The 115343-nt window shown below is 67.7% G+C and carries 106 protein-coding genes and 8 pseudogenes (1 of these 114 running past the window's edge); 64 read left to right on the top strand and 50 right to left on the bottom strand.

Annotated features, from left to right (window positions below; all coding sequences use genetic code 11):
* A protein-coding gene (locus ROP_RS37615) for a hypothetical protein (protein WP_007297123.1) crosses the window boundary here: on the top strand, positions 1–732 show its 3' portion. Its footprint begins 24 nt before the window's first position; only the last 732 of its 756 coding nucleotides appear in the window; its start codon lies beyond the left edge, outside the window; the stop codon is at positions 730–732.
* A gap of 251 nt (positions 733–983) precedes the next feature.
* On the opposite strand, the gene ROP_RS37610 is transcribed toward ROP_RS37615, so the two are convergent.
* On the bottom strand, positions 984–1328 hold the full coding sequence (locus ROP_RS37610) for a hypothetical protein (protein WP_007297124.1): 345 nt from the start codon (positions 1326–1328) through the stop codon (positions 984–986).
* Positions 1329–2295: 967 nt separating this feature from the next.
* On the opposite strand from ROP_RS37610, the pseudogene ROP_RS44595 reads away from it, so the two are divergent.
* The 3 genes and pseudogenes from ROP_RS44595 to ROP_RS43290 all read left to right on the top strand — a co-directional run bounded on the left by ROP_RS44595 (position 2296) and on the right by ROP_RS43290 (position 5263).
* Positions 2296–3166: pseudogene (locus tag ROP_RS44595) on the top strand (recombinase family protein).
* 78 nt (positions 3167–3244) lie between these two features.
* Entirely contained in the window at positions 3245–4273 is a 1029-nt protein-coding gene (locus ROP_RS37595; RefSeq protein ID WP_007297127.1) for an IS110 family transposase, read from the top strand.
* A 759-nt stretch (positions 4274–5032) separates the two neighbouring features.
* Entirely contained in the window at positions 5033–5263 is a 231-nt protein-coding gene (locus tag ROP_RS43290) for a hypothetical protein (RefSeq protein ID WP_007297128.1), read from the top strand.
* A 602-nt stretch (positions 5264–5865) separates the two neighbouring features.
* On the opposite strand, the gene ROP_RS41965 is transcribed toward ROP_RS43290, so the two are convergent.
* From ROP_RS41965 to ROP_RS37580, 3 genes are all read right to left on the bottom strand, one after another.
* Positions 5866–6288 carry an SDR family NAD(P)-dependent oxidoreductase gene (locus tag ROP_RS41965; protein ID WP_080512618.1) on the bottom strand — a complete coding sequence of 141 codons (423 nt, stop codon included), beginning with the start codon at positions 6286–6288 and terminating at the stop codon, positions 5866–5868.
* A 224-nt stretch (positions 6289–6512) separates the two neighbouring features.
* On the bottom strand, positions 6513–6842 hold the full coding sequence (locus ROP_RS37585) for a YnfA family protein (RefSeq protein ID WP_007297130.1): 330 nt from the start codon (positions 6840–6842) through the stop codon (positions 6513–6515).
* Positions 6839–7570 (bottom strand): MerR family transcriptional regulator, encoded by a 732-nt coding sequence (locus tag ROP_RS37580; protein ID WP_007297131.1) that lies wholly within the window; start codon positions 7568–7570, stop codon positions 6839–6841. Before ROP_RS37580 ends, ROP_RS37585 begins: the two co-directional genes overlap by 4 nt.
* 321 nt (positions 7571–7891) lie before the next feature.
* On the opposite strand from ROP_RS37580, the gene ROP_RS37575 reads away from it, so the two are divergent.
* From ROP_RS37575 to ROP_RS37565, 3 genes are all read left to right on the top strand, one after another.
* Complete coding sequence (locus ROP_RS37575; protein WP_039951123.1) at positions 7892–8275, top strand: hypothetical protein; 384 nt, start codon at positions 7892–7894, stop codon at positions 8273–8275.
* 14 nt (positions 8276–8289) lie between these two features.
* Positions 8290–8820, top strand: coding sequence for a hypothetical protein (locus ROP_RS37570; RefSeq protein ID WP_007297133.1), 531 nt, complete (start codon positions 8290–8292; stop codon positions 8818–8820).
* Between the two features lie 112 nt (positions 8821–8932).
* The gene (locus tag ROP_RS37565) at positions 8933–9607 is read left to right on the top strand and encodes a response regulator transcription factor (protein WP_007297134.1); all 675 of its coding nucleotides are present in this window, start codon (positions 8933–8935) and stop codon (positions 9605–9607) included.
* Here ROP_RS37565 and ROP_RS37560 read toward each other — a convergent pair.
* The 4 genes from ROP_RS37560 to ROP_RS41960 form a co-directional block, all read right to left on the bottom strand.
* Positions 9583–11001: a sensor histidine kinase gene (locus ROP_RS37560; protein ID WP_007297135.1), complete on the bottom strand. Its 1419-nt coding sequence runs from the start codon at positions 10999–11001 to the stop codon at positions 9583–9585. The genes ROP_RS37565 and ROP_RS37560 overlap by 25 nt on opposite strands.
* A gap of 37 nt (positions 11002–11038) precedes the next feature.
* Positions 11039–15496 (bottom strand): non-ribosomal peptide synthetase, encoded by a 4458-nt coding sequence (locus ROP_RS37555; protein ID WP_012686907.1) that lies wholly within the window; start codon positions 15494–15496, stop codon positions 11039–11041.
* Positions 15497–15548: 52 nt separating this feature from the next.
* On the bottom strand, positions 15549–16196 hold the full coding sequence (locus ROP_RS37550; RefSeq protein ID WP_007297138.1) for a HemK2/MTQ2 family protein methyltransferase: 648 nt from the start codon (positions 16194–16196) through the stop codon (positions 15549–15551).
* A gap of 214 nt (positions 16197–16410) precedes the next feature.
* A protein-coding gene (locus tag ROP_RS41960) for an IS5 family transposase (RefSeq protein WP_370185358.1) occupies positions 16411–17320 on the bottom strand; the annotation gives its coding sequence in 2 pieces (ribosomal slippage) (positions 16411–16926 and positions 16928–17320; 909 coding nt in all).
* A gap of 594 nt (positions 17321–17914) precedes the next feature.
* Here ROP_RS41960 and ROP_RS44590 point away from each other — a divergent pair.
* Positions 17915–18070, top strand: a complete 156-nt coding sequence (locus ROP_RS44590) for a DUF6131 family protein (protein ID WP_007296776.1) — start codon at positions 17915–17917, stop codon at positions 18068–18070.
* A gap of 404 nt (positions 18071–18474) precedes the next feature.
* Here the strand turns inward: ROP_RS44590 and ROP_RS37530 are convergent.
* Together ROP_RS37530 and ROP_RS37525 are read right to left on the bottom strand one after the other, a co-directional pair.
* A pseudogene (locus tag ROP_RS37530) lies at positions 18475–18848 on the bottom strand (thioredoxin family protein).
* 41 nt (positions 18849–18889) lie between these two features.
* On the bottom strand, positions 18890–20269 hold the full coding sequence (locus ROP_RS37525; RefSeq protein ID WP_012686902.1) for an MBL fold metallo-hydrolase: 1380 nt from the start codon (positions 20267–20269) through the stop codon (positions 18890–18892).
* Positions 20270–20627: 358 nt separating this feature from the next.
* On the opposite strand from ROP_RS37525, the gene ROP_RS37520 reads away from it, so the two are divergent.
* The 7 genes from ROP_RS37520 to ROP_RS37490 all read left to right on the top strand — a co-directional run bounded on the left by ROP_RS37520 (position 20628) and on the right by ROP_RS37490 (position 27487).
* Positions 20628–23168, top strand: coding sequence for an MMPL family transporter (locus tag ROP_RS37520; RefSeq protein WP_012686901.1), 2541 nt, complete (start codon positions 20628–20630; stop codon positions 23166–23168).
* Positions 23169–23262: 94 nt separating this feature from the next.
* Complete coding sequence (locus tag ROP_RS37515; protein ID WP_012686900.1) at positions 23263–23535, top strand: metal-sensitive transcriptional regulator; 273 nt, start codon at positions 23263–23265, stop codon at positions 23533–23535.
* Between the two features lie 45 nt (positions 23536–23580).
* Positions 23581–23829, top strand: a complete 249-nt coding sequence (locus ROP_RS37510) for a YgaP family membrane protein (RefSeq protein WP_007296769.1) — start codon at positions 23581–23583, stop codon at positions 23827–23829.
* Positions 23830–23889: 60 nt separating this feature from the next.
* On the top strand, positions 23890–24303 hold the full coding sequence (locus ROP_RS37505; RefSeq protein WP_007296768.1) for a DUF302 domain-containing protein: 414 nt from the start codon (positions 23890–23892) through the stop codon (positions 24301–24303).
* 44 nt (positions 24304–24347) lie between these two features.
* Positions 24348–25121 (top strand): sulfite exporter TauE/SafE family protein, encoded by a 774-nt coding sequence (locus tag ROP_RS37500; RefSeq protein WP_012686899.1) that lies wholly within the window; start codon positions 24348–24350, stop codon positions 25119–25121.
* An 86-nt stretch (positions 25122–25207) separates the two neighbouring features.
* Positions 25208–26560, top strand: coding sequence for an MBL fold metallo-hydrolase (locus tag ROP_RS37495; protein WP_012686898.1), 1353 nt, complete (start codon positions 25208–25210; stop codon positions 26558–26560).
* 396 nt (positions 26561–26956) lie between these two features.
* Entirely contained in the window at positions 26957–27487 is a 531-nt protein-coding gene (locus ROP_RS37490) for a DinB family protein (protein WP_039950538.1), read from the top strand.
* A 22-nt stretch (positions 27488–27509) separates the two neighbouring features.
* Here ROP_RS37490 and ROP_RS37485 read toward each other — a convergent pair whose 3' ends face one another.
* Positions 27510–28163 carry an ArsR/SmtB family transcription factor gene (locus tag ROP_RS37485; protein ID WP_007295976.1) on the bottom strand — a complete coding sequence of 218 codons (654 nt, stop codon included), beginning with the start codon at positions 28161–28163 and terminating at the stop codon, positions 27510–27512.
* A 91-nt stretch (positions 28164–28254) separates the two neighbouring features.
* Here ROP_RS37485 and ROP_RS37480 point away from each other — a divergent pair, with 91 nt between their 5' ends.
* On the top strand, positions 28255–29634 hold the full coding sequence (locus tag ROP_RS37480; RefSeq protein WP_007295977.1) for an MBL fold metallo-hydrolase: 1380 nt from the start codon (positions 28255–28257) through the stop codon (positions 29632–29634).
* Complete coding sequence (locus ROP_RS37475; RefSeq protein WP_012686896.1) at positions 29631–30929, top strand: MFS transporter; 1299 nt, start codon at positions 29631–29633, stop codon at positions 30927–30929. The genes ROP_RS37480 and ROP_RS37475 overlap by 4 nt, the downstream gene beginning before the upstream one ends.
* Before the next feature lie 35 nt (positions 30930–30964).
* Here ROP_RS37475 and ROP_RS37470 read toward each other — a convergent pair whose 3' ends face one another.
* The 3 genes and pseudogenes from ROP_RS37470 to ROP_RS43765 form a co-directional block, all read right to left on the bottom strand.
* The gene (locus tag ROP_RS37470) at positions 30965–31309 is read right to left on the bottom strand and encodes an SRPBCC family protein (protein WP_007295979.1); all 345 of its coding nucleotides are present in this window, start codon (positions 31307–31309) and stop codon (positions 30965–30967) included.
* A 114-nt stretch (positions 31310–31423) separates the two neighbouring features.
* Positions 31424–31909, bottom strand: coding sequence for an SRPBCC family protein (locus tag ROP_RS37465; protein WP_039950563.1), 486 nt, complete (start codon positions 31907–31909; stop codon positions 31424–31426).
* 18 nt (positions 31910–31927) lie between these two features.
* Positions 31928–32227 (bottom strand): annotated as a pseudogene (locus ROP_RS43765) (ArsR/SmtB family transcription factor); the annotation flags it as partial.
* A gap of 498 nt (positions 32228–32725) precedes the next feature.
* Here ROP_RS43765 and ROP_RS37460 point away from each other — a divergent pair.
* From ROP_RS37460 to ROP_RS37450, 3 genes and pseudogenes are all read left to right on the top strand, one after another.
* Positions 32726–33001, top strand: coding sequence for a hypothetical protein (locus ROP_RS37460; RefSeq protein ID WP_007295981.1), 276 nt, complete (start codon positions 32726–32728; stop codon positions 32999–33001).
* A 112-nt stretch (positions 33002–33113) separates the two neighbouring features.
* Positions 33114–33437: a ribbon-helix-helix domain-containing protein gene (locus ROP_RS37455; protein WP_007295982.1), complete on the top strand. Its 324-nt coding sequence runs from the start codon at positions 33114–33116 to the stop codon at positions 33435–33437.
* Positions 33438–33546: 109 nt separating this feature from the next.
* Positions 33547–33738: pseudogene (locus ROP_RS37450) on the top strand (hypothetical protein); the annotation flags it as partial.
* Positions 33739–33898: 160 nt separating this feature from the next.
* On the opposite strand, the gene ROP_RS37445 reads toward ROP_RS37450, so the two are convergent.
* Together ROP_RS37445 and ROP_RS37440 are read right to left on the bottom strand one after the other, a co-directional pair.
* Complete coding sequence (locus tag ROP_RS37445) at positions 33899–34645, bottom strand: GntR family transcriptional regulator (RefSeq protein WP_012686895.1); 747 nt, start codon at positions 34643–34645, stop codon at positions 33899–33901.
* A 65-nt stretch (positions 34646–34710) separates the two neighbouring features.
* Entirely contained in the window at positions 34711–35991 is a 1281-nt protein-coding gene (locus ROP_RS37440; RefSeq protein WP_039950566.1) for an amidohydrolase, read from the bottom strand.
* 180 nt (positions 35992–36171) lie between these two features.
* Between ROP_RS37440 and solA the strand changes: the two genes are divergently transcribed.
* Positions 36172–37347 (top strand): N-methyl-L-tryptophan oxidase, encoded by a 1176-nt coding sequence (gene solA, locus ROP_RS37435; RefSeq protein WP_012686894.1) that lies wholly within the window; start codon positions 36172–36174, stop codon positions 37345–37347.
* An 88-nt stretch (positions 37348–37435) separates the two neighbouring features.
* On the opposite strand, the gene ROP_RS37430 is transcribed toward solA, so the two are convergent.
* From ROP_RS37430 to ROP_RS37410, 5 genes are all read right to left on the bottom strand, one after another.
* On the bottom strand, positions 37436–38809 hold the full coding sequence (locus ROP_RS37430; RefSeq protein WP_007295987.1) for an NAD-dependent succinate-semialdehyde dehydrogenase: 1374 nt from the start codon (positions 38807–38809) through the stop codon (positions 37436–37438).
* 101 nt (positions 38810–38910) lie between these two features.
* Complete coding sequence (locus ROP_RS37425; RefSeq protein WP_012686893.1) at positions 38911–40167, bottom strand: aspartate aminotransferase family protein; 1257 nt, start codon at positions 40165–40167, stop codon at positions 38911–38913.
* A 46-nt stretch (positions 40168–40213) separates the two neighbouring features.
* Entirely contained in the window at positions 40214–40648 is a 435-nt protein-coding gene (locus ROP_RS37420; RefSeq protein WP_007295989.1) for a hypothetical protein, read from the bottom strand.
* 55 nt (positions 40649–40703) lie between these two features.
* Positions 40704–41309 carry a GNAT family N-acetyltransferase gene (locus ROP_RS37415; RefSeq protein WP_007295990.1) on the bottom strand — a complete coding sequence of 202 codons (606 nt, stop codon included), beginning with the start codon at positions 41307–41309 and terminating at the stop codon, positions 40704–40706.
* A 107-nt stretch (positions 41310–41416) separates the two neighbouring features.
* Positions 41417–42331: a cation diffusion facilitator family transporter gene (locus ROP_RS37410; RefSeq protein WP_258085263.1), complete on the bottom strand. Its 915-nt coding sequence runs from the start codon at positions 42329–42331 to the stop codon at positions 41417–41419.
* 84 nt (positions 42332–42415) lie between these two features.
* On the opposite strand from ROP_RS37410, the gene ROP_RS44585 reads away from it, so the two are divergent.
* From ROP_RS44585 to ROP_RS37360, 12 genes and pseudogenes are all read left to right on the top strand, one after another.
* Positions 42416–42697 carry a hypothetical protein gene (locus ROP_RS44585; RefSeq protein ID WP_007295992.1) on the top strand — a complete coding sequence of 94 codons (282 nt, stop codon included), beginning with the start codon at positions 42416–42418 and terminating at the stop codon, positions 42695–42697.
* Positions 42698–43367: 670 nt separating this feature from the next.
* Positions 43368–44912 carry an ABC transporter substrate-binding protein gene (locus ROP_RS37405; protein WP_231869132.1) on the top strand — a complete coding sequence of 515 codons (1545 nt, stop codon included), beginning with the start codon at positions 43368–43370 and terminating at the stop codon, positions 44910–44912.
* 22 nt (positions 44913–44934) lie between these two features.
* Positions 44935–45636: a haloacid dehalogenase type II gene (locus ROP_RS37400; RefSeq protein ID WP_012686891.1), complete on the top strand. Its 702-nt coding sequence runs from the start codon at positions 44935–44937 to the stop codon at positions 45634–45636.
* Positions 45633–46910, top strand: coding sequence for an NAD(P)/FAD-dependent oxidoreductase (locus ROP_RS37395; RefSeq protein ID WP_007295995.1), 1278 nt, complete (start codon positions 45633–45635; stop codon positions 46908–46910). The genes ROP_RS37400 and ROP_RS37395 overlap by 4 nt, the downstream gene beginning before the upstream one ends.
* A 64-nt stretch (positions 46911–46974) precedes the next feature.
* Positions 46975–47897, top strand: a pseudogene (locus ROP_RS37390) (ABC transporter permease).
* Entirely contained in the window at positions 47884–48786 is a 903-nt protein-coding gene (locus ROP_RS37385) for an ABC transporter permease (protein WP_007295997.1), read from the top strand. The pseudogene ROP_RS37390 and the gene ROP_RS37385 overlap by 14 nt, the downstream one beginning before the upstream one ends.
* A 47-nt stretch (positions 48787–48833) precedes the next feature.
* Entirely contained in the window at positions 48834–49556 is a 723-nt protein-coding gene (locus ROP_RS37380; RefSeq protein WP_007295998.1) for a GntR family transcriptional regulator, read from the top strand.
* A 1-nt stretch (position 49557) separates the two neighbouring features.
* On the top strand, positions 49558–50559 hold the full coding sequence (locus ROP_RS37375; RefSeq protein ID WP_007295999.1) for an ABC transporter ATP-binding protein: 1002 nt from the start codon (positions 49558–49560) through the stop codon (positions 50557–50559).
* Positions 50556–51602 (top strand): oligopeptide/dipeptide ABC transporter ATP-binding protein, encoded by a 1047-nt coding sequence (locus ROP_RS37370; protein ID WP_007296000.1) that lies wholly within the window; start codon positions 50556–50558, stop codon positions 51600–51602. The genes ROP_RS37375 and ROP_RS37370 overlap by 4 nt, the downstream gene beginning before the upstream one ends.
* Complete coding sequence (locus ROP_RS37365) at positions 51599–53077, top strand: aldehyde dehydrogenase family protein (RefSeq protein WP_007296001.1); 1479 nt, start codon at positions 51599–51601, stop codon at positions 53075–53077. Before ROP_RS37370 ends, ROP_RS37365 begins: the two co-directional genes overlap by 4 nt.
* A gap of 83 nt (positions 53078–53160) precedes the next feature.
* Positions 53161–53598: an ArsR/SmtB family transcription factor gene (locus tag ROP_RS41950; RefSeq protein ID WP_007296002.1), complete on the top strand. Its 438-nt coding sequence runs from the start codon at positions 53161–53163 to the stop codon at positions 53596–53598.
* 102 nt (positions 53599–53700) lie between these two features.
* Positions 53701–55191, top strand: coding sequence for an aspartate ammonia-lyase (locus ROP_RS37360; RefSeq protein WP_007296003.1), 1491 nt, complete (start codon positions 53701–53703; stop codon positions 55189–55191).
* A gap of 132 nt (positions 55192–55323) precedes the next feature.
* On the opposite strand, the gene ROP_RS37355 is transcribed toward ROP_RS37360, so the two are convergent.
* The 3 genes from ROP_RS37355 to ROP_RS37345 all read right to left on the bottom strand — a co-directional run bounded on the left by ROP_RS37355 (position 55324) and on the right by ROP_RS37345 (position 56765).
* The gene (locus tag ROP_RS37355; protein ID WP_007296004.1) at positions 55324–55746 is read right to left on the bottom strand and encodes a hypothetical protein; all 423 of its coding nucleotides are present in this window, start codon (positions 55744–55746) and stop codon (positions 55324–55326) included.
* 61 nt (positions 55747–55807) lie between these two features.
* On the bottom strand, positions 55808–56470 hold the full coding sequence (locus tag ROP_RS37350; protein WP_007296005.1) for a class I SAM-dependent methyltransferase: 663 nt from the start codon (positions 56468–56470) through the stop codon (positions 55808–55810).
* A 34-nt stretch (positions 56471–56504) separates the two neighbouring features.
* Positions 56505–56765, bottom strand: coding sequence for a hypothetical protein (locus tag ROP_RS37345; RefSeq protein WP_007296006.1), 261 nt, complete (start codon positions 56763–56765; stop codon positions 56505–56507).
* A 144-nt stretch (positions 56766–56909) separates the two neighbouring features.
* On the opposite strand from ROP_RS37345, the gene ROP_RS37340 reads away from it, so the two are divergent.
* Positions 56910–58154: an MFS transporter gene (locus ROP_RS37340; protein WP_007296007.1), complete on the top strand. Its 1245-nt coding sequence runs from the start codon at positions 56910–56912 to the stop codon at positions 58152–58154.
* Positions 58155–58158: 4 nt separating this feature from the next.
* The gene (locus ROP_RS37335; RefSeq protein ID WP_007296008.1) at positions 58159–58536 is read left to right on the top strand and encodes an ArsR/SmtB family transcription factor; all 378 of its coding nucleotides are present in this window, start codon (positions 58159–58161) and stop codon (positions 58534–58536) included.
* 72 nt (positions 58537–58608) lie between these two features.
* On the opposite strand, the gene ROP_RS44580 is transcribed toward ROP_RS37335, so the two are convergent.
* A complete protein-coding gene (locus ROP_RS44580; RefSeq protein WP_012686889.1) occupies positions 58609–59034 on the bottom strand; it encodes a chromate transporter in 426 nt (141 codons plus the stop codon).
* A gap of 315 nt (positions 59035–59349) precedes the next feature.
* Positions 59350–59706 carry a DUF4229 domain-containing protein gene (locus ROP_RS37325; RefSeq protein WP_007296010.1) on the bottom strand — a complete coding sequence of 119 codons (357 nt, stop codon included), beginning with the start codon at positions 59704–59706 and terminating at the stop codon, positions 59350–59352.
* A 167-nt stretch (positions 59707–59873) separates the two neighbouring features.
* On the opposite strand from ROP_RS37325, the gene ROP_RS37320 reads away from it, so the two are divergent.
* Genes ROP_RS37320 through ROP_RS37300 form a run of 5 tightly spaced genes read left to right on the top strand, consistent with a single transcriptional unit; the run spans position 59874 to position 63586 of the window.
* Positions 59874–60524, top strand: a complete 651-nt coding sequence (locus tag ROP_RS37320; protein WP_007296011.1) for a TlpA family protein disulfide reductase — start codon at positions 59874–59876, stop codon at positions 60522–60524.
* 35 nt (positions 60525–60559) lie between these two features.
* Complete coding sequence (locus ROP_RS37315) at positions 60560–61177, top strand: TlpA disulfide reductase family protein (RefSeq protein ID WP_007296012.1); 618 nt, start codon at positions 60560–60562, stop codon at positions 61175–61177.
* Entirely contained in the window at positions 61174–61992 is an 819-nt protein-coding gene (locus ROP_RS37310; protein ID WP_007296013.1) for a cytochrome c biogenesis CcdA family protein, read from the top strand. Before ROP_RS37315 ends, ROP_RS37310 begins: the two co-directional genes overlap by 4 nt.
* A 54-nt stretch (positions 61993–62046) precedes the next feature.
* Positions 62047–62844, top strand: a complete 798-nt coding sequence (locus tag ROP_RS37305; RefSeq protein ID WP_007296014.1) for a DUF3105 domain-containing protein — start codon at positions 62047–62049, stop codon at positions 62842–62844.
* Entirely contained in the window at positions 62837–63586 is a 750-nt protein-coding gene (locus ROP_RS37300) for a DUF305 domain-containing protein (protein ID WP_007296015.1), read from the top strand. The genes ROP_RS37305 and ROP_RS37300 overlap by 8 nt, the downstream gene beginning before the upstream one ends.
* Before the next feature lie 68 nt (positions 63587–63654).
* Here the strand turns inward: ROP_RS37300 and ROP_RS37295 are convergent, their stop codons facing one another.
* Positions 63655–64599: a cytochrome c oxidase assembly protein gene (locus ROP_RS37295; protein WP_007296016.1), complete on the bottom strand. Its 945-nt coding sequence runs from the start codon at positions 64597–64599 to the stop codon at positions 63655–63657.
* 45 nt (positions 64600–64644) lie between these two features.
* Entirely contained in the window at positions 64645–65166 is a 522-nt protein-coding gene (locus ROP_RS37290; protein WP_231869108.1) for a copper resistance CopC family protein, read from the bottom strand.
* A 176-nt stretch (positions 65167–65342) separates the two neighbouring features.
* On the opposite strand from ROP_RS37290, the gene ROP_RS37285 reads away from it, so the two are divergent.
* The 5 genes from ROP_RS37285 to ROP_RS37265 all read left to right on the top strand — a co-directional run bounded on the left by ROP_RS37285 (position 65343) and on the right by ROP_RS37265 (position 69709).
* On the top strand, positions 65343–66014 hold the full coding sequence (locus ROP_RS37285) for a DsbA family protein (protein WP_007296018.1): 672 nt from the start codon (positions 65343–65345) through the stop codon (positions 66012–66014).
* Complete coding sequence (locus ROP_RS37280; RefSeq protein ID WP_012686884.1) at positions 66011–66664, top strand: vitamin K epoxide reductase family protein; 654 nt, start codon at positions 66011–66013, stop codon at positions 66662–66664. Before ROP_RS37285 ends, ROP_RS37280 begins: the two co-directional genes overlap by 4 nt.
* Before the next feature lie 116 nt (positions 66665–66780).
* Entirely contained in the window at positions 66781–67479 is a 699-nt protein-coding gene (locus ROP_RS37275) for a metal-dependent transcriptional regulator (protein ID WP_148222650.1), read from the top strand.
* On the top strand, positions 67479–68528 hold the full coding sequence (locus ROP_RS37270) for a multicopper oxidase domain-containing protein (protein ID WP_007296021.1): 1050 nt from the start codon (positions 67479–67481) through the stop codon (positions 68526–68528). Before ROP_RS37275 ends, ROP_RS37270 begins: the two co-directional genes overlap by 1 nt.
* Positions 68528–69709: a ZIP family metal transporter gene (locus tag ROP_RS37265; RefSeq protein WP_007296022.1), complete on the top strand. Its 1182-nt coding sequence runs from the start codon at positions 68528–68530 to the stop codon at positions 69707–69709. The genes ROP_RS37270 and ROP_RS37265 overlap by 1 nt, the downstream gene beginning before the upstream one ends.
* Positions 69710–69867: 158 nt before the next feature.
* Here ROP_RS37265 and ROP_RS37260 read toward each other — a convergent pair.
* Positions 69868–71487, bottom strand: a pseudogene (locus ROP_RS37260) (carbonic anhydrase); the annotation flags it as partial.
* A gap of 841 nt (positions 71488–72328) precedes the next feature.
* On the opposite strand from ROP_RS37260, the gene ROP_RS37255 reads away from it, so the two are divergent.
* Positions 72329–74635 carry an MMPL family transporter gene (locus tag ROP_RS37255; RefSeq protein WP_231869106.1) on the top strand — a complete coding sequence of 769 codons (2307 nt, stop codon included), beginning with the start codon at positions 72329–72331 and terminating at the stop codon, positions 74633–74635.
* A gap of 44 nt (positions 74636–74679) precedes the next feature.
* Here the strand turns inward: ROP_RS37255 and ROP_RS37250 are convergent, their stop codons facing one another.
* From ROP_RS37250 to ROP_RS37225, 6 genes are all read right to left on the bottom strand, one after another.
* Positions 74680–75390 (bottom strand): Rv2732c family membrane protein, encoded by a 711-nt coding sequence (locus tag ROP_RS37250; protein WP_007296025.1) that lies wholly within the window; start codon positions 75388–75390, stop codon positions 74680–74682.
* Between the two features lie 94 nt (positions 75391–75484).
* Positions 75485–76027, bottom strand: coding sequence for a hypothetical protein (locus tag ROP_RS37245; protein WP_007296026.1), 543 nt, complete (start codon positions 76025–76027; stop codon positions 75485–75487).
* A gap of 44 nt (positions 76028–76071) precedes the next feature.
* A complete protein-coding gene (gene ctaD, locus ROP_RS37240; protein WP_007296027.1) occupies positions 76072–77850 on the bottom strand; it encodes an aa3-type cytochrome oxidase subunit I in 1779 nt (592 codons plus the stop codon).
* A 117-nt stretch (positions 77851–77967) separates the two neighbouring features.
* Positions 77968–78915, bottom strand: a complete 948-nt coding sequence (locus ROP_RS37235; RefSeq protein WP_007296028.1) for a M56 family metallopeptidase — start codon at positions 78913–78915, stop codon at positions 77968–77970.
* Positions 78912–79271 carry a BlaI/MecI/CopY family transcriptional regulator gene (locus ROP_RS37230; protein WP_007296029.1) on the bottom strand — a complete coding sequence of 120 codons (360 nt, stop codon included), beginning with the start codon at positions 79269–79271 and terminating at the stop codon, positions 78912–78914. The genes ROP_RS37235 and ROP_RS37230 overlap by 4 nt, the downstream gene beginning before the upstream one ends.
* A 35-nt stretch (positions 79272–79306) precedes the next feature.
* A complete protein-coding gene (locus tag ROP_RS37225; RefSeq protein ID WP_007296030.1) occupies positions 79307–80260 on the bottom strand; it encodes a M23 family metallopeptidase in 954 nt (317 codons plus the stop codon).
* A 355-nt stretch (positions 80261–80615) separates the two neighbouring features.
* On the opposite strand from ROP_RS37225, the gene ROP_RS37220 reads away from it, so the two are divergent.
* The 4 genes from ROP_RS37220 (at position 80616) to ROP_RS37205 (ending at position 87231) form a co-directional block, all read left to right on the top strand.
* Entirely contained in the window at positions 80616–83267 is a 2652-nt protein-coding gene (locus ROP_RS37220) for an AMP-binding protein (RefSeq protein WP_012686878.1), read from the top strand.
* Between the two features lie 303 nt (positions 83268–83570).
* Positions 83571–84608, top strand: a complete 1038-nt coding sequence (locus tag ROP_RS37215; protein ID WP_012686877.1) for an iron ABC transporter substrate-binding protein — start codon at positions 83571–83573, stop codon at positions 84606–84608.
* 20 nt (positions 84609–84628) lie between these two features.
* Positions 84629–86194 (top strand): ABC transporter permease, encoded by a 1566-nt coding sequence (locus ROP_RS37210; protein WP_007296034.1) that lies wholly within the window; start codon positions 84629–84631, stop codon positions 86192–86194.
* Positions 86191–87231 carry an ABC transporter ATP-binding protein gene (locus ROP_RS37205; RefSeq protein ID WP_007296035.1) on the top strand — a complete coding sequence of 347 codons (1041 nt, stop codon included), beginning with the start codon at positions 86191–86193 and terminating at the stop codon, positions 87229–87231. Before ROP_RS37210 ends, ROP_RS37205 begins: the two co-directional genes overlap by 4 nt.
* A gap of 193 nt (positions 87232–87424) precedes the next feature.
* Here the strand turns inward: ROP_RS37205 and ROP_RS45335 are convergent.
* A pseudogene (locus ROP_RS45335) lies at positions 87425–87576 on the bottom strand (fumarylacetoacetate hydrolase); the annotation flags it as partial.
* A gap of 275 nt (positions 87577–87851) precedes the next feature.
* On the opposite strand from ROP_RS45335, the gene ROP_RS44970 reads away from it, so the two are divergent.
* From ROP_RS44970 to ROP_RS37190, 4 genes are all read left to right on the top strand, one after another.
* Complete coding sequence (locus tag ROP_RS44970; protein ID WP_269454488.1) at positions 87852–87977, top strand: hypothetical protein; 126 nt, start codon at positions 87852–87854, stop codon at positions 87975–87977.
* 113 nt (positions 87978–88090) lie between these two features.
* Positions 88091–88831, top strand: coding sequence for a hypothetical protein (locus tag ROP_RS37200; protein WP_007296036.1), 741 nt, complete (start codon positions 88091–88093; stop codon positions 88829–88831).
* Between the two features lie 80 nt (positions 88832–88911).
* Positions 88912–90255: a TIGR03118 family protein gene (locus tag ROP_RS37195; protein WP_007296037.1), complete on the top strand. Its 1344-nt coding sequence runs from the start codon at positions 88912–88914 to the stop codon at positions 90253–90255.
* 31 nt (positions 90256–90286) lie between these two features.
* A complete protein-coding gene (locus ROP_RS37190; protein WP_007296038.1) occupies positions 90287–91702 on the top strand; it encodes a hypothetical protein in 1416 nt (471 codons plus the stop codon).
* A 95-nt stretch (positions 91703–91797) separates the two neighbouring features.
* Here the strand turns inward: ROP_RS37190 and ROP_RS37185 are convergent, their stop codons facing one another.
* From ROP_RS37185 to ROP_RS37175, 3 genes are all read right to left on the bottom strand, one after another.
* Complete coding sequence (locus ROP_RS37185; RefSeq protein WP_007296039.1) at positions 91798–91995, bottom strand: hypothetical protein; 198 nt, start codon at positions 91993–91995, stop codon at positions 91798–91800.
* Between the two features lie 75 nt (positions 91996–92070).
* On the bottom strand, positions 92071–92529 hold the full coding sequence (locus ROP_RS37180; protein ID WP_007296040.1) for a MerR family transcriptional regulator: 459 nt from the start codon (positions 92527–92529) through the stop codon (positions 92071–92073).
* Between the two features lie 139 nt (positions 92530–92668).
* On the bottom strand, positions 92669–94603 hold the full coding sequence (locus tag ROP_RS37175) for a cytochrome c oxidase assembly protein (protein WP_007296041.1): 1935 nt from the start codon (positions 94601–94603) through the stop codon (positions 92669–92671).
* A 182-nt stretch (positions 94604–94785) separates the two neighbouring features.
* Here ROP_RS37175 and ROP_RS37170 point away from each other — a divergent pair, with 182 nt between their 5' ends.
* Together ROP_RS37170 and ROP_RS37165 are read left to right on the top strand one after the other, a co-directional pair.
* The gene (locus ROP_RS37170) at positions 94786–95715 is read left to right on the top strand and encodes a cation diffusion facilitator family transporter (RefSeq protein WP_007296042.1); all 930 of its coding nucleotides are present in this window, start codon (positions 94786–94788) and stop codon (positions 95713–95715) included.
* Positions 95716–95773: 58 nt separating this feature from the next.
* Positions 95774–96994 (top strand): L,D-transpeptidase, encoded by a 1221-nt coding sequence (locus ROP_RS37165; protein WP_007296043.1) that lies wholly within the window; start codon positions 95774–95776, stop codon positions 96992–96994.
* Positions 96995–97012: 18 nt separating this feature from the next.
* On the opposite strand, the gene ROP_RS37160 is transcribed toward ROP_RS37165, so the two are convergent.
* Together ROP_RS37160 and ROP_RS37155 are read right to left on the bottom strand one after the other, a co-directional pair.
* The gene (locus ROP_RS37160) at positions 97013–97453 is read right to left on the bottom strand and encodes an SRPBCC family protein (RefSeq protein ID WP_007296044.1); all 441 of its coding nucleotides are present in this window, start codon (positions 97451–97453) and stop codon (positions 97013–97015) included.
* Positions 97454–97544: 91 nt separating this feature from the next.
* The gene (locus ROP_RS37155) at positions 97545–98696 is read right to left on the bottom strand and encodes a M23 family metallopeptidase (protein WP_012686872.1); all 1152 of its coding nucleotides are present in this window, start codon (positions 98694–98696) and stop codon (positions 97545–97547) included.
* 361 nt (positions 98697–99057) lie between these two features.
* Between ROP_RS37155 and ROP_RS37150 the strand changes: the two genes are divergently transcribed.
* The 4 genes from ROP_RS37150 to ROP_RS37135 all read left to right on the top strand — a co-directional run bounded on the left by ROP_RS37150 (position 99058) and on the right by ROP_RS37135 (position 102520).
* On the top strand, positions 99058–99387 hold the full coding sequence (locus ROP_RS37150) for an ArsR/SmtB family transcription factor (RefSeq protein WP_007296046.1): 330 nt from the start codon (positions 99058–99060) through the stop codon (positions 99385–99387).
* 34 nt (positions 99388–99421) lie between these two features.
* Positions 99422–99766: a DUF3703 domain-containing protein gene (locus ROP_RS37145; protein ID WP_007296047.1), complete on the top strand. Its 345-nt coding sequence runs from the start codon at positions 99422–99424 to the stop codon at positions 99764–99766.
* A gap of 83 nt (positions 99767–99849) precedes the next feature.
* Entirely contained in the window at positions 99850–100275 is a 426-nt protein-coding gene (locus ROP_RS37140; protein WP_007296048.1) for an ArsR/SmtB family transcription factor, read from the top strand.
* Positions 100268–102520 carry a heavy metal translocating P-type ATPase gene (locus ROP_RS37135; protein WP_007296049.1) on the top strand — a complete coding sequence of 751 codons (2253 nt, stop codon included), beginning with the start codon at positions 100268–100270 and terminating at the stop codon, positions 102518–102520. The genes ROP_RS37140 and ROP_RS37135 overlap by 8 nt, the downstream gene beginning before the upstream one ends.
* A gap of 6 nt (positions 102521–102526) precedes the next feature.
* Here the strand turns inward: ROP_RS37135 and ROP_RS37130 are convergent, their stop codons facing one another.
* Positions 102527–103006 (bottom strand): hypothetical protein, encoded by a 480-nt coding sequence (locus ROP_RS37130; protein ID WP_012686871.1) that lies wholly within the window; start codon positions 103004–103006, stop codon positions 102527–102529.
* Between the two features lie 236 nt (positions 103007–103242).
* A pseudogene (locus ROP_RS43760) lies at positions 103243–103359 on the bottom strand (transposase); the annotation flags it as partial.
* 194 nt (positions 103360–103553) lie between these two features.
* On the opposite strand from ROP_RS43760, the gene ROP_RS37125 reads away from it, so the two are divergent.
* Positions 103554–104078, top strand: coding sequence for a hypothetical protein (locus ROP_RS37125; RefSeq protein ID WP_007296051.1), 525 nt, complete (start codon positions 103554–103556; stop codon positions 104076–104078).
* Between the two features lie 637 nt (positions 104079–104715).
* On the opposite strand, the gene ROP_RS37120 is transcribed toward ROP_RS37125, so the two are convergent.
* A complete protein-coding gene (locus tag ROP_RS37120) occupies positions 104716–105486 on the bottom strand; it encodes an IS5 family transposase (protein WP_012686870.1) in 771 nt (256 codons plus the stop codon).
* Positions 105487–105735: 249 nt separating this feature from the next.
* Between ROP_RS37120 and ROP_RS41940 the strand changes: the two genes are divergently transcribed.
* Complete coding sequence (locus ROP_RS41940) at positions 105736–105912, top strand: hypothetical protein (RefSeq protein ID WP_157234191.1); 177 nt, start codon at positions 105736–105738, stop codon at positions 105910–105912.
* Between the two features lie 114 nt (positions 105913–106026).
* On the opposite strand, the gene ROP_RS37115 is transcribed toward ROP_RS41940, so the two are convergent.
* From ROP_RS37115 to ROP_RS37095, 5 genes are all read right to left on the bottom strand, one after another.
* Positions 106027–106656 carry a sigma-70 family RNA polymerase sigma factor gene (locus ROP_RS37115; protein WP_007296053.1) on the bottom strand — a complete coding sequence of 210 codons (630 nt, stop codon included), beginning with the start codon at positions 106654–106656 and terminating at the stop codon, positions 106027–106029.
* A gap of 473 nt (positions 106657–107129) precedes the next feature.
* The gene (locus ROP_RS37110) at positions 107130–107936 is read right to left on the bottom strand and encodes an ABC transporter permease (protein ID WP_012686868.1); all 807 of its coding nucleotides are present in this window, start codon (positions 107934–107936) and stop codon (positions 107130–107132) included.
* Positions 107933–108856 (bottom strand): ATP-binding cassette domain-containing protein, encoded by a 924-nt coding sequence (locus tag ROP_RS37105; protein ID WP_012686867.1) that lies wholly within the window; start codon positions 108854–108856, stop codon positions 107933–107935. Before ROP_RS37105 ends, ROP_RS37110 begins: the two co-directional genes overlap by 4 nt.
* A gap of 307 nt (positions 108857–109163) precedes the next feature.
* Entirely contained in the window at positions 109164–110399 is a 1236-nt protein-coding gene (locus ROP_RS37100) for an MFS transporter (protein ID WP_007296057.1), read from the bottom strand.
* 3 nt (positions 110400–110402) lie between these two features.
* The gene (locus tag ROP_RS37095; RefSeq protein WP_007296058.1) at positions 110403–111746 is read right to left on the bottom strand and encodes an NAD(P)-binding protein; all 1344 of its coding nucleotides are present in this window, start codon (positions 111744–111746) and stop codon (positions 110403–110405) included.
* Positions 111747–111849: 103 nt separating this feature from the next.
* On the opposite strand from ROP_RS37095, the gene ROP_RS37090 reads away from it, so the two are divergent.
* Positions 111850–112719 carry a helix-turn-helix domain-containing GNAT family N-acetyltransferase gene (locus ROP_RS37090; protein ID WP_007296059.1) on the top strand — a complete coding sequence of 290 codons (870 nt, stop codon included), beginning with the start codon at positions 111850–111852 and terminating at the stop codon, positions 112717–112719.
* Between the two features lie 196 nt (positions 112720–112915).
* Entirely contained in the window at positions 112916–113713 is a 798-nt protein-coding gene (locus tag ROP_RS37085; RefSeq protein WP_012686865.1) for an alpha/beta fold hydrolase, read from the top strand.
* Here ROP_RS37085 and ROP_RS37080 read toward each other — a convergent pair.
* Positions 113686–115263: an alkaline phosphatase D family protein gene (locus ROP_RS37080; RefSeq protein ID WP_012686864.1), complete on the bottom strand. Its 1578-nt coding sequence runs from the start codon at positions 115261–115263 to the stop codon at positions 113686–113688. The two genes, ROP_RS37085 and ROP_RS37080, sit on opposite strands and share 28 nt — an antisense overlap.
* Positions 115264–115343 lie beyond the last annotated feature (80 nt).

The raw sequence follows: 115343 nt of genomic DNA, 5'->3' as shown, positions 1-115343 counted from the left end.
CTCACCGCCACACTCGGTACGCCGGGCAGCGTCGTGCACCTGTGCGTACGCGTGCCCTCCTCGGACCGTTCCTTGACGGTCGGTGCGGTCCGCACACTCCTGGTCGCCGACCTGACCCGACGGGTGCTCGAGGATGTGCACCGCTCGCAGGTCACACTTACCCTCCTCGCCCCCTGCCCTGGTTCACTCGTCACGCCAGGCAATCTCGACGCGTGGATGATCCGCCCACCGGTAGGAGTCTTCGATTCCGCCGATGCCGCCGCGGCCGCAGTCGGCGCCCCGGTCGTGCTCATGGTGACCGCCGCCGGGGACGAAACTGCAGAGCCTGCTCTGACAGTCGGTGGCGCGGTCGGGTCCGAGCCGCTCGACGATCTGATCCACGCCGGTCATGATCCGTTGACGCTGCGTTGTGTGCTGCTCTCGACGCACTACCGGCAGCAGGCGCCGCCGACGATGGAAACGATCGCCGACGCCGCGCGGCTGTTGCATCGATGGCGGCAGCGCGTCGCCGACTGGAGCACGCACATCTCCGTCCCGATGCCCGCAGACATCATCGAAGCCGCGTATCGCGCATTCGACCGAAACCTCGACGTGCCGGCGGTTCTCGACCTGATGCGCCACCTCGAGTCCGACGCCGCGATCGCCCCGGGCGCCAAATTCGAAACCTTTATCCACCTCGACCGGGTGCTCGCCTTCGATCTGACCCGCGACCTCGGCGGCCCGCACTCGTGAGATTCCAGGGCTCCGGGCTACGCCGAGCTGTGGGTGCCAGCGATCCGTGTGGGCCGCCGCCTCCATCCGGTCCGGCGTCAGTCCCCACCCAACGGCGGGCACCGCATCCGCTTCGGTGCCGCCGGTTCCCTCGAGCTGTTCGATCGACACAGTTCGGAACCCCACCGGCGGTCGCCGACAGGCTTGCTGCAACGAGGAACGTGTCACGACGTGGGTTTCGGCCCGGACGGCACATCGGCGCCCTGACTGCGTCAGGAGAGCTCCGAGCCCTTCGCAGGCTCCGCCTTCATCGATCTCTTCAGCGAGTCGTTCCACGCCGACTCGTCTGGCGCTGCATCTGGATCAAAGCTGGCTGCCCGGCAACCGCGTGACCCACTGATGTCAGTGTGCCGCCACTCGGATTGCGGATAGTCTCGCTTGATCGGCGTGCCGCAATGGCGAACGATGTCGACCCTATCGTCCAGGAGTGCACGCATCCGACGGAGTTCATCGAGCACTGCTGTGCCACTCATCGTCGGATCGTCGGCTAGAAATGTTTCCACGCAATCGATCGCATACGTGATCGCCGACGCGCGATGCTCGCTGTAGATGCGCATCGGTGTTCCTTCAGTTGCTTCCATGTCTCGTCGAAGCCGGCGGGATCAAGGATAGTCGAGGCTTCGGCTCACACCATGAGCCGGCGCCACTGCTCGAAGGGGCGGCGCTGTCGGGTTCCTCGCGTCGACGACCCGGATCAGGCATCCGATCGCCGGCTTTGCGACTCGTCGAACGCTTCTCCGGCCCTCCCTGCGCGGTACGCCGGAGGGCGTCGCAGCCGGTGGTGATGACTTTCTCCGTCGGGTTCCCCGCCCTCACCGGCCTCGTTCCGGATCGTGTGGAGGTGATCGTAGAACAACACCTGACCGGCGCATTTGTGCCGCACCCGTCCCCGCCGACGTACCAGAACCGACTTCGCGTATCCACGACGATTGCCGTGCCGGCGCGGTCGGCGGTGACGAGTTCGCCGGTCAGAATGGGTCCATCTCCGCACAGCGTGCGGGCGATGTCTGCCACACGGGTGGTGGGGAGTGTCGGCAATGGGATCGAGTTATCACCTCGCCGGGTCGGGATCCGCGAGATCGGCGCGCTGGTGTGTGTGGGCTCCTCGCGGGTGGCGGGATCGTGACCGCCGGGCGGGCAGGCTCCGGACCGATCTGCGGGCCCGGGTGAATCCGCACCACAGGTTCACATCCTACCGGCGTCACAATAAAAATTGCCGGTCAGAGGCCATTTTTCGTAGTCTGTGACCTACCCGTTGACCTGTCGGTGATACCCGCGCTCAGGACGCCCGGAGGAGAATCAACGCCATGAGCCCGCGGGACGATGACTACGCGATCCGCGACGGCGAGAACCGTGTTCCCCCGCCACCGGACAGTGTCATCGAGCGCGTCACCCCCGTACTCCGCGCCGCTCTTCTCCTCCGGGCGGAACCCGACTGTAAGACCGACGCGCATCGAAGGGTGCGACCGTCGAACTGCAGGACGCAGCCATCAAGGCCGTGAACCTCGCACATGAAACCTGAAGGTGTCGACGAGCAAGCAGGACCTCGCGCGGCGGCAGATCGATGCGCTCACGAAGGCCTGGATCGACCAGACGAATATCTACGTGGACAAGAAGTCCGGGGTCAGCACCGACCGTCCTGGGCTGCAGGCTTTGCTGGGATACGCCCGCACGGGCGATGTCATCGCGGTGCACACCTCGACCGGCTCGGCCGGACCGGCACCGACACCCTCAACCTGATCCACGACCTGCACCAGCGCGGCATAAGTTTCCGGAACCTGGCCGACCCGATCCGGATCGACTCGACGAATCCCGACGATCTGATGGCACAGTTGGCGCTGGTGCTGCTCGCCTTGTTCAGGCAGATGGAACGCACCTATGCGGTCGAGCGCGCCGCCCATGCCCGGTCGGTGGCCACCGAGAAGGGTCGCCGGGTCGGCCGTCCCAGCGTGGTCACCGACGCCCAACTCGCCTACGCCATCCAACTGCGAAATGACGGCGCCACCGTCGCCGAGATCACCGACAAGACCGGACTGACCCGCTCCATCCTGTACCGCCGCCTACCTCAGCAGCCGTCCGAGTCCGTCATGGTGACGGGTACCGAGTGTGGTTCCACATCAACAGTTGCTGCGGAGCAGCTGCGCGCCCAAATCGGCCCTATGGCCTGTCCGACCTGCGGACACCTGCCCACCACCGCGGCGACACCATCCCCCACCGCGACGACCTCGCTTTCCTCTGGCTGCACCTCGACGCCCGCCACCGTGTCCGCGAGCGACATCACTGGGCTCGCTGTCAGCCCCACGGCCACGTCCTGGTGGTCAGCTGCAGCCGATGTGGCCCTGTTACCGGCGCCGAGGCCAGCGACGAACTGCCGCAACCGATCCTGATGCGATGAAAGGGGCGGGGCCTCCCTCTCCTCGTGGTTCCCGGCGAATGCTGGGGGTGTCAGTTCGTCACGACGGAGGAGGCCCCTATGAACGAGTATGACGGAAGTCAGGTCGTCGGGATCGATCTGCACCGGCAGCGGTCGGTGATCGTCCGCCAGACGGCGGAGGGCGAACAATTGTCGGCGGTGCGGATCGTCAACGATCCGGTGGCGTTGGGACTGCAGATCGAGAAGGCCGGCGCGAACCCGGAGGTGGTGCTCGAGGCGACCTATGGCTGGTACTGGGCGGTCGATGCCCTGCAGGCCGCCGGCGCGTGCGTGCATCTCGCACATCCTCTGGGTGTCAAGGGTTTCCGGTATCGGAGGGTGAAGAACGATGTACGCGACGCCGGAGATCTGGCGGACCTGCTCCGGATGCACCGGTTGCCCGAGGCGTGGATTGCCCCGCCCGCCACACGGGAGTTGCGCGAGCTGGTGCGCTATCGAGCGAAGCTGGTGGCCTTGCGCTCCGGGCTCAAGGCCCAGGTCCACTCGGTGCTCGCCAAGGCCGGGGTGTTGATCCGGGTATCGGACCTGTTCGGCGTCGAGGGGCGTGAGCGTCTGACGCAGGTGCCGCTCGGCGTCGCGTACGCGCAGCGGGTGATTTCGCTGCTCGAGCTGATCGACGTCCTCGACGCGCACGAGGGACGATTCTTCGACCGGATCGCCGCCGAGTTGCGTGGCCATCCTGGCTATCGGGCGATTCAGGCGCTGCCCGGGGTCGGCCCCACCCTGGCGGCGGTGTTCGTCGCGGAGATCGGTGACGTGCACCGCTTCGCCGACCCCGGCCACCTGTGTTCGTGGGCCGGTCTGACCCCCAAGCACCGCGAGTCCGACACCGTCGTTCACCGCGGGCACATCACGAAGCAGGGCTCCAAACTGGTGCACTGGGCGGCGGTGGAGGCCATCCAACGGGAACCCGCCGGCACGAAGATCTCGGTCGACCGCCAACGCATCGAGGCCCGCCGCGGCCGGAACATCGCCAAGGTCGCCGCGGCCCGCAACTGCTCACCCTCGTCTACTACGGGCTGCGTGACGGAGAGATCCGCGCGTTGGCCCCAGAGGGCAACGGCGTGAGCACCCCGGACGCAACACGCGCGCGGCCGTTGCCAGGTCTGACCCCCGTGCCAACGGCGTGGTCGTCGTCCTGATTGACCCCGCGTATTGCCAGCGCACCGCTCCATGCCCGCACCGCCGGGCGAAGGGATGACCGGCCAGCCGAGGAAGCTCGGCCCTGCCCAACCCCATACGCATCACACTGGAGACGTTGCACCACAACCACATAGCGAAACCGAATCGCGTCGTTTGGTCCTCGACCTGTTCTCGGGCTCATTCCAGTGTGCGCCGGGCCGGGCCACCGTCAAGACCATTCGTCCTCGCTCACGCTGCGGGCGCTGCGTCTTGACCCCCGGCCCTCACCCAGCGCTGTCCGCATGGAGCCGAAACAGGAGCGCCTTGTCGTCGTGGATCATCGCTGCCCGCCGATCTGCGCGAGGGTGTCGACCACGTAAAACGCGACCCTTGACAAGGCCCCGCCTCTTCAGGGATGACCTGGCTCGTCACCGCGCTCGCGGACGTGGCCGTCGCCCGCCTCGTCCGTCCCGGAGGACGACGAATCGTACGTCCTCGAGGTTCTCACCACCTCGCCGATACCTCCGGCGGGCAGATGGACTGCGCCAGTTGAGTGACCCCCGACAGTTGACCGCCGCACCTCATGGGTGTCGCTCGGCGGACCACGTACTGAGGTTGGGCGGAGGAGTCCGCGCGGGCGCCGTCGCCGCTGTCAACGACGGTCGCGACGGATGGGTGTATGGGTGTCGCCCGAGTCGGCGAGGGATGCCGGCCAACTCGGGCGAGTCGCTTGTTGCTGCGATGGTTCTGACTTTGCGCTTGACGCGGGGCTGCGCCGGGCTGGATTCGGTCGCACAATCGGAGGAGGAGACAGAGGCAATCCTGCCGGAGGTGGGTGATGCGCTGGGAGGCACCGGCGCCGGTGCCATTTCCAATGCCGATGCGGTGGTGGCGGCTCGGACCGTGGAGCCGCAATCGCCTGATGCGCCGCGGTGACCGTCTCGAGGCGGTGATCATGCTGCTCGCTGCGGTGTTGATGGTGATGTTGGTCCCGTTCGCCGCCGCGTATGGGACGGCGACGCACACCCGGCTGGAGCAGCAGGCGCAGGCCCTGCGCCGCCGTGCATCAGGTGCCCGCGGTTCTGCTCGGGGACGCCCAGCCCGCCCTCGACAGAACCGATGCCTCGCGCCGTTTCGTCGGGAACCGGGGCTATGTCCCCGTCCGATGGTCGGCGGCCGGTAGTGACCACACCGGAGTCGTCTCCACCGACCCGGATGCACAGGCGGGCCAGACGATCAACGTCACCGTCGGTGCCGACGGCAACCTCGCCGACACCATCAAGTTGGGCCAAACGGTGGTCACTCCCCTTGCCAAAAAGGTCTTTCGCTGTTGCGAAGAGCATGACACCGCAGGATCGGGGCCACCGAGCTTCATGCCAGTTCCTCACAAAGCCGGGACGATCCCGCGGTTGCCGCCTCATATTCCCCAACGACCCAGAAACGCAATACGATGCATTGCTTATACTTTCGCCAACTCATGGTCAAGTCGACCTACCGTTGGCGCTACGCCGCCCAAGCGCACGAATGCGACTGGACCCCTAACTAACTCGCAGGTCGGCGCCGCCGGCAACCATGAGCGTCGTGCCGACTATGTATCGTGCGCGATCAGACGCTAGGTACGCGACAGCATCAGCGATATCCTGTGGATCGGCGCATCCGCCAAGCGGCACCGCATTACCGAGGGTCTCGAGGATATCCCGCTCGCGAGCAGAGCTCGTCGGGGCTGCGATCGGGCCTGGCGCTACGGCGTTGACCCGGACTCCATGCGGCGCCGCTTCATACCCCACATCTCTGGTGAGTGCGACTACACCGGCTTTGGCGACCGCATAGGCCACGTGATTCACGGTGTAGTGAAATCCCGCCATCGATGCGATGTTTACGATGCTGCCGCGACGCGCGTGAATCATCCCTGGAAGCACGGCCCGGCAACAGAGGAACACTGATCGCTGGTTTGTGTTGATGACCCGATCACAGCACCATTACGCCCCACACGCAGCACCGGTCCGCACCCCCAGGAGTTCGGGAGCCGGGCAGAGTCAGTGCTACACCACCGTGAACCCGAGCGACTCCGCCGGCAGATACATCAACTCCTTTCGCCCCCGGCAGAGCGCAACCCGATCCATCCGATCCCGGACCGCATCACACGCCCCGGTCCTCACACCTCCCTTCACTGGTTCGTGTGGGGTCAGCGCGGCGAGTACATGATGACGGCGAGTCCGACGAGGCAGATCAGTGCGCCCGTGACGTCGAAGCGGTCTGGTCGGAAGCCGTCCAAGGCCATGCCCCACAGCAGGGAGCCGGCAACGAACACTCCACCGTAGGCGGCCAGGATGCGGCCGAAGTTCGCGTCGGGCTGCAGAGTGGCGACGAAACCGTACGCGCCGAGGGCCAGTGCGCCGAACCCGGCCCAGAGCCAACCGCGTTGTTCGCGCACCCCTTGCCAGACGAGCCAGGCGCCGCCGATCTCGAAGATCGCGGCGAGCACAAACAGGGCAACGGATCTGGCGACGGTCACGGCGCCGTCGGGGTGATCAGGTCGTCGATCAGGGCCCGCGCATCGGCCGGGGCCGTGATCGTCAGCGCGACGGTGTCGCGGTCGAAGCCGAGGGTGAAGTCGAGGAAGGCGCAGCAGTGTTGTTCGGCCACGATCAGGGCGGCGAGCTCGGCAGCGGACTCGGCGGGCACGGTGACCCGGACCCCGGTATCGACCTGCTCGCGGGGGCATCCGTCGAGGAGGGAGTGCCAGGCGTCGATCCGGGTGCGGTAGTCGTCGCCGTCGAGGGTGCACGCGATCGGCCGGTCGGCCGTCGCCACGTCCATCCCCTGCACGGTGACAGGGTCGAGGAGAAAGGTGCACTGCGGGTCGCAGCGGTCGGCACGGTCAGGCAACGAGTCGAGCCGCCCGCGCGCGGCGACGAGTTCGGTGTGCAGCCTGGTCAGCTCGTCGATCCCGTTGGCTGCCTCGGTGATCCGGGCGTCGAGGGCTGGTCGCAGCTGCGATTTCACCGACCGGCAGGCCTCGTCCTCCCACACCGTCAGCAGCTCGAAGATCTCCGGCAGCGGCAGATGCAGGCGCTTGGCCGCGGAGATGAACCGCAACCGCTGTTCGGCGTGCTCGTCGTAAAGGCGGTACCCGGAGTGCGAGCGGGCGGCGGGCAGGAGACCCACCTGCTCGTAATAGCGCAGCGTCGTCGCGGGGACACCGCTGCGGCGCGACAGTTCGGAGATCAGCAACTCGGCCATACCGGCCACGGTAAACCTTCGAGTCCACTCGAAGGTCAACCCCTGAAAGGGCCCGATATCGACGCCTCACCCCCTCGTTCACCGGCGCCGAGTGAGGGCTATCGGGCTCGGTTGGTCAGCGGGCGGCGTGCGGTGACGCCTATCAACGCCAGGCGCTACTTTCAGCACTTTTTCAGCGGCCAGCGCGAATCATGGCGACCATGTCGACCGGGTATCGGGGAGCGCTCCCCGTGAGACAGTCGCGGCCCGTGTGGCGCTCTGCCAGCTTGTTCCCAGCCGACAGCCAGGGTGCTGCCGGACACCGAAAGTAGGTTGACCACTATGACGAAAAAGAGCGTCCAGTTCGGTATCCCGCTTCTGATTTCTGCCGGCCTGCTTGCAGGATGCAGCTCCAACGACAGTGGCACCGGGTCATCGGCGAGTCCGACAACATCGGTGGTTGCGTCCTCCACCATGACCCCAGGCGGCAGCGGCAGTGCCACGGAGGTCGCTCAGGTAGATCCGAACACGGCAAGCCAGAGCCAGATCCAGGCGGCGTTCGAGGCAGCCGGAGTCAGCAACGCGGGTAAGTGGGCGAAGGAGGTCACCGAATACGGCCCCTACAGTCCCGACACGATATCCGATACCTTGACGAAGGAATTGGGCAAATACGGAATCGATCAACAGACTCTGGACACCATTTTGAGTGTCCTGGCCCCGCAGTAGGAGAATGAGCGGCCATGCACGATGAGGTTGCCCCGGAACGCGGCGGCGCGCGTCAAGCACGACTCGTCGCGCGGTTTCAGGCGGCACTGCTTGCGCTGTCGGTGCTCTCGTGCGCGTTCGTCGCAATCGAACTGGCATCGCTGCGGCACTGGAGGAGCACCGAGCAGATCGTGCCGTGGATTGTGCTGAGTGTGCTCTTCTGCTCGACGTTGATCGTCGTGTTCAACCGCTCACGGATCGCCATCGTGCAGGCTCGGCTGGTTGCTCTGTGCGCCGCTCCGGCGGCTCTGTTCGGGGTGTACGAGCACGTGAGCGCGAACCTCGACACCGGCGTCCTCAACCACAAATACACATGGGCAGAGCTGCCCGGCTGGGAACACCTCTGGCTGGCATCGACCGGGGCTGTCGGTGGTACACCGGCGACCGCACCGCTGGTGCTCGCGCTGGCCGGGGTGCTACTGGGTTTGGCGACCGTCGGGATGGCACCCGGCGCAGCCCGGGACGACCTCGCCAAGAGGGTCGCCGTATCCCGGGTGCGGACGTGACCCGACCCGGGCGATCGCGCTGACACCGGCGCTGGAGGGACCAGGTGATGGTGGTACCCCGGTCGTACCGTTGGGGTCCACTGGTTGCGGGAATGTTGTGGAGGAGGCGGCGGTGCGGGTGTTGCTGGTCGAGGACGAAACGCGCCTGGCCGAGACGGTGCGCCGCGGTTTGGTGGCTGACGGGTGCACCGTGCAGGTCGAACACGACGGCGTCGCCGGGCTGGCGGCTGCGGTAGGTGGCGGATTCGATGTGGTGGTCCTCGACATCATGTTGCCTGGCAAACACGGGTACGACGTGGTCCGGGAGATGCGTCGGCAGCAGGTGTGGACGCCGGTGCTGATGCTCTCGGCCAAGGACGGCGAATACGACCTCGCCGATGCCTTCGACCTCGGTGCCGACGACTATCTGATCAAACCGTTCTCGTTCGTGGTGCTGATCGCCCGGTTACGGGCGCTGGTGCGGCGCGGCGCCCCGCCGCGACCGCCGGTCCTGAGTGTTGCCGGACTCTCGTTGGACCCGGCGATGCGGCGGGTCACCCGTGGGGAGACCCGCCTCCAGCTCACTCCCCGCGAGTACAGTGTGCTCGAGTTCCTGATGCGCCACGCAGGCTCGGTCGTCACCAAACACGATATTCTGCAAGCGGTGTGGGACGCCAATTACGAGGGCGACGACAACATCGTGGAGGTCTACATCGGCTACCTTCGCCGCAAGATCGATGCCCCGTTCGGCACAACGAGCATCGACACGGTCCGCGGCGTGGGCTATTCGATGGGTTCGGAGGAGTAGCTGTCGTCGCCGATCGGAAGGGTGACGACGAAGTGTGCACCCCCGCCTTCATGGTCGCGGACCTCGATCGACCCGTGGTGTGCGGCAACGATTTCGGCGGCGATGGCGAGACCGAGTCCGGAACCACCGGATGCGCGGGTTCGGGGAGTGTCGAGGCGGACGAACCGCTCGAAGATCCGGGCCCGGTCCGCGGAGGCGATGCCCGGCCCGTCGTCGGCCACCTCGATCACGGCGCTTCCCTCGCACCTGCGGCAGGCGAGGGCGATTCGGGTGTGTGCGTGGCGGACGGCGTTGTCGACGAGATTGCGGACCAGCCGGGCCAGCTGCTCCGCATCCCCGGCCACCCGGACAGGGTCGACGGCGGCGGCGACCACGATGCCGGGAAGGCCCCGGAGGCGGGCGCGTTCGGCCAGGATCAGATCGTCGATATCGACGTCGACGCGCAGGTGGGTCAGTGAGTCTTCGTCGGCACGCGCGAGCAACAGAAGATCTTCGAGCAACGCATGCATCCGCCGGGCTTCGGGAAGCAACGACTCGTCGACCAGGGCCGTGTCGATCAATTCGGGACGGGATTGTGCGAGCTCGAGGGCGGCGGTGATGGTCGCCAGCGGGCTGCGCAGTTCGTGCGAGGCGTCGCCGACGAAACGCCGCTGGGCCAGGTGCCCGGCCTCGAGCCGCGCGAGCATGCTGTTCATGGTGACCGCGAGATCGGCGACTTCGTCCCGGGCCGCGGGCACGGGAACCCGTTCGTCGAGTTGATCGGTGGAGATCGACGCCACACGGGCGCGGATCCGCTCCACCGGGCGAAGTGCCGCGCCGATGAGCCGGTAGGTGGCGACGGCGACGAAGCCGATGACGATCGGGGCACCGATCGCCAGGAGCGCCGCGACAGTGGCCAGGACACCTTCGACCGGTTCGCGGTCGGCGCCGGTGACCACGGTGACCGGCCCGTTCGGGGACATGGTGCCGTGGGCGGCGACCCAGTAGTCGCGTTCGTGCCCGAAGTGGAGGTTTCCGAGGTAGGCGGACTCGCCGGGTGGCAGCGGGGCGGCAAGGACCGGTGACGACGGAATCCCGGCCGAGGTGACGAGCACGCTTCCCTGGTTGTCGAGGATGTGGACGGCCCCGATTTGGCCGTCGGTCGCGAGCAGCGATGCGTCGAGTTCCTGCGGCGGCTGAGAGTGGAGTTGCTCGATGATCTGGTGGGACCGTGAGTCGGCGGCGCCTCGGGCGGAGTGTTCGAGATTGCGGTACAGCACGAACAGGAGCGCACCACCGGCGAGGAGCAGGCACACCGTGACGGCAAGGACTGCGGCCGCGGTGGATCGCACCCGCACATTCCAGTTTCCGGGGTGCAGGCTGCGGCGGTCCATGGTGTTCAGTGTGACCGACACCGTGTCCGCCGCCCCGGCACCGGTGCGGCGTCGGATCTCATCCGACGGCCTCGGCGAGGATGGTGCGCAGCACGGGGAGGAATCCTGCGACGGTATCGTGGTCGAACAGATCGGCCGAATACACCAGTTCACAGTCGATGCCGGCCGGGTGGCCTTTTGCGCTGTGGTGGTCGGTGAAGTGGAAGTGCAGATCGCATTTGGCGATATCCAGTGGTTGCGGTGCGATCTCGAACTCCAGTCCGTCGCTGTCGAGGGTGGCGGCGGTGAAGTTGTTCAGCGATAACGCGACCTGGAAGAACGGGTGCAGCGACGGCGACCGGGGCGGGTCGAGCACGTCGACGAGGTGCTCGAACGGGACATCGGCGTGCGCGAACGCGTTCAGCTCGGTGGCGCGCGACTGGTCGAGAAGGTCGGCAACGGTGGTGCCTGGGTCGACCGTCGAGCGGAGAACGAGAGTGTTGACGAACATGCCGACGACTTCGTCGAGGTCGGGATGGGTGCGCCCGGCCGTCGGTATGCCGATCGCGATCGTGCGCTGCGAGGACAGGCGTGCGAGGAGCAGGGCCAGCGCGGAGTGCAGCACGGTGAACAGGGTCGCTCGCCGTGCGTGCGCGGTGGTCAGCAGTGCTGCGTGGGTTTCTTCGTCGACCGCGAAACTCAGACGGCCGGCCGCGTAGGTCCAGCGTTGTGGACGGGGTCGGTCCGCCGGCAGCGTCAGTTCCCGGGGCAGCCCTGCCAGTTCGGCCTTCCAGAAGTCGATCTGACGGGCCGTGAGGCTGCCGGGATCAGCGTCGTCGCCGAGAACGTCGTGCCGCCAGAGACTGTAGTGCGCGTATTGCACCGGCAGCGGCGCCCAACTCGGTGCGGTGCCGGCAGCGCGGGCCGCGTACGCGGTCAGCAGGTCGCGGGCGAGGACTGCCAGCGACCACCCGTCGGCGGAGATGTGGTGGATCACGCACGCGAGCAGGTGCTCCTCGGGCCCGGTGGCGAACAGTGTGGCCCGCAGCGGCGGTTCGCTGCGAACGTCGAAGCCGCGGTGCAGCAGAGGGCGGGTGTGTGCCGGGAGGTGGGATGCGCTCACGTGTGTCGGGGTGAGGTCGGGGACGGCGTCGCCGGCGTCGAGGACCCGCTGGTGGGGGCCGTCCACCGAATCGGGGTAGATCGTGCGGAGCGGGTGGTGCCGGTCGAGCACGTCGGCGGTGGCGCTGCGCAGCGCCTCGATGTCGAGGGCACCGCGGATCGTGACGGTGAACGGGAGGTTGTACAGGGCTGGGCGGGTGGCGGTGCGATCGAGGAATTGCTGCGCTGGGGCCAGCGGAACCCGCTGGGGCAGCGGTTGTGTTGCGAACGCGCGCAGCGAGGAGAGTTCACCCGACTTCGGGTGTTCCTCGGCGAGAAGCTGGGCGAGGGCGGCTACGGTGGGGAACTCGAACAGATCGCGCACCCCCAACTGGGTGCCGAAATCGGCGTTGAGTGCCGCGATCACCCGGGTGGCGGAGAGCGAATCCCCACCGAGGTCGAAGAAGGACGATTCCGCGTCCACCACGTCGGTGCACAGTACCCGGGCCAGCACCCCGGCCACCGCGTGTTCATCGGGTGTGCGCGGCGGCCGCGCCGAGGGAGCGGCGGAGCCGAAGTCGGGGGTCGGCAGGGCGGCCCGGTCGAGCTTCTTCGTCGGCGTCAGCGGAACGTCGTCCAAGACGGTGATCACCGCGGGCACCATGTAGTCCGGCAGCAGCTGGGCTACAGCCGTCCGCAGCATCGCCGGGGTCAATGCCGACGACGTCCGCAACAGCACATACGACACCAGCAGTGCATCCCCCGCCCTGTCATGGACCACGGTCGTCGCGAACCGGACATCCGGGTGCTCGCGTAGGGCGGTGTCGATCTCGCCGAGTTCGATCCGGAACCCGCGGACTTTGACCTGGTCGTCGCTGCGACCGACGTACTCGAGTGTTGCCTCGGGTGTCCATCGGACCAGATCACCCGTGCGGAACAGGCGGGAGCCGGGTTTGCCGAACGGATTGGCGACGAACCGGCCGGCGGTCATCCCTCCTCGGCGCGCGTAACCGCGGGCCAACCCTGGGGTGCCGAGATACAGTTCGCCGACCGCGCCGGAGGGAAGCGGCCGCAGGCGCCGGTCCAGCACCACCGCGTCGACGCCGCGCATCAGCGCCCCGATCGTCACCGGCCGATCCGGGGCCATCGGGGCGCTGAGCGTGACACTGCACGTGGTTTCGGTCGGGCCGTAGGCATTGCGCATCGTCCGGTGGTGCGCCCAGCGCGCCACCAGTTCCGGTGGACACGCCTCACCGCCGACGAGGACCAATTCCACATCGTCGAGGCCGGCGGGGTCCACCGTTGCCAGTGCCGACGGTGTCGACAGCACGTGGGTGACACCTTCGCAGCGTAGGAGATCGGCCAGTTCGTGGCCGCCAACCACATCCGGCGGGGTCACCACCAAGGTGGCGCCGGCCAGGGCCGCAGCGAGGACTTCGACCAGAGCCGTGTCGAAGCTCGGCGAGGCGAAATGCAGGATCCGCGAGGTGGCGGAGAGGGCGTAGTGGTCGCGGATTTCCTGTGCGAGATTGGCCAGGCCGTCGTGGGTGACGACGACACCCTTGGGTGCACCGGTCGACCCGGACGTGTAGATCACATACGCGGCGTTTTCCCGGCGCACCGGGCGCGGTGGGCGCGGTGGCGGCACGGCGAGGGCGTCGAGGGCGTCGAGGGCGTCGAGGGCGTCGAGGGCGTCGAGGGCGTCGAGGGCGACGGTGAGCCATCGCAGTGTGTCCGGCAGCTGGCTCCGGGTGTCGGAGGACGTCAGGCCGGCAACAGGTTTGCAGTCGTCGAGCATGTACTGGATGCGAGCGCGCGGATGCGTCGGGTCGATGGGGACATAGGCGGCGCCGGTGGCCGCGATCGCCCACACGGCGACCACCGATTCGTACGAGCGGGGTACGGCGACCGCCACGAGGTCTTCCGGACCGATGCCGGCGCCCAGCAGCGTGCCGGCCAACGCGGTCGAATGGCGGTCGAGGTCCCGGTAGGAGAAGGATCGTCCGCGGTCGCGGACCGCGATTCGCTCACCGGATGCACCGGTACCCGTGGTGAGTAACTGGGTGAGGGTTGCCGGTTCGGCATCGGCCGGGCCGCGCGCCGGTGTCAGGACCTCGCGTTCCCCGGGCAGGAACAACTCCAGGTCGGCGACGGCGCAGTCCTCGCCGATTTCGGCCAGGAACGTCTGCAGGAAATGGGTGAACCGGCGGTGGTGGCTGCTCAGTTGCCTCTGGCTGTAGAGGGCAGGGTTGGCTTCGAAGTCGATCCGCGGCATCAGATCCGTGGTGCCCGGGTAGATGTTCACCGCCAGATCCGCGGTCGGACCGGTCGTGAGAACGTGCACCCGACCGGTGACCGCACCGAGGTTGATGTCGGGTTCGAACAGCATCAGATTCAGCACGGGGCCGAACGAGGTGAGCTCACCAGCGGCCGTGCCGCGCTCACGGCCGATGTCTTCGCGCCGATACCGCTGGTGGCGCAGTGACGCGATCAGTGCCGCCCGCGCGATTCCGATCGCTTCCTCGACGGTCGTGGCCCCGATCCCCGGCAGTGCCAGGGGCACCACATTCGAGACCGAACCCGTCGCAGCCCGCAGCGGTCCGGTTGTGCGGGCCGTTACCGGAAGGGACACCATGACGTCGTCGACGTCGGTCATCCGTGCCAAGTAGGCGGCGAAGGCCGCGACGAGGACAGCGGTGCGATCGAGGACGGACCGGCCTCCGGGCATCGGCGTGGAAGACACCACCGTGGGGTGGCCGGTGACCCGGACGGCGGGCCGAGGCGCAGCGCTCCGTCCGGCGAGGCTGACCACCGGTGGCAGATCGGGGGCGAGCCTGGCCCAGTATTTACGGTCGGTATCGAACCGCGGGGACGATCGATAGTCCCGATCCGCTCGGCTCAACTGCTCGGGCCCCACCACCCGATGCGGATCCGGCTCGTCGCCGCCGAGCGCCGCGGCGTACCACTGCGCGGTCCGTTGCATCAGCAGCATTGCCGCATATCCATCCAATGAGAGGTGGTGGGCACGCGAATACCAGAACACACGATCGTCACCGACCCGCAGGACACGCGAGAAGATCAGCGAGTAGTCGTCCATCGCGAGTGGGACCGTGCAGTCACGTCGCATCCACTCCCGCGCGAACTCGGCCGGGTCGCGTTCGGCGCGGAAGTCCAAAACCAGGACTTGACCTGCCGATCGAGTCCTCTCACGTTGATACGGTTGTCCGTCGACGTCGGCCAGCACGACCTCCGCGCCCAGTTCGTCCATCGCCCGCGTGTGCGCCTCGCACAGCTTCTCCACCTCAATGGGCCCGGTCAGATCCACGTACTGGGCGATGACGTAGGGCACGTCGGGCGTCAGCTGCTGGGCAAGCCAGATCGCCTGCTGCGCCGCGGTCAGTGGCACCAACCGGCCGGACGACCCCGAGGGCGTCATCGGTGACCTCGATCACACGCGGCGCGCACGCCCGACCGCGTCAGCTGGGTGCTCATTTGACCGCCCGGAACACTACGAGTTCCTCGGTGCACTGCTGTGGCCCGATCAACCCGCGATCAACGAGAAGATCCCGTCGCGCTTGCAGCACCGGACCGAACGGGACGCGGACACGGCGTGCTTCCTCAACGTGTAAGCCGCGTTCCCCCAGCATTAATCGCGTTTTCTCCGTGCCGCTCAGCGTCGATTGCACGAGCACCAGCCGTCCCCCGTCGTCGAGGAGGTCCGGGGCATCGCCGCAGATCCGGTCCAACAACGCCCGTCCCTCGTGCCCGGCGTCCCAGCACCGCGCACGACCTCTCGCCGGCAGCCCATCGTGCTCGGCAGGAACATAGGGTGGGTTCGCTACGATCAAGTCGAACCGCCGGTGACGTACTCGTGACACCAGATCACCGCGAACAACCCGCACACGGTGCCCGCGAACCGCCGTATTGAGCCAGGTACTGACCAACGCCCGACGCGAAACGTCGACTGCGGTCACGCTGCGCGCACCGTACCGAGTCGCCCACACGCTGACCACCCCAGTGCCCGCACACAAATCCAGAATCCGCGTACCCGCATGCACCTGCTCGTCGCCGAGCGATTCCAAAAGAAGCCGCGAATCATGCTGGGGCCGATACACACCCGGAAAACGAATGATCACCAACGCCCCTTCCTCCCAGCCGCCCGTCAGCGCAGCGATCCAAATCTGATCGAAGTGCGCGTTCAGCTGTCACAGCTCGGATCACCATGCCGAAGCAATGCCGTGCATGGCGCGCGGGACGAAACCGCTGTCCTTGTTCGGTTGTCGATGGTCACTTTGCCAGATCGTCACACACACAAGCTGAAAGAACGCTGAAAGCCGAGGTGGCCGCCCACTAGGGCATGTCTCCCAATAACTTGAGCCACTCGACGATGCCGGCGAGCAGGAATCCGGCGCGGTAGGTGAGGGCGAGTTTGTCGTAGCGAGTGGCCACCGCACGCCACTGTTTCGCCTTGTTGAAGGCCCGTTCGACCACGTTGCGCCCCTTGTAGGACTCCGGGTCGAAGTTCGGTGGCCGCCCGCCCGCGCGGCCCTTGTTCACCCGGTTCGCTGCCTGATCGGTCTTCTCGGGGATCACCGCCTTGATGCCTCTGCTTCGCAGCAGTTCCCGGTTTGCCCGTGATGAGTACGCCTTGTCGGCCCGGACCTCGACGGGGCGCGTGCGGTGCGCTCCGCCCGCGAGCCGCGGCACGCAGATGCCCTCCAGCACGTGGGCGAACATCGGACTGTCACCGGCTTGGCCTGGGCCGACCAGCACCGACAGCGGGCGCCCGTGACCGTCGCACGCCAGGTGCGCCTTGCTGGTCAACCCGCCCCTCGACCGGCCGATGCCGTGATCGGCAGGCTCGTCACGCAGGTTCGTGTAATTCGGTAGATCCCCCTGTGTGGCGGGCGGCGTTCGCACCGTGCTGATGGACCCGGACCACTGTGGAATCGACAGAGACCGCCCAGTCCAGGTTCCCGCCGGCGTCGGCCATCGCGACCAGAGCCGTCAGCACCCGATCCCAGGTTCCGTCTCCGGCGTAGCGGCGATGTCGCTTCCACACCGTCTTCCACGGCCCGAAATGCGACGGGAGATCTCGCCAGGGCAACCCGGTCCGCAGTCGATACAGCATCCCCTCGACCACCACACGATTGTTCCGGAACTTCCGCCCCCGGAGCCCATCGGAACTGGGCAACAGCAGCGCGAGCAACTCCCACTGCTTGTCCGTCAACACCTCAAACCGATCAACAACGTCTGCCACACCGAAGAGTCTGCAGCACAACACCACAAATCATTGGGAGACACACCCTAGGCCCCTACGTGGCGGGGAGCGCGTTCCCGTGCCCCCGCGGACGCAGCCTTCCGATCACCCCGACAAGGCGGCATAAAAGACTGTTGCCGGATCTGCTAGTACCTCCGTGACCGTTGTCGGAGCAGGCGATGACACGAGAATCGTGGGGAATGGTGTGGGGCAGATCGTGTTTGCGGTATTCCGACAAGGATCGAGTATCACCAGCACTTCCGCGCCCGTGACAGTTGCGGGGCACAACTGCGCCGCGTCGAGGAAGAACCCAGGTGGAGAACTCGACGAAAACAAACGAAATCGATCGCCTCCGCGACTTGTGGCCGGGACCATTACGAAACCCGACCGGCCCCTCCGCGCACCCGGAGCCCGCAGAAGATCGTGCGTTTCTTGCAGCAGTCACCCGCACACACCATGAGTGACGCCTGCCGCGCATGGGTGCCCCTGCTCACGGCCAACCCTGCGCATCTCGCTGTCGACTATCTGTTTTCCGACTACGACGAGGGGGTAACCGCGGATGATTGGCGCACACGCGCCGAGAAGAGGTTCATCGTGATCATTCTCGGACTGATTCTGCTCGTGATCGGATTCGTGGCGGGCATCTCAATCCTCTGGACCATCGGGATCATCCTGTTGGTCATCGGAGTCATCCTCGCGCTGCTCGGGGCCACCGGCCGCGCCGTCGGTGGACGCCGTCACTGGTTCTAAAGATGCCCTACGGCTTTCAGCGGGCCCCGGACCTCGCCGAGGCGAGCGCCGAATTCGATGGTGGTCAAGATATCGCCGGTTCGTTACGGGCCGCGAGGTACGTTCGCTCGCGCGTTTCAAGTGCTGACCATCGAGAACGATAGCCTCTGCCGCGATCGCGCAGCCGACCGTTCGGCCAGGCGGTCAGCGGCGGAAGAATGAACGCAGGGTGCGACGCTGGTCCTGGACCGGGGTGGTGTCCTGACGGCAGGTGCAGCGATCGGCGGTAGGCACGGAGCTCATGACGGTGTCGAGGTGTCGGCCGCAACCGCCCCAGCCGGTGTTGCCGCAGTTCGCGCAGGTGACGGGGTAACACATGGGATCCTCCTGGGTACGGAGTGCGGGGTTCGGGTGAACGGTTCAGGTCAGGCGCCGGCGACTGCGCGTCGTTCGGCGACCGTCGCGTGCACCAGAGCCATGTCGAGGGCCTTCACCCTGCCGATCAGGGTCGTCGAGGGCGCGTGCGGGCAGTACCCGGGCCGGGAGTAGACGAGCACGCTTTCGCGGAAGGCCATGATGGTGGGGATCGACCGGATGTTCGCCATGGCGGCGAGTTGTTGCTCGGCTTCGGTGTCGACCTTCGCGTGCACGATATCTGGATGCGTGGCCGAGGACTTCTCGAACACCGGGGCGAAGGCGCGGCAGGGTCCGCACCAAGAGGCCCAGAGTCAACGAGACCGCTGCCGCTGTCGGCGATCGTGGACTCGAAGTCCACGAGGGTGAGATTTTTCGTTGCCACCGGTTGGGCGCCTTCGTTGATCGGGACTGCGTGTGGCCTGATCAGGCGGGGACGTGCGCCTCGGCCCAGGCGTTGTAGCCGCCGAGCAGGTCGGAGACGTTCTCGAAGCCCTGCGCCCGCAGCAGCGACGCGGCCACACTCGACCGCCAGCCGCCGGCGCAGTGCACCACGATCGGCTTGCCGGTGGGTATCTGCTCGAGCCGGGTGTGCAACTGCGCCAGCGGAATCGGCGCCGCCCCTGGTATCGTCCCGAACTCCCGCTCGCCCGGATTGCGGATGTCGATCAGGGTCACCGCATCGGCGGCGAGCAGAGCGTCGAGCTCGTCGACGGTGGTGCGGAGCGCCGACTGCACGAGATCAGCCAGCTCGGCGGGAAAGTGTCCGTCGTGGCCGACGGACAGGTAGCCGACCGTATCGTCCGAGCCGATCCGCGCCAGCCGCACTGCCGCGTCCTGCTCCTCGCCCGGGTAGGTGATCAGCACCAGCTTCTCGCCCACTTCGGCGACCATCCCGCCAGTTTCTGCGAACCGGCCGTCGAACCCGACATTGACCGAGCCGCACAGATGCCCGGCCGCGAAGTCGTCCACGCTGCGCGCGTCGACCACCCGGGTACCGGCGACGAGTTCGGCGCGCACCCGCTCCGGCGAGAGTTCGGGGATCGCCCGGTCTCGGGAGAGGAGAGGATGGACCTGCTTGTTCATCGCGGCATCGACGGAGAAGTAGGAGGGCGCCGCGGGTTGGCCGTTGGTGACCAGCGCGACGAAGGCGTCCTCGCTCATCGGCTGCACCGACGGATTGGTGGCGCGCTGCTCCCCGATAGTCGAGCTCAGCTCGGTCGAGAGGTTCTTCCCGCAGGACGAGCCGGCACCGTGCGCGGGCATGACGGTGACCTGATCGGGCAGGGTCAGCAGCTTCTCGTGCACCGTGCGGTACATCGCCCGGGCCAGGTCTGTGTTGGATCCGTGGCCGAGGTTGACCAAATCCGGCCGGCCCACGTCGCCGATGAACAGTGAGTCGCCGGTCAGCACCGCGGTCGGGGTCACCCCCGCCCGTTCGCGCACCAGCACCGAGATCGACTCCCACGTGTGTCCTGGGGTCGACAGGATCTCGAGCTCGACCTCGCCGAGGCGGATTCGCTCGCCGTCGCGTAGGCGGCGGATCGGGTAGTCGGTCTCGGCGGCCTCGCCGAACCCGATCCACGACCCGGTTGCCTCGACCAATTCGAGGTGGCCGGAGACGAAGTCCGCGTGGAAGTGGGTGTTGATCACACCCTCGATGCGCAACCCGTGCTTGTCGGCGTCGTCGAGATACTCGCCGATGTCCCGGCGCGGATCGACCACCACCGCTCGGCCGGTGCTCTCGTCACCGATCAGGTACGACGCGTGCGACAGGCACTCGATGTAGTACTGCTCGAGAATCATGCGTTCCTCCATCGGGTCGATGTCCTCGGTATGTGCAACATGGTGCCATATACCCCATAGGGTATGTCAAGTACCCCTAGGGGTATCTGTCCATGCTTGGTTATCCCGACCGGAATGTTGTTCGACGACGGAAGTCGGCACCGCCGTCTCGCCCTAGTGGCCCGCACCGCCGCCGGCCGAAAGCGGCGCATGGCTGCGCCAGGTTCCGATGACGGCACTGCCCGAACTGGCGCGGATCCTCCTCGGCCCTTTGCTCGCTCACGTCGCGAGCAATCGACACACTTGCGTACCGACATACCCCCTGGGGTACAGTGAGCGAGTTCCTGAAAATACCCCCTAGGGTATGAAGGAGTTTGATATGCGTGAGGTAGACCTCGGTGAATTCGCCGTGCGCTGGGCCGACGGAGTTCCCGTCGTGGATGTGCGCGAGCGGTGGGAGTACGTCGACGGGCACGTACCTGGTGCGCTGTTGATGCCGCTCGGGCAACTAGCCGCTCACACCGTGGAGATTCCCGCGGGGGAGGTCGTCTACGTGATTTGTGCGTCCGGTAACCGCAGCCGGGAGGGGGCCCGCATCGTCGAGGCCACCGGCCGCGGTGCGGTCTCGGTCGCCGGGGGACCTCGGGCTGGGCCGCCCTGGGCCGGCCGCTCGACACCGGAGACGGATCGTGAGCGCACCCTCACGCCCGACCTCGCCGATACGCGCTGCCAGCGCTTTGCCATCACCTCGAGGAGGACTTGTATGACCCGCAGTACGGCATTGGGCGGCGACGCCCCGAGGACCGAGCCGATCACCGAGGGCGGTGTGCTCGGCCGCATGGGCGCGGCCATGGCCGGGCACGCGAAATGGGTGTTCGGCATCTGGCTGATCCTGTTGGTCGCCCTCGGTGCCGCCGCGCCGTCGGTGTTCAGTTCGCTGGCCGGTGCCGGGTGGCAGGCCAATGGATCGGAGTCGGTGCAGGTCCGCGAGCTCGCGGAGCAGCATTTCGGGGGTAATTCCTCGGCCGCGGTGCAGGTGGTCGTGCACTCGGATACTCAGACCATCGACAGCCCGCAGATGCAGCACACCCTGGCCGACGTCGGGACCGTCTTCGCGGGCGACCCACGGTTCGGTGCGGTGATCGCACCGCAGCCGGGGACGTCGATCAGCCCGGACGGGCACACCGGCATCCTCATTGCGGGCGCGAACGCGAGCACCGACGACATGGTCAAGGCCGTCGACGAACGCAAAGCGGAACTGACCGCCCTCTCCGGCGACGGAATCGAGGTGTACCCGACCGGCGCATCCGCACTGTGGAGCGACTTCAACAAGGCGAACCACGACGCGATGATTCAGGCGGAATTGTTCTCCTGGCCGGTGACGTTGGCGATCATGGTGCTCGCGTTCGGGTCTCTCGTCGCCGCCGGGCTGCCGCTGCTGTTGACCCTGGCCGGGCTCGTCGCCTCGGCGGGCGGCCTGGTGTTGCTCAACCAGGTCTTCCCGATCTCGGTGTGGGCGATGAACTTCGCGATGATGTTCGCACTTGCCCTGGGTATCGATTACGCCTTGTTTGTCGTCGCCCGCTTCCGCGATGCGATCCGTCACGCCTCGTCACCGCGTGCCGCCGTGGCCGACACCATGGAAACCGCAGGCAAGGCCGTGGTTCTGTCCGGAATCACGGTGCTGGTCAGCCTGTCCGCCGTTCTCCTGGTGCCCGCGCCGGCCGTGCGGACGATGGCCGTCGGGATCATGCTCGCGGTGTTCTTCGTCCTGCTGGCCTCGATGACGCTTCTGCCCGCCGCCCTGGGCGCGTTGGGCGGCAAGGTCAACGCCGGCTCCCTGCCCTACGCCAAGCGGCAAATACACCGTTCGCCGCGGTTCGCCGCCTGGGGCGAACTGCTGCATCGCCACCCGTGGCCGTTCGCGATCGGTGCCCTTCTGGTGCTGATCGCGCTGTCGGTCCCCGCGCTCGGACTGAAGGTCGCGATGCCCTCGATCGAGGTCGTTCCCACCGACGCCCCGGTCCGCCAGGGCTACGAACTCGTCCAGGCCCAGATGGGCGAGGGTGCACCGGGCATGCTGCAGATCATCACCCCCACCACGGGCGGTGCCGAGACCGCCGCAGCGGCCGCGGCGACGGACGGCATCGCGATGGTGACGCCGCCGCAGCCCGCCCCCGACGGCAGTGACTACGTCATGTTGCAGGCCATGCCGACCGTCGATCCCTCCGACACACGAATGGGCACCATCCTCGACACCCTGCGCGCCGACCTACCCCAAGGCGCCCTGGTTGGCGGCGCACCGGCGGAGAACCTGGACCTGCAGCAGGCCCTCAACGACTACCTCCCGCTGATCGTCGGGATCATCCTGGTTCTCGGGTTCGTGCTGCTGCTGGTGGCGCTGCAGGCCCCGCTGATCGCACTCCTCGGCACCGTGGTCAGCCTGCTCTCGACCGCGGCCGCATTCGGGGTCGCGAAGCTGATCTTCCAGGACGGCCACGGCGCGAGCCTGCTCGGCTTCACCCCCCAGGGCTTCCTCGACGGGTGGGGGCCGGCGTTCTTCTTCGCCATGATCTTCGCAATCGCCATGGACTACACCGTCTTCCTCCTCGCCACCGCGAAGGAACACTACGAACACTCCGGCGATCCGACGGTCGCGCACGTCGACGGCCTCGCCCATTCCGGACGGGTGATCTTCGCCGCCGCCGCGGTGATGGTCGCCGTGTTCTTCACCTTCGCCCTCGCCGACCCGCTGCCCCCGAAGGAGATGGGCATCATCCTCGGTGTCGCCGTGCTCCTCGACGCGGTGCTGATCCGGCTGATCCTGCTGCCGGTACTGCTGCGGCTGACCGGGCACGCCGCCTGGTGGTCACCGGCGTGGCTGCGCATGGTGCTGCCGAAGATCAACTTCTCGCACTGAGGCCGGTGCGGAGGTGAGTCGGCGCGTCCCTTACCCACCCCGCACCGATACCCCGGGGGGTACAGTGGGGGGAGGTCTAGGAAAGGAAACCGCCATGGTCGGCGACGAAGACAGCATCGCATTGGTACTCAACCGGCTCCGCCGCGCCCACGGGCAACTCGCCGGGGTGATCTCGATGATCGAGCAGGGCCGCGACTGCAAGGACGTCGTCACCCAACTCGCCGCGGTCTCCCGGGCCCTGGACAAGGCCGGGTTCAAGATCGTCGCCACCGGCCTACGCGAATGCCTCACCGGCGAGGCGGCCGAGAAAGGCAAGGAGCCGATGACCGAGGCCGAACTCGAGAAACTCTTCCTCGCCCTCGCCTGAGCCACTTTCACCCCGACCTCCGTTCGACGTCGACGAAAGGCGACCATGACCGACGCTCTCCCCGCCCGCGGCTGGACGATCGAGCGGGTGGTCCCGTTGCTGGCCGGAACGATGGTGCTCGCGAGCCTCGCACTCACCGTGGCTTTTTCGTTGTGGTGGCTGCTGCTCACCAGGTTCGTCGGGGCCAACCTTTTGCTGTTCGGCGCGGCGGGGTGGTGCCCGGCGAGTCTGCCGCTGCACCGCCTCGGCGTACCGCGCCTCGTCGCGGCGTCTCCCGCCCCATCGGGACGATGATCGGGGCAGGTGACCGGCCGATCCCATCCCAAATTCTCCGAGAAAAGGCAGCACACGCTCATGACGCTCGCACTGTCGACCACCCTGCACACCTCGTTCGCCGACGCGGTGGACCGCACCCGCAAAGCCCTGGCGGACCAAGGCTTCGGGGTCCTCACCGAGATCGATATGAAGGCCACCCTGAAGGCGAAACTCGGTGAGGACATGGAGGACTATCTGATCCTCGGTGCCTGCAATCCGCCGCTCGCCCATCGCGCGGTCACCGTGGACCGGCAGATCGGGCTGCTGCTGCCGTGCAACGTCGTCGTGCGCGCCGACCCGGCTGATCCGGGTGCGGTGCTGGTCGATGCGATGAACCCGCAGGTGATGGTTCAGGTCGCCGACCAACCCGGGCTCGGGGCGGTCGCCGACGACGCCACCGCCGCATTGCAGGCCGCCATCGACACCCTCTCCCAGGACACCGGCGACCGGTAACCACACCCGCCCCCGCCCCCACGGCTGATGGCGAAAGGAGTTATGTGGAAATAACGATCGCACTCGCGCTCGGGGCGATCATCGGTGTCCTGCTCGGACTCCTCGGCGGCGGCGGGTCGATCCTGGCCGTCCCCGCGCTGGTCTTCGGTCTCGGTCTCGACCTCGAGCAGGCCATTCCGATCTCCCTGCTGGTGATCGGTGTCGCCTCCCTCGTCGGAGCCATCCCGAAAATTCGCGAGCACCAAGTGAACTGGCGCATGGCTGGCGTCTTCGCCGCCTGCGGTATTCCCGCGACCTTCGCCGGCAGCGCGGTCGGGCGACTGCTGCCGCAATCGGTGGTGATGGTCGGTTTCGCCGCCGTGATGGTTCTCGCCGGGATCCGGATGCTGATGGATCGTGGTGACACCGGCACCGCCTGCGAGGTCGGGGACTCGGGGATCGACTGGCGCCGCTGCGCCCCCCGATCCATCCCTGCCGGGGTCGCGGTGGGCTTTTTGACCGGCCTGTTCGGTGTCGGCGGCGGGTTTCTGATCATCCCCGCCCTGGTGCTGATGCTCGGTCTGGATATGTCGGTCGCGGTCGGCACCTCGCTGGTCATCATCGTCGCGAACTCGGCGGCCGGTCTGGTCTCGCACCTGAGCGGTGCGAGCATCGACTGGGCGATCACCGCCGCGTTCGCGGGCACCGCGATCGCCGGGTCGCTGATCGCCGGCCATTTCGGCACCAAGGTCGACACCGACAAGTTGCAGCGGTGGTTCGCCTATCTCGTTTTCGTCGTCGCCGCGTACGTGCTGGTGGACACGATTTTGCTGCGCTGATGCCGCGGGCGGCCGGCACCACACCGTTTCACCTATGCCCTCCCGGGTATGCGAACACCAGAGAATATGTGAGGAAGGTACGAGTCATGGACGTGTCGATCATCGAGACCTCGAGCCTGGGCGATCGCAGCTACCTGGTCAGCGACGGCGCTGTCGGCGTAGTCGTCGACCCGCAACGCGACATCGACCGGGTGCTGGCCCTCGCCCACGACCGGGATGTGCGGATCACCCATGTCCTCGAGACCCACATCCACAACGACTACGTCACCGGCGGCCTCGAACTGGCCCGCACCACCGGGGCCGAGTACGTCGTCCCCACCGGCGACGACGTCGACTACCAGCGATGCGCCGTATCCGACGGCGACCTCATCGACGCGGGCCCGATCCAATTGCAGGTCATGCACACCCCCGGCCACACCCACCACCACGTCAGCTACGTGCTGCGGGAGACCACCGGCGGCATCCGCGGAGTCTTCACCGGTGGATCGATGCTCTTCGGCACCACCGGCCGCACCGACCTCCTGGGCAACGATCACACCCGGGAACTGACCCACGCCCAGTACCACTCGGTGCGCCGTCTGGCGGGCGCGCTCCCCGCCGACACCAAGATCTACCCCACCCACGGATTCGGTAGCTTCTGCGCCGCAACCCCCGCGAGCGGGGACTCCTCCACCGTCGGCGAACAACGCACCACCAACCCTGCCCTGACCCAGGACGAGCAAAGCTACGTCGAGGAACTGATCGCCGGCCTGGGCGACTACCCGGCCTACTACGCGCACATGGGCGTGATCAACACCCAAGGACCGACCCCGGTCGATTTGTCACTGCCCAAACTGGTCGACCCGGACGAGCTCCGCCGCCGCATCGACGACGGGGAATGGGTGGTGGACCTGCGTGAGCGCACCGCCTTCGCCGCCGGCCACCTCGGCGGCACCCTCGGCTTCGAATTGTCGGACTCGTTCGTCACCTACCTTGGCTGGCTCTACAAGTGGGGTGCACCGCTGACCCTGATCGGCGAAAACGAAGACCAGGTCACCGACGCCCGCCGAGAACTGGTCCGCATCGGCATCGATGACCTCGCCGGTGCCGCGGTCGGCGAAATCCACACCCTCGTCACCGGCACCGAACTGCGGTCCTACCGGGTCGCCGACTTCCCCGCCCTCGCGGAGAGACTTCCCGAGCACGACATCACCGTCCTCGATGTACGCCAACGCAACGAATACGACAGCAGCCACATCGACGGGGCGATCAACATCCCGCTCCACGAACTCGCCGACCGACAGGGCACCCTCCCCGACGGGGAGATCTGGGTGCACTGCGCCTCCGGCTACCGATCCTCCATCGCCGCCTCGATGATCGACCGCCCCGACCGCACCACCGTGCTGATCAACGACGAGTACGACAACGCGAAGGACACCGACATCACCAGCACCCCGTAGGTATCCGTGCGCACGCAGTGACCGGGGTACGACGGATCGCCGAGATCCCCACGCCCGCATGGCCTCGACCCGGATGGATGAGTCCGCATCATGGCCCCTCCGGAATCCTTGTGCGCCGAGCACCGACGCCAATGACACCGGGCAGCACCCCCGACCAGCACGGCCATGGCGAGGGCCGCGGCCACGCTCTGATGTATGTCGGCGACCGCGTCGTGGGCCCACCCGGCGGCGGCGCTGATCGCGCTGGAATGCCGAACTATAAATTCAAAGATCCCTCATCAAGAGCTTCGAGCATCTGCTGACTCTGCGACCTGGGCAGTCGATCGCAATGGCGCTGAGGCCGGAGGAAGATGGTCCGTACCGAGGGTGCTGAGGCGATCGCAGGCGAGGGCAGTGATGTCGAGGTCAAAGCGTGTGGACCGGCGGGAGATCGCCGGAGAATTCGAGCGGGTTAGGGCTGAGTTTCACCGCTTGGTCGGCGGCGCGAGCTCCGAGGGCTTCGACCGGCCCTCCGAGGGCACCCGCTGGACGAACGAGCAACTGTTGTTTCACATGGTGTTCGGCTACATGGTGGTGCGCCGTCTACTGATCCTGGTCCGGCTCCTCGGCCGGCTACCGGACGGCGTCAGTCGCCGCTTCGCCGCCGCCCAGAACGCCTCGACGCGATTGTTCGACGAGGTCAACTATCGGGGAACGTGCCAGGCGGCCCGGGTATTCAACCGTCACCGCATGGTGCGGCAATGCGACAAGGTCATCGATTCACTCCTGCGGAGTCTGGCGGCGGAGGCCGAGAACGACCTGCAGCGCGGCATGCACTTCCCCGGCCGGTGGGATCCGTTCTTCGCGGACTACATGACCCTCGAGGACCTCTACCGCTACCCCGCTCAGCATTTCGACTTCCACCGGCGGCAGCTCACCCTCGACTGACGATCGCCGGAAGAAGGGAGATTCAGGTCGCGACCGGCAGGTCGGCCAGGCGCCACTCGAGCATGCCGTCGGCCAGCCGCGAGGCCTGCCGGTCGTGGTCGGTCAGCAACCGGACCGCATCGTGCGCGAACACGCAGTACGCGCCGCGGCAGTAGGCGACGATCTCCTGATCTTCGGGCAGATCCGCGAGACGATCGGCGAGCTCATCCCACGGGATCGACACCGCGCCCGGGATGTGCCCGGCCTCGTATTCCTCGCGGGGTCGCACGTCGAGGACCGTCACCTTCCCGGACCGGGCCCGCTCGAGCAGCTCGTCCTTGCTGACCTGGTCGGTGTCCGGACCCAGGTAGGCAGCGCGGGCTGCTTCGACGTCGGGCAGGTGCTCGTTGGCGACCGTGCGGACCAGCGCGAACAGCTGCGCCACATCCGCACCGGCGAGCCGGTAGAACACCTTCGTGCCCTCGCGGCGGGTGGCGACCAGATTGGCCTGCTTGAGGGTCTGCAGATGCGCCGACGCGGTGGTCAGCCCCAACTCGGCCGCGCGGGCGAGCCCGTCGACGGTGCGCTCGCCCTGGGCGAGCAGATCGAGCAGTTCGAGCCGCTTGCCACTGCCCAGCGCCTTGCCGACCCGGGCGAACTGGTCGAACAGCTCCGTCTTCGCGATCCGATCACCCATAGTATTCTCCAATCATCTTTGGAATAGTGTAGAACATGGAGTCGGGGCACTGCACCGCGACACCCGACCTAGTCGACACAGGAGAGACACCATGGCCGGAATCGATCTGGTACCGCTCATCGACGAAGGGCTCGGCAACTCCGCCTACCTCGTGGATCTCGGCGACGGCCGAGCGTTGGCGGTCGACGTCAGCCGCGACCTGCGCGCGGTCCACGCCGCGGCCGCCCGCCGCGGGCTGACCGTCGCGTTCGCCGCCGACACCCACCTGCACGCCGACTTCCTCTCCGGCGCCCACCAACTCGGTGCCACCGGCGGAACGCGGGTGCTGGCCTCGGCGGCCGGGGACCGGGAGTTTCCGCATACCGGGCTGCGCGACGGCGACGAGGTGGACCTGGGCGGTTTGCGGCTGCGGGCACTGATGACGCCCGGGCACACCCACGAGCACCTGTCGTTCCTGCTCCTCGACGGCGAGAAGGAGGTCGGGGTGTTCACCGGCGGATCGTTGATCGTGGGTTCGGCCGCCCGCACCGACCTGCTCGGACCGGATCGCACCGAAGTCCTGGCCCGCGCCCAGTACGCCTCCCTGCAGCGCCTGGCCGCGCTGCCCGGCGACGTCGCGGTCTGGCCGACCCACGGCGCCGGGTCGTTCTGCTCCGCCCCGCCGGGCGCGGACCGCACCAGCACCATCGCCCGCGAGCGCGCCACCAACCCGTTGCTCGCCACCCGGGACGAGGACACCTTCGTCGACCAACTGCTGGGATCCCTCGGTAGCTATCCGCCGTACTTCCTCCGTCTCGGCGAGATCAACCGGCTCGGTCCCCCACTCCTCGACCAGGATCCGGTGCTGCCAGCCTTGACCGTCGACACCGTCCGCGCCCGGCTGGCCGGCGGCGCCGCCCTGATCGATGTGCGCCCGCTGGCCCGTTTCGCGGCCGCCCACATCCCCGGCGCTCTCTCGATTCCGCTGCGGCCGGTGTTCGCGAGCTGGCTGGGTTGGCTCGCCCCGGCCGACCGGCCGCTGATCATTGTCCGCGACCCCGATCAGGACGTGAACGAGATCGTGTGGCAGGCATTGAAGATCGGGTACGACAACCTGATCGGCGAACTCGGCGGCGGCCTCGCCGCCTGGACCGCCGCGGAACTCGAGGTGGCCGCCACGGCGCTGACCGGCCCCGACGGGGTCGAGGGCGTGCGGGTTCTCGATATCCGGCAACGCCCTGAATACCTGGCCGGGCATCTGCCGGGCGCCGTCCACATCGAACTCGGTGCCCTCCCGGGCCGGGTCGACGACCTGCCGGACGAGCCGACCGTGGTGATGTGCGGGCACGGGGAACGCGCGATGGGCGCGGCGAGCCTGCTCGAACGCGCCGGGCACCGGAACCTCACGGTGTTCGAGGGCGGACCCGACGACTGGGCCGCCGCCACCGGCCGCACCCTCGAGACCGGCACATCAGCGAAGACCGGCGCATGAGCACCACCTCGCCCCGGCCGATCCGACTCGGCCTGGGCCCCAACCTGGCCCAGTTCAGCCTGCTCGTCGCCGTCAACGCCCTCGTCGGTGGCATGGTCGGCCAGCAGCAGACCGTGCTGCCGCTGCTCGCCTCAGGCGAATTCGCCCTCACCGGTTACACATTCATCTTCACCTACGTGGCGGCGTTCGGGATCACCAAGGCCGCCGCCAACTACCTCGCCGGGACCTTCTCCGACCGCTACGGCCGCAAACCGGTGCTGCTGGTGGGCTGGCTGTTCGCCATTCCCGTCCCGCTGATGCTCATCGCCGCCCCCAACTGGTGGTGGGTGGTCGCCGCCAACGTGCTCCTCGGCATCAACCAGGGCCTGACCTGGTCGACCACCGTGGTGATGAAGATCGACCTGGTCGGCCCCGCCCGCCGCGGCCTGGCGATGGGCCTGAACGAGGCCGCCGGCTACGGGGCCGTGGCCGTCAGTTCGCTGCTGGCCGGGTACCTGGCCGAGCAGTTCGGCCTGCGACCGGCCCCGTTCCTGCTCGGACTGGCCTACACCGCCCTCGCGCTGCTGCTGTCCGGGGTGTTCATCCACGAAACCCGCGACCACGCCCGTCTCGAGGCCGCGCAGCACATCCCCCGCGCGGACGGTGCGCACGACCACCTGCACGCGGACCTGACCGACCGGCAGATCGCCATGGCAACGAGTTTCACCGAGCCCGCCCTGTCCTCGGCGAGCCAGGCCGGCCTGGTCAACAACCTCAACTTCGGGCTCTCCTGGGGCCTGTTCCCGCTGCTGTTCGCCACCGCCGACCTGGGCGCCGGCCAGATCGGGCTGCTGTTCGCCCTCTACCCCGGCGTGTGGGGCGCCGGCCAGTTGGTCACCGGCGCCCTGTCGGACCGCATCGGCCGCAAGCACCTGATCACCGCCGGCATGACCCTGCAGGCTGCCGCCCTCGCCCTGATCGCCGCCTCAGACGCCTTCCTCGGGTGGGCCGCAGGCACTGTGCTGCTCGGAGCCGGCACCGCCATGGTCTACCCCACCCTGCTCGCCGTGATCGGCGACGTCGCGCACCCGGCCTGGCGCGGCCGCGCCGTCGGGATCTACCGGGTCTGGCGCGACAGCGGCTACGCCGTCGGCGCCATCGCCGGCGGCATCGTCGCCGACCTGATGGGCATGCACGCCGCCGTCTGGGCGGCCGCCGCCGTCAGCGGCGCCTGCGCCCTCGTCGTCGCCGCCCGCATGTACGAAACCCACCCCAAACCCATCCGCACGAGCACGCAGCGTGCGCCGAAAGGATGAGCAGCCCCATCCCGGGTGGCGAGGATGTACCCCGCCTAGTTCGGCTGTGCCGGTGATGCTTCCAGACGCTGCTGGAGTGCGGCCAGATTGCTCGGCATCTCCTTACGGGCCTGGGGGCGCACAGCGAGTGGCACGAGAACTTTCCCGATCCCGTGGCCTTCGAAGTCGACGGCGATCGTCACCCGGGAGCGGTGTCCGGAATCGAGCGGATCGACGGACACATTCACCACGGCACGGATCGGGCCGTCGACACCGTGCACACCCCATGTTCTCGGCGGGTCGATGTGCGTGAGTTCGGACGTGACCGGACGCTCGGCGAACCCGATGCGGCGCGTGGTGAGGCATTTCTCGCCGACCTGCGAGGTCCCGTCACCGTCCATGTGGCCGCTGACGACGCCCTTCTGCCACTCGGCGAAGCGGGTCGGGTCGGTGACGACAGGCGAACACCTGCCTCGGTGGGCGGTCGACGTCGATGCTGGTCGTGATCGGTGCCATCAGTGCTGCTCACTGTCGACGGCGCCACGGTAGCGCTGCAGGTAGAGCGGCCACCCGGCGTCGTGTTCGACACCGTCGCGGACCGCTTCCCAACCCGGGCCGTGGCGCTCGAGGTTGCGGTGCTCGACCTCGACCCGGGTGCGATCGGCGGATTCGGCGATGAACCGGACCTCCACCTCGCTGGTCTTGGCCGGGTCGGTCTCGATCTGCCAGTGCCCGTTGATGTCCCAACTGAACACCACCCGGCTCGGCGGCTCATAGGCCAGCACCCGCGCCCACCGGCATTCGGTGCCGTCCACACCGCGGTCGTAGATGTTGCCGCCCACCCTCGGTTCGAACACGGTCTCGGCGATCGGGACCGCCATGATGTTGTGCTCACGCGGCTTGATCGCATCGAATCGCTCGATAAACAGCGAGAACGCTCGCTCCACACCTGCGTTCACCACGACCTGCTTGTGCACCGACTCGGCATGTGTCTGTGTCATGACCTCTCCTGCGGGTTGTTCGACCGCGTCCTTGTACGCGGTCAGGGCCTGTGCCCAGAACCGGTCGAGCTGCGAGCGCAGCACGCTGATCCCGGCCGGGTCGAGGTGATAAATGCGGCGCGTGCCGACCGCCCGATCACCCACCAGCCCGGCGTCCTTGAGCACCTTCAGGTGCTGCGAAACCGCAGGCCGGCTGATCGGCAGCTCCCGGGCCAGCTCACCGACCGCACACGGACCCTCGGCCAGACGCTCGAGAATCGTGCGCCTCGTCCGATCAGCGAGCGCACCCCATTCGTCTCCAGCTTGGTAAGTACCTACGAACGGTAAGTCTTCGCTTACCGAGAGTCGCTGTCAAGAGCAGCCCAGCAATCGCCACAACGTTCGGAGATCCAGCTTGCGCTGGACCGACGCTGCGCACTGATCGGCGATCACCACGATGCGAGAGAAGAACCCGTCCGCCCGGATTCCCCACTGTCCGCACACTGTTCGATATCGGGTCAGACTGACAACGCGTCGATGCCGACACGCTCGTCACAACCCGCGGACCCTTCCAGTCAACAGGAAGCGGCGTCCACGACGACGGTCATGGACGCCGCTTCGCCTTGCCTCCTTGACAAGCCTGATTCCGTATCAGGTCGTTCCCCGCTGTGGAGTGCGGCTGACCCGACACAACGAGCAGTCGGCTTGCCGATCCTCCCGGCTTTGCGTCAGGATTCTTGGCCGTCTGGATAAACAACCAACGCTGGCGGTCGTCGATGATCACCCGACCGGGATATTGTACTACAGAAACCATCGATTTTGTAGTACAGTATTCGTGTGGCAGTCGAATGGGCGAACAGCGCGGACAAGCACGGGATCGACCACGAGGACGCGTTGCATGCGATCGAGAACGCCCTCTACGTCGAGCAGGAGTTCGACGAGCCCCGCGTCCCCGGTCACGCGAAGCCTTGGCTGTTCATCGGTCCCCCGCGGACACTGGGTGGGCCGCTGCTCGAGGTCATGGTGGAGATCGTTCCACCGCGAGGCATGGTGGTCTTCCACGTGATGGAGGCGCGGGAAAAGCACCTCGCTCGCATGAGGGACCGTCCCTGATCCGTCAGGCGCCGGGGGCGAAGGAACCCGGCACCGCAACCCGATGCACCACCCACCCAGTGGTATCCGAACAGATCGCCCAGCACCACCACCCAAAAGAGGTGACATACCAATGAACAGCAACGATAAGAATACCGATTACGACGAGCTCGCTGAGTGGGCCGAGCACGACATGACGCTGCCGAAGGACTCAGCCACCGCCAAGCGCGGCGCGGACGCCGCCGCCGCCGGTAAGGCCCTACTCGAGAGGGTTGGCGCCGGCCGCCCGTCCCTGGCGCAGGACGCGGGCATCAGCGGTGCCTCCCCCAAACGCCAAGTCCGGCTTCCACTGCCGCTGAGCAACAAACTCGACGAACTCGCGCAGCGTCAGCACCGCAAGCCCAGCGAACTCATGCGCGAGGCAGTCGAGGAATACATCCAGAAGCACTCCGCCTAGAACACCTCCGTCGGCGTTCCACGGCCTTCCGGACAACGTGCGAGAACACCGCCTCGGGTTCCGTCGCACAATCGAAGGAGGACAAGCGGAACCCTGCTGGAGGTGACCAATGCGCCCCGCGGAACCGGCACCGGTACCCACACCGATCCGGTGGTGGCGGCTCGGACTGTGGAGCCGCAACCGCCTGATGCGCCGAAGCGACCGCTACGAGGCCGTCATCGTGCTGCTCACGGTGATGCTGGTACTGCTACTGATCCCCTTCGCCGGCACGTTCGGAACAGCGACCCATACGCGGCTGGACACGTGATTCCGCGATAGTTGCACCCGAAATTTCGTGGGAGGATGCAGTTTCCCGATGGAAAGGTCGTTGGTACGCAGCAATGCGATCTGCCGCGACGCTTCAACTGGCCGTCAGACCGTAGGCCACGGGAGAGATGCAACGTTCCGTGAGTCGCTGCCCGCTAGTAACCTCGCTTTGAGGACGAACTGCTCGACAGAACGACCCCTGTTGCTGCACGGCGCGGCCGCTGGGCGGCGCCCACCAGCCCCTCCATAACGCGTTCCCGGCTGGCCTCGATCTGCGCGATCATGATCTCGCGCGCCCGTGTTCCGTCACGGGCCAGCAGTGCATCATGGAGGTCGTGGTGTTCGTGCATCTGTTCTGAAACGGAGTCGCTCCCGTCGAGGCTGATGAAGAACAGCCGCTGCATTTCCTCCAATAACGTTCTGAGGGTTCGGGTGAAGATTTCGTTGCCGGACGCCTGGGCGATCCGGACATGGAACTCGCGGTTGTCTTCGAGAAATTTCTCGTAGCTATGGATGTCTCCGCTGACGTAGGTTTGGTGAGCGAGTGAGTGCAGTGCCTCCAGTTCGGCCATCGGCGCTCGCTCTGCCGCGAGCTCGACGACCGCCGGTTCGAGGAGGAGCCGCATCTCGAACAGGTCTCTGACGCTCGCCATGGTCACTACCGACACCCGATAGCCCTGGCGAGCGCGGACGTCTACGAAGCCTTCCTGTACCAGCCGCCGTAGCGACTCGCGCACGGGACTGCGTCCGAAGCCTGTCGATTCGGAGAGTGTGGCCTCGCGTAGCTCGGTTCCGGGGGCGAGTTCGCTGGTCAAAATGAGGCGCTTGATATGCCGATATGCGTTTTCCGTTGCACTGGCGCCGGTGGCAGAGCCAACCCGCGCCCCGCCGCTGATCTCCACTGTCTCGAACTCCTTCGTCGTCGGCCCTGCCTGCTCCACGGGGTCGTGGGACAGACCGTGAAATATCATCGATGGTAGTCCTGTGTGCGGATGAACTGTTCCAGCCAGTCGGCCGCGATCGGCAGCGACCTTTCATCGATGTCGAATCGAGGATGGTGATGCGGGGCCGGGCTACTCGCACCCACGAGGACGAAGGTGGCTTTCCCGCCGCGGCGCTGCACGTCGGCCATGAAGAGGGTGACGTCGTCGCTCGCGGACATCGGGGCGGTCGGTAGAGCGTTCGTGATGTCGTCCACGGTGTGTGCGCATCGGTCCAGGGCCCGGGCAATTTCCGAGTCGCAGACGGCAACCTCCGCGCTGCCGATCACATCAATCCGTGCGCCGAGCCCGTACATGCCGGCGGCGCCGAGGACGACGTCACGGGCCCGTGAGGTCAACTCCGCGAAGACGTCGGTGTCGTCGGCACGAAGTTCGCAGTGTATTTCTGCGCTGTCGGCGATGATGTTGGCCGAGGTGCCGGCCGTCATTTTGCCGACGTTGACACGGGTGGTTGCCTGCGCGAACGGCGGTAGCGCGTGCAATCCGAGGGCGATCGTCGCGGCGCCCAACAGCGCGTTGCGTCCCTCGCTCGGGGCGAGGGCGGCATGTGCGGGGGCCCCCGTCAATTCGATCTTCCACTTCTCGGTGGCCATCACCCCTGAGGTGCTACTCGCGACGGTTCCCACGTCGAGACCGATCCCGAGGTGGAGCCCCAGCATGACGTCGACGCCGCGTGCGGCGCCCGCGGCCACCATCGCTCGCGCCCCACGCACGCCCTCTTCTGCGGGCTGAAAGATCACCCTGAGCTCGCCGGCGAAGTTCCGGTCTTCAGCGAGGCGTTTCGCCAGCGTCACGCCGATGGCTACGTGGCCGTCGTGCCCGCAGGCGTGCATGATGCCCGAGACCTCCGAGGCGAAGCCGCCGCGAAACGGCGGGTGAGCGGCGTCCTCGGACTCGGTGATGGGAAGTCCGTCCATGTCGCATCGCAGCGCGATGACCGGTCCGGGCCTGCGTCCCCGCACGCTCGCGACGACGCCGGTGTTGCCGTGGCCGAGGCGTTCCACCAGTTCGGGCTCGATGCCCGCCTCGAGGGCGCGGCGGCGTGCATGGTCGAGTTCCTCGGCGGGTGGGAGGCCGGCGAGTTCTGCGACGGCGCAGACCGTGCTGCCGAATTCGAGTGTGTCGACCGCCGTGGCGAGTTCGTCGATGATGCGCGCTGCGGTTTCTATCTCGCAGAATCCCAGTTCGGGGTGGGCGTGCAGCGCGCGGCGCAACGAGACCAGCTCCGTGTCCCGGCTTGTCGTCACGGTCGTCTCTCCGTCCATTCCACGCCCTTGTGATGTTTCTAGTAAAATATCAGAATGCAGGGTGGAATGTGCGTGACATGTACAGCCGGGTCCGCGGGTCAGCCGCGGACATCGCTATCAGAGCGCCGCCGCTAGCTGCGGCGGACTCCCCCACCGACTCCCCACACCGAAAGTAGCTCCATGACACAGCCTTCGAAAGATGACGCCGAGGTCGCCATCGTTGGACTCGGTGCGATCGGGTCCATGGCGTTGTGGCGCCTGGCCGAGCGTGGCGTCCGGGTCCACGGATACGAGCGTTTCGGGGTCGGTCACGACCGCGGCGCCTCGGCCGGCCAGACCCGGCGGTTCTCGGCGCAGAGCCAACGTGTTCATCAATGCACTCCCCTGGCGCTCGACGCACTCGGTCTGTGGAGGGAACTCGAGCACACCACCGGGCGCGGGCTGCTCGAGATCACGGGCGGTCTCATTCTCGGGCCGAACGACAGCGACGCACTGATTCTCGCCCATCAGTCGGCAATGGCGGCGGGGCTCGAACACGAGCTGCTCGACAGCACGGAGCTCGCCAGACGGTACCCCCAACACCTGGTACGGCCGACCGACGCCGCGATCACCGATCCCTTCGGGGGTTTCCTCCGACCCGAACTCAGTGTCGTCACCGCCGTGGACCGCGCACGGGCTCTCGGGGCGACGGTCTCCGATTACACCCGGGTGTTGGGCGTCGAGCCGGACGGTGCCGGTGTAACGGTGCGAACTGCCGAGGGTGTCCGCCGCTACAGCCGTGTGGTGGTTGCGCCGGGCCCGTGGGCGCGGGACCTGCTGCCGGCAGCCGCGGCGACGGTATTGCCGAGACGGCTCGTGCAGGCGTGGTACCTGCCCCGCGACGTCGACGCCTATCGGTCGTCGAGGTTTCCGGTGTTCGAACGAGTGGGTGACATCCGCGCGTACGGCTTTCCCACCATCGATGGGGCTACGGTCAAGGTCGGCATCTATACCAGCGGTCATCCCATCGTCTATGACACCGAGAATCCGGCATTGACTGTGGGCCACAGCATTGTTCGCTACTTCCGGGATGTGGTCGAAGAGTATTTTCCCGGGCTCCATCCGGATCCGATCACGACGACGGTCAACATGGAGGGGTACACCACGGACGGTCAGCCGATGGTCGGAGCGGTTCCGGGCACGGAACAGATCGTGGTGGCGTGTGGCTTCTCCGGGGCTGGATTCAAATTCGCGCCGGTCATGGGCGATGTCGTCGCCGATCAGATCATCGAGGGATCGACGGACCGGGATGTGGAGTTCCTCGCCCCCGGACGGAATCTGCAGGAGTGGGCACCGGAGACCCGGACACCGGCATGACGAGCGCAGTCCCCACGTGACGCGGTGACCGGGCCGCCAAGCTTGGGGACTGCGAAACTTTCCGGTGGAGTAGCGCTTGTGGCGGAGCTCAGCTGTACAGCGGCGGTACGGCCAGGTATTTCGTCTGTTGGTACTCGAGAAGGCCCTCGGCGCCGCCTTCTCTGCCGAGCCCTGATTGTTTGATGCCGCCGAATGGCGCCGCGACGTTGGAGACGAGACCCCGGTTGATGCCGATCATCCCGGCCTGTAGCCGCCCGGCGACGCTGCTTGCCCGTCCCAGATCCCGGGTCACCAGGTATGCCGCCAGCCCGTACTCCGTGTCGTTGGCCAGGGCGAGGGCCTCGTCCTCGGTCCTGAATCGTGAGATGGCCGCGACGGGGCCGAAGACCTCTTCACGGCAGATCAGGGCGCCGCGATCCGCGTTGTCGAGAACGGTTGGCGGATAATAGAAACCAGGGCCGTCGGGGACCTTTGCCTGCGCCCGCAGTGAGGCGCCCCGAGCCAGGGCGTCCTCGACCAGACGGCGGGCTTTGGCCACTGCCGGTGCGGACACGAGCGGCCCCAAGTCGACTCCCTCGGTGCCCGGGGGACCGACGCGCATGGCGTTTACCCGCGCCGCGAGCGCGTCGGCGAACTGGTCGGCGACCCCGTCCTGGACCAGGAAGCGGTTCGCCGCGACGCAGGACTGACCGCCCATCCGCATTTTGGCGATCATGGCCTCCTCGACGGCGGTGTCGAGGTCGGCATCGTCGAACACGAGGAAGGGGGCGTTGCCGCCCAGCTCCATCGACATCCGCAGGACGCGTCGGCCGCCCTGTTCGAGCAGGATTCGCCCCACGGCGGTCGAGCCGGTGAAGGACACCTTCCGCAGTCTGTCGTCCGCCATGAGGGCGGCGCACACGGGCGCCGCTTCCGTCGTGGGCAGGACCGACAACACACCGGGAGGCAGCCCGGCCTCGAGCGCGAGTTCGGCCAAGATCAGGGAGGACAGTGGTGTCAATTCGGAGGGTTTGAGGATGGCGGTGCAGCCCGCGGCGAGTGCGGGAGCGAGTTTCCTCGTCGCCATCGCCAATGGCACATTCCACGGGGTGATCAGCAGGCACGGGCCGAGAGGTTCGGCGACGGTGACGATATGGGACCGGCCGTCCGGTGACGGGGTGCTTCGACCGGCGGGCCGGACCGCTTCCTCGGCGTACCAGCGGATGTAGTCCGCGGCGTAGTCCACCTCACCGCGCGCTTCGGCCAGCGTCTTGCCGACCTCGAGGGAGATCGTCACCGCCAGGCGTTCGCGGTGTTCGTGGACAAGTGCGAACAGGCGGTGCAGGATGCCGGCGCGGGCGCGCAACGGGAACCGCGCCCAGGTGTCGCCCGCCTCGTGTGCTGCCGTGAGGGCCAGACGAGCGTCGGCGACCGAGCAGTCCGGTGCGGTGGCGACGATCCGTTCGGTGGCGGGGTCGATCACCTCGAAGAGGTTGCCGTGTTCGGGTTCCGGCGAGAAATCCGGTGGGGATCGCCAGAGCTGAGACCAGTGCGGGTTTGGTGGCCGCGTCGATGCTGGTCATGTCAGGCCGCCTTGTCTTCGAGCGCGGAGAGTTGGTCGCCGATCACCGACATCGCGAATTCGATCTCCTCTTTGGTGATGACGAACGGTGGGCAGACATGCAGCGTGTTGTCGGCCAGGAGCCGGGTCAGGACACCTTCTCGCCGGCAGTCGCGCACCACTTCGTTTCCGTCGATGTCGGGATGTAACTGGATTCCGGCCATCAGGCCGATGGCGCGGACCTCGGCGACGAAGGGTGATCGGGTCAGTGGTGTCAGGGCCTGTGCGAGCACGGGTTCCAGGTCCGCGGCTCTGCGAACGAGGTCTTCTTCCTCGATGATGTCGAGGTTGGCTGATGCCACCGCGCACGCGGTGGCGTGGCCTGAGTAGGTGAGGCCGTGGCGGAAGATGGGCGCGTCGGCGCCGATGAAGAACGGCTCGGCGACCCTGGGTGCGATGCCGACCACACCGAGCGGGAGATATCCCGAGGTGATGCCCTTGGCCATGGTGATGATGTCCGGTTCGATGCCCCACCGGGTGCAGCCGAACCAGTGCCCTGTCCGGCCGAATCCGGTGATCACCTCGTCGGCGATGAGCAGGATGTCGTGGTTTTTCGCCAGGGCGGCGAGGCCGGGTAGGTAGCCCTCGGGTGGTGGTACGACTCCGCCGGTGCCGATGACGGGTTCGACGATGATCGCGGCGATGTTCTCGGGCCCGAGTCGATCGATGACCTCGGCCGTGCCGGCGAGGTCTGTTTGCGGGACCCGGGCGGTGTCGGGAATCAGTGAGGCGGTGCCGTATCCCTCGCGGTTGAAGTCGAGGCCGGCGATGGAGGTGCCGAAGCCGTGAAGACCGTGGTAGCCGCCGCGCCGGCTGAGGATGGTCTTCTTGGTGTCCTTGCCGAGGACGTTCCAGTATCGGCGGGCCAGCTTGCAGGCGGTGTCGACGGAATCCGAGCCGCCGGAGGTGAAGAAGATCGAGGCGTCGTCGATGGGGAGCAGCGCGGACACCCGTTCGGCGAGCTCGAGGGCGGGCTTGTTGGCGTGTGCCCCGAACAGGTGGTACGTCTCGAGTGTGCGGATCTGTGCCGCTGCCGCGTCCGCGATGCGTGCGCGTCCGTGGCCGACGTTGGCGTACCAGAGGCCGGCCGGCAGATCGAGCAACCGCTGGCCGTCCTCGGTAGTCACCCATGCGCCGTCGCCGGCCGTAATCACCAGACGCTCTTGCGGAGCGGTGGGCATGTGCGTCTGCGGGTGCCACAGTATGCCGGTCGTCTCCATGGTGGTTTTCTCCTGGATCTGTGAGTCGGACGTCGAAGAGTCGAGGTCAGACGGCGGCGGTGGCGGCGGTGGCGAACTCGTCGACCTCGGCGGCGTGAATGTGCAGCATTCGCGCGAGCAGCCCGTTGCCTCGGGTGAATTTGAGTGGCAGCGGTCCACCGGCGGCCACGGCCTGCTTGGTTCCGTCGAAGAAGGCGGTGCCCTGGTCGGGTGACTTGTCGGACTTGTCGTCCGGGTACAGCGGGTTGACGGTGTTCTCGATCTTGGGCCACAGTGCGCGCGCCGCCTCGGTGGACTCGAACTCGAGCACGAGGACCAGGGTGTCGGGGAGCAGTTCGTTCGCGACTTCCTTGAGCACGGAGCCACCGAGATATCCGGGGTGGCCGTCGAGTGAACGAAGCCACTCGCCGAGGTAGGCCTGGGCCTGCTCGGCCTTGCCGGTTTCGGGTACGAAGATGAAGAGGTCACGTCGCTTGGTCATGTGTTCGCCTGCCTTCTCGGTTGGATACGGACTTTCTCGGGTGGATACGAAAATTTCAGATGCTGGACTGGCTGTATGCGGTGGACTTGCAGCAGTGGGCTGCGGTTGCGTCGTCGACCGGGATTTCGAGGAAGATCGCGCGAGATATCCCGGTGGTGTCGTCTTCGATGATCCGGGCGCCCATGGAGAGCCAGAATGGGATTGCCCCTGGTGAATGCCGAAAGGTGTGCAGCGCGATCGTCGCGTAAATGCCTTCCTGCGCAACGCGTTCGAGGACGGCGTCGACGACGATACGTGCGATGCCGCGCCGGCGGTGTTCGCGAAGGACGTAGACGCGAACCAGTTGGCCGGTGTGGCCGTCCCGATACCGCTCGACGAGGTTCTGCGGGCTCAGTCCTTCCTTCAGCGCTCCCCCGCGGATGCCGCCGGTGGCGAGCAGTTCCCCCGTCGCGCGATCTGCCACGACCAGCATGAATGGGCCCTCGGGTTCGAGATACCAGCCGATCATGTCGTCGATGTCGGCGTGGACGCGGGGATCGTATTCATCCCCGAAGTCCTCGACTACCGACCGCAACATCAGTGCGCGAGCTTCGGGCAGGTCGTCGATGGTCAACTCCCGTACGACGAAGTCGTGCTCGCCGCTCGTAGTGTCACCAGACATGGTCTTTGCCTCCAAATGTGTGCATAGTGCTCAGTGGTGGTCGGTGTCCGCGGCAGGGGTCGGCCGGTGCGCCTGGAGATGGGTTGGGCCGCCGCGGGTTGCGCCGGTTACCTGCGGGTTTTCGCCAGATAGCGGCTGCGCGCTTCGGCGCTGGCATGGTGTCCGGACAGCTCGTGCAGCTCGTCGAGTTCGCCGGCGCTCAGGTCCGGGTGGAGGTGGACGACGACCTCTTCCAGGTGCGGCGTGGTGTGCAGCAGCTGGTGTTGGACCTGTTCGGCGATGTGATGGCCGTCCACCACGCTCAGTCCCTTGGAGACAACGACATTGGCGTCGGCCTCCATCCGGTGACCGCTCCAGCGAGCTCGGACACGATCGACGTCGACCACGCCGTCGACGGCGGCCACGGTCGTCGTCATGCTTTCGATGACGCCCGGGTCGACCCCGTCCATCAGTCGGCGGCAGATGGTGCGCATGGAGTTGAACAGGATCCACAGGATGGCCGCTGCGATGAACAGCCCGATGATGGCATCGAGGCGTTCGAATCCGAACCAGACACCGATGACGCCCACGACCACGGCGATGGAGGTCAATCCGTCGGCGCGGGCATGCTGACCTTCGGCGATCAACGCTGCTGAGCCGATCTTGCGGCCGGTACGGATCCGGTAGACCGCGACGACCTCGTTGCCGAGGGCGCCGACGAGGCCGGCGGCGAAGACCCAACCCAGGTTCGTCAGAGGTCGTGGGTTGATCAACGCATCGATCGATTCGTAGATGATCAGGGCGGCCGATGCGGCGATGACCAGCGAAATCAGCACCCCGACAAGATCTTCTGCGCGTCGGTAGCCGTAGCTGTAGCGCTTGCTGGCGGCGCGTTGTCCGATCCTGAAGGCGATGACCAGCGGAATGGTGGTCATGGCGTGTCCGAGGTTGTGCAGGGTGTCGGCGAGAAGGGCGATCGAGCCGGATATCGCGACGATGAAGATCTGCAGGATCGCCGTGGTCATCATTCCCGCGAGGCCGATCCATGCCGCGCGAATGCCTTGGCCGCTCGATTCCTGAGCCGATTGGATCGCCTCGTTGGCGTCGTGTGAGTGCGGAACGAAGATGTGCTTGAGCTTGGCCAGGGCGCCGTGTCCGTGGTCGTGGTCATCGTGGTCGCCGTGTCCGTGGCCGTGCCCATGACCGGGGCTGTGGTCGTCGTGGCGCTGGTCATCGTGGTCGCCGTGAGGATGGCCGTGACCGGGGCTGTGGTCACCGTGGCCGTGGTTCTCGTGGCGCTGGTCGTCGTGGGCGTGGTCGGCATGTCCGCTGGCAGTGCGGGAGTGCGCATGAGCTCCGTGTTCGTGTTTCGGCGCATGGCTGCCCACAGAGCTCGTGTCGGTGGCTGAGATCGCGGGGTGATTCCTCATGAAGGAGGTCCTGTCTCTGGATGAGGCGTCGACAGTGACACCGTGATATTTCACCTGATACATTAGGACCTCGTCAGGGTTCCGTCAACGCGAACGACGTTCCCGGGTTCACGTTCGACGACGCCCAGTCAGCTACAACGGCAACATTGTTAACAGCGGGACGCGAATCCGTCGCGGGATCGCCATTTTCGGGAATTGGGCCCGTGACACAGCCTTTTCATGCCCGAACCCAGCGCTGCGACCGAAAGCATGGACGGCGTATTACCGTCGGATTCGCGGCACCGCAGCCCGTTCGGCGTCCGATCCCCATTTCGATGCCTTGGCCACGGATTGCGCTGTACAGTAACCGTTCTAGGAACCCAGCCGCGCCGAGAATCTTCGGTCTACCGGAAGGAGGCGGCAGCGGTGGATGCACTCCGATCACTCTCCGAAGAGGTCCGGCACTCGCCCCACCCGCGGGAGTAAATCAGGGCCACAAGGCATCTGCGGGTGTTGCGCAAGTGTTAACAACATGGACCGCAATGATGTAGTTGTTGACAATGTTTACGGAGCCTCCTTAGTTTGATTGTCAACCAGACCCACGAAGCTCTGGCTGGTTCAAAACCGGCACCTTCCCCGGCCGGTCCATCCCAATTCCTTGGTGGCATTCATGCGAATCTCAAGATGTGTTCGATGGCCGGCCGTCGTTGTGGCCGGAGCACTCGCTGCAACTGCCTGTGGCAGTTTCGAAGGCAGCACAACCAGCGGTTCGGGCTCCGCCGACAATCTGACGGTCAGCCTGCAATTCACCCCGCGGGCGAACTACTCCCTCGAAACCGACGACGCGTTCGTCCTCTCCCAAGTCGGTTGCCTCGAAACCCTGGTGAAATACGACGCCGAGGCCGGCGCACTCGTGCCGCTTCTGGCAACGGAGTGGGTTCAGACCGAACCCACGGCCTGGGACTTCACGCTTCGAGAGGGGGTGAAATTCCAGGACGGGACCGACCTCACGACGGCCGCCGTGGTCGCCTCCCTGCAATACCTACTCCGAGCAGATGCTCCGCCCCGGGCCTTCACTCCGAAGCTGATCACGTCCGTTGAAGCACTGAATGATTCGACTGTGCGGATACGCACTCCCGAACCGAGCGCGCTGGTGCCCTTCCGTTTGGCGAGTATCAACACCGGAATTCTGGCGCCGGCCGCGTACACCGGCACCGGCATCGACCCGCTCTCGCACTGCACCGGCCCCTACACTCCGGTCGCGCAAACCCCGGCCCAGTCGATGACCCTGGAAGGAAACACCGCCTACTGGGGCGGGAACGTACCGCTCAAGTCGGTGACGGCCCGGTTCATTCCGGAGGGCGCCACCCGGGCCACGCAGGTCCGCACCGGTGAGTCGCAGATCGCCCTCGGACTTCCCGCATCGACCGTCCCGGAGCTCGAGGGCGATGCGCGCATCAAGGTCAGTAGTGCGTTCACCCCGCGCACCACCGGCCTGTATTTCAATCAATCCCGGGCACCGTTCGACAATCCCGAGGTGCGTAAGGCCGTGCAGGCTGCGGTCGACGTCGAGTCGATCACCGCCAGTGTCTTCGGCGGGCAGGCGCACCCGGCCATCGGACCGTTCGCGCCCACCGAAGCGTGGGCCCCCGATTCTCAACCGGTGAACCGCAACCTCGACCAGGCCCGCCGTCTGCTCACCGCAGCGGGATACGCACCGGGACAACTGAAGCTGACGCTGCTCGCCTACACCGAGCGCCCCGAGTTCGCGGACCTCGCCGCGGTGATCCAAGCCAACCTGGCCGAGATCGGAATCGACGTCGGCGTGCAGGTCAGTGACTACTCGGCAATCGAGCCCTCGCTGTTGGACGGCTCATACGACCTCGCGCTGCTGTCCCGTAATCACCTCACCGACATCGCCGATCCTCTGGGGTTTCTCACCGCCGACTACTCCTGCGGTGGGGGATTCAACATCAGCCAGTACTGCGATCCGGCGATCGACGCGCAACTGAGCGCCGCGAACACCGAGAACGACCCGCAACGACGGAACGCGATCTACGCCGACGTCGCCTCGCAGTTGCAAGCGGACGCCGTCACCACCTTCATCGCCCACGAACAGACCACCGCCGCACGGCTGGAGACCATCGAGAGTTTCGTCGACGACCCCCTCGCGCGATACGCCGTCACCCCGGATCTCACCGTCTCCAACAGCTGACAGGAAAGGACATTTCACCGTCATGGAACTGAGCGATTTCGAACCCAAGTTCATCACGTTCGACTGCTACGGGACACTGACCAACTTCCAGATGGCCGAGGCGGTCGCGCCGCTCATCAAAGACACAATCGCCCCTGCCGATGTCGCGGCCTTCAATGCCGACTTCCGGGCATACCGGATGGATGAAGTGCTCGGGCCGTTCAAGTTGTATCCCCAGCTGCTGCGCGACTCCTGGCTCCGCGCCTGCAACCGCTGGCGAATTCAGTTCAAGCCCTCGGACGTCGACGCCATCATCGAGGCGGTCGGCTCGTGGGGCCCGCACCCGGACGTGCCGGAACCTCTCGCGGCATTGGCCGCGGAATATCCGCTGGTGATCTTGTCCAATGCGGTCGACAGCATGCTGGCCCGCAACATCGAGCAACTCGGTGTCGACTTCCACCGGGTCTTCACCGCCGAGCAGGCCGGTGCCTACAAGCCCCGCTACCGGGCGTTCGAGTACATGCTCGACCAACTCGATGCCAAACCGAGTGAGATCCTGCACGTCTCCTCGCACATCTGGTACGACGTGATACCGGCGCACGAGCTTCGAATCACGCACAAGGTCTACGTCAACCGTGGCTACGATCCGTCTACACCGTTCTACGGCTACGCCGAGACCACGGACCTGGGCGGAGTGCCGGCGCTGCTCGGGCTGCGCGCGATGAGCACCGCGGACGCATCGTGAAGCTCGGGTCCTACTGGCTGGACACGGCCGAGCCAGGAGCGGACTACCGCCGCAACGATGTGCCCGCGCACGCCGACGTCGCCGTCATCGGCGCCGGTCTCACCGGGCTGTCGACCGCACTGCATGTGGCGCGAGCCGGCGCCTCGGTGGTGCTGCTCGAGGAGCACACGATCGGATGGGGTGCCTCCGGACGCAATGGGGGCATGGCCACCACCGGGCTGGCCATTTCCTTTCCCACCGCGGTGCGACGGTACGGACCCGAACGGGCGAGGGAGATGTTCCTCGCCTACAACGCCGCCATCGACACGATCGAAGACCTCGTCACCACCGAGGGCATCGACTGCGCATTCGAGCGCACCGGGAAACTGACGTTGGCCTGCAAACCCAGTCACTACACCGGATTCGAGCGGTCCGCGGAACTGATCAGCAAGTACACCGGCCAAGACGTCGCCCTGATCCCGCCCCAGGACATTCGCGACGAGATCGGCAGTTCCTTCTACCACGGCGCGATGGTCGACCCCCTCGGCGCCGGGGTACACGTCGGCAAACTCGTCCACGGGCTCGCGCGGGCGGCCGCCGCCAACGGCGTGTCGATCCACGAGGGCTGCAAGGTCACCGCCATGACCAAACGGGACGGATACCAGCACGACATCCAGACCGCTCGGGGTGTGGTGCGGGCCGACCAGGTCGTCGTCGCCACCAGCGGCTACACCGGAGGCCTGACCCCCTGGCTGCGGCGCCGGATCGTGCCGATCGGCAGTTTCATCATCGTCACCGAACCGCTCCCCCAGCACGTCGTCGACGAGCTGCTCCCCCGCAAACGCGTCGCCGCCGACAGCAAGCACCTGCTCTACTACTTCCGCATCACCCCGGACAACCGGCTCCTCTTCGGTGGTCGTGCGCGGTTTGCGATGTCGAACAGCGGATCCGACATCAAGAGCGGTCAGATCCTGAAGCGGGCCATGACCAAGGTCTACCCGCAGCTCGCCGATGTCGGCATCGACTACTGCTGGGGTGGTCTGGTCGACATGTCGGTCGATCAGATGGTGCACGCGGGCGAACAAGACGGCCTGTACTACTCCGTCGGCTACAGCGGCCACGGCGTGCAAATGGCCACCCACATGGGAAAGGTCCTCTCCCACATCGTCACCGGCGACACCACGGCGAATCCGTGGAGAGATCTGACCTTCCTGCCGGTGCCCGGCCACTTCGGACCGCCCTGGTTCCTGCCCCCGGCCGGGGCCTTCTTCCGAGTCCTCGACCTGGTCCGCTGAACCGTCGCCGCCGCTGAGACCGAAATACCGAAGGAGGTGTGTAGTGATCGCCATCGTCCGACGCATGTCCGTGCTCGTCGCCACCTTGCTGATCGTCTCGTTCGTCGTCTTCCTCATCCCGTACATCACCCCGGTGACCCGGCGCGGAAGATTCTCCGAGCAAGGGTCAACGACGTCACCATGGATCCGGAGGTCGTCGAGCGTCTCCGCGCCGCCTACGGGCTCGACCGGCCGCTCGTCGTGCAGTATTTCGACTGGTTGGCCAAGGCCGTCACCGGTGACCTCGGGTTGTCGTACACCAGCCGATCCCCGGTCATGGAGATGATCGGGCACGCACTCTCGGTCACCGCGATACTGGCAGTCACCTCGCTGCTGGTGGCGTTACTGTTCGCCCTGCCCCTCGGATCCATCGCCGCCATCAAGCGGGGCACACCGACGGACACCGTAATCACCACTATCACCCAAGCTTTCGTCGCGATCCCCGAGTACTGGCTCGCCCCCGTGCTGATCCTGATGTTCGCGCTCAAACTCGGCGCCTTGCCGTCGGCGGGCTGGACCGGCCCGTCCTCGATGATCCTTCCCTGCCTGACCCTGGCGCTGCGGCCGATGAGCTACTTCACGCAAGTCACCCGGGCCTCGATGGTCGACGTCCTCGAATCCCCGCACATCACCGCATCACGGGCCCGCGGCCTGACGTTCCGGGAGACGATGGTCCGGCACGGCGTGCGGAATTCGCTCCTGCCCGTGGTCACCTTGTTCTCGGTGTGGCTGGCAGGTCTGCTCGGTGGTTCCGTCGTCGTGGAGGTCATCTTCGCGGTGCCGGGCATGGGCCGGCTGCTCTACGACTCCGTCATGAACGGGGACGTCCCGGTGATCCAAGCATCGATCATCAGCATCGTCGCGCTGGCCGTCATCATCACCACCGCGACCGATGTGCTGTACACCTACATCAATCCGACGGTGAGGTCAGCGAATGTCCCTGCTTGACAACCCGACTGCACCGGCGCCCAGCCGGCCAGAGCGACCCGCCCCACGCCGCGCCTCCACCCCGAGCCGGGCCGTACACGCCCTGCGGAACACCCCGGTCAGCCTGATCATCGGCATCGCCGTCATCGTGGCGATCACCGTCATCCTTGTGCTGACCCCGTGGATCATGCCCTACAACCCGTCGGCCCAAAACCTCAGCGACCGGCTGGCACCGAGCTCGAGCAGCCATTGGCTCGGCACCGATCAACTCGGCCGCGACGTGCTGAGCCGGCTGATGGACGGCGGCCGCTTCTCTGTCTCGATTGCCGCCATCACCCTGGCGATCTGCGCGGTGAGCGGCACCCTCATCGGCATCGTCTGCGCCAGGCGACGCGGCGCCCTCGACCAGTTCGTCATGCGGGTCACCGACGTCCTGCTCGCCTTTCCCGAAATGATCGTGGCCATGTTCCTGGTGTCCATCCTCGGCGCCGGATACACGACGCTGATCCTCGCCCTCGTCATCGGCGGATGGACCCCGTTCGCCCGACTCGCAAGAGGGTTGACGCTGGAAATAGACTCACGCGACTTCATCGAAGCCGCTCGCGCGCTCGGCTGCTCGTCCACCTTCATCGTCTTCCGGCACATCCTTCCCAACGCACTGAGCCCGCTCACCGCACACGCGGCACTGCGCTTCGGGCACAAACTCATCACCGTCGGCGCCCTGTCCTTTCTAGGGCTGGGCGTGCAACCACCCGACGCCGACTGGGGATCCATGCTCGCCGATGCCCAGCCCTTCATGTCCGCCGCACCGGGTCTGGTCATCTATCCCGGTCTCGCCATCTTCATCACGGCATTGAGCGTGACCCTCATCGGTCAAGGCATCAACGCCCGCCGCAGCCGCCAGAGCTGACGCTGCACCCGTCCGGCCCAAAGCACCGCCAAGGAGGGACCGTGAATATGCGAAAAGCGCCACCCGACAACGATGTACCGAAGCGCACACTCGCCGCTGTCGTGACGTCGCAGATACGTCAACGCATCTTCGACGGCACATTCGCACCGGGTATGCCGCTCAACGAGGTGGAACTGGCCGCGCAGTTCCGCACGAGCCGCGGGCCCGTTCGTGAGGGATTGCAACGGCTGGTGCAAGAAGAGCTGCTCGTGCGCACCCCGCACCGCGGGATCACCGTCCGGGTGCTGACCGCAGAGGACTTGGAGGATCTCTACTTCGCCCGTGCGACCGTCGAACGCGCCGCACTGATTCGGCTCGTCACTCGCGGCGCCCCGGCTTCACTGATCGCCGAACTCGAACAAACGCTCGGGCGCATGTCCCTCGCGATTCACCGAGAGGACTGGGTACAGGCCTCGGCGTTCGATCTCCGATTCCATGAGATCGCGGTCTACGCGGCGGGTAGTGAACGGCTCACCACCATGTACGCCCAGCTCGCCGGACAGACGCGACTGGGATTGAACATGTTGGTCGGCACCTACAAAGGCCGTGGCGATCTCCTCGACGAGCATCAGCACCTGCTCAGGCTGATCACCACCGGGAACCTGCCTGCCCTGATCGAGGCACTCGACGCGCATTTCGGTGACGCGATGAACACCCTCACCACGCACCGTGACGACACATCCGCAATCGCAGTCGCAGTCGCACACACTCACCAGCACCACGGAGGATGACATGCCCGAGCTGTTGAATGTCACCAAGTTGTCGGCAAGGTTCGACGGCGCACCCACGAGCCCGGTACTCGACGAGGTGAGTTTCCACATCGATCGCGGTGAAATACTCGCCCTCGTCGGGGAATCAGGGTCCGGCAAGAGCATGACCGCGCTGTCGTTGATGCGCCTGCTCCCGCGCGGCGCGCAGATGAACGCCAGCGCGATCACGCTCGACGGGGTCGATCTGCTCGGGTTGTCCGATCGCGCCATGAACAAGGTGCGGGGCGGCCGAATCGGGGCACTGTTCCAGCAGCCCAAGCGGATGCTGGACCCGACCTCCACAGTCGGTGCGCAGGTCGCGGAGCCGCTGCGACGGTATCTCGGGATGAACCGGCACTCGGCACGACGGGCCGCGGTCGAACTACTCGCCGACGTCGGCATCGCCGAACCGGACCGCCGAGCCCGCTCCTACGCACACCAGCTCTCCGGTGGTATCGCACAGCGAGTGATGATCGCGATCGCGCTCGCCGGACAGCCGCAACTGTTGATCGCCGACGAACCGACGACCGCCCTCGATGTCACCATCGAGGCACAGATCCTGGCGCTGATCGCAGCCAAGCGCACACAGCTCGGCATGTCCGTCCTGTTCATCTCGCACGATCTCGGCGTCGTCTCCGCCATCGCGGACCGCATCGCCGTGATGTACGCCGGGCGCATCGTCGAAGAGGGGACGACCGCGGACATCCTCGCCGCACCCGAGCACCCCTACACCCAAGCCCTCATCAACGCCTCGATGCTCAAGACCACCGCGACCGGGGAGCTGTATGCCATTCCCGGAAACGCCAGCTCCGCCCGCGACCTGTCGGCGGGCTGCCGTTTCCGGTCCCGATGTTCGGTGGCAGCGACCGCACACGTGGAACATCAATGCGCCACCACCGAGCCCGATCTCACTGCGGGCCGGCACGAGCCCCACGAACACTCCACCCGCTGCTGGGCACCCATCCACCTCGGGGAGTCCGCATGACCTCGATGATGATGTCTCCCCCGCACCGTCGTGCGGAGCACGCACCCGACATGGTCGTTATGGAGGGCGCGGTCAAACGCTTCCCCCTGCCCCGCCGCGGTCTGCGCCGCACACGCGAACATGTGCACTCCATCGACGGCGTCTCGCTGACCATCAAGGCCGGGCAGGTTCTGGGACTGGTCGGCGAATCCGGTTCCGGCAAAAGCACAATCGCCCGGGCAATACTCCGGCTCATCGAGCTCGATGCCGGCACCGTCGCCATCGACGGGCTCGACACCCGAACCATGAAAGAGTCTCAGCGAAAACAACTGCGGCGCATCGCCCAATTGGTCTTCCAAGACCCGCACGCCGCGATGGACCCGCGGATGACCATCGCTGACAGCCTCTACGCCGTCCTCGCACAACACCGCATCGGAACCCGCGCCGAACGGGGGCTCGCGATCTCGGCCTCGCTGCAGGAGGTCGGGCTCGACGACACCTACCTGGGCCGATACCCGGGGCAGTGTTCGGGCGGTCAATTGCAACGCGTGGTCATCGCCCGCGCCCTGCTCCTCAAACCGCGACTGTTGATCTGCGACGAGCCGACCTCGGCACTGGACGCCTCGGTACAGGCCAGGGTCCTCAACCTCCTCACCCGGCTCCGCCGTGAACACCACCTCACCATGGTCCTCATCTCGCATGACCTGCGCGTGGTGCGATTCGCCAGCGATCGGGTCGCCGTGCTCTACCTCGGGCAGATCGTGGAGATCGCCGACCGCGACGACCTCTTCGAAGGATCGGTGCACCCCTACACCCTCGCGCTCCTCGCGGCCGCAACCCACGCACACCCCTGCACGGGCCACGCCGAGGCTGCCGGCGAACCGCCCTCGCCGATCAACCCGCCACCCGGCTGCCGATTCCATACCCGGTGCCCGCTCGCCGTGGACCGATGCCGCGCCGAACAACCGGTGTTGACCGAGATCGCGGCGGGACATTCGGTGCGCTGCCACCGATGGAATGACGTCCGAGCCGCACTAGTACATGACAAGGAGAAGTCGGTATGACATCCACGGTCACCCCAGCCGACACCGCACCCGCACCGCAGAACCCACTGTGGCGGCCCCTCGCGGGCGGGTTCTGGGAAGGACTGTGGCGAGACGGTGCACGGCACCTCCACGTCTACGACCCCGAGGACCGCACCCTGGTCGGCACCGTCATGAATGCCACCGACCACGAAGTGGACAAGGCCATTGCCTTCGTCGCCCGCGGCCACCGGCAGCGAGCCTGGCCACTGTGGCAACGGCGCGAGGCCATCGAGAAGGCGGCGGCACGGGTGGCACACGATCGGGAACGATTCGCGCGCCTGATCACGGCGGAGTCATCCAAGACTCTCCGGGAAGCCGACCGCGAAGTCACCCGGGCGATGGAGACACTCCGACTGTCCGCCCAAGCCTCCTCCGCCTTGACCGGCCGCAGCATCGCGTTCGACGACACACCACGCGGCGAGGGCTGGACGGGCTGGTACACCCGCGAACCCGTCGGAGTCGTCGCGGCCATCACCCCATTCAACGATCCCCTCAACCTGGTGGCGCACAAGCTCGGGCCCGCCCTGATCGCGGGCAATGCGGTGGTGCTCAAACCCTCTGGGGCCACCCCCGTGACGGCGCTCGCCCTCGTCGATGTCCTTCTCGCCAGCGGCGTACCACCGGAGTACCTCGCGGTGGTCACCGGCGATACGGCGGGGCAGGCCCTGGTCGCCAACCCGGCGATCGACGTCGTCTCCTTCACCGGCGGCCCGGCGACGGCCGACCTGATCGCGCACGCCGGGCCCGCCCGCAAACTCCTGATGGAGCTCGGGGGCAACAATGCGCGGATCGCCTGCGCGGACGCCGACCCCGAGGAAGTCGCCGCGTCCATTGTCGACGGCGCGTTCGGGGTGGCCGGCCAGAACTGCCTGTCGGTGCAGCGGGTATTCGTCCACAACCGTCTCTACCGCACTGTCGTGGACCGGGTGGTCGAAGGTGCGTCAGCTTTGGTGGTCGGCAGTAAGCGAGACCCGGCCACCGATATCGGGCCCCTCATCGACGAAGACCAGGCGCGCCGCATCACCGGATGGATCGATGAGGCCGTCGACGGCGGCGCGGTGTTGCGGACCGGTGGCGTCCGCACCGGAACGTTCGTGACCCCGGCAGTGCTGACCGACGTGCCCCGCGACGCACAGATCAGGACCAACGAGGTGTTCGGGCCGGTGGTCATGATCGACCCGTTCACCGACCTCGACTCGGTGATCGATTCGGCCAATGCAGTCGATACCGGGCTGCAAGCGGGCGTGTTCACCCAAGATATCGATGTCGCTCTGGACCTGGCCGCCAAGCTCCGGGTCGGCGCAGTGCTGATCAACTCGAGTCCGGACTTCCGGATCGATGCCATGCCTTTCGGCGGAGTCAAACGATCCGGCATCGGCCGCGAAGGTGTGTGGAGTGCAGTCGAAGCACTCACCGAACCGAAAATCGTCGCAGCCCGAACGCAACGACCCTGATCATCACGACACCGATGTCGCGACGCATTGTCCCCGGCAACACGGGTTCCACCACGACGCACTGAGCGGAAAGCGGGGGCTCGATGCTCCACCACAACGAGGCAACGGCCCGGTCCCTACCGCGGCCGCAGTGGAATAACGCCAATGTGGCCTTCCTGGTCGAGGTGTTTCGGCTCTTCTCCGATCCCACCCGTGTCCGAGTGGTGTGGTCGCTCACCGGCGGCGAGCGATCGGTCAACGACATCGCCGCGATAGTAGGCACTCCGGCATCGACGGTCTCTCGGCATCTGGCCCAACTCAGAGCAGCGCACTTGGTGGCCTCCCGCAGGATAGGCACTCGCCGGCTCTACCGACTCGAAAATGATTACGCCAGGATGCTCATCACCGACGCCCTCTCCTGCAGCGGGGTTACGGGAGGTCGCGGTGCCGGCGCAACCGGACCTCCAGAGACGGCGAATGCCCCTCCTCCCAGCGCCGGGGTGACCGGAGCGGGTAGCAAATTTGCGTGCGCAGCCTCGTGAGACCGATGCGGCCTTCCCGCCCCAGCCGTCCGAGTCTGTTCACCATCCGACATGCCCATCCCCGATCCGCCTTGTTCAGATCTGCTCGAGAGAGAAGGCCCGATGCCCCCTCCACCTGTCACGCGGGACGAACACGATCTCCTCGGGACCCGCCCGGTCTCCGATTCCGCCTATTACGGCATTCACACACTCCGAGCGGTAGAGAATTTTGCGATCACGGGAACCCCGATCAGTGTCTACCCCGAATTGATTGTCGCCTTGGCCAGCGTCAAAGAAGCCGCAGCACAGACGAATCATCAGCTGGGTCTTCTCGACACACGACGGATGACGGCAATCGTGGAGGCATGCAGAGAAATCCGCGGCGGCCGGTTTCACGATCAGTTCGTCGTCGATGTCATCCAAGGCGGCGCGGGCACGTCGACGAATATGAACGCCAATGAGGTCATCGCCAACCGCGCACTGGAAATACTCGGGCTCCCTCGCGGAACCTACCGCGAGGTGCATCCCCTCGAGGACGTCAACCTCAGTCAGAGCACCAACGACGTCTACCCCACCGCAATCAAGGTCACCCTGCACTTCGCCATCGATCACCTCCGAGCGGCAATGAAAGACCTCGCCACCGAGTTCACGATCAAGGCGACGGAGTTTCACGACGTGGTGATGGGCCGCACTCAGCTCCAAGACGCCGTCCCCATGACACTCGGACAGGAATTCGGCACCTACGCGGTGATGGTGACCGAGGACGCCGACCGACTGCTCGAAGCCGAACGCCTCGTCGCCGAGATCAACCTCGGTGGCACCGCCATCGGCACAGGAATCAACACCCACCCGCTGTACGCGGAAACCGCCTGTGAGGCTCTCCGTGCCATCACCGGCCTGCCCTTGACCACCGCAACCGACCTGATCGAGTCGACACAAGATGTCGGATCATTCGTTCAGCTGTCCGGAGTTCTCAAGCGCACCGCGGTCAAACTGTCGAAGATCTGCAACGACCTGCGCCTGCTCTCCTCGGGTCCACGCACCGGCCTGGGCGAAATCAATTTGCCAGCAGTCCAAGCGGGATCATCGATCATGCCGGGCAAAGTCAACCCGGTCGTGCCGGAGGTGGTCAACCAGGTCGCCTACGAAGTCATCGGGAACGATGTCACGATCAGCCTGGCCGCAGAAGGGGGCCAACTCCAACTCAACGCCCTCGAGCCGATCATCGCCTCGAGTTTGTTTCAATCCCTGACACATCTCAGTGCAGCCTGTCGGGCTCTCACGGAGCGATGTGTCCCGGACATCACCGCCAACGCGGACAAACTCCGCGCCGATGTCGAACATTCCATCGGCATCATCACCGCGTTGAACCCGCACATCGGGTACACCGCCGCCACTTCCGTTGCTGAGGAGTCGCTTTCCACTGGCCGCAGCATTCCGGACATCGTGGTCACACGCGGGCTCCTCACGGCAGACCAGCTCGAACGGTTGCTGCGACCGGAAGTTCTGGTGCGACCACAACAACTCGAACACTTCAGGCAAGCGCGCGCCTTCGTGGAAATACCGACACCCGATTTCTGGCACCCCCCTCTCCAAGGTGAAGCGCCCGTGTGACACGCAGACACACGGCGCCGAACCCGTGCCACTACGGGGGCCTGGCCCGGAGACTTGGGGACTGCACATCATGTCGGTCACGCGCGTCGATGCCACCACCGATCCTCGGATCTGTGCTTCCGCTCGACCATCTCACCTGCGGTGGTCATCCATTGCACGAAGAAAGTGGCGGAGGCTACGGGGCAGGTTTTGGTTGCCCTCACGGTCGCGGACGAGGAAGTCGTCGCCGGCGACGCGGGCCAGCGTTGTGGTGACGTGGGAGCCGATGGTGCCGCCGGAGAGAACGCTCAGCAGCGTGGTGCGGTCGGCGGCATCGAGGCGCTCCCACAGGTCGGTGTAGCTGAGATTGTAAACCTGCCGTCCATGGGTCGACGGGTCCCAATACGTGAAGGTGAACTGGCGGACCAGGTCTGTTCCGGTCGCGGCTGTGCCGCGTAATTCGAGCCTGGACCAGTTGTATATTCCGCGTTCGCGCAGCGCATCGGCAGCCGTGTCGAGTGCGGTGTGCCGGGACCAGGCGCGTGGGAGATCGAGTATCAGAAGTCCCAGTCCCATTCGCACACGATAGGGCTCAGTGCGGTGCGATGCAGGATGAGAACCGCACTCGCTCCGCTGCTCACCGGGTCTTGTCCGCCTGGAGGTAGCGCAGCCAGGGCTTTTGTTCGCCGGTTGCGGTGGTGTGCAATCCAGCCCTGTCGAGGAGTGCGGCGAAGTCGTCGATCGGGGTGTGCTGCATGGCGTGCCCGGCGAGGGCCCCGATCAGATGGTTCGCGACCGGGTTGGTCGGCGGACGGAAATCGGCGATCAGCACCCGGCCCCCGGGCCGCAGGACCCGGGCCATTTCCCGTGCCGCGGCGGCGCGGGCGTTCGGGGCGATGTGGTGGATGACCAGGGTCGAGGTCACCACGTCGAAGGAGTTGTCGGGGAAGGGCAGCCGTTCGGCGGCCGCGACGGAGAAGGTGGTGTGCGCGGTGCCGCGCCGCCCGGTGGCGTAATCGATCATCGGCGAGGACGGGTCGATGCCCTGGGCCCGGCCGCCCGGCTCGATCGCCGCGGCAAGTCGGGTGGCGAAATAGCCGGTGCCGCACCCCACATCGAGGACGCGGTCGCCCGGACCGGCGCCGCTGAGAGACACCAGCCGGTCGAAGACCCGGCGGCGCCGGCCGAGGAAGGCGGCCGCGGAGACGAGTTCGTACAGCCGTGCCCGGCGGATCAGTCCGCCGCTGGCGTCGTCCGCGTGACCGCGGTGGTCGCCGAGAAGTCGTGCCCCCAGTCCCACGGTGCTCCCCCTACCTGTCAGATGGACTCGTCTGTCAGAACGAATTGATTCCCACCAGGACCGCGCCGGCGGCGGCCGGGATCAGCACCCCCAGCCCGAACGAGGCCAGCCGGGCGCCGGCGGTGCGGTGACCGGCGAGGTGGAACACGGCCATCCCGGCCAACCCGAGCGCGGCCGCGGCCAGCACCAGGTACAGCGGGGTGAAGGCCAGCACCGCGGCGCAGCCAAGGACGAATCCGGCGGCGCCCCAGCCCCACCGCAGATCCTCGACCTCCAGACTCGACGCCGCACTCACCACAACTCCTCGCTGACCTGCGTTCTTACCCGGAACGTTCCTCTCCCTCAGCCGACCCGTAAACCTCACATGGTTGCGCAAGTGCGCACATATAGGATTATGGTCGAGTCGGTAACCGTTGTGAAGAGGTCTGGAGGTCCTGGGGTGCTCGAGGTGTTGCGTCATCGCACGTTCGGCCGGTTGTTCGCCGCGCAGATCGTGGCCCTGGTGGGGACGGGTCTGCTGACCGTGGCCCTGGGCCTGTTGGCCTACGATCTGGCCGGCGCCGATGCCGGGGCGGTGCTCGGGACCGCGTTGGCGATCAAGATGGTCGCCTATGTCGCGGTGGCCCCGGTGATCTCGGCGCTCGCCGATCGGGTGCCGCGGAAGGTGTTGCTGGTGGGGGCGGACGTCATCCGGGCGGCCATCGCGGCGGCGCTGCCGCTGGTGGATCAGACCTGGCAGATCTACGTGCTGATCTTCGTGTTGCAGGCGGCGTCGGCGACGTTCACCCCGGCGTTCCAGTCGCTGATTCCGGCGGTGCTGGTCCAGGAGGCGGACTACACGAGGGCATTGTCGCTGTCCCGGCTGGCCTACGACCTCGAGTCCCTGCTCAGCCCAATCCTCGCGGCGGCACTGCTGACACTGATCAGCTACAACTTCCTGTTCCTCGGCACCGTCGCCGGGTTCGTGGGTTCGGCGTTGCTGGTGATGAGGACGGTGTTGCCGCGGCCCGTCCCGGCGGACCGGTCGGTGCCGCTGCTTCACCGCATCACCCTCGGGGCGCGGGTGATGGTGGGCCGCCCGGTGCTGCGGGGGTTGCTGGCGATGAACATGGTCGTCGCCGCCGCGACCGCCCTGGTGGTGGTCAACACCGTGGTGTACGTCCGGGATCTGCTCGGCGGGTCGAACACCGGGGTCGCGGTGGCGCTGGGCTGCTTCGGCGGCGGGTCGATGCTGGTGGCATTGGCGCTGCCGCGGCTGCTGATGGCCCTCGAGGATCGCCGGCTGATGCTCACCGGGTGCGCGATCCTGCCGGTCGGGCTGGCGGCGGCCGCGCTGATGCTCTTCGCCGCCCCCACCCCGTCGGTGGGGTGGGGGCTGCTGGCCGGGATCTGGATCGTGCTCGGTGCCGGGACGTCGATGATCAACACCCCGTCGGCGCGGCTGCTGCGCTACGAATCCGACGAGCAGAACCGCAGCGCGGTGTTCACCGCCCAGTTCTCGCTCTCGCACGCCTGTTTCATCCTCACCTACCCGCTCGCCGGGTGGGTGGGCGCGCAGGTCGGGCAGGTCGCCGCGGCCCTCACGTTGACCGTGCTCGCTACACTCGCAGGACTGGCCGCCGCACGGGCCTGGCCGGCACGGACCGAGCCGCTCGTCGAGGCGGTGGTGGCGGGAAGGCGGTAATGCGATGGACCCGATGACCGAGGCAGCGGCCCCGGCGGTGGCCCCGGCGGCGAGCCTGAGTCACCCGGTCGAACCGGATCAGGAGCGCCTCGACACCGCCACCGAAACCTTCCGGATGCTCGCCGACCCCACCCGGCTGCACATCCTGTGGATCCTCACCCGCGGTGAGGCCGATGTGACCGCGCTGATCGAGCAGACCGGGGGCTCGCGGACCGCGGTCAGCCAGCACCTGGCGAAACTGCGGTTCACCGGACTGGTCGACACCCGCAAGGAGGGCCGGCGGGTGATCTACCGCATCCACGACGGCCACCTATCCCGGCTGATCCTCGAGGGCATCAACCACGCCGACCACGTCGTCACCGGCGAACCCCCACACGCCTAGACCTAGTCCCGGATTCCGTCACCGGTTTCTTCACGATCCTGCCTCCAGACGAGCGTGTGGTCGCGGCGGGTCCTATCGATCGGTGTCCTCGCGGCGCGCCGCGGGTAGCCGCCGACCAGCACCAGCGCGATAGATCATCACCCCGGCCGCCGCCGCGATCACCGCGACGACCGGCCGGATCGTGTCCGGGTCGGGCACCAGCAAGGTGGATCGACCCCCGTGCCGCAGGGAGGCGTCGAAGAGGGCGTGCACGGCGAAGCAAAACGCCAGGTTCGCGATCACCCCGACCACGGCCGCGGACCACGTCGACATTCCGAAGGTGCTCGTGATGCCGCTGAGTGCGGATGTCGGGTGTGTGGCGGAGCCGCTCGACGTAGTGGCGCCGAGGAAGATGAACACGAAACACGGCACGAACGTCACCCAGGTGGTCAGCAGGGCACCGATGGTGGCCGCCACGCCACCCACGGGTCGAAGATCGCCCGGGTGTGCGGTAGGCACCGAGGAACGCGACGAACTGCACCACCATGATCAGCGGACCGGGTGTGGTCTCGGCCAGACCGAGCCGCGGACCATCTCGCCGGGGCTGAGCCAGCCGCAGGTTTCCACCGCTTTCTGGGCGACGAAGGCGAGGATTCGTAGGCGCCACCGAAAGTGACCAGCGCAGTGCCGGAGAAGAACAGGCCCTGTTCGGTGATCACACTGTTCCGGCCGGTGAACACGACCACGGCGACCTTCGGGATGCCCCAGGCGATCACCCCGACACCGAGGACGATGATCGCCCGCCGCAGGCGGGGGCGTCGGCGTGCAGGGGGTTCAGCGCTGATCGCGGGCGCGGCGCCGCCGGTCGTCGATCGTGTTGACGTCCTGATTGATCCGGCGGCGCAGCGACCGGAACGCCACCGCGGAGATGGCGACACCGGCCAGCAGCACGCCCATCGACGACAGCATCAGCGGGAGCCCGAGATCGAAGGCCCGGTCGACTCCGATCAGCAGCGCCACCAGCGCGGCGATCACCGTCAATCGTGCCGCGGTGTAGAGCAACACGAGCCGGATCAACCGCGTGACCGAGGTATCGGTCGGCGGATGGGACCCCGATTCGGGTCCGCCGGGCGCCGGGGTGGCGAGGGCGGCGTTCGCCGGACGGTGTCCGGCCGGGGGTGACGGCGTCATGAGTTTCCTTCTTTCGCCCGCGCAGTTGTCTCGTGCGGTCGGTTACCTGCGGCGCAGTCGCTTCCCCGTGAGGGTGGGGTGGCGGACGAACCATGCTAACTACTATGCACAATAGTAGTTGAGGGTGTGGGCTCTCGACCGATCGCTACACGCATGAAGGGACGCCGGTGCGAACTGGGAGTCGATGGCTGGTCTTTTTCCTGGCCGCGGTCGTGGCGCTGATCGCGGCGATCTGGCCTCGATCGGAGGAGTCCGACGTACCGGAGGCACGCGTTACCGCTGGTGCCGGCGCTGTTTCGGTCGCCGGCGCCGGTGCGCCCCAGGGTGCCGCCGAGCTGTCCCGGGTGGCGGCCGAGGCCGAGCTGCGGCCGTGCCCGACACCGCTGCCGTCCCAGCCTGTGGGCATGGTGCTCAGTGGGGTGTCGGCGCGGTGCCTGGGGGCGGCGCAGGCGGTCGATCTCGGTGCCGCACTGAGCGGTGCACCGACAGTGGTCAACATGTGGGCGTCCTGGTGCGGCCCGTGCCGCGAGCAAATCCCCGTGCTCGAGTCCTATGCGAATCAGCCTGACTCGCTCCCTGTCGCGGGGATCAACGTTCAGGACGATCCGGTGGCGGCCCTGAAGCTGTTGACCGAACTCGACGCCCACTATCCCTCGTTCGGCGGAGCCGAGGCGGCGATGCAGGCCTTGGCGGCGCCGCCGGTGCTGCCGCTGAGTTTCGTTGTGCAACGGGATGGTTCGGTCGATCGGATCGTCACCCCGTCCGTGTTCGCGGACCCGGCCGAGGTCCGGTCCGCGGTTGGTGAGTTGATCCGATGACCACTCGATACTGCCTAACGATCGGTCGGCGACCGATGTGGTGGTCGCACCGGGGTTGGCGGGCCCGGTTGCTCGCGGTGCTCGCTGTCGGCATGGCAGCGGTTCTCGGGGCCGCCGGGTGTGCGTCCGGGTCCGATGCGGTCGCCCAGGGCGGCACCTTCGACTTCGTTGCGCCGGGTGGGCAGACGGACATCCTCTACGACCCACCGGAGAGCCGGGGGAAGGTCGGTCCGCTTTCCGGGCCTGACCTGATGGCCGATGGCCGGGCCGTGTCGCTGTCGGACTACGCCGGGCAGGTGGTCGTGATCAACCTCTGGGGTCAGTGGTGCGCGCCGTGCCGGTCCGAGGCTGACGACCTCGAACAGGCGTATGAGGCCACGAAGGATCTCGGTGTGCAGTTCCTGGGGATCAACGTGCGCGATCCGCAGCGCGACAAGGCGCAGGACTTCGTCATCGACAATCGGATGTCGTATCCGTCGATCTACGACCCGCCGATGCGTACCCTGATCGCCTTGGGCGGAAGCTATCCCACCAGTGTCATCCCCTCCACGCTGGTCCTCGATCGCCAGCACCGCGTTGCCGCGGTCTTCCTGCGGGCCTTGCTGGCAGAGGACCTGCTGCCGGTTATCGAACGTCTGGCGGCGCAGCCGTGACCGCGCACGGGATAGTGCTGGCGCAGGGGGTCGGGGTGAGTTTCCAGAACGCCGCCGCCACCGGGCCGCTGTTGCTCGCGCTCGGGGCCTGCGTGCTCGCCGGTCTGGTGTCGTTCGCCTCCCCGTGTGTAGTGCCGTTGGTGCCGGGATACCTGTCCTACCTCGCCGGTGTCTCCGGCGCCGAAACACCGGCAGTCACCCCAAGCGGTGACTGTGCCGCCGGCTCGGATCGGTGGCGGGTGGCGGGGGCAGCAGCGTTGTTCGTCACCGGCTTCACGGTGGTCTTCGTCCTGGCCACCGCCTCGGTCTTCGGTGTGATCGGTGCCCTACGGCTCAACCAGGAGCTGCTCCAGCGGGTCGGCGGGGCGATCACCATCGTCATGGGGTTGGTCTTCCTCGGTTTCATCCCCGCCCTGCAGAAAGACACCCGGTTCACCCCGCGCCGGATCTCCTCCCTCGCCGGTGCACCGCTGCTCGGCGGGGTGTTCGGATTGGGCTGGACCCCGTGCCTGGGCCCCACCCTGGCCGGTGTGCTGTCGGTCGCGGCCGGCACCGAGGGCGCCACCGCCGCCCGCGGGGTGGCGTTGATCGTCGCCTACTGTCTCGGTCTCGGATTGCCGTTCATTGCATTGGGTTTCGGTTCCGCGAAGACGTTGCACGGGATCGGGTGGCTGCGTCGGCATTCCCGGACCATTCAGATCGTCGGCGGGGTCATGTTGATCGTGGTGGGGACGGCGTTGCTCAGCGGCGCCTGGGAGTTGTTCGTCGGATGGCTGCGCAACGAGTTCGTCACCTCGGTAGTGCTGCCGATATGACCGTCCCGGGCACCGGGCCCGGCGGTACGAGAGTGAAGGAACGGGTCCGTTGAGATGACCAACAACCGCAACAAGGCCAGGCCGGGGGGCATCCCGGGCACCCGGCGCATTCCCTGGTTGATGATCGGCGCCGTCGTGATCATCGTCGGGCTGATCGGGATCATCGCCTACAACATGGTGCCCAGGGCGGTCGAGCGGGCCGAAGCCCAGCGGTACGCGCCGAGCGCGGACAACCCCGACCCGGCCACGGACATCGCCGGGGTGACCGAGATCGAGTATACGGCCGGCAGTCACATTCAGGCCCCGCAGCGCGTGGCGTACGACCAGAGTCCTCCCGTCGGTGGTGCGCACGACCAGTACTGGGCCACTTGTACCGGCATCGTCTATCCCGAACCCATCCGTACCGAAAATGCGGTGCATTCCCTCGAACACGGCGCGGTGTGGGTGGCCTACAACCCTGATCGGCTCGGCGCCGACGACGTCACCGCCCTCGCCGCGAAGATCGACGGTCGGCCGTACACCCTGATGTCCCCGTATCCCGGCCTCGATGCGGCGATCGCCCTCCAATCATGGGGCCACCAACTCAAACTCGACGGTGCCGACGATCGGCGGATCACCCAGTTCGTCACCGCGCTGAGCCAGAACCCGAACACCTACCCCGAAGCCGGTGCGAGTTGCTCGACCGTGCCCGGCGGGTTCGACCCGGCCAACCCGCCCAACCCGCCGCCGTTCGACCCCTCCGCACCGGGCCCGGACGCGGTCCCGGCCACCGACGACCAGGCGGCGACCGCCCCCTCGGACGGGTCGCCGACGTCGACACCGACCGCACCCACCGGAGGAGGCAATGGCTAACACCTCTCCCGCCGCCGCCGCACCCGACCCCGCGATGGTCGATGACGCTGCGCGGCGCCGCAGCGCCTCGAGGTCCGCGGTGGCGCTCGGAGCGATCATCGCCGTCCTGGTGGGTGTCCTTCTCGGGGCCTGGGCGCAGAGATGGCTCGACGGCGACCAGCCGGGGGCGCCGGCCGGCGACTCGGTGGATGTCGGGTTCGCCCAGGACATGTCCGTCCATCACGGTCAGGCGGTGGAGATGTCCGCGATGGCATTGGCGAATGCCGCCGATCCGGCGGTGCGCTCCCTCGCCTATGACGTGCTCACCACCCAGCAGAGTCAGCTCGGCACCATGCAGGGGTGGCTGAGCCTGTGGGATCGTCCTCCGTTGGGGTCCGGGGAGCCGATGCAGTGGATGCCCACCGACAGCGCCGCCGGCTCGGCGCACCATTCGATGCCGGGCATGGAAAGCGGCACCGCCACAGCGGATTCGTCCTCGCCCCCGATGCCGGGGATGGCGACCACCGGCGAGCTCGCCGACCTCCGCAGGACCACCGGGTCGGCGTTCGACGCCCGTTACCTGCAGCTGCTCCTGCGTCACCACAAGGGCGGTATCCCGATGGCGCAGTATGCGGCGGACAACGCCGCGGTGCCGCCGGTGTCCGCGCTGGCGGGTCAGATGGTGGCCACCCAGCAGGCCGAGTCGACCGCCATCGAGCAACTACTCGCCGCGAAGGGCGCGACGGCGCTGACGATGAACTAGCGAAAGGGGTGCGCCGGTCCGGGTTCGGGGGCGGTTCCGATGTCGGTGCACCCCGGCCGGGCCAGCCCTCACCGGCGGGGCAGGGTCTTGAGGAATTCGTTGTAGGCGGCGAGTTCGCTGTCCCCGCCGCGGCTGTTCCGCTCGTCCACGGCCGCGTTGGAGCGGTCTTCGTCGCGGTTCCAGCGCATCGCGAAGATCACGACCACGATCAGGGCGACCGGTTCGCCGTAGGACCAGGCCAGCGCCCCGGCCAGTTGCTGGTCGCTCATGACGTCGATGCCCCAGGAGGCCGGTGGGTCGGTGAAGGTCGACAGCAGCGGTGAGGTGGCCATCATCAAGATCACCCCGATGAAGACGTGCAGGGGCATCTCGACGAACAGGTCGAAGCACTTTCCCAGGTTGCTCTGTTTGACCGGCAACGGTCCCGAGGAGAGCACCGGGACGATGAACAGCACCCCGGTGGCGAGGAAGAACACCTCGAGTCCGGTGTGACCGGCCCACGAGGTGGCGAGGGTGTCGAACACCGGGGACAGGTAGATGCCGTAGTAGCTGAACAGGAACAGCGGGATGGTGACCGAGGGGTGGAGCAGGAGGCGAGCGGCGCGGCTGCGCAGGGCACCGAGCGCGGCGCGCAACACCGGATTCCCCCACCCGGTGTGCGGGGTCGAGCGCAGCAACAGTGTCCCGGGGCAGCCGAGCACGAGCAGCGGCGGCACCGCCATCGACAAGGTCAGGTGCTGGAACATCCACACGCTGAACAGCTCGAACCCGTATCCCTCGATGCCGAGGCCGGTGACCAGGATCAGCAGCAGGGCGCCGCCGAGGAAGCTGGCCGTGCGCGGCCACGGCCACACTCGGCCGGTCCGGTGCACCCGGCGCACCGCCCAGCAGTACCAGGCGGCGAGTGCGACACCGAGCGCCGGCAGCAGCGGCAGCGGTTGCGGGTTCCAGGACAGCATCGCGCCGAGCGAGGGGGGTGCGCCGGGAAGCTGCACCCAGTCCATCGCCGTCATCACGTGCGGCTACTCCGATCTCGCTGCGCCGGGCCCTGGTGGTGTTCAGTCCCGCTTGCGGCGCTCACCGCGCAGCACGATCACGATGCCGGCGACGAACAGCAGAGCCACCACACCGCCGAGGATCGGCAATACCAGCGACGAACCGCCCCCCGACTGCTCGGTGTCGGCTGCCACCGGCGCCGGCGCCGGTGCGGCGGAGGCGGCGCCTGTCTGCTCTACCGGTGGAGCGGGCAGTGCGAGGGTGAACGAGTAGGTCCCGGTGATGGGGTGACCGTCCTCGGAGATCACCCGGTATCCGACGGTGTACTGGCCCGACCCGACCCCGTCCCGGATCGGAAGCAATACCTGCGCGCCCTGGACGGAGGGTTCGCCCTGGCCGACCTGCGTCCCGTCCGGCGCCGTCACCGACACATTCACGAATTGGTTCTGAATGTTCTGGTTGAACACCAACTCCACACCGGGGGGACCGAAGTCGAGAACCGAATCGGCGGCCGGAGATGAACTGATCAACTCGCTGTGAGCCTGGGCCGAGCCCATTCCCAACAGCAACGCAGTGGCGGTCACTGCCAACAGGGTGATCACGCGCCGCATGGGCCTGTACCTCCTAGAGTGCCCTGACCGCGGTGGCCGGGCTGTGGCTTCTCCGCGGCCACGATACGCGCTACTACTATGCTGCATAGTAGTAGGGGCGGCCGTTCGACCGGTGGTCTGCACAATTCGACTCTGGAATGGACGGGTATATGAAGCTGTCGACCAACCTGAAGTTCTCGGCGGCGTTGGTGGCGGTGTTCGCGGTGGTGATCGGGATGTTGTTGTACGTCAACCGGTCCGGATCCGGGTCCGCGGCGTCGGGTGCGGCCGGCCGGACGGTGGATCCCGCCGCGGTGCTGCGGGAGAACACTCACCTGCTCACGTCCTCGCCGGACCGCAAGGTCGTGCTGGTGGAGTTCCTCGATTTCGAATGCGAATCCTGCCTGGCGATGTATCCCACGATGGAGCGGATCCGCGCCGAGTACTCGGGCCGCATCACCGTCGGGGTGCGGTACTTCCCGATTCCCAGTCACACCAACAGCAACCTCGCCGCCCGCGTCGTCGAAGCCGCGTCCCGGCAGGGGAAGTTCGAGGCGATGTATCAGCGCATGTACGAGACCCAGACCCAGTGGGGAGAATCGGGGCGCTCGCAGGAGCCGCTGTTCCGGTCCTTCGCGCAGGACCTCGGCCTGGACATGGGCCGCTTCGACAGTGACCTGGGCAATCCCGCGCTCGCCGAACGGGTCGATCAGGACTTCAACGAGGGGATCGAACTCGGGGTGCAGGGCACCCCGACCCTGTTCCTGGGCGGCACCGCGTTGCCGCCGATGCCCAGCTACGAGGACCTGCGCGCCCGGATCGACGCCGCCCTGGCCGAATGAGGGCGCCGGCTTCCGCTGCCTCTTCTGGATACATCGACCCGCCGGCTCCCCGGTCAGCGGTCCCGTTCACGGGCTCGCGCGTGGTGGGCTGGGTGCTCGTGGTGGCCGGGGCGCTGGGGTTGACCGCCTCATTGGTGTTGACGATCGAGAAGTTCAGCCTGCTCGCCGACCCCACCTACCGGCCCTCGTGCAGCATCAACCCGGTCATCAGTTGCGGTTCCGTCATGAGCTCCCCGCAGGCCGAGGCGTTCGGGTTCCCCAATCCCCTGCTGGGGATCATCGGCTTCACCGTGGCCCTGACCACCGGGGTCGTGACTCTCGGCGGCGTGAGGCTCCCCCGGTGGTATTGGCTCGGCCTGGCGGCCGGACTGATCGGGGCGGCGGTGTTCGTGCATTGGCTGATCTTCCAGAGCCTCTATCGCATCGGGGCGCTGTGCCCGTACTGCATGTTGGTGTGGGTCGCCGTGGTGGTCTCGCTGTGGTACGTCCTGCTGCACACCGGCGCCCAGACGCGCAGCCCCGGTCGGCGGCTGCGCCGATGGATGGCGTTCGCCGCCCGCAACCACACCGCGGTGTTGACCGTCTGGGTGCTGATCATCGCGGCCCTGATCGCCGAGGCGTTCTGGGTGTATTGGCGCACGCTCGTCTGATCTCCCCCGGATCGTTCCCGGTCGACCGCTCGTGCGGCTGCGCACCTGCCCCGCCCCTGTGCCGAATTCGATCTCTTGATCCGAATGTTCGGGTGAGCTAACTTTTAGGTGTGGCCATGCCTAACTCTTTGATGCGCGCACCCTCGCAGTGCTGCGGATCCCTGCTCACCCCGGTGGTTGAGGACTATCTGCGAACCCTCTTCTGCCTGTCTGCCCGGGGCGACACGACCTCCACGTCGGCGCTTGCCCGGTGCCTTCATCTGGCCACCCCGACCGTGTCCGGGATGCACCGGCGGCTGGCCGGGGCCGGTCTGATCGCACGGCCCGGACTCCATCGGGTCACCCTCACGGCGCACGGAGGGCGGCACGCGGTGGACGTTGTTCGCCGGAATCGGTTGGCGAAGGTGTTCCTCGCCGAATTCCTGGGCATGTCCTGGTCCGAGATCGGTGCCGAGGCGGATGTGCTCGAGCACGCCATCAGCCCGCGGCTCGCCTCCCGGCTGACCGCCGCACTGGGCAACCCGACCCGCGATCCGTACGGCAACCCGATTCCGCCGGCGACCGGCGACTATGTCGAGGCGTGGCCGGAGAGTCTCCGGGCTGCGGTCCCGTGCCGAGATTTCACGGTCGAACGGGTCGTGGACCGGGACATCGATGGGCTGCGACTGCTCGCGGGCCTGGGCGTCTACCCGGGCCGCGTCATCGCCCGGGCAGAAGCATCCCCCCAGGGCGGGGAGGTGTGCGTGGACATCGAGGGCCACCCGCATGAGCTGGCGGCCGCGGTCGGCGGCCTCATTTACGGCAGGGCAGCGTGATGGCCGAATCGCGACGACAGTTCTTGCTGGGCTCCGCCCTGCTCGGCACCGCCGGTGCGGCAGCGCTCGGAGTCCGGGGGGTGTCGGCGGCCTCCCCCTCGCCGGGCACCGAGGAGGCGCATTCCGGCGGCGCGCATGCCGGCGGCCACGGCGGCGGGGTCAGCGGCCCGACGTTCCGCAAGGGCGCGATCGTCGACCATGACGCGAACGGTTTCGATCCCACCGAGGTTCTGCGCGACTTCGACTACGGCCGGGTCTCCCTCCTGCCGGACGGGCGGGTACTGCGCGAGTGGGATATCGCCGCCGCCGACGTCGACGTGGAAATCGCGCCCGGGGTCCGGTATCCGGCGTGGACGTTCAACGGGCGCATCCCGGGGCCGACGTTGCGCTGCCAGGAGGGGGATCTGCTGCGGGTGACGTTCATCAACGCCTCCATGCACCCGCACACGATGCACTTTCACAGCATCCACCGAGCCGAGATGGACGGGGTCCCCGACATCGGCCCGGGTGTCATTCCCTCCGGCGGTAGCTTCACCTACGAGTTCGACGCGCAACCGTTCGGGTTGCATCTGTATCACTGCCATGTCGGACCGCTCGCCGAGCACATCGCCCGCGGCCTGTACGGCACGTTCATCGTCGATCCGCCCACCCCGCGCCCGCCGGCGGACGAAATGGTCATGGTCATGCACGGTTACAACACCACCTTCGATGGGGAGGGCAATCAGCTCTACGCCGTCAACGGGATCCCGTTCCACTACATGCACGAACCGATCCGGGTGCGGCGCAACGAGTTGGTGCGGATCTACCTGGTCAACGCCCTCGAATACGACCCGATCAACACCTTCCACCTGCACGGGAACTTCTTCGACTACTACCCGACCGGCACCCGCCTGCAGCCGTCCGAGTACACCGACACCGTCATGCAGGCGCAGGGTCAGCGCGGCATCTGCGAACTGCGGTTCCCGTACACCGGCCGGTTCATGTTCCACGCCCACAAGACCGAATTCGCCGAACTCGGCTGGATGGGGTTCTTCGAGGTGACCGACTGATGGGCACCTCGGTCGAGCGCAAACGGACCTGGATCTCCGCGGTCGGTGCGGCCCTGCTCATCGGTGCCGCCCTTCTCCTGCTCGCCATGGTCGGTGGCCGGACCCTGCCCGAGCGGGCCGGGCCGCCGATCGAGCAGCTCGCGGTGGAACACACCGAACTGGTCCCGGGCTCCATCGAGGTCACCGTCCGCAACACCGGACCCGATCCGGTCCAGGTCGCGCAGGTGTTCGTCAACGACTCCTACGTGGATCTGACCGGTGGGGAGCAGCCGATCGGGCACCTGGACTCGGAGGTCCTGCGGCTCGACTACCCGTGGCAGGACGGGCAGCCGTATCTGCTCTCGTTCCTGACCTCGACCGGCCTGGTGATCGAACACGAGATCCCGGCTGCGGTGACCACCCCGCAGGCCGATGCCGGGTTCTTCGCACTGATGGCGTTGATCGGGACCTACGTCGGAATCATCCCCGTCGTGCTGGGAATGCTGTTCCTGCCGGTCCTGCGCAGGATCGGACCCGGTGGGATACGTGTCCTGCTGGGGCTCACGGTCGGGTTGCTGGCATTCCTCGCAGTCGACGCCACCCTCGAGGGGGTCGAACTCTCCGAACGCGGTGGCGGCGCCTTCGGCGGCCCCGCCCTCCTGGTCCTCGGTGCGGTACTCGCGTTCCTCGGGTTGACCGCACTGGACCGCTATCTCGGGTCCCGCCGCGCCGTCAGCGACACGCGGGGATCGAGCGGGATCCGTCTGGCGTTCATGATCGCCCTCGGGATCGGACTGCACAATCTCGGTGAGGGGTTGGCGATCGGCGCCGCCTACGCTGTCGGCGAGCTCGCCCTGGGGGCGACCCTGGTGGTGGGATTCACCATCCAGAACACCACCGAGGGGCTGGCGGTCGTGACCCCGCTGACCCAACGGCGCCCGCCAGTGCTGCACCTCCTCGGTCTGGGGCTACTCGCCGGGACACCGGCCATTGTCGGTGCGCTCATCGGCGCCAGCGTGAACAACGCCGAGCTGTCGGCGTTGCTCCTGGGCATCGGTGTCGGGGCGATCGCGCAGGTCATCCTCCAGATCGCCCCCGCCCTGCGCGACCGTGCGGGACGAGTACTCAGCCCCGGCACCATCGGCGGGATCACCGCCGGGCTGCTCACGATGTATGTCACCGGACTCCTCGTGGTCGCCTGACGACCGGGTCGACGCACGGTAGACGACGCAGCGTGCCGGCGGTGAGGTGCAGGTGCCGCCGGATGACGCCGCACCACCCCGTCTTGAAAGGGGAGGCCCGCGGCTCGCGCCGCGGGCCTCCCCCAGATTCGCTTTCCCCGACCGGCTGGGCCCCCGGGTTAACCCAGCGGGGCCGACAGCGACGCCGCCGCGGCGCTGTCGGGGTCGAGTTCGTCGATCGTGCTGGTCGAGACCGCCAGTACCCGCGCGGTGGGAATGTCGAAGAACAGGCCCGCGATGTGGACCCGGCCCTCCGACATCGCCGCGCCGATCAGCGGATGCCGTTGCAGGGTTTGCAGCTGCAGAGCGACATTGACCATGGCAAGTTGGTCGAGGGCACCGAACCCCGACTCGGCGGCGGCGCGGGCGACCGGGTGCCCGGCCAGGTACGCCCTCTTACTGGGCTGAGCGTGCTCGAGCCACCGCCCCACGGCGAGGCCGTCGCCGGACCGCGGGTGCGGCTGATCCTGGTCGGCCAGCAGGGCTTTCATGGCGCCACACCCGGAGTGGCCGCACACCAGCACGGAGCTGACCCCCAGTTCGTCGAGCGCGAAGGCCAGCGCCGCCTCGACAGAGTCGTCGCGCTCCCCGGCCGGGACCAGGTTGCCGATGTTGCGGACGGTGAACAGGTCGCCGGGGCCGCTGCTGGTGATGATGTTCGGGACGATCCGCGAATCCGAGCAGGTCAAGAACAGGGCGTCGGGGTTCTGCCCGTCGTGCAGGTCGTCCATGTGCGGGCGCAGGTGGGGAGCGTGGGTGCGGTGGTAGTCGGAGATCCCGGCCAGCACCGACCGGAGTGCCCGTGGACCCGGTTGCTTCGTCTGACCGTCCGGGGTGTGGTGGAGGTGGAATTTCTGCCAGACCCGCCAGGGGGCGAAGCCGCCGCGCCGGCTGAGTTGGGCGGTGCCGTCGGTGGTGCGTGTCGGGGGTCCGGCGGCGGCCGCCGCCATTTCCGCGGTTCCCCGTTCGTCGATCAGCACTGTGCCGCCGTTGCTCTCGTGCTGGCGGGACCATTCCTCGATCACCTCGTATGCGGCGTGGTCGAGGAAGTCGACGGTCAGTTCGATGGTGACGTGACTGTCCGGGGGCACCGAGGCGAGCACGCTGGTCAGGCGGGGCAGGGCCAGGAAGCTGCACGAGCCTTCCACGACCACCCGCCACTGACGTGACTGCGGGGTGCCCACCGGTTCGGCGTGGATGGAGGCGCGGACCACCCGCCACACGACGAGGGCGACCGCCAGGGCAAGCCCGATCAGCACACCCTCGAGGAGGTTGAGGAACACCACCGCGGCGGCGGTGACGCCGTACACCCACAGATCACCGGTGCGGTGGGCGATCCGCAGGTGTGCGAGCTTGATGAGCTGGATACCGATCACGATCAGCAAACCCGCCAGAACCGAATTCGGGATCTGCTGGACGAGACCGGCGAGCAGGGCGGAGAACACCAGCACCCAGACCCCGTGCAACGTCGCCGAGGCCCGGGTGCGGGCCCCGGCGTTGACGTTGGTGGCGCTGCGGACGATGACCCCGGTGACCGGCAGGCCGCCGAGGACACCGGAGGTGATGTTCGCGGCCCCCTGACCGAGCAGTTCCCGGTTCAGGTCCGCACGCGGACCGGTGTGCATCTTGTCCACCGAGACGGCCGAGAGCAGGCTTTCGACGCTGGCGATCAACGCCACGGTGAGCACTCCGGTGGCGACACCGAGCCATTGCCCGTCGGGCAGGGCGGGCAGGGCGACGAGGAACACCACCAGCGAGGCCGGCAGGTCGTGTCGGAGCACCCGTGGGAGCCAGGGGGCCGGCTTCGCGGAGTCGTCCGCGGCGGTGGGTGGATCGTCGCTCTGTGTGGTCGTGGTCGGCGGCATACGGCTTTCTCCTTCACCCCGGTCTCGAGCTGCCGGGCGCTGTCGTCGTGCACGGTGTGCCTTCCGGTTGAGACCAAGACGTCGGTGAGAGCGTGCCGAACTGACACCGCTGGCGTCTTGCTCTGCTCACCCCGGAGGGCCGAGGGATCTGCGGTCGCCGACGCTACGGACGCAGGCTTAGAACATCCTGAGATCCGAGACGAAGTGCGGCGAGCATCACATCAACGAAAGATGTTGTTAGACAACGTAATTAGATTGCGGACGCGCAGGTACGGCGGCCCGGCGCGGGGTGTTCCGATCGCCCATGGCTGCGCGCCGAGGCCGAGCGACAGTGCGCCCGCGGGGCGCATCGATACGCGGCGGCGCCCGGCACGCGGACGAAGTCCGGACGCGGCGCTGCGTCCGGCCACGGCGGGGCGACGTTGCCCCAAGTACTATTCACCATAGTACTTAGCGTTGCGCGACGCTCCCCCACGCCCGTCGAACGCACGACGCGGCGACGGCGCACATCCGCGCGCAGCGCCGAAGCCCCGGCGCTGCGCGCACCTACCTACTACGGTGCGACGCTGAATCTTTCGACTCCCGTCGAGATCCGGGTCCACCAGTGAACAACGCCGCGCCGCCGCGCGGTTGCGGGATCGGGGCGGCGCACCCGCACCACATTTTCCTGCCCCGGGGGTTGCTTTTTCCCGCACCCGCGAGGAAACATAGCGATATGCGCATACATGCATCATCTGTGGAGGGGTTCGCCCCGGCTCCGGGACAGGGCGAACGCCGCCCGGTGATCTATGCGTGGGGGGTCGCGGTGGCGCGGCGGCGGCGACTGGTGCTCGGGGCGTGGGTTGCGCTGCTCGTGCTCTGCGCGGCCGCCTACCCGATGCTCGAGTCCCGGCTCGGCACACCGGACTTCAGTGTGGAGGAGTCCGAGTCGGCCGAAGTGGACCGGTTGCTCACCGAACATTTCCCGCAGATCGGGGTGGAGCAGGACGTCATCGTCTTCCAATCCCGAACCCGGACCGCCGACGATCCGGAGTTCAGGGCGGCGGTCACCCGTACCGTCGCAGTGGCACAGCAGATGTCGGGGGTGCGCAGTGTCCTCGGCCCGTATGCCGGAGACGGGGCGCAGATCTCGGTGGATCGGCGGGTGGCGATCGCCGTGGTCGGGTTGGACGGGGACATGGCCCGGCGGGCGGTGGTGGCCAGGGAACTGCAGGAGGCGATTGCGGCCACCGGCACCGCAGACATCGACGCGGCGCTCACCGGCTACTCACCGGTCCAGAACGATGTGACCGAGATCCAGAACGCCGACGTGCAACGCGCCGAGACGATCGGAATTCCCGTGGCGCTGGCACTTCTCGTGCTGGCGCTCGGCGCCCTCGTGGCTGCGATCGTCCCGATCTGCGTCGCCGTGGCCGGGTTGCTGGTCGCGGTCGGGAGCATGTTCGCGATGACGACGGTCACCGCGTTCGATCCGCTGGTCGTCTCGATGGCGACGATGATCGGGATCGGCATCGGGATCGACTACGCCATGTTCATCGTCAGCCGCTTCCGCGAGGAGCTGACCCGGGCCGGGGTGACCGGCCGGGACGGCCGGGCACTGATCGCCGATGCCGTCGGACGGTCCCTGATGACCGCCGGAAGGACGATCATCGCCTCGGGACTGATCGTGATGATCTCGCTGTGTTCGCTGATCGTGATGGCGGCTCCGGTCTTTCGAGGGATCGCCCTCGCGGTCGCGACCGCCGTGGTCAGCACGCTGATCGTCAGCCTGACGCTGCTGCCGGCGCTGCTGGCCACACTCGGTCCGGCGGTAGGCCGCGGCGCACTGCCGAAGTGGATGCGGCCGGCCGAGGCCGCCCCCGTCGATCCGGGAAAGCCGGGCCGGTGGGCACGGTGGGCGTACGCGATGATGGCCCGTCCCGTGCTGTTCGGATCTCTGGCCGTCGGTGTCCTGGTTTTCGCCGCGATACCGCTGTTCGGGATCCGGTACGGCCTGGACATGGGGACCTCCGCCCTCGATACCGCACCCTCGGGCCGCGCGGCGGCGGCATTGACCGCGAATTTCCCGGCGGGCTCGCTGTCCCCGCTCGAGATGATCGCCACCGGCCCCGGCGATACCCCGTTGACCGCGCAGGACATCACCCGAGTCGATCAGCTCGTCGACCGCATCGCCCGCGACGGCCGCGTCGATGCGGTCCTGCCCGCCCAGGAAAGCCAGGGGCGGCTGCTCATCTCGGCCATCCCCGGGGTGCCGTTCGATTCCATGGCCGCCGGCGAACTGGTGCGCGACCTCCGCGCGGAAGCGGCCGAGGTAGCGCGCGGCGGCGGACCGGTGGTGCTGATCGGGGGCAGCACCGCCGAATTCATCGACATCTCCGACGAAATGACCGCCAAACTTCCGCTGGTCATCACCTTGGTCCTGGGCTCGTCGCTGGTTTTTCTGCTGGCGGCGTTTCGTAGCCTGGTACTGCCGGTGAAGGCGATCGTGATGAACCTCCTGGCCACCGGGGCGGCCCTGGGGATTACCGTGGCCGTCTTCCAATGGGGCATCGGCGAGTCGCTGCTCGACTTCACCAGCACCGGCTTCCTGCAGGTCTATCTGCCCACGGTCGTGTTCGTCATCCTGTTCGGGCTGTCGATGGACTACGAGGTCTTCCTGATCGGCCGGATGCGGGAGTACTGGGATTCGAGCCACGACAATCAGTACGCGGTCGCCGCCGGCATCACGCACACCGCCCGCCCGATCACCGCCGCGGCCGCCATCATGGTGGTGGTGTTCGGGAGCTTCGTCACGGCGGAGGTGTTGGAGCTCAAGCAGCTCGGTCTCGCACTCGCGGTGGCGGTGGCCATCGACGCGGTCATCGTCCGGTTGGTTCTGGTTCCCGCGCTGATGCGGCTGTTCGGCGCGCGGAATTGGTGGTTTCCCCGCACCCGGCACCGTCGCGGTGGCCGTGTCCGGCCGGACCTTCGGCTCGAGGAGAGCGCGGCATCCGAACCGCGCCCATCATCGTCGCCGAGATAGCCGCCGGCCCCGCGCTCGTTCGGCGGGCGATGCGCCGCGCATCCTCATTTCAGTTTCGGTGTGAATCCGCCGGGGCCGGTGTTGCCGTCGCCGTACTGCTCGGCGTCGGCGGCCCGGCGGCGTCGTTCGTGCTCGGCGTCCATCTGGGCGACGGTGCGTCCCCACACCACCTTGAGCCAGTGGAACGTCAGCACGATCACCGTCGCCCAGCCCAGGAGCAGGCCGGGACCGACGCCGGCGACCGCAAGATTGGGTGAGACGGTCTGACGGGACCACACCGCGAGCATGCCGAACACGCTCGCCAACGCGCAGCCGGCCAACGCCAGCCACGCCAGCACCCACAGGCGGGTGATCAGGGCGAGCATGGACATCACCGCGCCGAAGACCACGGCGAGGGTGAGGAAGACGCGGGACGGGAGGGCCACGGCTTCGGCCCCGGCGTCGTCGGCGCTGACCAGCACCTCCCAGCCGTTCGCGGTGCCGGTGTGCGCGAGGGTGAAGGAGAACAACAGCACCAGCACCCCGACCGCGACGGCCATCGCGCGCACCCCGGGATCGATCGCCGAGGCAATCTTGCGTTCCGCGGCGGCCGCATCGTGCTCGGCTCGGCGGGCTGTGTCGGCAGCGGACCGGTCGTCGGCCGGACCGGGTTCGCCCGGGGTCTGCGCGGAGGAGGACGAGGTGCGCTGCGCCGGTGGGTCTTCCGCGGGTTGCCGCTCCGCGGGGGTGTGGTCAGTGTCGTCGGGGTCGCTCATGATCGGTGTCCTGTCATCGGCGGTGCGAGTCGGAACCGGATGACCGGTGAGGGGTCATGGCCGGCCCGTGCCGGTCGGGCACCCACCGGGGCGGTCATCGGGGTGTCGTCAGATGAATCTGCAGGTCGGGATCGGTGTGCCAGAGGTAGGTCAGCAGCGAGCGGTACGACTCGGTCACCTGTGTGCGCAGGTGCTCCGGTGCGGTGGCGCCGAGTCCGGCATCGACCACGACCGCCCCGAGGTGCAGCGCCCGGTTCGCCAGCGCGGCCGCGGGGCTACCGACATCGGCGATCGTGCCCCCGATGTGGGCTGCGATATCGAGGATTTCGTCGGGGATCGGCCGGACGGCCGGGTCGGCGAAGACCGCCGCCGGCGGGTGCGGTGGCTGCCGCTGAAGCCGTTCCTCCATCGTGGCGGTGATCTGGTGCAGTTGCCGCTCATGGCTCCGCAGCCTGCGGGGGCGGGCCAGGTGCCGGACGGTGATCGGTGCCAGTGCGCACAGGTCGTCGGCGTCCTCGACCATGCCCGCACCGTCGAGGACGGTCGGGGCCAAGCTGCGGATCAGCCAGTCCGCCAGGGTGGCGGTGGCTGCGTGCGTGGCCGGGACGGTGAGCAGCGGTATCGCGTGTGTTGTCATGGTTGCGTTCCGATCGGGAAAAATCGTGGTCGGCGGCGAGATGCCTACCGGGCCTGGTCGCCGCGGACGCCACCGGTGGCGTCGTCGGTGAGCGGGGCGTGGCGTTCTTGCTCGAGCACGGCGCTGGCGTGCTTTCCGCCGTGGCCGGGTCCGACGTGCGCCTCGGCGTGCATGCGGGCGATCATGTGCGGGTAGTGCAGCTCGAACGCGGGACGCTCGGAGCGGATGCGCGGCAGCTCGGTGAAGTTGTGCCGCGGCGGCGGGCAGCTGGTGGCCCACTCGAGCGAGTTGCCGAAGCCCCACGGGTCGTCGACGGTCACGACCTCGCCGTACCGGTAGCTCTTGAAGACGTTCCAGACGAACGGCAGCGTCGACGCACCGAGGACGAACGCGAAGATCGTCGAAAACGAGTTCAGGAACGTGAAGCCGTCCGAGGGCAGGTAGTCGGCGTACCGGCGGGGCATACCTTCGTTACCCAGCCAGTGCTGGACGAGGAACGTGCCGTGGAAACCGATGAACGTCGTCCAGAAGTGCCACTTGCCCAGCCGCTCGTCCATCATGCGTCCGGTCATCTTCGGGAACCAGAAGTAGATGCCGGCATACGTGGCGAACACGACGGTGCCGAAGACCACGTAGTGGAAGTGCGCGACGACGAAGTAGCTGTCGGTGACCTGGAAGTCGATCGGCGGGCTGGCGAGCAGCACACCGGACAGGCCGCCGAAGAGGAAGGTGACCAAAAAGCCGATCGAGAACAGCATCGGCGACTCGAACGTCAGGTGCCCCTTCCAGATGGTGCCGATCCAGTTGAAGATCTTCACCCCGGTCGGGACGGCGATCAGGAACGTCATGAACGAGAAGTACGGGAGCAGCACGGCGCCGGTGGCGTACATGTGGTGCGCCCACACCGCGATGGACAGGGCCGCGATCGCCAGGGTGGCGTAGATCAGGCCGGTGTACCCGAAGATCGGCTTGCGGGAAAAGACCGGGAAGATCTCCGAGACGATGCCGAAGAACGGCAGCGCGATGATGTACACCTCGGGGTGACCGAAGAACCAGAACAGGTGCTGCCACAACATCACTCCACCGGAGGCGGGGTCGAAGATGTGGGCGCCGAGCTGGCGGTCGGCGAGCAGCGCCAGCAGCGCCGCGGTCAGCAGCGGGAACGCCAGCAGGATCAGGATGCTGGTGATGAAGATGTTCCAGGTGAAGATCGGCATCCGGAACATCGTCATGCCCGGCGCGCGCAGGCACACGACGGTGGTGATCATGTTGACCCCACCCAGGATGGTGCCCAGGCCCGAGACCAGCAGACCGACGATCCACAGGTCCGCGCCGATCCCGGGTGAACTCACCGCGGAGCTGAGCGGGGCGTAGGCGGTCCAGCCGAAGTCCGCGGCACCGCCGGGGGTGATGAAGCCGGCGGTCGCGATGATCGCCCCGAACAGGTACAGCCAGTAGCTGAACGCGTTCAGGCGGGGGAACGCCACGTCGGGGGCACCGATCTGCAGCGGCAGGATGTAGTTCGCGAAACCGAACACCACCGGGGTCGCGTAGAGCAGCAGCATGATCGTGCCGTGCATGGTGAACAGCTGGTTGTACTGCTCGTTCGACAGGAACTGCATGCCCGGCACCGCGAGCTCGCTGCGCATGATCAGGGCCATGAGGCCGCCGATCAGGAAGAACGCGAACGAGGTCACCAGGTACATGATCCCGAGGACCTTGGGATCGGTCGTGGTGATCATCTTGTAGACAAACGACCCCTTGGGCGCCGTGCGGGCGGGATACGCCCGGGTGGCGACCGGTGGGGGTGCGATGGCGGTCATGAGATGCCCGCTTCCTGTCGAAACGCAATCAATGAGACGTCGACAGCCTAACCGAACTACTACGCAACATAGTATTTAGGGGGTGGGGTCCTCACCGCGGAATCCGCGAAAACCGTGTCAGGTCAGCAGGATGCACGCAGTCATGGTCGTCACCGACACGACCGTCAATGCGACAACCGCGGGCACGGTGACCGTCACGGCGGCCGCCGCGCAGCACGCCAGCCGGGAGAATCGGGTGTGCGGCGCCCGCCGCAGCCGCCACAGGCGCAGGTTCATGTCGTTGCCCAGCCCGAGCGTGAACGCCGGGGTCGGCAGGGCGGCATCGGCCACGACGGACAGCGCCGAGCTGACCACGGCCGCGCTGGTGACCCGGGCAGCCTGCTCGTCGGCGGCCAGCTCGATCACGGTCTTGATCGCCCGCGGAGACCGGGCGAAGAGCGGCACCATCGGCAGAACCCGGGCCAGCAGGTCGGCGACACCGACGATCAGGTGATGGTGCCCGCTCAAATGGGCACGTTCGTGGGCGAGAACGGCGTCGCGTTCGACACCGCTCAGGCTCGACGACAGCCCCTCGGTCGCCACCACGAAACCGGGACGCCCGGAAACCGAATAGGCCATCGGCAGTGGATGATCGAGCCACATCACGTCGTCATGGCCCTGTTCGGTGCGGGCGACGATCGCGACCACATCACGGTGAAAGTCCTGCATGTGGGACCGGGAGACGGACTGCTGCCGGGCGAAGAAGACGGCCCGGGCGACCACACCCGCACCGACCATCAGGCCCGCGGCGACCAACGATGCCCCGATCCAGGGGGCAGCGGTGTGCGAAACGGCGGAGAAGCACCGCACGATCGTCTCGATCACCCCCTCGGCCGGAGCGTGGTCCGGCCAGGCGAGGACGACCACCGCCGAGCCCGCGAAGAACAGCACACTGGCCATACTCGCCAGCCAGAACGCCAGCACCACGTTGGGCCGGATCCCCGAGAACGGCATGGTTTCGAGCACGGGTGGGGCCAGGACCGCCACGAGGACAGCGCCGACCAGCAGCACGGCCGCGAGGGTCACTTCTTGCGGCCCTTCCGCAGCCCCCGCCGCAACGCTTCCTGCTCGGTCTCGGAGACCGTGCCCGCGAAGTGCAGCAGAACCGCCGCGGAATCGTTGCTGCTGTCGAGCAATTCCCGCAGTGCCTGCGACGTCGCTTCCTCGCGGGAGCGCACCGGGAAATAGAAGTAGGCGCGGCTGCGCTTCTCCCGCTCCACCCAGCCCTTCTCGTGCAGATGGGTCACGACCGTGAGAATCGTGGTGTACGCCAACTGTTTGCGCTCGCTGAGCGTGTCGAGCAGATCGTGCACCGACAACGGCTCGGCCGAGGACCACAGGATGTCCATCACCTCGGCTTCGAGGCCACCGAGTCCCTTCATGGTCCTCCTCACGTACCGAAAATCTGTCCGATCACTCAGTCGGATGATGTCATGTTGATGCCCCGCGCCCGCAGCCACGCCATCGGATCGGTCTTCATTCCGTCGGCCTGCCAGACCTCGTAATGCAGATGCGGGCCCGTCGACTGCCCACGATTGCCCACGGTGGCGATCTGCTGACCCGCCCGGACCTTCTGCCCCGCCGTGACCAGGGCTTCGTTGATGTGCCCGAAGACGCCGACGGTGCCGTCGTCCTGCAGGATCCGCACCCACATGCCGAACCCGGAGGCGGGTCCGGCCTCGAGCACGGTGCCGTCGGTGACCGACACGATCGGGGTGCCGATGTCGTTGGCGATATCGAGCCCGTAGTGGGTGGTGCCCCAGCGCGCCCCGTAGTTCGAGGTGAGGGTTCCACTGACCGGTGCGATGGAGGTTCCCGGCGGTCGGAGGAACCCTCCGCCGCTCCCCGGGGTGGCCTGGGGAGTCCGGGCGGCCCGGTCGGCTGCCTCGCGGGCGAGGCGTTCGGCCTCCCGCTCCCGTGCCTTCGCCAGCTGATCTGTGAACTTCGACAGCTCCGCAGTCTCGGGGATCTGCAGCACCTGCGGCACCGCGGCGAGGGCCGCGGCTATCGGATCGGGTGCGGGTTGCGGGGCCACCTCCGAGGCCTGCGGGGTCGGGTCGGCCGGTGCGGCGTGCGCGGTCGAGGTTCCGGCGGCGAGCAGCGCCCCGGTGGCCATAGACAGCACCATCGCCCGCCCGCCGGGCCGGGCCGGCGTGGGTTGCCGATGCGCACCGCCGCGGCGGTGCCGCGGAGCGTGCGGCGCGGCGGCCGGAACGGCCGCCCACTCCCCCGTCTCGGCCTGTCCCTCGCCGGCGGCCGGGTGCGGGTCGACCGCGGGGGCAGAAGTCACCGCACCCACGGCGGCCGTCGTGATGTTCTCGTGATCCCAGCACACGTCGAGATCGGGTTCGGGCTTGCGGTGACGTGCCAAGATCGCGTTCCTTGCCGGAGTTGAGATAACGAAACGATGACGGACACGCACACACTACTACTATCTTGCATAGTTTTTCATTCGGGGCTTGACTCCGCCCACCAGCGCGGGGACACCCCGGCCCGGGTCATTCGGCGGCGTTCGGTCCCCGACCGCCGCGGGCGTGCGCCAGTCACCCCTCGGTGCGCGCGGTGGTGGGCGCTGCCGACTGAAATTACCTCGGGCAGAGACCGAAATTCGGCAGGACAATTCGCGCCTGGGACCGGTGTTCGAAACGGTCCGCCTGTCGCTCCTCGGACGGCATCTGCGGCCCTACCAGGAATATTAGGTACGGCATGCCTTATAGACTCTGTCGGTGTCCAGCTCGTCCTTCCATCTAGAGCGCTTCGGTGTGCGTTTCGTGCGCGTGTTGGGAAGATTCGGTGACTCTCTGGCGCTGATTACTCCGGGCGAGACGGTCACCTACCGTGAACTGGCAGAACGCGTCGAGCGGAAGGCCTCACGGCTCGGCGGGACCCGTCGTCTGGTGCTGGTCGCCGGCAGCAACGAGGTTGATCTGGTCGTCACCTATCTCTCGGCCCTGTTCGCCGGGCATCCGGTGCTGCTGGCACCGGGCGACAATCCCGACAGCCTCGAGGCCCTGATCGCCGCGTACCGACCCGACGTGGTGGTGCGCAGCGCCGACGGGCGCACGGTGGTCGAGGAGCTCCGTGAGTGCTCCGTGCACCTGCTGCACCCCGACCTCGCGCTGCTGCTGAGCACCTCCGGATCAACCGGATCACCGAAACTCGTCCGCCTCTCGCACCGCAACGTGCAGGCCAATGCCGAGTCGATCGCGGAATACCTCGACATCCGCGACACCGACCGTGCTGTGACTACGCTGCCCATGCACTACTGCTACGGGTTATCAGTCATCCACAGCCACCTGCTCCGCGGCGCCGCCCTGATCCTCACGACCCACTCGGTCACCGACCCCGGGTTCTGGGACCTCTTCAAGGCCCACCGCGGCACCAGCTTCGCGGGTGTGCCCTACACCTTCGATCTCCTCGACCGGATCGGGTTCGACGAACTGGATCTGCCCGACCTGCGATACATCACGCAGGCCGGCGGACGGCTCGCACCGGACCGGGTGCGGGCCTACGCGGATCTGGGTCGACGGCGGGGCTGGGAGTTGTTCGTCATGTACGGGCAGACCGAGGCGACCGCCCGGATGGCGTACCTACCACCGGAACTCGCCGCCACCCACCCGCAGTCGATCGGCCGGCCGATTCCCGGCGGATCCTTCCGGCTCGAACCGGTCGCCGACGCCCCGGACGGTGCCGGCGAGCTGATCTACGCGGGGCCGAACGTGATGCTCGGCTACGCCCACACCCCCGACGACCTCCGCCTCGGTGACACCCTCGGCGGCGAACTCCGGACCGGTGACCTCGCCCGGCAGACGGGTGACGCGTTGTACGAGGTGGTCGGTCGCCGCAGCCGATTCGCCAAGGTCTTCGGACTGCGGATCGACCTGCAGCACGTCGAGTCGGCCCTCGCGCAGCACGGGCTGACGGCCTGCTGCGCGGGCGGCACGGACGAACTGATCGTGGCCGTCCAGCACTGCGGCGATGTGGACACGGTCCGGCACGCGACCGCCCGGGCCTCGGGTCTTCCCGTCGCGGCCATCCGGGTGTTCCCCGTCGACGAGCTTCCGCGGACCTCGACGGGAAAACCCGACCTCCGCGCCGTCGCCGAGCTGGCACACGCGTCCGAACCCCCGATGGCCACGCAATCGACCACAGGCCCCGACACCGGCGCCGTAAGGGCGCTGTATGCCGAGATCCTCCACTGCACGCACGTCACCGACGACAGCACCTTCGTGAGCCTGGGCGGCGACTCCCTGTCCTACGTGCGGATGTCCCTGCGACTCGAGGAGATGCTCGGCCACCTCCCCGAGAACTGGCACACCACGCCTGTCGGGGACTTCGCACCGGCTCCGCGGCGACGCCGGTGGCGGAGGATGGAAACCAACGTGCTGCTCCGCGCGGTCGCGATCGTGCTGATCGCGGGCTCGCACATTCACCTGTTCACGCTGCTCGGCGGAGCGCACGTGCTCCTCGGGGTCGCCGGCTACAACTTCGCCCGGTTCCACCTCGGCACCGCCGAACGGACCGAACGCGTCCGCCACACCCTCGGGAGCGTCGCCCGGATCGCCGTTCCCAGCATGGTGTGGATCGGATCCGTCATCGCCCTCACCGGGGACTACCGCATCACCAGTGCGTTCCTGCTCAACGGAATCTTCGGTCCGGACGGGTGGTCCGCCGAGTGGAGATACTGGTTCGTCGAGGCGATCGTGTACATCGTGCTCGTCCTCGCCGCGGTGCTCTACATACCGCTCGTCGACCGCATCGAGCGCAGGCACCCGTTCTGGTTCGCGATGGGGTTCGTGGCTATCGGCCTGCTCACCCGGTACGGACTGGTCGATGTCGACGACAGCCGGAATCGCATCCTGACCGCGTCGGTGGTCTTCTGGTTGTTCGCTCTCGGCTGGGCCGCCGCCAAGTCGACGACCATCTGGCAGCGACTCTGGGTCACCGCGGTGGTCGTGGCCACGGTTCCCGGGTTCTTCTTCGGCGAGACTCGACGGGAAATCATCGTCGTCGGTGGGCTCTGCCTGCTGGTGTGGCTCAAATCCGTTCCCTGCCCCATGGTGCTGAGCCGAGTGGCAGGGGTGTTGGCGAGTGCGTCCCTCTACATCTACCTGACACATTTCCAGGTGTATCTGCCGCTGCGCGACGACCATCCCTGGTTGGCGCTGGCGCTATCGATTGTGGTCGGCATCCTCTACTGGCGGGCGGTGACATTCGTACTCGGCCTGTGCCGACGGCCCGGCGTCGTGCGTTCGGAATCTGATCGGAACCGGATCGCATCGTTATTGGTTCGAACCTGCGCGTCACGGCAACGAGACAAGCGCCCACCGATCGACGGGCGCATTGATCACAGGCATGTCAGGAGCGACGTTGGGTGATTCTCGCCGCGCACGTCGACGATGTGCGGGTGGCGGTTTCGGGCGTTGATTGGCTGTCCCGGTGTGGGGATCACCCGACCCAGTTCCTCGTACACAGGGACGTCCACGTCCACCCGGTGCGAGCCTTCTTCCACGCTGGACGCCGCCGGTCCGGGTCCTTCCTTCCCTTCTCACCCAGACGGGCCGACGCCCCAACCTCCGCTCAGTCCACCAAATCCGAATGGTTAGGTTTGCCAATCCTGCAAGTAGCATCATTTTCCTGGAGACGGCTGGAAGAGGTCCCGCTGCGGAAGAGGACGGACGATGAGGATGCGGATCGGACTGATGTCGGGGGTGGCGCTCGCCACCGCCGCGGTGCTGACGGTGGCGGGGTGCTCGGATTCCGGTTCGGACAACGGCACCGACTCCGGCGCCGCCAACCAGATCACCGTGTACAACGCCCAGCACGAATCGTTGACCCAGGAATGGGCCGACGCCTTCACAGCGGAGACCGGCATCGAGGTGGAACTGCGCAACGGCAGTGACACCGAACTCGGCAACCAGCTCGTGGCCGAGGGTGACCAGTCGCCGGCCGACGTGTTCCTCACCGAGAACTCCCCGGCCATGACGCTGGTGGAGAACGCCGGGCTCTTCGCCGACGTGCACCGGGATGTCCTTGACCAGGTCCCGGGCCAGTACCGGCCGTCGTCCGGCAAGTGGACCGGCATCGCGGCCCGTTCCACCGTCTTCGCCTACAACAAGGACATGCTGCCAGACCAGCTGCCGAAGTCGCTGCTCGACCTGCAGGATCCCGCGTGGAAGGACCGCTGGGCGGCGTCCCCGTCGGGGGCCGATTTCCAGGCCATCGTCAGCGCACTGCTCGAGCTGAAGGGTGAGGACGCCACCCGGCAGTGGCTGGCCGGGATGAAGGAGAACGTCCGCACCTACAAGGGCAACGGCACGGTGATGAAGGCCGTCAACGCCGGCGAAATCCCGGGCGGTGTGATCTACCACTACTACTGGTTCGGTGATCAGGCCAAGACCGGAGAGAACAGCAACAACGTCGCTCTCCACTACTTCAAGAACGAGGATCCGGGAGCATTCGTCAGCGTCTCCGGTGGTGGCGTCCTGCAGTCCAGCACGAAGCAGGATGCGGCGCAGCAGTTCCTGAAGTTCGTCACCGGTCAGAAGGGGCAGGAGGTCCTGCAGACCGGGACGTCGTTCGAGTACACGGTGGGCAGTGGCGTGCCGGCGAACCCGAAGCTCGTTCCCCTCGCTGAACTGCAGGCCCCGCAGGTCGACCCTGCGAAGCTCAACAGCCCGCAGGTCACCGAGCTGATGACGGAAGCCGGTTTGCTCTGAATCTCGCACTGATCGGCCGCGTGCGGTCGGGCGACGCGGCCACGGCGCGTCGCCCGACCGCCCGGCCGCACCTGCCCTTCCCATTGGCGGTCGCCGCGGTGATCGTGGTGGCCGCGTCGTTCATTCCGCTCGGCTACGTGATGGTGCAGAGCATCGCGACGGGCTGGGACACCGCGTCGGCGCTGCTGTTCCGCCCGCGGGTACGCGAATTGCTCTCGAACACCGTGTTGTTGGTCGTGGTTACGGTGCCGATCTGTGTCGTCCTCGGCGTCCTCGCCGCCTGGCTCGTCGAGCGCACGCGGGTGCCGGGTGCGAAGGTGTGGGCGGTGCTTCTCGCGGTGCCTCTGGCTGTTCCGGCGTTCGTGAACAGCTATTCCTGGGTGACGGCGATTCCCTCCCTCGGCGGGCTGCGCGGCGGTGTTCTCATCGCGACCCTCTCGTACTTCCCTCTCGTCTACATTCCGGCGGCCGCGACACTGCGCCGGCTGGATCCGGCCGTCGAGGAATCGGCGCGGGCCCTCGGTGTGGGGCCGTGGGCGGTGTTCTTCCGCGTCGTGGTGCCGCAGCTGCGGCTGGCCATCGCGGGTGGGGCACTGTTGGTCTCGCTGCACCTGCTCGCCGAATACGGCGCATTCGTGTTCATCAGGTTCGACACGTTCACGACGGCGATCTTCGAGCAGTACCAGTCGACGTTCAACGGAACCGCGGCGACCATGCTCGCCGGTGTCCTGGTGCTGCTCTGCCTCACCTTGCTGGTGATCGAATCGGTCGTCCGTGGCAGCGCCCGATACGCCCGGATCGGGTCGGGTGCGGCCCGCCGGGCCGTGCCCGCCGAACTCGGCTGGCGGTACTCACCGATCGTGCTTCTGTTCCTCGGGGTGCTGATCGCGGCGTCCGTCGGTGTCCCGGTCGTCAGTGTCGTGCGGTGGCTCGTCATCGGCGGGAGCGCGGTCTGGGAATGGGACGCCGTCGCGTCCGCGCTGGTGCAGACTCTCGGGTTCGGCATCGCCGGCGCCGTCGTGACGTGTGTAGTCGCCTTCCCGATCGCCTGGATCTCGATCCGCCACCCCGGCCGGTTCAGCCGCTTCCTCGAGGGCGGCACCTACATCTCGAGTTCGCTGCCCGGCATCGTGGTGGCACTGGCATTGGTCACCGTCTCCATCCGCTACCTCCATCCGCTCTATCAGAGCGTCGCCGTCGTGATCGCGGGCTACGCGCTGCTCTTCCTGCCGCGTGCGCTGGTGAACCTGCGGGCCGGTCTCGCGCAGGCGCCCGTCGGGCTCGAGGAGGCGGCGCAGTCGCTGGGTCTCTCACCGCTGTCGGCCTTCGTCCGGGTCACGCTGCGGCTGGCCGCCCCGGCCACCGCGGCGGGCGGGGCCCTGGTGTTCCTGGGGATCGTCAACGAGCTGACCGCCACCCTCCTGCTCGCGCCCACCGGCACCCGCACCCTGTCCATGCAGTTCTGGTCGCTGAGCAGCGAGATCGACTACGCCGGCGCCGCACCGTACGCGCTGATCATGATCGTGCTGTCGCTGCCCATGACCTACGTGCTCTTCTCCCAGTCGAAAAAGGTAGCGGGACTATGACATACGCACTCGAAGTGGACGGACTCGACAAGTCGTTCGGCGCCGCGGCGATCCTCCGGCACGTCGCATTCGCCGTCGAGGCCGGATCCACGACGGCGATCGTCGGACCGTCCGGTTGCGGCAAGACCACCCTGCTCCGCCTGATCGCCGGCTTCGAGAAGCCCGATGCCGGCACCATCGCACTGGCCGGCCGGGTCGTCGCGGGCGGTGGCTGGACGCCCGCGCACCGGCGGTCGGTGGGGTACGTCGCCCAGGACGGTGCGCTGTTCCCGCACGCCACGGTCGGCGCGAATGTCGGGTTCGGGCTGCCCCGCCGGGCCCGCACCCCGGCGAGGATCGCCGAGCTGCTCGAGATGGTGTCGCTGGATTCGTCGTACGCGTCCCGGCGACCCGACCAGCTCTCAGGCGGGCAGCAGCAGCGGGTGGCACTCGCGCGGGCACTGGCCCGCGAACCCGAACTCATGCTGCTCGACGAGCCGTTCTCCGCACTGGACGCCGGCCTGCGGGCGAACACCCGCAGGATCGTCGCCGACGTCCTCGCGAAGGCCGCGATCACCACCATCCTCGTCACCCACGACCAGCCCGAGGCGCTGTCGTTCGCCGACCGGGTTGCGGTGATGAGTGCGGGCCGGCTCGCCCAGATCGGTACCCCACGCGAAATCTATTCCACCCCGATCGACGTCCCCACCGCGGAGTTCATCGGCGACGCCGTCGTCCTGTCGGCGCACGTCGACGGCGGCCGCGCCCGCTGCGCCCTCGGCGACGTGGCCGTGGCCTCGAACGGCGTCCACGGGAGCGCCCGAGTGATGTTGCGGCCGGAGCAGATCGAGGTGACCACCGATGGTGCCGGTGTATCCGGGACGGTCGTCGACGTCGACTATCTGGGGTCGGAGATGTTGCTCGGTATCCGCCTCGACACCGGGGACGGGGAGGTGCCCGAACGGGTCACCGTCCGCCGCTTCGGCGCCACCGCCCTCACCCCCGGCGACCGTGTCGGCATCCGCGTTCTCGGGAAGGCCGTGGCGTACGACCTGTGAAAGCTTCCCCCACGCGATGATGGTCGACGCGGTGCCAGTAGGCGGCGGCTCGACCGATCATCCAGGACCGGGCAGGCGTCTACGCGGTGGCGGCGGGGACCGGCACCGCGGTGGGAGGGTGGGGGTGGAGGCACGAACGCGGTCAGGCGGCCGGCGAGGTATAGGCGAGGAGGCGGCCTAATCCGAGGGACTATTCGGGCAGGGTCTCCGTGGCACCGACCTCGTCGATCGGGGCGCCGAGTGCTTACTACGGATGGTGACGACGTCGCCGGTCCGGTGTGTGAAGCCTTGCCCTGGCAGGTCGCGGTCCACGGTCGGCGCGAACAGGGTTCCGGTATAGAGGGCACCAATCACGACGCGAACCTGACAGTCCACGAGGACATTCCCCGTCCTTCACGTGCCCGAATGAAGAGACCCCCGACCCGGAAAGGGTTCGGGATCTCCGTTCGTTGTGGGCCGAAAGGGCGGTCGGAGCGGCCGGGAAAATCGGACACCACGGTGTGTTCGCTGTCACATCAATTGACTTCGGGTATCCGAACATTTTTACTTAGATCGCCAATCAGCAAAGGGCAGCCTTAGCTACACCCTGTGAAGGGTCCGTGAAGTCTGGAGGAGCGATCGTGACCATGAGCACTCGTCCCCAGGACGAGATCGATCGCGACCCCCACATCGCCGACCGGTCAACGACGGACCGAACACGCCTGCGAAGCAACGACTTCGAGGGGTCGAACGTGGCAGTGCGGTAGTTCGCACACCACTCCCCATCGGGTCACGGCGTCCGGGGCAGCGCGCGCCACCAACCGCACCAAGTCGGCGCGGATCTCCGTTCGCGCACTCTTCACCAGAACCGGACTCACCGATGCAGAACACCTCCCCCTCCACCACCGACTCGCCAACCGCCGACCCCGGGACCTCGTCCCCCACCGCGCCGACCCTCCGGTCACCGGTGACCCCACTTCCGACGCGGCAGGCGCGGACCGCCAGGATCATCTGGGGTGAGGACCGGGGCCTCCCGTCGTCACGCGCCGTCGACACGGGTACACGTCGGATGCTGGCAAGTGAGCCGGACCGACCACTGGCCCTGCATGATTCCTGGTGGGCCATTGCAGTCGCCGGAGTGCTCGCCTCCGCGACCCTGACGGTGGTGCTGTGGATCTCGGCGCACGTCACCGTGGATCCCGTGCTGCACACGGCGGCGCTGTTCGTGCACCTGGCGTCCCTCGTGCTCGGTTTCGGTGGCGTCCTGATCGCCGACTATCTGGTGCTGGTGTGGGTGTCGGGCAGATCGACCCTCGCCGAGGCGATCGCCGGAGCACACCGCCTGCACCTGCCGATCTGGTTGGGTCTGGCCGGGCTGGTCGCCAGCGGCGCGCTGCTCGAACCGAATCTCGCCTCGACCCTGACCCGGATCAAGGTCCCCTGCGTGCTGATCCTGACCCTCAACGGTCTGCAGGCATTGATCCTGAGCCGGCGCATGGCCCGCGCCGCAACCGTCTCGCTCGCACCCACCCTGACCATCTGGGGGGCGGCCACCGCTTCGGTCTCCCAGATCTGCTGGTGGACAGCGGTATGGATCGGCTTCTGGAACGCCGAACACTGACCTCTTCCTGCCATCTCGACTGCCCTTCCCCGGACCGACACGACCCTTGTGCGGCACCGGAGATCTCGAAAGGAACTGCCATGCCCCACCACCCACCACGTCGCTTCTCGATCACCTGCGCCGGACCCCTCGCCGCGCTGCTGCTCGGCGCGACCGGATGCAGCCCCGCCGCCCCGGCCGCCGACACCGAGTCGCTGCCCGGCAACCGCTATGCCGCTGCGACGCTCGTGGCGAGCAACGACTCGTACGGCGCCGCGGCCACCTTCCCCGAGATGGTGAACGCCTGGGGTATCGCGATCCGCCCGCAAGGCGAAGGCGGACACTTCTGGGTCGGCGGCGGCGGAACCTCGTTCGAGTTCGTCGGCGACGTGAGCGCCTCACCCAACCCGGCGCTGCGCCCGTTGCACCAGGACGCACTGCACGAGGTCACCGTCCCCGGCACCGACTCCGACACCTCCGACACCGGCGGCGGGAAGATCACCGGCGTGGCGTTCAACCCCGCACCTCTGGCCTCCGACAGCTTCGCCGTCACCGGACAACCCGTCGACGTCGACGGGCACCCCGAGCTGCTCGCCGGGTCCTCCCGATTCCTCTTCGCCACCGACACCGGTCGCATCGCCGGCTGGACCGAACAGGGCGCCGACGGTCGGATCGTCCGCCGCGACGGACCCGCGCTGCAGATGTTCGACGGCGGCCCCGCGGGGATGAACTTCTTCGGCCTCGCGCTTGCCTCGGGCCGCGACGACACCTTGTGGGCGGCCGACTTCGGCGCCGATCCCCAGATCCGGCAATTCGACAAGTCCTGGCGACTGGTTCCGACGCAGGGATTCGTCAACCCGTTCGCGACCGGCGACCCGATCGATCCCGCCGACCCGGGGTCGGGTAAGCGGGCGAGGCCGGGTGATCCGGCCCCGTTCAACCTCGTCACCGCCGGCGACCGTGTCTTCGTCACCTACGCCGTCACCAAGGCCGCCGAGGACTCCGCCGATGGCCGCGAATTCGATGCGGGCGAGGAGGACTCGCTGGATGCCGAACAAGAGGTCGCGGCCGGCGACCGCCCGGACCGCGGCAAGATCGCCGAATTCGACCGGGCCGGCAACCTCGTGCGGGTGCTCGACGACGGCGGCCGCCTCAACTCACCGTGGGGCGTGGCCGTCGCCCCGGCGGACTTCGGGGCGCTCAGCGGCAGCATCCTGGTCGGCAACTTCGGGGGCGCCGGACACATCGCCGCATTCGACGACACCACCGGCGCCTTCATCGACTACGTCCGGGACGAATCCGGTGCGGTTCTCGGCGTGGAGGGGCTGTGGGGGCTGCTGTTCGGCAACGGAGAAAGCCTCGGCGACAGCAACTCGCTCTACTTCACCGCCGGCCCCGCCGACGAGAAGGACGGCGTCTTCGGCCGCCTGCGGGCCGCACAATGACGGGGACACCACGATGACACTAGGTGTCGGCGTGACCATCGGGACGGCGTACGCGGTCGCCGCGACCGCGAGCGCGGATCACCCCACCGAATCGCTGCTCACGCGCCGGTCGACGCTGACACTCGGACCGGACTCGACCGTGCGCCTGGGTGACGCACCCGACGGCGCCGGGGTGCTCTCCGAATTCGCGCACCGTCTCGGCGATGTGCTCGTTGCAGGCGACGGGCGCCGCTACGCCGCGCAGGACCTGGTCGCCGCCGCCGCGCACTGTGTGATCGCCGAAACCCATGTCGCGGAAGACACCCCCGTCGTGCTTGCCCACCCGGCGGTGCACTCAGCCCACGCCGTCGGCGAACTACGGGCCGCGCTCGACCGGGCCGGGCTGGCCCGAGTCGGACTGGTTCCCGAACCCGTCGCGGCGCTCGCCTGGTTCGAAGCCGAGCATGGGCCACTCTCCGACGGTGTCGCGCTCGTCTGCGACCTCGGTGCCGACAGCCTGGACCTGACGATCGTATCGGGCGGCACGAACGACGGATCCGATCCCATCGTCGGACGGCCGCTGCGTTCGACGGAGTTCGGTAGCCACCGGAGCCAACCGACCGTCGACGAACTGACCTCGGCGCTCGAACTCGTCGCCGACTGTCTGGACGCCGCAGGTCTTTACACCTCCGATCTGGACCTGGTCCTGCTCACCGGCGCCGAGACGCCCCCCGGGCTGCGTGAGCGGCTCGAGGGCCTGGGCGCACCAGTGACCTGCCCGCCGTTTCCAGGCAGTGTTTCCGCCCGGGGCGCCGCACTGCTCGCGGCCGCATCGCGATACCCGATCGTCCCACCGGGGCACACGGTTCGACGAGGCCGGGGCGGTAACCTTCGTGTCGTCGCGGCGGTCGTGCTCGCCGCGGTCGCACTCATCGTGCCCTGGTACGCCTCGAACGTCGGATCCAACGCGCGCCACGACGACACCGTCGTGGCAAGTCCACCCCCGTCCCAGCACGGCTTCCGGCTGGTCGAACGCGCTGCACCGGCACCCGTTCCCTCGGCGAGTGCCGCAACCGTCCCGGCGGCGCCGGCGACGGTGGCCCTCACAGCGAATCCGGTGACGCCGATACCCCGCATGGTGGCAGTCACCGCCCCGCCCATCCCACCCACCCTGCCCACATCGATCCACCCGGTAATCGACTTCGTCGACACCACCATCGAACCCTCGACTCGGAAAACGATGTCTCTCTCCTCGGTTCCCTCTCCGGCCCCGGCCCCGGCCCCGGCGCCTATACCCGAGTCGAATCCGGTACCGACGACGGATCCCGACGAATCCACCCCCACCACCGAACCGCGACCGACCACCGAACCGCCGGCGACCACCCTGCCCGACGAGACCGAAACGCCACCGGCACCGATAGATCCATTGAGGCCGTCGGACCCGGAGACACCGGTGACCCCACCTTGATGTAGCCGGCCGGGCACGTTCCAGACGAGGGCGGGACCATCAGCACTCGCCCGAGACATTCCTGGTTTTCAGTATCTGGACTGGACGGACCGCGGTCACGGCGCCGTCGGGGTGATCAGGTCGTCGATCAGGGCCCGCCCATCGGATGGGGCGGTGATCGTCAGCGCGACGGTGCCGCGGTCGAAGGCGAGGATGAAGTCAAGGAAGGCGCAGCAGTGTTGTTCGGCCACGACCAACCCGGCGAGCTCGGCAGCGGACTCGGAGGGCACGGTGACCCGGACCCCGGTATCCACCTCCTCGCGGGGGCATCCGTCGAGGAGGGTGTTCCAGGCGGCGATCCGGGTGCGGTAGTCGCCGCCGTCGAGGGTTCAGGCGATCGGCCGATCGGTCTTGGCCGAGTCCGGTCCCTGCACGGTGACGGGTTCGAGGAGAACGGTGCACCGAGGGTTGCACCGGTCGTCGCGATCGGGTAGCGAGTCGAGCCGCTCCCGCGCGGCGATGAGTTCGGTGTGCAGCCGGGTCAGTGCGGCGATCCCAGTGGCGGCCTCTGCGATCCGGGCATCGAGGGCGGGTCGCAGGTGCGATCGCACCGACCGACAGGCGTCCTCCTCCCACACTGTCAGCAGCTCGACGATCTCGAGCAGCGGCATCTGCAGTCGCTTGGCCGCGGAGATGAGCCGCAGCCGCTGTTCGGCGTGCTCGTCGTAGAGGCGGTATCCGGAGTGCGAGCGGGCGGCGGGCAGGACGCCGACCTGCTCGTAATAGCGCAGCGTCGTCGCGGGGACACCGCTGCGGCGCGACAATTCGGAGATCAGCAGCTCGGCCATATGGCCACGGTAAACCTTCTATTCGAGTCGAAGGTCAACCCGAACAAGGGACCCACTTCGCCCGCTGGTAGCGGCTGGCACTGCAGGTCGGGTCACCGGGGCGGCGGTGTTCGTGCACTGGCTGATCAGCGTCTCTACGTCATCGGCGCGCCGCGGTGCGGCCGCGGCGCGGCGCGGTGACCGCGGCGGCGGCGAGTACGACCGCGAACGCCAGTGCCACCGCCCCGGTGCCCGCCCCGATCGCGGCGCCGAGCCGTTGATCGGCGGCGAGGTCGTCCCACCAGCCGCGGCGCAACATCGTGTAGTACTCGGCGGCGATGACGCTGTCGGCGCGGGCGACCAGGAGTAGGAAGCCGGCGTAGGCGGCGAGCCCGGCGACCGCCGTGATCAGCCGGGTGCGGGTGGAGGCGGCGGCCGGTGTCGGGTCCGGGCCGACACTGACCCAGAAGAACACGAACCCGGCGACCAGGAAGTAGCCGTTGGACACCACGTGCCAGGTGTGCGATCCGTCCAGCGAGCCGTAGATCCCACCGAGGTAGAACACGTAGAACCCGCCGAACAGCAGGGTCAGCGCCACCGCCGGGCGGGTGAGCAGCCGCAGCGGGGCGCTGAGATAGAGCTGCCGGGAGAACTCCCACATCCCGGGCACACCGTCGGCGCCGCGGCGCGCGGCCGCCGACCACAGGGTCAGCGGCGCCCCCAGCGCGAGCAGCAGCGGCGCGATGATCGCCAGCCCGGCCACCGCGCCCATGTGGACACTGAACACCGCCGGCGCGAATCGCCCGAGCCCCGACGAGGTGGCCAGCAGCAGCACCACACACCCGAGAACCCAGCACACCGTCCGGCCCACCGGCCACCGGTCACCCCGCGCGTGCAGGCGCCGAACGCCGAGCAGATAGGCGGCCGCCAGCACGAGCGCCGCGGTCCCGAAGATCAGGTCGAACCGCCAATCCAGAAGCATGCGGCCGGCGGACGGCGCGCCGCCCAGGTCGTAGCCGAGGGTTTCCCCGAGCGGGGTGGGTTCGCGGCGCTCGCCGGCCGGCGGCGGGGTGCGCCCCAGCGCGACGGCGATGCCGACGGTGACCGCGAGCACGACCGATTCGATCACCGCGAGCCGCACGAACTCCGCCCGGTCCTCGGGATCGTTCTCGAGTGCGGTGACCGCGACGGTGCGCTGGCGCCAGCCCGCGAACCCGACCAGTACCAGGGCGGCGACTTTCGCCAGGACGAGTACCCCGTAGGTGCTCGTCACCAGGTCGGTGATCGGGAGCCGCACGGCGGCGTTGATGACCCCGGAGACCGCCATCACCGTGAAGGCGCCCAGCGCGAGCGCCGAGAACCGGCGGACCGCGATATCGAGGCGCGCGCCGCGGCGGCGGGCGTGCAACACCAGGGCCACCAGCCCGCCCACCCACAGCGCGGCGGCAACGATGTGGAAGAGGAGGCTGTTGGTGGCGACGTCGTGCGAGCCGCCCGAGGCCGAGTGCCCGGACAGGGCGCGCGGCAGCACGCTGATCACCGCCAGCGCCAGCACCACCGGGGTCCACTTGTGACGCAGCACCAGCCGGGCCGCGATCGCGGCCACCACGGCGAGCAGGCAGGTCCACGCCCACGCCTTCGGGACCTCCAGGTCGGTGACGGCTTGGACGAAGGGGCCCGGGTCGGCGAACACCACGGCGAGAGTCTGCCCGGAACTGTCCGACAGGGTCAGCGGCACCAGCGCGACCGCGCTCAGCGCCCACAGTGCGGCGGCGACACCGGCGGTGCGCATCGCCAGATACCCGTCGACGTCGAGGACCCCGGAGGGCTGTGGTGGCACCAGCGCCGTGGACAGCAGGGCGGAGCCGACCATGACCACCGCACACGCCTCCCCGAATGCCATCACCGCCGGCAGCCCGTAGGTGGTGAGCGTGCCGGGATCGGGTAACCCCAACAGGCGCAGCGCCTCGGTGGTCGACAGCTGCGCCAGCGCGGCGGCGACGAGGGCCGCGATCGCCGCCCAGCCGAGGATCTGCGGCAGGGTGCGCCTGCGGGCCCGCTCCCCGGGGGCGCTGGGGTCATCTACTGCACTCACGCGAAAGAGGGCCTTCCTGGTCTGTGGAGTTCCGGTCGAGCCAGCTCATCGCCTGTGCACCGCCGCCGAAATACTATGCAGGTTAGTTGACGAGGGTGCGGCACCGAACACCCTCCCGATTGAATATATGCGCATATGACAATATGATCCGGGCTGACGCTGCAACGAAAGGACACGCTGTCATGGGTCAGGGACACGGCCACGGCCACGGGATCTCGCCCGCGGACGCGACGAGCGCCTCCGGGAAGCACCTGCGCAAGCTCTGGATCGCCGTCGCCCTCGGACTGGTCACCTTCGTCACCCAGGTCGCGGTGGGCCTGTCGACGTCATCGCTGGCGCTGCTGTCGGATTCGGCGCACGTGTTCACCGACGTGCTCGGCATTCTGATGGCGGTCATCGCCATCACGTTGGCGAACAAGGCGCACAACCGGCCCGAGCGTACCTTCGGGATGTACCGGGCGGAGGTATTCGCCGCCCTGTTCAATGCGGTCCTGCTCTTCGGGGTCGCCGGCTGGATCCTCTACGAGGCCGCCGGGCGACTCGACGATCCGCCCGAGGTGCCGGGCCTGCCGGTCGTCATCGTCGCGCTGGTCGGGCTGGCCATGAACGTCATAGCGTTCCTGCTGTTGCGCAGCGGCGCGAAGGAGTCCATCAACGTCCGCGGCGCCTACCTCGAGGTCATGGCCGACATGCTCGGCTCGATCGGGGTACTGGTCAGCGGACTGCTCACCCTGCTGTTCGGGTGGCGGTACGCCGACCCGATCATCGGTGTCGCCATCGGCCTGTTCGTCCTGCCGCGTGCGTTCAACCTCGGCCGCCACGCCATCCGCATCCTGCTCCAGCACGCCCCTGCCGGCGTGGACGTCGACGCGATCGGCCACGCCCTGGAAACCCTGCCCGGAGTGAAGGAATCGCACGACCTGCACGTGTGGACGCTGACCTCGGGCATGGAGGTGGCGTCGGCGCACCTGATCACCGAACGCGGCGCGGACCCGACCGCCGTACTCGCCTCGGCGCAGACACTGCTCGCGGAGAAGTTCGACCTCGAGCACGCCACGTTGCAGGTCGAACCCGCCGAGGGCGAAGGCCGCTGCCGCGAACTGCCCTGGTGACCGCCGTCGCACAGCGACTGCACACGCCCGGACCCTTCCGCACGGGAGAATCACTGTCATGCACGCCCGTCGCCGCCCCGGTCACCTCGCCGCTGTCCTCGCAGTCCTGCTGCTCGCTCTCGCCGCCGCCTGCGCACCCTCCACCGACCAACCTGCAGGACCGGCCACACCGCCGCCGGGACCGGAGATCACCGTGTCCCCGGCCGACGGCGCCGCCGCGGTCAACCCCACGGACCCGGTAGCGGTGAGCACAAACGGTGGCACCCTCGAGACGGTCACCATGACCAACGACGAGGGACGGGTGGTCGAGGGTATCTTCACCCCCGATCGCCTGTCCTGGAAACCGGGAGTACCCCTCGGCTACGGCCGCACCTACACCCTCGCAGTCACCGCGGTCGGCGACCAGCGTGTCCCGAGCGAGAAGACCAGCACGTTCTCCACGGTCACCCCCGGCAACCAGACCAAACCCACCTTCGTCACCAGCGGCGGGAACCTGCTCGCCGACGGCGGCACCTTCGGCGTCGGCATCGTGATCGTCACCCATTTCGACGAACCGATCACCGACCGCGCCGCCGCCGAAAGAGCCCTGCACGTGGAGACCACATCCCCGGTGACCGGCTCCTGGTACTGGGCGGACGTCCAGAACGTGCACTGGCGACCCCAGAACTACTGGGCGCCCGGCACCCAGGTCACCGTCCGTGCCAACGTCTACGGCATCGCGCTCGGCGAAGGCCTCTTCGGCCAGGAGGACGCGACCACCTCGTTCACCATCGGTGACGCCCACATCTCCGTCGCCGACGACACCACCAAACAGGTCACCGTCACCGACAACGGCGAAGTGGTCCGCACGATGCCGACGTCGATGGGCCGGGGCGGCACCGAAGTCGTGGGCGGGCAGACCCTCTCGTTCTGGACCCAACCGGGCATCTACACCGTCATCGACAAAGCCAACCCGGTCATCATGGACTCCTCCACCTACGGGCTTCCGGTGAACTCCCGCCTCGGATACAAGGAATCGATCAACTACGCCACCCGCATCAGCAACGACGGCATCTACCTCCACGAACTCGCCGACACCATCTGGGCGCAGGGCAACACCAACGTCTCGCACGGCTGCCTGAACCTGAGCCCCGACAACGCCCGCTGGTTCTACGACTTCTCCGTCCCCGGCGACATCGTCGAGGTCCGCAACACCGGCGGCGCCCCGCTCGAGCTGTGGCAGAACGGCGACTGGTCCGTCCCGTGGGAGCAATGGCAGGCCGGCAGCGCCCTGACCTGACCACACAGGGACGCGGCCTTACTCGGCGCGGGTTTCGAGCAGAGCCTCGAGGTTTCGCAGGTTGGCGGCGAAGTCCCGCCGCAGGCTCGCGGCCACCACCGGGTCAGCGAGGGCGAACAGCCCCTTCTGCTCCATCCGCATGTGGCAGCTCAGCCGGGTTCCCTCGGCGGTCTCCTCGGTCCGGTACGTCACCTCGAAGCGGCCCGGGCCGGACGCACCGGTGAACGTGATCTCCACGTTCGGCTCGAAGTGTGCGTACTCGTTGATCAGTTCCAGCCGCCGGCCCAGAAACTTGCGGACGACAACATGCTTGGTGCCCACCCCGGGCGGTCCGTCGGTGACCCGGCGGACCTGCTCGAGTCCGTTCTGCCAGCGGGGTGCGTTGGTCTGATCGGCGACGAAGTCGAAGACCTCCCCGACGGGGCGGTCGATGACGATGCTGCCCTCGACGTCGATCATCACCGACCACCATCCCTTTCCACACTGCGATGCGACTGCGCGGCTGGGGCCGAGCGTTCCCTCCGGGTGGGGAGAACAGGAGCAGGCCCGATCAGTCGAGACCGACGATGGAGGCACCGCGCTTGGCCAGCCACTTGACCGGATCCACGATTTCCCCGTCCGAGTCTTCGATTTCGAAGTGCAGGTGCGGACCGGTCGACTGGCCGCGGTTGCCGACGGTGGCGATCTGCTGTCCGGCCTTGACCCGCTCCCCCACCTCGACCAGGTTGTCGTTGTTGTGCCCGTAGGTGGTGATGGTGCCGTCGTCATGCCGGATCCGCACCCACAACCCGAACCCTTGGGCCGGGCCGGCGTCGATGACTTCACCGTCCGCGACGGCAACGATCGGGGCACCCAGTGTGTTGGCGATGTCGATGCCTTCGTGGCCGCGCCCATCCCCCATGGTGGAGGTGACGGTGCCCGCGCTGGGTGCCACGAATTCCTTGGTCCCGGGGCGATTCCAGGTGCGCGGCCGCTGCGGGGCCGGCGTCGCGGCGGCATCGGCCTCTCGCTCGCCGGTCGCGGCGGCGGTGCCCGCGTTCGCCTCCGGTGAAGGTCCCTCGGGTGAGGGCGCCTCGACACCGGTGGGGTCGGTGGGCTCGCTCTGCTCCTCGGTGGTGGTGCCTGCCTCCCCAGTTCCGGTGGCCTCGTCCTCGACCGGCTTCGGTGCGGTGTCCTCGGCGGGCTCCGAGTCCGATGATGCCTCGTCAGCGGCGGGGGTGTGGTCGAACGAGCCGGGGCCTGCGGATTCGGAGACGTCACCGAGTTCGAGTGCGGCAACCAGTCGGGGGGCGATGCCGCCGTCGACGGCGCCGAGTTCGTCGGCGCAGGAGCCGAGCACATCGGATGCGGCAGATCCGGTGGCGGCGAATTCACTCAGACATCCGGCGAGCAGGTTCCGGGTGTCGCCGGACGAGCCGCTGGCATCGGCATTGTTCAGACTTGTGGCCGCGATGTTCGCGACGGTCTGCCAGCGGCTGGGATCGACCACCACCACGTCCGGTTGCGCGGCGTCGGTGGCCATGGTGACCGCGTCGGCCAGCGTCGCGGCGAGCACGGACGGCGAGTCCGCGTCGCCAGGAGTATCGGCGGAGGCGGACGGCGCTGCGATGACCACCGCGACCACAGCCGTCGAGGCCCCCAGCGCCAGTGCGGGCAGCCTTCTCATGCAGGTAGTCAGCATTGCTGTGGTGATACCGCGCATCGCAGGTCCCTTCGGTGCAGTCGCGCCGGGCACCCAGTGGAGATGAACGCGCCGACGCGACAAGTCAAGACGACACGCCGTAACGCTAATGCATTTCCTTCACTTCTGTGTCGCTATCCACTTGTTTCACATGACCCCCACGAGCACAACAGCGTTACCGATACGGCTTTTTCATCCCTCGGCATCGCCCAAGAGATCCGAAACCGGCGGGTCGCCCCCGCCGCATGCACGGCCAGACGGCGACCGGTCCGTCCGCGAGAGCACTGGCTGGCGGACACCTCACCTGACACCCAATGCCGCTCCCGAATCCTCCTATGATTCATCCCTTTCTGAATTCAGGAATTTCTGTATAGTTGGGGCCGTGGACACCGTAACGCACGCAGATGCACTCTCCAGGTTCGGGTACGCATTGTCGGATGCGACGCGCACCCGAATCCTGTTGAGCCTGAAAGGGCAACCCGGATATCCGTCCGAGCTGGCGGACCAGATCGGGGTGTCCCGGCAGATCCTGTCGAACCACCTGGCATGTCTGCGCGGGTGCGGGCTGGTGGTCGCCGTGCCGGAGGGCCGGCGGACCCGCTACGAACTGGCGGATCCGCGGATCGGCCATGCCCTCGGCGATCTGCTCGATCTGGTGCTCGCCGTCGATCCGGCGCTGTGTCCGGACGCCGACGACAGCGGTTGCTGCTGACCGCCGAATTCGTTTTGAGTGGAAGGGAACTGAGATGACAGAGTTGACCGACGCGATTCGCGCCCTGTACGAGCGGGAGATGAGCGCCGCGTCCAGTACCGGTGAGGCGCAGGCGCGATGGGCGCACCTCGAGCGCGCGCACATCGTCTCGCAGCCGTATCCGTGGCTGCACACCCGTAATCATGTGGCGATGTTCCGGCTGGCCCTGCGTCAGCACGACCGCCGCGAGGCGCTCGGTCAGGTGGTGCGGATCATCGTGGCCGCCCCCGGCTCTGCGCTGGGCCGCTACCCGGAGGGCAATACCGGGCGGGTCTCGGCGGGGCTGATGACGCCGATGCCAGTGCCGGGTGATCTGGCCGCCGAGATCGCCGCCGCCTGACGGCGAGATCGGAGCAGGATGATCCACTCCACGAGCGGGCACCAACCGTCTCTGATCATATCAATATTCGTTAGTATGTTGATATGACTAAGGAACGCGTCGACACCTGCGACCTGTTGTGTCTCGATCTCCCGCATGCCGAGCAGATCCGCGCCCAGCTTCCGGAGGCAAGCCGGATCGAACCCGCCGCGGCCGCCGCCCGCGCGCTCGGCGACCCGACCCGGTTGACGATCGCGGCGGCGCTGGCGTCCGGCGGCGAACTCTGCGTGTGTGACATGGCGTGGGTGGTCGGGCAGGCGCAGAACCTCGTCTCACACCATCTGCGGCAACTCAAGATCGCCGACCTGGTGTCCTCACGGCGCCACGGCCGGCTGGTGATGTACTCGCTCACCCCGCGCGGGCGGGCACTGGTCGGCGCCGTGCTCGACGACCACGCCACCGCGGCCCCGGCCCCGGCCCCGGCCCATGCTGAAGGTAGTTCCGAACACGTGGAGACCGAACATGTCTGACGCCTGCTGCGGACCAGCAGCCACACCGAACACCGACGCCGCCGCCGAGCCCGACCACGGCCAGGACCGCTGGTGGCAGGTACGCGAGCTGCAAGTAGCGGCCGCCGCCGCGGTGCTGCTCGGCGCCGGGTGGCTGCTCGGCCGGGTCGGCGCCGACACGGCGGGGACCGCGGTGGAGTTGCTCGCCGCCGTCGTCGCCGCATCGACGTTCGTCCCCGGGGCGCTGCGGAATCTACTGCGCCACCGCCGGATCGGGGTCGGCACGCTGATGACGATCGCCGCGATCGGCGCGATCGCGCTCGGGCAGATCCCCGAGGCCGCGATGCTGGGGATCCTGTTCTCCATCGCCGAGGGCCTCGAGCACTACGCGGTCACCCGCACCCGCCGCGGGCTGCGCGCCCTACTGTCGCTGGTCCCCCCGACCGCGACGATCCTGTGCGGCGGGACCGAATCCTCGGTGTCCCCGGACGAACTGGCGCTCGGGGACCGGATGCTGGTGCGACCCGGTGAGCGGGCCGCCACCGACGGGATCATCCGTACCGGCCGCACCAGTCTCGATCTGTCCGCGATCACCGGCGAATCCGTGCCGGTGGAGGCCGGACCCGGCGACCCACTGCACGCCGGGGCGATCAACGGCGGCGGCGCCATCGAAGTCGAAGTCACCGCCCGTGCGGCCGACAGCTCCCTGGCCCGGATCGTGCACATCGTCGAAGAGGCCCAGGATCGTAAGGGCGCCGGGCAACGCCTCGCCGACACCATCGCCCGCCCCCTGGTGCCGGCGATCATGATCCTCGCCGTCCTCGTCGCCGGAATCGGTGCAATGCTCGGTGATCCGCTGCTGTGGATCGAACGGGCCCTGGTCGTGCTGGTCGCCGCCTCCCCCTGCGCCCTGGCCATCGCGGTCCCGCTGACCGTGGTCGCCGCGATCGGCGCCTCCAGCCGGCACGGCGCCCTGATCAAGGGCGGCGCCGCCCTCGAGGAACTGGGCCGGATCCGGGCGGTCGCGCTCGACAAGACCGGCACCCTGACCCGCAACACCCCGCAGGTCATCGCCACCGTCACCGCCGAGGGCATCGGCGAATCGGACGCACTGGTAGCCGCGGCGGCGCTCGAGGCCCGCAGCGAACACCCCCTCGCGCAGGCGATCCTGACCGCCGCCGGCCCGGGCATCACCCCGGCCGACGACGTCACCGCGGTCGCCGGCCACGGCCTGCACGGCACCCTCGGCGGAACCGCACTCCGGCTCGGCAAACCCGGCTGGATCCATCCCGGACCGCTCACCGACCAGGTCGCCCGTCTGCAGGGCGAGGGCGCCACCGTGGTGCTGCTCGAACGGAATGGGACCGTGATCGGGGCGATCGCCGTCCGCGACGAACTCCGCACCGAGGCACCCGAAGCCGTGCAGCGCCTGCGCGCGCTCGGGATCGACGTGGCGATGCTCACCGGGGACAACGAACGCACCGCCCACAGCCTCGCCGCCGAGGCCGGCATCACCACCGTGCACGCCGAACTGCTCCCCGAGGACAAGGCCGCGCTGCTGCCGACCCTCGCCAATGGCCGCCGCATCGCGATGGTGGGCGATGGCATCAACGACGCCCCCGCCCTGGCCACCGCGGACGTCGGCATCGCGATGGGCGCCATGGGAACCGACGTGGCCATCGAAACCGCCGACGTCGCACTGATGGGCGAGGATCTGCGCCACCTGCCCCAGGTGCTGGCGCACGCCCGGCGGGCCCGGACGATCATGCTGCAGAACATCGGCCTGTCCCTGGCGATCATCGGCCTCCTGATCCCGCTGGCCGCCACCGGCGTACTCGGCCTGGCCACCGTGGTGTTCATCCACGAACTCGCCGAAGTCCTCGTCATCGGCAACGCCATCCGCGCCGCCCGCACCACCACCCTGCCCGGGCTGACCGCCGCACCCACCACCACCAGGCCCGTGCACGTGAGCGTCGCCCCCTCGGCGCACGTCCTCGGCGACGCCTGCTGTCCCCCCGCCCCACCCCGTGGTGCCGAGATCCCACTCATCGGGTCGGTCGGGTCCGCGCGACCCGCACCGACGCTGTTGCCACTCACCAGCCCGACCGCGGCCGACGGCACCAGCCAGGGCACCGACGAGGACTGCGACTGCTGCCAATCCTCCACCGCCGGCACCGACCGACCGTCGAACCCCCCAGGCCAGCTCACGGATCACATCACCGACAGCAACGTCCCTGACGAGCGGCACTCGGATACCCCGCGATAGCCACCATCAACTGCCCCACGCCAGCCGACCAGCGCAGGCACCCTCCCCTCCGCGCATCAACCGACCGGGGGTTCCGGCAGTGACGTGTCGCGGTCGGCGACGGCTTTGCGATCCGGGTCGGCGGTGGGTGACGAACAGCGGTCCGCGACTGCGGCCCTTAGCCGGATCGGCGGCGTACCGGGCGAAGATCTCTGCCCGGGTGCTCTTGTTGGCGAATGCGAACGGGCAACATGTGCACGCGGACTTACCGACCCGGGTGCCGATCACGGACTTGGTGTACGCAATCGCATCGTCGCGGAACCAACCCCACTCGATCAACGGATACTCGCCCGTGCGCAGGTCGGTGTTGTATCCGGCGTCTTTCTCCGCCCGGCGGCGTTCACCTGCCTCGAAACCCATCACGTGCCGGTACGGCTGACCGCGGGTGACCTCGGCGATCACCGGATCGAGGGCGTCACCCTTCGAGTGGACCGAGCTTCTCTGCAAGGCAACAGGACGCGCCGCGTAGATGGTTTTCGGGCGTGCAGCATGACCCACGCAATCAGTCGCGCGCGAGAAAACCCGGCCAGACCACACCTAGACCACATGATTAAGAATCACTTGCTCTTCCATGCGAGGTGAGTGGGCGCGCAAGGCTGGAAACCGCCTGAGGGAGCTACCGACGGGGAACTTACCCCCGGAGACTTCCTACACGAACCACTTCCCTCGGCTAAGAGGTTGTCTCATGTGGGGAGCTTCTTGTAGCAAGTGAGCGCGGCCGCGAGATGGAGGAATCCGGCAAAGTGTTCGGCGTGGCGTTCGTAGCGGATGGTCAGGCGTCGGTAGCCGGTGAGCCAGGCAGATGGGTCGGCCGCGCGGCGAGGTGTCTGTGAGGCAGATCCTTTTCCTAAGAAATAACCCTGGAGTTCGTTGGGGCCCGGGGTCTCGGTTCGCCTGCTGGACCTGTGGGTTTTCCGTGTTCTGGTCGTTCTTGGCCGTTCTGACTCAACTTCAATTATTCTGAGCCGATCTCGCTCTTGATGATGCTCCAGCAGTGAAGTTGAAGGCCAGGAGGCGCGGTGGGTTGTCGGTCGTGAGGGATCTCCGCGAGGTGCGTGCGGCGGTGGGCCCAGAGGATACCGAGCGGTTCGAGACCGACGTGTTCGCAGGGTTTGTGCTCGCCCGTTGTGCGGCTGGCTTGTCGGACAACATGATTCGCTCGGATGTCAGCCACTTGGAGCAGGTCCGGACCTGGTTCGGGAAGCCGTTATGGGACATGCTGCCCGCGGACGCGGACTCGTATTTCGGCACGGTGCTGCGCCCGGTGCTGATCCCCACGAGACTTGCTCGAGCGCAGGCGCTCAAGACCTACTTCGAGTTTCTGGAGCTGCGGCACAAGATCGAGATTCACAACCTGACGGGCCGGATTGCTCCACCTGGCCGTCCTGTTCGGACTCGACGAGACCACAGCGATCCGATACTCCACAGCCGCGCGACAGATCCTCCAAACCCCAGCCGAGGAACACGATCCACCGAGTTGAGCACGAACCCAAGGATCAACTCGCCCCAAATCCACTGAGCACCCTCGGGTTCCCGCCGAAGAACCCTCAGTTCGCGTGAACTCCGGGCAAAGGCGCGGCCTCCCGCCGAACCGGACTTGATGGTTTCCCGATCATCCGGCTCTCCGGTGACTATTGCGTGGGCGATGCGGCGGTCTGCCGCGCTCACGCAGGACACTCAGCATCGTTTCGGCGCTCTGCATTACGCATACCTCCCGATCTGGTCGTGTCCAATCACCTGGCCTCCTTCGCCCTTGTGGTCGGCTTTCCCGACCTCCTCGGCCGGTCGTGACTCCGGCGACTACTACGAGGCCTCCGTCGCCCTGGGGCTCGCGCCCGGTAGGCGATCCCGCGTTCGTCTCTGTCGTACGTATCAGCGTGACGTAGGCGGCCCACTCATCTCCTTCAACACCCTCGCTGGGCGTCGCTCCGCGCTCCGGAGGTTGTGTCGGTCACCATCGACCCCGACACAGAGCACGGCACCGGTTTCAGCGGTCCTTCCGGCGGATGGGAACTTGCATCAACTGGAGATTGGGCTTCAGGCAATCCAGCTTTCGCCCTATCACGCGGGTCCTCCCCGATGCGTCGCCCCGACCACTGGGCCCGACCACCGGGTTTCCTGGCATGCTCTTGTCCCCTTCACCTTTCGGATCCAGGTCAGCCACCCGACCCAAGAACCTCCCTCCAAGTCCTTCCCGACTGAACCGGGGATACGACAGAGCGCCTCGCGGCGCACATGGTGCGTTCGATCTTCCACCGGTACCGGCCGAGGCGGTCGTTTCGCTCGATGCCGCGGCGGGCGATCCGCGGGACGATGCCTTGTTCGCGCAGCCACCGTCGGTGAATGTCGTAGTCGTAGCCCTTGTCGGCGCGAAGCTTTCCCGGCTTGCGTCGGCGTGGTCCGCGCCTGGACTTCGTTGCCGGAATCGCTGCCACCATTGGTTGCAGCATCGTGCTGTCGTGAGTATTCGCCGCGGACACATCGACGACCAGTGGGATTCCGTTTGTTTCGGACAGGACGTGGATCTTCGATCCCTTCTTGCCGCGGTCGACCGGACTCGGCCCGGTCAGCGATCCCCCTTTTTTCGCCCGGACGCTTGCCGCGTCCAGGATTGCTGCTGTCCAGTCGAGTTCACCGGCGCTACCGAGGCGGTCGAGCACCTCGCGGTGCAGTCTCTCGAACACCCCGGCCGCCGCCCAGACGGTAAACCTTCGGTGCGCGGTAGGAACGGTGACCCCGAACGAGGGCGGCAGATGCCGCCACGCACATCCACTGGTTAGCACGTACACGATCGCGGTGAACACCGCCCGATCATCCACCGGTGCACTGCCACCTCCTTGCGGCCGCGCGGCGAATCGCGGAATCAACGGTTCGATGATCTCCCACAACGCATCCGGCACCAACCGCAGTGACAACCCATCTAACACGCGTCACATTATGTCCCACACGTCACTTCATCCACATGAGACACGCTCTAAAGCCTCGCTCACCCACATTGTGTTCATTCCGGTTGCGTCGACGCAACACCGAAGCCCGTAACCTCGCGAAAGTAGCTGAACCACAACAAATTCGCCACGGCCGTCCTGCACTGGCGCCTCCGACCGCCAGGGGTTGCGTCCATTCCCATTCTCCTCCGTCTGATCTGGTATCCAACCCCGACGGATCAAGGAGTCACGATGACCAACCCCCACGAGTTCGAGAACCCGGCGACGGATCGGACGGACGCAACCCCGCAGGCTGCGGCGCCGACGTGTTGCAGCACCGAACGGCAGGCCATCTGCTGTGACCAGAGTGAGAAGTCGACGTGCTGCGGTCCGGCGGCGACGGCGGGTGGTGGATGCGGCTGCCAGTAGTCAGTCCTTCACCCGGCAATGGTGCGGTGCGAGCGTTGGGCTCGCACCGCACCGTCGTCTGTGCGTGGTGCCGTGCGGTCTACCGGTGCGCCGCTCCCGAGCGGGTGTGACGGTCTACTGGTCCGCGGGTGAGGGGGCGCCGCAGGCGCAGGATCCGCTGCGGGGCTGGTAGTCGTGCACGTGACCGGTCCGGTCCTGGCTGATCTCACAGCAGGCGTGCAGTCGGGCCTGGAGGGTGGCACGGCCGCGTTGGACGCGGGATTTCATGCCGGACACCGAAATCCCCGCCTCCCCGGCCGCGGCGGCGTGGGTTCGGGCGTCGAGGTCGACCATCTTCACCGCCGCGGCCTGCTCGGCGGGCAGTCCGGAGAGCATCGGCACCAGGCAGGAGGCGAGTTCCTTCTCCGCCGTCTCGTCGTCGTCCGGTTCGCCCTCGCGCGGGTTGTCGGGGACAGTGTCGACGGCCAGCTCCCGCCGATGGGGCGCGGACCGGTAGTAGTCGGTGATCGCGTTGCGGGTGATGGCATACATCCACCCCAGGAGCCGGTCCTGCTCGCGCAGGTTGTCCAGGCTCTTCGCCATCCGCAGGAACACGATCGACAGAATGTCGTCGGCGTCCTCGGGCCGTGAGACCCGGCGGGCGATGAAGGCCCGCAAGTCGCTCGAGAAGCGGCGCCAGAGCTGGTCGAGATCAGCTGGTGCCGACTGCGGTGTCGTCGCGGTGGTGGCCGTGTCCTCGTTCATGATCTGTGGTTCCTCTCCGTCTTACAGGATCCCCGCCCCGAGGCGCGGTGGCGACCCCCTGGGTCAGGGTCGTTCCAGAGGTACGGACGACATTGACCGTCATCGGACGCACCTGCGTCCGAATCCGAAGTTCCTCGTCTGTATGGGTGTCGATGTCGATTCCGGGTTCTCCGGTTCGACGTACCAGTAGAAGCGCGGTGAGGAGGTGAGAGCGATGCTGACCACACATCTGTTGTCGGGCCTGACCGACGAAGAGGTCGATCTGATCGTGGCGGAGGAATTGCATCTGCTCGACGCCGCCGCATGAGCGCCGTCGACGCCCGCACCGGGCGCATCCGCTGACCACAGCACTCTCTCAGCCTCTACCCCCTCCACCGGGGTAGGGGCCAGAGGAGTGCCCGGATCCGGACGGACAGCAGACACGAAGAACCCGACCCATCCTTGGGAGGGAGGACAGGGCGGGGTGTCGTCGTTCAGCGGGTGCGTGCGGACCGAACCACGCGGGTGAAGGCGGGCACGGCGGTCACCACCGCCCACAACCCGATCGCCGCAACCAGGGCTGCGGCGGTGTCGCCGGCGGTGGCGGTGCCGAGGACGTGGCCGCGCAGGGCGTCGGTGGCGTGCGCGACCGGATTCACCGTCGCCATGGCCTGCATCCAGCCGGGCATGGTCTCGATCGGCGCGAACGCACTCGAGACGAACATCAGCGGCATCATCACCATCATCCCGGCGAACTGGACCACGTCCGGCCGACGGAGCCGGTCCCCGATCAGCCCGAACAGGGCGCTCATCGCCCCGGCCAGCACCACCAGCACGATGACCGCGGCGACGGCATCACCGGCGGTGCCGTGGAACTCGAAACCCAAAGCCACGGCGGCGATCCCGAGCAACGCAGCCCGGGCGAGGGTGAAGACGGCCTCGTTGATGGTGCGAGCCACCCCCGTCAACGCCGCCCGCATCGGCAGGGCAGCGAAGCGGTCATGCAGGCCGTTGGTGTGATCGATCGCGGCGGACACTCCGGCGTTGGTGCCGGCCATCACGGTGGAGACGGCGAGCATCGCCGGAGTGAGGAAGACGATGTAACTGACCCCGGCCGGAAAGCTGGGTCCGGCCGCGACGCTGCGGAACACCTGACTGAACAGCACCAGCATCGCCATCGGCATGGTCAGCGAGAACATCAACAGCTGCGGAACACGTGCGCTGGTGCGCAGGTTCCGGACGGTGAGCGCGGCGAGCTGGTCCAAGGCCGAGGGCCGCCCGATCGCGTTAGTGGTGGTCATTTGTGGGCTCCTGTGTGGGCGAGGTGGGTGAAGACGTCGTCGAGGCTCGGGGAAGCTACGTCCAGGTCGGTGACCTCGATGCCGCGGTCGTGCAGGTCGGCGACCAGCGCGATCGCGGCGGGGGCGTCGTCGACGGTGACCGACGCCCGAACCCGGTTGTCGTCGACCCTGTCGGCGTCCGGGATGAACGGCAGCGCGGCGAGCTGATGGGCGGGGACCGTCGCGCTGACGACCTTGCCGCCGACGATCCGTTTCAGCTCGGCGGGGGTGCCGCGGGCAGCGACCCGGCCCCGGCTGAGGACCACGATGTGGTCGGCGAGCCGGTCCGCCTCCTCGAGGTACTGGGTGGTGAGCACGACCGTGGTGCCCGCGTCGGTGAGCTCGTCCACGACGTCCCACAGCCCGGCGCGGGCGAGGGGGTCCAGGCCCGTGGTCGGCTCGTCCAGGAACAGCAGCGACGGGGATCCGACGAGACTGGCGGCCAGATCGATCCGGCGGCGCGAGCCCCCGGAGAGTTCCCCTACCCGCCGAGCCGCGTACTCGTCCAGACCGAGCCGGTCGATCAGCGCGTCGGCCCGCGCGCGGGCGGTGCGCCGCAGCCCGGTCAGGCGGCCGATCAGCTCCAGATTCTCTCGGGCGGTGAGGAATTCGTCGAGACCGGCGTATTGGCAGGTCACCCCGATCCGGCGGCGGACCTCGGTGGCGTCGGCGACGACGTCCAGGTCCTCGATATGCACGCGGCCGATGGTGGGACGCACCAGGGTGGTCAGCGTGCGGATCAGGGTGGTCTTGCCGGCACCGTTGTGGCCGAGCACACCGAGCGTGGTCCCCGCGGCAGCCTCCAAGTCGACACCGTCGAGGGCCCAGTTCTTGCCGAAGGCGACGTGCAGATCCTCGACGAGGACGGCGGGGGCGGTCATCTCACACCCCCGCCGTGGCCGCCGGCCTCGAGGCCGGTTCCGGGGGGAGAGAACAGGTGGGTGGTCATCGGAGGGTTCCTCTCGAAAGAAGGTGTGCTCTCACCCGGTTCTGGATGAGAGTCCGCTTCCTCAGACGAAGCAACTTCGCGTTGGACGCGCCCACCGCCGAATCAGGCCTCGAGGATCGCCGGTTTCAGGCCGCGGCGCAGTGCGTGATGGGCGGCGGCCAGGCCGGACTGCCAGCCGCCGACGACGAGGACGTTGTAGTCGCTCAATTCAGTTGTCCCTTCCAGGGTTGTCGAGAGGGTCAGGTAGTGGTGGCGGCATCGTGGCGCCGATGCCGGGGGATGCTGGCGGCGCCGATGAGGGAGGCGACTACGGCGAGGGCGGCGAGGATCAGGTAGGCGTGGGCGTAGCTCCCGGTCCGCGCCGACAGTGCGGTTCCGGCCCAGGGGGCCAGTGCCATGACGATGACCACCGGGGCGGACATGAGCCCATTGAGGCGACCGTAGTGGGTGGCGCCCCATCGGTCGGTGATCGCGGTGGCCTGGATCAGGGTGAAGATCCCGCGGATCAGCCCGGCCCCGATCGCCACCCCGATCAACGCGGCAGTGGTGGAGGCGATCCCCAGCAATGCGGTGCTGGCGGCGGTGGCGGCGAGGATCACCACGATCCGGGTGCGGGCGGTGGTGCGGGCGGCGATCGGGAGGTAGCCGAGGCGGCCGAGGACCTGACCGGCCCCACCCAACCCCAACGTCAGGGCCGCGAGGGACGGGGAGAAGCCCTGCTCGATCAGCAGTGGCACCAGGTTGAACACCCCGGCGAACGCGGCGAACGCCCTGAGACTCAGTGCGATGACGAGGGCGAGGAACGCGCGGCTGCGAGAGGCATCCCGGTGATCGACCGGATGGTCCCCCACTGGGGTGGGTGGGTGCGGCCACCGCCCGCGCAGGCCGAGCAGGTGCCCGGGCACGGTGATGACGGCCAGGATGGCGGCGAGGACGAGATAGGTGGTCCGCCAGTCGTACCGGTCGACCAAGGCCGCGGTGAGCGGGGCGAACACCGTGCTGGCCAACCCGGCGGCGAGGGTGAGGATCATCAGCGCCTTGACGTAGCCGTCGCCGTACCAGCGGGTCAGCGCCGCGAACGCGGGCGGATACAGCACCGCGCCCATCGCGATCCCGGCAGCGAGCCACCCGGCGTAGAAGGTCGGCAGGTTCGGGGCGGCCGCGACAACCAGCAGCGCGGGGACGGCGAGGACGGATCCGGCGGTCATCACAGCCCGCGGCCCGAACCGGTCGATGATCCGTCCGACCGGGATCCCGGTCAGCGCGGCGGCGAGCTGGGACAGGGAGAACGCCGCCACGATCACCGGCAGGGACCACCCGGTGTCGGCCGAAATGGACACCGACAGCACCGGAAACGCGTAGTAGAGGATGCCCCAGCTGGTGATCTCGGTCAGGCAGAGCACCGCAAGGACCCGTCGCAGACCACCCTCGGCGAGCGTCGGGGTGTTCTGCGGCAGGGTCGTGGTCGGGGCCATCGGTTATCCGCCCGCGCGGGCGGACAGGGTGATCAGCTGCGGGTCCGGGGCGACGCAGCACCCCACGGACTCTTCCGCTGCCGCGGGGGTGTCGGGGTCGTCGAAGACCCCGGCTCCGCCGCAGACTCCGGTCTCCGGCAGGGTGAGCTCCACCCGGGCGGCGGCGTCGTGGTCGCCCGCCAGGGCGGCGGCGATGGAGCGGACCTGCTCGTACCCGGTCATCGCCAGGAATGTCGGGGCGCGGCCGTAGCTTTTCATCCCGACCAGGAACACATTCGGCTCCGGATGCGACAGTTCGGCGACCCCGTGTGGGTAGACGGTGCCGCAGGAATGCACGTTCGGATCGATCAGCGGCGCCAACTCCACCGGCGCCTGCAGCACCGGATCCAGGCCCAGGCGAATCTCCGAGAGCCAGGACAAATCGGGCCGGAACCCGGTCAGCACCACCACCCGATCGACGTCCTCGATCCGGGCTCCGGTGTCGGACACCAACACCACCCGCTCACCGTGGGACTCGATGGCTGCGGTGCGGAATCCGGGAACCACCTGCAACAGCCCGTCGTCGACCGCCGCCTTGGCGCGCAATCCGAGGGCGCCGCGGGCGGGCAGCTGATCGTCCTCGCCGCCGCCGAAGGTGGAGCCGGCATCGCCGCGGCGCAGCACCCAGCTGATCCGGGTACCCGGCGCCTGCTTCTCCAGATCGGCCAACGCGACGATGGCGGTCAGCGCCGAGTGCCCGCTGCCGGCGATCACGATGTGCTTGCCCGCGTACCGGGCCCGCACCTCGGGGTCGTCGATGTTCGGCACCCGGTACTCGATCCGGTCGGCCGCGGACTTCTCGCCGAGTGCGGGCAGGCCTTCGCCGCCGAGGGGGTTGGGGGTGGTCCAGGTGCCGGAGGCGTCGATGACGGCCTGCGCGAGGATGCGGTCCGCGGTGCCGTCGGCGCGGCGCAGGTGCACCGAGAGCGGTTCGGTGTCGCGGCCGGCGTCGACGACCCGGTCGCGGCCGCGGCGGGCCACGCCGACCACCTCGGTTCCCAGCTGCACGATGTCGCCGAGGGCGGCGGCCAGCGGCGAAAGGTAGTCGCGGGTCCAGTCCTGGCCGGTCGGGTACGCCTCGTCGTCCGGGGCCACCCAGCCGGTGGCGTCGAGCAGGCGGCGGGCGGCGGGGTCGATCAGCTCACCCCAGCGGGAGAACAGCCGCACGTGGTTCCACTCGGAGATCGCCGCACCGGCCACCGGGCCGCGTTCGAAGACCAGCGGGGTCAGGCCGCGCTCACGCAATTGTGCCGCGGCTGCGAGGCCGATCGGGCCGGCGCCTACGACGACTACGGGCAAGGTGTTCATCTGGATAATCCTTTCATCGACGTTCATCGATCCTCTAACGTCGGAAAGTATCGATGATCGTCGATTAATACAACCATCGATGGATGTCGATATAGTGACGGGCATGACTTCCCTGGACATGCCGGCCGTCCGCACCCCCGGCACCGCGCAGGTGGATGCGTTGGCGCCGGAGGACGCGGTCACCTACGCCGGCTGGTTCGCCTGCCTGGCCGATCCCACCCGGGTGCGGTTGCTTCATCAGGTCGCCTCCCGCCCGGCTGGGATCACCGTGGGTGAGCTGGCCGAGGCCCTGGGCATCGGTCAGCCCACCATCTCGCACCACGTGCGCAAGCTTGCCGACGTCGGGTTCGTCTCCGTCCACAAGGACCGCACCAGCACCGTCGTCACGGTCAACCCCTCCTGCTGCACCGGACTCCCGCACGCCGCCGACGCGGTCATGGGCGTGCTGACCCCGCGGCCGTGCTGCCCGGACGACCTCCCCGACGACGTGACCGTGCGCCCCATGACGGAACAGGACTGGGACGACGTCCGCCGCATCTACGGTGAGGGCATCGCCACTCGCACCGCCACCTTCACCACCGAGGTCCCTACCCGGGAAACCCTGGACGCCCAATGGCTGCCCGGGCATCGGTGGGTCGCCGAGATCGACGGCGTCGTGGTCGGCTGGGCCGCACTGAGTCCGACCTCCGGGCGGGACTGCTATCGAGGCGTAGCCGAGAACTCCGTCTACGTCGCCGACGGGATGCGCGGACGCGGCGTCGGCAAGACCCTGCTGCGCACCCAGGTCATCGCCGCCGACGAAGCCGGGATATGGACCTTGCAGACCTCGATCTTCCCGGAGAACCGGGCCAGCATCGCCCTTCACCACTCCGCCGGATTCCGCACCATCGGCGTCCGCGAACGCATCGCCCGACTCGACGGCATCTGGCGCGACACCGTCTTCCTCGAACGCCGTTCCCCCGTCGCCGGATAACCCGACTCCTTCTCAGCCCCGGGGGCACCGATGCCGGACCCATAGGTCTACCCGTACCCGGGCAAGCATTTCGACTTCCACCGCACCCAAACTCGCCCTCGGCTGACGCATTCAACCGAGTGCCGCAGCGCAGTCGGGCTTTCTCCGCCGACGACTCGAGCGAGCTGGCGGTACCCCGGTTGGGTATGGCCGCTCGGTGTGCCGGGATCCGGCGCTGCACACGTGGAGTCGCTACGCCGCCGATGTGATCGCCCTCCTCGACCACCTGGGCGCGTCGGAGGCGGTGGTCGGCGGGACCGGTCTGGGCGGCACCATCGCCTTACGCGCCGCTCCGGCCTTTCCCTCACGCGTGCGGGCGGTCGTGGTGATCAGTGCCGAGGATATCGAGGACGACGAGGCGAAAGTGGCCGAGACCGCGTTGGTGGACCGCTTCGCCGAGCGGGTGCGAGGCGACGGTATCGAAGCGGCGTGGGAGTTGTTTCTTCCCCACCTGCAACCGCTGATCGGGAACCTGGTGCGCTCGGCGATACCGCGCGCCGATCCGGGGAGCGTCGCCGCCGCTGCCGCCATTGGGCGTGACCGCTCGTTCCGCACGCTCGACGAACTCGGCGCGATCGAGGTTCCGGTGCTCATCGTCCCCGGCGCCGACGAGCGCCATCCGGCCGAGCTCGCCGAACGGATGAGCGCGACCATCCCGCATGCGACACTCGCGCGGAACGTGTCGTTCGACGCGCTCGCGACGGCGGACGACCTCGCCGGCGCCGTCGTCCCGCAGATCCGCCGATTCCTCGGCAACTGCGGCCATTACCCGTCCCCGTGCGTGCCCGAGCCACCTTCGTCCGACAGGCGCACCCTGGCGATGGCGATGTGGCTCGGCACTGGCACCGCTGCTCAGCGGTGCCTGGTCCGCGGGCCCGGGGCGGATCGGGCTTGCCGCGCCGCGTCGTGTGTGGCAGGGTCCGGCCGTCACGCCTCGGTGACGCTGGGTCTCTGATCCTGGACCACGAAGCTGGCGCGGGTGTGGATGGGCGCGCCCGGGCGCTGGATATAGGGAACGACGCGGAAGTCGTTGCGCCACAATTGATGGTCCAGGTCGACCCGCACGTATCCACGCTGCGCGTTGAAGAACTTCATGTCGGGATTGGCGGCCAGCAGGCGGCGGCCGGTGTCGTTCATGTCGGCGCCGTCGCCGGCTGAGGTGATCGACGTTCCCGAGAATTCCGATGCGATGACCGGGGATTCTGGGTCGGCGTAGTCCCGGCGCAGGTCGGCGACGATGTTCTGGTGACGGTCGCCGGTGATCACCACCAGATTGCGGACGCCCCGATCGGCTGCGCCGCCGAGGACGGTGTTGCGGTCGGCGACGTATCCGTCCCACGAGTCGGCGGACACGACGGTGTCCGGGCCGGGGTCGTTGTCGGTCTGGCCCATCGCTACCTGATTGCCGATGATCTGCCAGCGGGCCGGGGAGCCGGTGAATCCGTCGAGCAGCCAGTCCCGTTGCTGGGCGCCCAGTATCGTGCGGTCGGTGTCGAGCCGGTCGGCGCAGTCCGCGGTGACGTTTCCCCCGCAGGCCTGCCGGTCCCGGTATTGCCGGGTATCGAGCATGGTGATCTGCGCGAGATCGCCGAACCAGTAGCGGCGGTGCAGGCGCATACTCTCCCCGGAGGGCAGTTGCGTGAGCCGCAGCGGCTGGTGCTCGTACATCGCCTGGAAGGCCGCGGCACGGCGACGGCGGAACAGTGCGGGTATTCGGTAGATATCGAAGCCCAGTCCCGGCGAATCGGCGGCCCAGTTGTTGTCGACCTCGTGATCGTCCATGGTCACGATCCAGGGAAAAGCTGCATGGGCGTCGCGCAGCGGCTTCTCGGCTTTGTACTGTGCGTAGTGCAGCCGGTAGCTGGGCAGATCGACGGCTTCGTCGCGGTCCGCTCCCATCGGCATTCCCTCGCGGCCGCGCCTCCACCCGCGCTCGTAGATGTAGTCGCCCAGATGGATGACCAGATCGAGGTCTTCGTCGCGCATGTGCTCGTATGCGGTGTAGAAGCCCGAACTCCACGATTGACAGGAGGCGAACGCGAGCCGCATCCGCGCGGTGGGCTGCCCCGGAGCCGGGGCCGTGCGGGTCCGGCCCACCGCAGAGATCGCCGAACCGGCACGAAATCGGTAGAAGTACCAGCGAGCGGGCTCCAAACCGTGGATCTCCGGGTGCACGCTGTGGGCGAGTTCGCGCGTCGCGACCGCCGTACCGCGCGTCACCACCTGCCGGAAGCTCTCGTCATGCGCGACTTCGTATTCGACGGTCACCGGATCCCACCCCATGCCGCCGCGCCCGCCGGGGGCAAGCGGATCCGGTGCCAGGCGGGTCCACAGGACGACACCATCGGGTGTCGGATCTCCCGATGCCACACCGAGTCCGAACGGGTCATCTCCTCGCCACCGCGGCGCCGGCAACCGGGCGCTACTCACCGCCGACGTACCCACCAGCACCGCAGCCGATCCGGCCACACCTACCCGCAACAACTGCCGACGGGACAGGGGCATACACCACGGTATATCCAGGCTGCGATCGGCGAGCCCGGCGCGGCCGATGGGACGACCCGCAAGGGTGTGGCCACCATCTC

Source organism: Rhodococcus opacus B4 (genome assembly GCF_000010805.1).
Classification (GTDB): domain Bacteria; phylum Actinomycetota; class Actinomycetes; order Mycobacteriales; family Mycobacteriaceae; genus Rhodococcus_F; species Rhodococcus_F opacus_C.
This window is presented reverse-complemented; position numbering and strand designations above follow the sequence as displayed.

Coding starts and splice junctions, on each gene's coding strand:
- ROP_RS37295 (WP_007296016.1), bottom strand. CDS start 64,599: ATGACGGCGATGGACTGGGTGCAGCTTCCCGGCGCACCCCCCTCGCTC.
- ROP_RS43290 (WP_007297128.1), top strand. CDS start 5,033: ATGCCGGCCAACTCGGGCGAGTCGCTTGTTGCTGCGATGGTTCTGACT.
- ROP_RS37495 (WP_012686898.1), top strand. CDS start 25,208: ATGGACGTGTCGATCATCGAGACCTCGAGCCTGGGCGATCGCAGCTAC.
- ROP_RS37170 (WP_007296042.1), top strand. CDS start 94,786: ATGGGTCAGGGACACGGCCACGGCCACGGGATCTCGCCCGCGGACGCG.
- ROP_RS37465 (WP_039950563.1), bottom strand. CDS start 31,909: ATGACACAGACACATGCCGAGTCGGTGCACAAGCAGGTCGTGGTGAAC.
- ROP_RS37265 (WP_007296022.1), top strand. CDS start 68,528: ATGGGCACCTCGGTCGAGCGCAAACGGACCTGGATCTCCGCGGTCGGT.
- ROP_RS37595 (WP_007297127.1), top strand. CDS start 3,245: ATGAACGAGTATGACGGAAGTCAGGTCGTCGGGATCGATCTGCACCGG.
- ROP_RS37405 (WP_231869132.1), top strand. CDS start 43,368: ATGCGAATCTCAAGATGTGTTCGATGGCCGGCCGTCGTTGTGGCCGGA.
- ROP_RS37215 (WP_012686877.1), top strand. CDS start 83,571: ATGAGGATGCGGATCGGACTGATGTCGGGGGTGGCGCTCGCCACCGCC.
- ROP_RS37380 (WP_007295998.1), top strand. CDS start 48,834: ATGCGAAAAGCGCCACCCGACAACGATGTACCGAAGCGCACACTCGCC.
- ROP_RS37455 (WP_007295982.1), top strand. CDS start 33,114: ATGAACAGCAACGATAAGAATACCGATTACGACGAGCTCGCTGAGTGG.
- ROP_RS37095 (WP_007296058.1), bottom strand. CDS start 111,746: ATGAACACCTTGCCCGTAGTCGTCGTAGGCGCCGGCCCGATCGGCCTC.
- ROP_RS37525 (WP_012686902.1), bottom strand. CDS start 20,269: ATGATTCTCGAGCAGTACTACATCGAGTGCCTGTCGCACGCGTCGTAC.
- ROP_RS37375 (WP_007295999.1), top strand. CDS start 49,558: ATGCCCGAGCTGTTGAATGTCACCAAGTTGTCGGCAAGGTTCGACGGC.
- ctaD (WP_007296027.1), bottom strand. CDS start 77,850: ATGACCGCCATCGCACCCCCACCGGTCGCCACCCGGGCGTATCCCGCC.
- ROP_RS37490 (WP_039950538.1), top strand. CDS start 26,957: ATGTCGAGGTCAAAGCGTGTGGACCGGCGGGAGATCGCCGGAGAATTC.
- ROP_RS37090 (WP_007296059.1), top strand. CDS start 111,850: ATGACTTCCCTGGACATGCCGGCCGTCCGCACCCCCGGCACCGCGCAG.
- ROP_RS37575 (WP_039951123.1), top strand. CDS start 7,892: ATGACGAAAAAGAGCGTCCAGTTCGGTATCCCGCTTCTGATTTCTGCC.
- ROP_RS37520 (WP_012686901.1), top strand. CDS start 20,628: ATGCGTGAGGTAGACCTCGGTGAATTCGCCGTGCGCTGGGCCGACGGA.
- ROP_RS37510 (WP_007296769.1), top strand. CDS start 23,581: ATGACCGACGCTCTCCCCGCCCGCGGCTGGACGATCGAGCGGGTGGTC.
- ROP_RS37205 (WP_007296035.1), top strand. CDS start 86,191: ATGACATACGCACTCGAAGTGGACGGACTCGACAAGTCGTTCGGCGCC.
- ROP_RS37280 (WP_012686884.1), top strand. CDS start 66,011: ATGAGGGCGCCGGCTTCCGCTGCCTCTTCTGGATACATCGACCCGCCG.
- ROP_RS37135 (WP_007296049.1), top strand. CDS start 100,268: ATGTCTGACGCCTGCTGCGGACCAGCAGCCACACCGAACACCGACGCC.
- ROP_RS37300 (WP_007296015.1), top strand. CDS start 62,837: ATGGCTAACACCTCTCCCGCCGCCGCCGCACCCGACCCCGCGATGGTC.
- ROP_RS37255 (WP_231869106.1), top strand. CDS start 72,329: ATGCGCATACATGCATCATCTGTGGAGGGGTTCGCCCCGGCTCCGGGA.
- ROP_RS37270 (WP_007296021.1), top strand. CDS start 67,479: ATGGCCGAATCGCGACGACAGTTCTTGCTGGGCTCCGCCCTGCTCGGC.
- ROP_RS37080 (WP_012686864.1), bottom strand. CDS start 115,263: ATGCCCCTGTCCCGTCGGCAGTTGTTGCGGGTAGGTGTGGCCGGATCG.
- ROP_RS37415 (WP_007295990.1), bottom strand. CDS start 41,309: ATGTCTGGTGACACTACGAGCGGCGAGCACGACTTCGTCGTACGGGAG.
- ROP_RS37470 (WP_007295979.1), bottom strand. CDS start 31,309: ATGGACGGTGACGGGACCTCGCAGGTCGGCGAGAAATGCCTCACCACG.
- ROP_RS37200 (WP_007296036.1), top strand. CDS start 88,091: ATGCAGAACACCTCCCCCTCCACCACCGACTCGCCAACCGCCGACCCC.
- ROP_RS37385 (WP_007295997.1), top strand. CDS start 47,884: ATGTCCCTGCTTGACAACCCGACTGCACCGGCGCCCAGCCGGCCAGAG.
- ROP_RS37155 (WP_012686872.1), bottom strand. CDS start 98,696: ATGCGCGGTATCACCACAGCAATGCTGACTACCTGCATGAGAAGGCTG.
- ROP_RS37180 (WP_007296040.1), bottom strand. CDS start 92,529: ATGGCCGAGCTGCTGATCTCCGAATTGTCGCGCCGCAGCGGTGTCCCC.
- ROP_RS37140 (WP_007296048.1), top strand. CDS start 99,850: ATGACTAAGGAACGCGTCGACACCTGCGACCTGTTGTGTCTCGATCTC.
- ROP_RS37285 (WP_007296018.1), top strand. CDS start 65,343: ATGAAGCTGTCGACCAACCTGAAGTTCTCGGCGGCGTTGGTGGCGGTG.
- ROP_RS37515 (WP_012686900.1), top strand. CDS start 23,263: ATGGTCGGCGACGAAGACAGCATCGCATTGGTACTCAACCGGCTCCGC.
- ROP_RS37400 (WP_012686891.1), top strand. CDS start 44,935: ATGGAACTGAGCGATTTCGAACCCAAGTTCATCACGTTCGACTGCTAC.
- ROP_RS37420 (WP_007295989.1), bottom strand. CDS start 40,648: ATGACCAAGCGACGTGACCTCTTCATCTTCGTACCCGAAACCGGCAAG.
- ROP_RS37110 (WP_012686868.1), bottom strand. CDS start 107,936: ATGACCACCACTAACGCGATCGGGCGGCCCTCGGCCTTGGACCAGCTC.
- ROP_RS37505 (WP_007296768.1), top strand. CDS start 23,890: ATGACGCTCGCACTGTCGACCACCCTGCACACCTCGTTCGCCGACGCG.
- ROP_RS37325 (WP_007296010.1), bottom strand. CDS start 59,706: ATGACGCCGTCACCCCCGGCCGGACACCGTCCGGCGAACGCCGCCCTC.
- ROP_RS37165 (WP_007296043.1), top strand. CDS start 95,774: ATGCACGCCCGTCGCCGCCCCGGTCACCTCGCCGCTGTCCTCGCAGTC.
- ROP_RS37355 (WP_007296004.1), bottom strand. CDS start 55,746: ATGGGACTGGGACTTCTGATACTCGATCTCCCACGCGCCTGGTCCCGG.
- ROP_RS37480 (WP_007295977.1), top strand. CDS start 28,255: ATGGCCGGAATCGATCTGGTACCGCTCATCGACGAAGGGCTCGGCAAC.
- ROP_RS37580 (WP_007297131.1), bottom strand. CDS start 7,570: ATGGCCGAGTTGCTGATCTCCGAACTGTCGCGCCGCAGCGGTGTCCCC.
- ROP_RS37335 (WP_007296008.1), top strand. CDS start 58,159: ATGGACCCGATGACCGAGGCAGCGGCCCCGGCGGTGGCCCCGGCGGCG.
- solA (WP_012686894.1), top strand. CDS start 36,172: ATGACACAGCCTTCGAAAGATGACGCCGAGGTCGCCATCGTTGGACTC.
- ROP_RS37195 (WP_007296037.1), top strand. CDS start 88,912: ATGCCCCACCACCCACCACGTCGCTTCTCGATCACCTGCGCCGGACCC.
- ROP_RS37555 (WP_012686907.1), bottom strand. CDS start 15,496: ATGACGCCCTCGGGGTCGTCCGGCCGGTTGGTGCCACTGACCGCGGCG.
- ROP_RS37475 (WP_012686896.1), top strand. CDS start 29,631: ATGAGCACCACCTCGCCCCGGCCGATCCGACTCGGCCTGGGCCCCAAC.
- ROP_RS37485 (WP_007295976.1), bottom strand. CDS start 28,163: ATGGGTGATCGGATCGCGAAGACGGAGCTGTTCGACCAGTTCGCCCGG.
- ROP_RS37315 (WP_007296012.1), top strand. CDS start 60,560: ATGTGGTGGTCGCACCGGGGTTGGCGGGCCCGGTTGCTCGCGGTGCTC.
- ROP_RS37160 (WP_007296044.1), bottom strand. CDS start 97,453: ATGATCGACGTCGAGGGCAGCATCGTCATCGACCGCCCCGTCGGGGAG.
- ROP_RS37365 (WP_007296001.1), top strand. CDS start 51,599: ATGACATCCACGGTCACCCCAGCCGACACCGCACCCGCACCGCAGAAC.
- ROP_RS37370 (WP_007296000.1), top strand. CDS start 50,556: ATGACCTCGATGATGATGTCTCCCCCGCACCGTCGTGCGGAGCACGCA.
- ROP_RS37115 (WP_007296053.1), bottom strand. CDS start 106,656: ATGAACGAGGACACGGCCACCACCGCGACGACACCGCAGTCGGCACCA.
- ROP_RS37245 (WP_007296026.1), bottom strand. CDS start 76,027: ATGACAACACACGCGATACCGCTGCTCACCGTCCCGGCCACGCACGCA.
- ROP_RS37360 (WP_007296003.1), top strand. CDS start 53,701: ATGCCCCCTCCACCTGTCACGCGGGACGAACACGATCTCCTCGGGACC.
- ROP_RS41940 (WP_157234191.1), top strand. CDS start 105,736: ATGACCAACCCCCACGAGTTCGAGAACCCGGCGACGGATCGGACGGAC.
- ROP_RS37100 (WP_007296057.1), bottom strand. CDS start 110,399: ATGGCCCCGACCACGACCCTGCCGCAGAACACCCCGACGCTCGCCGAG.
- ROP_RS37305 (WP_007296014.1), top strand. CDS start 62,047: ATGACCAACAACCGCAACAAGGCCAGGCCGGGGGGCATCCCGGGCACC.
- ROP_RS37570 (WP_007297133.1), top strand. CDS start 8,290: ATGCACGATGAGGTTGCCCCGGAACGCGGCGGCGCGCGTCAAGCACGA.
- ROP_RS37250 (WP_007296025.1), bottom strand. CDS start 75,390: ATGAGCGACCCCGACGACACTGACCACACCCCCGCGGAGCGGCAACCC.
- ROP_RS37145 (WP_007296047.1), top strand. CDS start 99,422: ATGACAGAGTTGACCGACGCGATTCGCGCCCTGTACGAGCGGGAGATG.
- ROP_RS37425 (WP_012686893.1), bottom strand. CDS start 40,167: ATGGAGACGACCGGCATACTGTGGCACCCGCAGACGCACATGCCCACC.
- ROP_RS37105 (WP_012686867.1), bottom strand. CDS start 108,856: ATGACCGCCCCCGCCGTCCTCGTCGAGGATCTGCACGTCGCCTTCGGC.
- ROP_RS37230 (WP_007296029.1), bottom strand. CDS start 79,271: ATGAAGGGACTCGGTGGCCTCGAAGCCGAGGTGATGGACATCCTGTGG.
- ROP_RS37610 (WP_007297124.1), bottom strand. CDS start 1,328: ATGCGCATCTACAGCGAGCATCGCGCGTCGGCGATCACGTATGCGATC.
- ROP_RS41950 (WP_007296002.1), top strand. CDS start 53,161: ATGCTCCACCACAACGAGGCAACGGCCCGGTCCCTACCGCGGCCGCAG.
- ROP_RS37275 (WP_148222650.1), top strand. CDS start 66,781: ATGCCTAACTCTTTGATGCGCGCACCCTCGCAGTGCTGCGGATCCCTG.